This is a genomic window from Halonotius aquaticus (assembly GCF_003605575.1).
GTDB classification, from domain to species: domain Archaea; phylum Halobacteriota; class Halobacteria; order Halobacteriales; family Haloferacaceae; genus Halonotius; species Halonotius aquaticus.
Map to the genome: position 1 here is coordinate 333242 of NZ_QKNY01000018.1, position 113432 is coordinate 446673.

Consider the following 113432-nt stretch of genomic DNA (forward strand, 5'->3'; position numbering starts at 1 on the left):
CCCCGGCACGATGAAGCCGTCGTCGTCGAGTTCGTCGTCGATGGCGACGGTCAACACGTCGGCTTCGGGGACACTTTCGCTGACCCGCAGGACGCCCTCCGGAGCCGACACCGCTGATAGGGCAATCAGCTCCTCGAACCCATCAGCGGCGTCGATCACGTGATCAAGAACAGCACACATCGTCGATCCCGTCGCCAGCATCGGGTCGGCGACGATGACCGTGTCGTCGGCTGTAATCTCGGGGAGTTTGACGTAGTCGACCGTAATCGGGAACTCCCCGTCGTCGTTCATCCCCGCCGCCTCATCGCGGCTGGCAGAGATCACGCCCTGTCTAGCCTGCGGGAACGCCTTCATCAGCCCCTCGACAAACGGTGTGGCTGCCCGGAGGACGGTGACGATGACAACATCGTCGAGCCCGGTGACACGTTCGCCGGTGGTGTCAGCCAGCGGTGTCTGGATCGGAACAAACTCCGTGTCCATCGCGCCATCGATGATCTCATAGCCACAGACCCGCCCAAGTTCGATCAACCCCTCCCGGAAGGCGACCTGCGCGGTGTCGGCCGACCGCAGCGTCGACAGCGTATCCTTCGCCAAGGCGTGGGTAACCAGATATGCGTCCTCGCGCTGTTCGATTGGCATATGTGAGCAGGAGACAGCGATGGTAAAAACAGCCCCGATGGCGCGGCGGGCGGTAGCGACGTTTATGTACCGGGACGGCGTTAGTATGGCGTAGCAGATGGAAGAGAGCATCTCGGGGTTCAAGATCAACGGCGCGTGGGACGATGTGGTCGAACACGGCGAGCGCATCACCCAAGCCCTCCGACAGGAAGATATCGAGGACGCCGCCGATGAGATTCGAGCAGCCTTCGAGGAGTGGGACGAGTGGCGACCCAAAGCCCACGAACAGCTCAACACAGATGTCAACGAGAAGACAGCCGATCAGGCCAGCGTCGCCGAAGGAAAGGGCGAAAAAGCCGGGAAGGCCGCCAGCGACGACGTGAAAAAGGCCGGCGAGAAGCTCTCGGAGTCCTACAAACGGATGGAAAACGGCGACGACGAGGGAGCTGTCGAAAACTGGCAAGACTCCATCGGTTACGTCACCAGAGCAGCCGACTCGGTCGGCCGGAAAGCGATTCGCACCGTCGAAAACACGGTCTACCAGAACGTGATGACACAGCTGTCGCCGTACTACTTCGACAACGAACTCGTCAGCGCGAACATCAAACAACAGGGTCGCGGTGACGACGACGAGCAGTTCGTCTTCGAGGTCAACATCAACGACGACGAGTTGAAAACGGCAGTCTCCGAACGCCTCGGCGAGTACGAGGATACGATCGATCGCTGGCACGTCACAACCGAGAAAGAAACCGATATCGCCGAGGCCGCTGAAGGGGTCGAAGCCCCGGAGCCCCCGAGCGACGATACCCAATCGACGACAAACTGAGCGACGCTCAAGCCACTGACCCCACAAACGCATGGACGCGACACGCACCATCGACTCCGGCGAGCTATCGGCCGACGAGATCATCGACGCCCTTCATGACGGCCATCGACTCCAGGTGAGTGTCGAGCTACTCAACCAACAACACCAGATCACCCTCCGGTATGACGGGGAGACCTACTACTGTGAGACCCCGACCCGGCTGCACAAACACAGCGATGAGGCCGCAATGCGAGCGTGCATCGAGGAGCGCGGCTACGCCGCAGCCCCCGAGGAGTCGGCGTAGTTTTAGGGCCCGGCTGCCGACATCAGTTATATGAGCTCCACGCCGACACCCGACGATCTCGCCGAGGACAGCGATCTTGATTTCACCCACCTGTTGTCCTGTGTGTTTGGCATTCGGGATCACGAACGCCGGACGTATCTCGCCTTGCATGACCACCCCGGCAGCACCGTCGAGGAGTTGGCGGCTGTCCTCGATCGGGATCGGAGCAATGTCAACCGGTCGCTGTCGACTCTCCAAGGAAAGGGACTGCTCGAACGGGAGCGACGCCTGCTTGATTCGGGCGGCTACGTTTATCAGTACACCGCCGTCGAGCTTGAGGAGGCCAGAGCGATGCTGCATGCGGCCCTCGATGAATGGGTAGAGTCTGTTCACGACGAGATCGACCAGTTTGGAGCCCGCGCCGAGCCATAACCGACCGGCTTTTTACCGCGCCGCGACCATACGCACGTAATGAGTCTTGAGCTGTCCGCGCCGCCACAGTCGGAGCCGGCGTGTGCCGACGATGGCGTCTGGTTGGAATGTATCGACTGCGGCGAGCAGTTTGCACCCTTCGAGGAGATCCACTACACCTGTGCGGACTGCGATAGCCTCCTTGAGGTTCGCTACGCCGACGCGCCGACCTTCGAGGATTTCGAGGGCAGCGGCGTCTGGCGGTACAACGCGGCACTTCCCTTTGAGGAAGGTGTGACGCTCCCAGAAGGCGATACGCCGCTACACGAGGTGCCACGGCTCCGCGAGGAGATCGGCGTCGACAGTCTCCGGATCAAACACGAGGGAATGAACCCAACCGGTGCGTTCAAGGATCGCGGAATGACCGTCGGCGTCGCCGTCGCCAAGGAACTCGGTGTCGGGCGGCTGGCCTGTGCCTCAACCGGCAACACGAGCGCGGCGCTGGCGGCCTACGGGGCCCGTGGCGACATGGAAACGCTTGTGTTGCTCCCGAAAGGGAAGGTCGCTGCCGGCAAGATCGCTCAAGCCAGCCTCCATGGCGCGCGGATTCTTGAAGTCGACGGCAACTTCGACAGCTGCCTCGATATCGTCCAAGAACTCGCTGGCCTCGGTGAGGTCTACCTGCTCAACTCGCTGAACCCCTTCCGGCTTGAAGGCCAGAAAACCATCGGCTTCGAGATCCTCGAAGAACATTACCAGGACTACGGCGAGTACCCCGATCGGATTGTCCTCCCGGTTGGCAACGCCGGCAACACCGCCGCCCTCTACAAGGCGTTCCGCGAACTCGTTGCGAGTGGCGCGCTTGACGAAAGCGAGGTGCCGACACTCACCGGCGTCCAAGCCGAGGGCGCGGCCCCGATGGTCGACGCTGTCCAAAACGGCCGCGACGAGGTCGAACGATGGGATGACGTCGAAACCCGGGCGACCGCGATCCGCATCGGCAACCCGGTTAACGCGCCGAAAGCCCTGCCGGGGATCTACAACACCGGCGGCACCGCTGTCGCCGTCAGCGACGACGAGATCACCGACGCCCAACGACAACTCGCCGGTGCAGGGATCGGCGTCGAACCCGCCTCCGCGGCCTCTCTCGCCGGGCTCCGCAAGCTCCGGGCGAGCGGCGAGATCGGGGCCGACGAATCGGTTGTCTGTCTCACGACCGGTCACCTGCTGAAAGACCCTGACGCCGCCTTCGAGGCTGGCGGCGACCCTGAACCGGTGCCAAACGACACCGATGCGGTGTTGGAGCATATCAACGACGGTAATGATACTATGGCCGGACGCCTGGCACAGCAACTCTCGAAGGTAGCCGACTCGTCGGCGCTGCCGGCCATCGTGGGTGGAGGGCTTGGACTCGCCTATCTTGGCTATCGAGCTCTGCGATCGGATGACAACTAGTATCGGCTAACAGCGGCCTGCTGGCGGCGTCTTATTTTCCGCTATCGTCTTCGATGCATACCTTCACTCGCAATATCATTTTTGAGTTCGTATCGGCAAAACGGCGTTTGTGGGCGACTTAGGTGTCAATATATCAGAGCTCCAGTTATTAGAATTGAAAACTCGTGAGTCAGCTATATACCCATCCTCGTTTTTATTTCGCATGTCGTCTGACCCGTTCCGGGCAGGCGTACTAATACCATGTTCGACACAGACGATCGAGGTCAGGTGGGGATCGGGACGCTCATCGTGTTCATCGCGATGGTTCTGGTCGCAGCGATTGCGGCTGGTGTCCTGATCAACACTGCAGGCCTCCTGCAGGCACAAGCACAGCAAACCGGCGAAGAGACGACATCCGAAGTGAGTGATGTCATCCAAGTCGGAGAAGTACTTGGTTACGCTGATTCAAATGGCGAGATTACTCTGCTGAATGCGTCGCTTCGGCTGGCATCCGGGTCGGATGCGATTAACGTGAGCCAAGCGTCGTACACGGTCTCCAGTCCGACAGGCAATGCGACTGTGATCAACGGAGACAATACGAGTAACAGCGGAGTCATTTCCCACTTCCAGAAGCAGGGAATGGAACCCAAGGACGGATCAGTCCTCAAAGATCAGGAAGACCTCCTGATCTCACAGATCAATCTGACAGCCGCAAGCAACATTGAGCCGCTTGCGGAGTCAGAGACCGTGAAGCTCATCGTCCAAGCTCCGGCTGGCGGACAGACCTACAAGGAGCTGAAGACGCCGCGAAACGTCGAATCTAACGAAAGCTACATCCTCTAAGCTGGCTGTCGCTTTCTCTCTTCGACTGTTTTTATTGGCTGACGTACACTATCACAGCCAGTGACAACACTACAGACGTAGTGGTGTTCAACAATACCAAAATCAGGAGCAACGAGTACCGCTGTTAGGAGCAACTATTCTTGATCGAGCGTGATCGCCGTGATATCAGTAATCCGCTCGTCGGCAAGCAGTTGGTCGACGACAGCATCCGGCACGTCGACATCCAGATTGTAGACGGTGAGTGCTTCGCCGCCGATCGTCTCACGAGCGTTGAACATGCCGGCGATGTTGATATCGTTGTCGCCGAGGACGCCGCCGATAAAGCCGATGACACCGGGGGCGTCCTTGTTGCGTGCAACGACCATGTGGCCCGACGGGATGGCGTCGACGCGGTAGCCGTCGATACGGACAATCCGTGGGTCATCGCCCGCAAACAGCGTCCCCGAGACGGTCAGTTCCTCCTCGCCGTCCTCGACGGTGACGCTGACGAGGCTCTGGAAATCGTCGGTCTGCCGGGTTTTCGATTCGGTGACATCGATCCCACGATCCTCCGCGAGTTGTGGCGCGTTGACTGAGTTGACCTGCCATTCCAGCGGCGTGAAGACGCCTTTCAGCGCGCTGGCGGTAACGAGGTCAACGTCTTCCTCGGCGATGTCGCCCTCGTAGCTGACTTCAACCGATTCGATGCGCTCGCCAAGGAGGTTGGCAGCGATCTTGCCGGCGGTTTCGGTGAGCCCAAGATATGGTTCGATCCGCGGGAAGGCGGTTTCGTCAACCGACGGCGCGTTCAGGGCGTTGAGGACAGGCTCTTCGTTGAACGCGGCGATCACCTGGTCGGCGGTATCGACGGCGACGTTCTCTTGCGCAGCCTCGGTCGACGCACCGAGATGCGGGGTGACGACGATCTCATCGACATCAAGCAGCGGCGAGTCCTCGCTGACGGGCTCCTCAGCGAACACGTCGAGGGCCGCGCCGGCCATCGAGCCATTGTCGACAGCCTCGGCGAGGGCGGCCTCGTCGACGATCCCACCGCGGGCACAGTTGATGAGGAACCCGTCCTCGAGGAGTTCGAGTTCGTCGCTGCTGATCATGTTTTCCGTCTCCGGAAGCAGCGGCGTGTGGATCGTCACGAAGTCGGCGAGTTCGAGACACTCATCGAGGTCGTCGATGAGCTCCGCGCCGAACTGGTCGGCGCGCTCCTGAGAGATGTAGGGATCGAAAACGACGAGATCCATCCCGAGGCTGTCGAGGCGTTTGGCGACCTCCTGGCCGACCCGACCAAGGCCGACGATGCCCAGCGTCTTGTTGTTGACCTCGTAGCCCAGATAATCTGATTTTGCCCACTCGCCGTCTTTCAGGCGGGTGTGGGCCTGCGGGATCCAGCGGGCGGCGGCAAAGGCCATCGCCACCGTGTGTTCGGCGGCGGCGCGGACGTTGCCCTGTGGCGCGTTGGCGACGATGACGCCGTGGTCGGTGGCGGCTTCGATGTCGATGTTGTCGACGCCGATCCCGGCGCGGCCGACGATAACGAGCTCGTCGGCTGCCTCGAAGACCGCCTCGCTCACGTCGGTGCCAGAGCGGACGATCAGGGCGTTGGCATCGGCGACCGCATCCAGTAGTGCGTCGCCGTCGATTTCATACTCGGTCTGCACCTCATGGCCGGCTTCACGCAGCCGATCGAGCCCCGCGTCGTCGATCGGATCCGTGACGAGTACCTTCATACCGAATCGATCCCGTGGCGCGGGGTAAAGCGTTTCCACTTCGGCGCGCAGCCCGCGAGAGCTGTTAGCACACCGCCGAAGCCGACCGATTACTTATCGCCGGCATCGATACCGTCGTCCGGCCACGGTGCCTCGTCGGTGTCGGCGATGAGTTGTTCCTTTTGGCTTCGGCGGAGCTGTTTGATCTCGTACTCACGGCTCATCGCGGTGGATTTCGAGTCGAACGCAGCGAGATAGACACACCTGACCGGTGTTCGACCACGGGTGTATTTTGCGCCGTCGCCGGCGTTGTGCTCGGCAAGTCGGCGTTCAGGATCGGTTGTGTAGCCAGTATAGTAGCTGTCGTCGGCACACCGGAGGATGTAGACGTAGTGATCGGCGTCGAGCGTGGTCATTGTTGTGGTAGTTGCTCCGGTGGTGGCCGTAGGTGTCGAGAGGGAGCCTGTGGGTGGCTAGTTCCAGTCGGCGGCCGTCAGTACAGTCCTACTCGCACCGTATATAAACCCACCGTCTCCGGAGATAGATGGGGTGGCGATTCGGTGCACACAGCACTCAAGCCGACCGGATCGGCGGGCAAGCGTGTCGGGACATGGTAATCCTTATTATGGAGGCTGGGGTACGAGGCACTGCATGGCAGATCTTATCGTCAAAGCAGCGGTCAAAGAGGCCCTGAGCGACAAGAACGTAGCTTCTGATTTCTACGACGCACTCGATGCGGAAGTCGAGGAGCTACTCGAAGATGCAGCCCGACGTGCCGAGGATAACGATCGGAAGACGGTGCAGCCGCGCGACCTCTAAGTCGGCACTCGTTGTTCCTGTTTTTTTACTACCGAGGAGTGACATCGCTCTCCGAGAGTTCAGTACGTCGTCGTCGAGACGCCGTCAGCCTGTCCGACCGAGACGGTTGTCGCACACTCGACGAACAACCCGTGTTCGACGACGCCCGTCACCGCCGAGAGGTGTGTCGCTATCGACGCGGGATCGGAAATCGTTCCAAAGTCGACATCGCAGACGAGATTCCCGTTGTCGGTGACGACCGGACCGTCCTTGTTGGCCGCATCGCGGAGCGTCGGCTCCCCGCCAAGTGAGCGGACGGCATCGGCGACGACCGTGTGGGCATCCGGCAGCACTTCGAGTGGCACCGGGTGATCGAGGGCGTCGGTGAGCTTTGTCTCATCGACGACGAGGTGGACGGTTTCGGCCGCGCTGGCGACGAGTTTCTCCCGGCTGTGGGCTGCGCCGCCGCCTTTGATACAGCTGCCAGTATCGCGGACGAACTGATCGGCCCCGTCGATAACGATATCGATCCCGTCGATCTCATCAAGGCTACAGAGGGGAATTCCACAGTCGATGGCGCGTTGGCGAGCCCCGAAGGAGGTCGGGACGCCGACGATGTCGAGACCGTCGTCGACAGCATCACCCAGTGCCTCGATGGCATAGGCAGCGGTACTCCCGGTGCCGAGGCCGACGACCATCCCCGGCTCAACGGTGTCGGCTGCGGCCTCGCCGGCACGGCGTTTTGCGGCGTCGCTGCCGCCAGTCGATTTCATGCCCGAGGGTGTCTCACGGAGGGACATACAGCTATCGGAGGCAATCGACGTCGCTGTACGGCCGCGGCCAGATCAGCGATCCCGATGAAACCTTACTCAAGGCGGTCGACGATGGCCGATTGCTCGTACTCAAGGCTGAGTTCCCGGGAGCGACCCCGCCCGTCGACATCGGCGTACGTGGCGGTGATCAGCCCAAGCTGGTCGAGTTTGTTGACCAGCTCGGAGTAGCGGGTGTACCCCAGCCCGGTCTCCTCGCTGAAGACCTCATAGACCTCACCGGCCTGTTTGCCATCATGGTCAAGCAGCACCTCGATCAGGGCGCGTTCGGACTCCGAGAGCCCGTCCAGACACCGCGAGAGGTGGACGTGTTTCGATTTCTCGTAGGCGGCTTCGATATCCTCGTCGGTGATAGTACGGGAGGCCCGCATCTCGGCGTGAAGCCCAGCCCGACGCAGTAGGTCGATGCCGACCCGAAGGTCGCCGCTGTCGGCGGTGTACTCCGTGACCGTATCGAGCTCCGGGCTCCCGACGACGCCCTCGTGGAAGCCACGTTTGACGCGCTCTCGGAGGATCGAAGCGATCTCGTCGGTCGAGTAGCGGGGAAAGTAGATCTCCTCGGGCCGGAAGACGCTCTGTACCCGGCCGTCGAGGTCGTCGATGACATCAAGCGAGAGATCCGAGGAGACGACGATGACGCCGATCTTCGCGCCCGAATGCACCTCGTGGGCCCGCAGCAGCGAGTACAGCGTGTCGCCGGCCTCGTTTTCGTAAAACAGGTAGTTGATATCGTCTAAGGCGACGACGAGGACGGTCTCCTCTTCGACAAGGCGGTCGGTCAGTTGGCCGAAGAGCTTTTTAAACGAGATCCCGGAGGCCGGCGGCTCGTACTCGAAGACGCCCTCAAAGAGGCGTGAAAAGACGGCGTATCGCGTCGAATCGACCTGGCAGTTGACCCGGACAACCTCGATATCGCTTTTCCCGCCGAGTTCCCCGAAGAGCTTCTGGACGGCGGTGGTCTTTCCGGTGCCGGGCGGCCCACGGATAATCGTGTTGAGCGGCCGCGACCCTCTGACCGCGGGGCGGAGGGCATATTTCAGGCTCTCCAGTTGGCTCTCCCGGTGGTGGAAGGTCTCGGGGAGGTAGTCGATCTCGAAGACGTGTTCGTTGCGGAACACGGATTCGTCCCACGACAACATCCCCTCCGAATCGTCAGCCATCTGAATACCACCACCGCGGCTGTCCACTTAATCATTCCCCGGCAGGCCTCTCGAAGCCGGTCTGTGGCCGGATGAACACGCTTTTGCCCGGCGGTGGCGTTCGCCCGGGCATGACTCACCACGACGGCGAGACGGAGGTGTGGCGATGACAACCGAACTCACCGAGATCACCGTGATCGGGGGCGATAAGACCGGCCTGATCGCCCGGGTCACCACCCTCCTGTTCGAGCGCGACATCAACATCGAGGATCTCGATCAGGCCGTTCGTGACGGCCTGTTCCGGATGTCGATGCGGGTCGACACCGGCGAGATGAGCTGTGAGCGCGACGAGCTCCGCGAGGCCCTCTCAGAGCTGGGCCGCGAACTCGGCGTTGAGATCCAGGTGCGGTTCCCCAGCGACCGGGAGACCCGGCGGATCGCCGTCTGTGTCACCAAGGAATCCCACTGCCTCGAAGCCCTCATGGAAGCCGCCGAGAGCGGCGAGCTCGACGTGGAAATCTCGGCGGTCATCAGCAACCGCGGGACGCTCCGCGACGTGGTCGAGCCGACCGATATCCCCTTCTACGATATCGGGGACGGCAAGGGGTCGCCCGACGAGGATCGGATGCTCGATATCTTGGCCGAACACGACGTGGATCTGATCGTCCTCGCGCGATACATGCGCATCCTCGGCCCGAAGATCGTCTTCCGGTATGAGGATCGGATTATCAACATCCACCCGAGTCTGCTGCCGTCTTTCCCCGGTGCGGCCGCCTACCGGCAAGCCAAAGAGGAGGGCGTTCGCATCGCCGGCGTCACCGCCCACTACGTGACGACCGACCTCGATCAGGGGCCGATCATCACCCAGCGGGCCTTCGACGTGCCGGACGACGCGCTCATCGATGAGATCAAAGCCCGCGGCCAACCGCTTGAGGCCGAGGCACTACTGGAAGCCGTTGAACTCCATCTCGACGACGCGGTCGCCGTCCACCGCGGTCGGACGAGTCTGCGTGATGGGGCCGATCCCGACGACTACCAACTCGGGCTGTCGTCGACAGCACAGGACGCCAATCCGACCGAGCCGGTCGACGACGATCTTGATCTCAGCGAGGCGCCGGGTATCGCCGACGACTAAGATAACGAAACTATAGATCGGAGACGACGTCGACCGCGTCGTCCAGCGACGGCGCGTCAAACCACTCGGTGCCGGTGTAGGCGTTGGCACCCGCGGTGTACATATCGGCGACGGCAGTCAGCACCGTATCAGGCAGCGTAATTGGCTCAATCTCACACAGTGGTCGCCAGTCCGCACCGTCGGCGTCGGTGACGTTTTCCTTCGCCGCGGCAACAGCCTCGACCCACGCCGGCTGTTCGCGCTTGTAGTACTGCCGGATCACTTCCTTCGAAAGTTGGTGGCCCTCGACCGAAAACCGATTTTCGTCGAAGGTGCCGACCACGTCGGCGACGCGAACCTCACCATCATAGAAGAGACACTCGATCTTGCCGTCCTCGTGGGTGAATCCTGCGGCTGCGGCCTGTTCGTTCAATAGCTCGTTGACCGACAGCGCGACAGATTCGAGCTCGTCGAGGGCAGCCGCGCCGGCGATTGTATCGGCCTCGTCGCGGGTAAGATACCGATCTTGTTCCTCGTACTTCGTGGAGAACTCGACGACCGGTTCGGGGAGTGCGACTTTCTCATCGGGCCACTCGTCGACATCGAGCCCGTAGTCGGCGGGGTCGCCGCGCTTCCGGAGGCTGGAGCCGACCGGCACCGTGTTCCGGAAGACGATTTCGAGCGGGATCAGAAAGTTCTCGCCGGCTGCGTCGTGGTAGGCGTCATAATCGTAGGCGTCGGTGTCGGCAGCGTCACCGTCGGAATCAGCGTTGGCGTCGTCGCCGCGATACGGTAGGTCGGGTACCTGCGTCAACTGGATCGCCATCTCCGTCGGCGGCTGCTCGCAGTCAGCGAGTTCAACGACCTCGCCGTCGTCGGTGACAACGCCCTCGTAGTGAGTTGGGATACCGGCAGCCGCAAGCCGTTCGAAGTTGAACGCGCCCATCGTACAAAGGCTGGCTCCCTTCTCTGGAATCGCATCGGGCATCTGTCCCCAGTCGAAGACGGAGTAGGCGTCGGTAAACACAAACCGGCCCGCGCCGAGGTCGCTGTCGGTGGGCTCGCGGTCGACCCGAAACTCCTTGACGCTGGTCATGCTCCAACCGGCGGCGGCCACGCCTATCAAGCTTTCAGTTCTCCGTCTCGCCGCCAGCCGCGAAGTTCCGGTGCCGGTGGGCCCCGCCGCGACCGACCGCTTTTTAGTCGGGACAGCCAACCCTCCTAGCATGACTGGCCGGTCGGCCGCCGACCTCGATGCCGACGCCATCAGCTTTCAGCACACCGTTGAGAGCGACCAGGCCTTCGAGAACGCCCTCGCCAAAGCCCGCGATGGCGACCGGCTGACCGTTGACGACGCTGTCGAACTCCTGACGACCGGCACCGACCGCGACGGCATCGACCACGAGCGCAAGGAAGCCGTCCTCGAACTCGCCGACCGCCGCCGCGCCGAGGAGGTCGGCGACGACGTGACCTTCGTTGCCAACCTCAACAACAACGTCACCACCGCCTGCAATGTCGGCTGTCTGTTCTGTAATTTCAAGGATACCGCCCACCAGTTCGAAGCCGACCACGACGCCGAGCACGCGGGGTTCACCAAGACGCCCGCAGACTCCCGCCAGATCGTCGAGGATGGTCTCGATATGGGCATTTCGGAGGTCTGTTCGGTCTCGGGGCTCCACCCAGCCTTCGCGCTCACCGACGAACACCACGAGATCCTCGCCAACTACGACGAACCCGCCCGCGAGGTCAACTACAAACCACCCGCAGTCTACGAGACCGACCCCGGCACCTACGTCGAGCAGATCGACGCGATGTCGGTCGACGGGATCCACGTCCACTCAATCACCCCGGAGGAGGCCTATCACGCCCGCCGCGGCACCGACTGGGGCTACGAGTCAGTCTACCGCCGACTCCGGGAGGCCGGCCTCAACTCCGCACCCGGCACGGCCGCCGAGATCCTCGTCGAGGAAGTCCGGGATGTCGTTTGTCCCGGTAAGATCGGTTCCGACGAGTGGATCGAGGCGATGGAGGGCGCGATGGCTGCCGGCCTTGACACAACGGCGACGATCATGTACGGCCACGTCGAAAACGAACGGCACCGCGCGATGCATCTCAAGCGCGTCCGCGACCTCCAGGATCGCACCGGCGGGATCCGCGAGTTTGTTCCCCTCTCTTTCGTCCACCAGAACACGCCACTCTACGACCACGGCGTTGTCGACGGCGGTGCCAGCGATGCCGAAGACGAGTTGATGATCGCCGTCTCGCGGCTCTTCTTCGACAACATCGACAACATCCAGAGTTCGTGGGTCAAATACGGCGACGCAAAGGGACTCAAACTCCTGAACTGCGGGGCGAACGATTTCATGGGGACGATCCTGTCGGAAGAAATTACCAAACGCGCCGGCGGGAGCTACGGCGAGTTCCGGGGGGTCGGCGACTACGTCGAGATGATTTCCGCCATCGGTCGCCGGCCCGTCGAGCGCTCGACCGATTACCGGACGAAACGCCCGATCAGCGTCACGGGCGACAGTAGCGACGATACCTACGGGCCGACACTCGGCCCACGAGCCGATGGAACACCAATGCTCGAACCAGCCGAGGAGACACTGGCTGCCGACGACTAAGGTTGGTTGTGCTGGCGAGGTGGGATCAACCCTATGGCTGTGAGACCGGCTGTCGCTTGCGACCGGCGACAGCGCGATAGCGACCTCCAGCATCAGTGTCGGCGGTAATCGCATCTCGAATCCGCGTCGACAGCCACGCGTCGGTGTCGACCGGGTCGGGTGCAGGTGAAACGTCGCCACACCGAACCGACGCCGGTAGATAGCGGTCATAGACCGGGAGCCGTTCGTACAGCGGCAGTCCTGCGGCGTCGGCGATCGAGTTGAGTTCGTCGAGTGCAGGCCAAGCGTAGTCGGGATTGATGTAGTCGTCGGTGATCGGCGAGACGCCGCCGAGATCGTCGACACCGCAATCGATCAACTCGCCGGTCGGCGAGAGGTTTGGCGGGACTTGCACCGAAATAGCCTCGGGGAGCGCGGATCGGGCCATCGCCACCGCCCGGCGCATCGTGTCGACCGAGGGCTGGTCGAAATCCGATCGCTCGTTGGGGACGACATTCTGGATGATGACCTCCTGGATGTGGCCGTACCGCTCGTGGAGTTCGCGGATCGCCAGCAGGCTCTCGGCGCGGTCGCGCCACGTTTCGCCGATGCCGACGAGCAGGCCCGTGGTGAACGGCACGCCCTCGCGGCCGGCCGCCCGGATCGTGTTGAGTCGCTGGCCGGGCGTTTTCCGCCGGCCACCGCTGTGTGCGTCGACGTCGGCGGTCGTCTCCAACATCACGCCCATCGAACTGTTGACCTCGCGTAAGCGACGGAACTCCGATTGCGTGATGTCGCCCGGATTCGAGTGTGGGAGCAGGCCCTCCGCAAGGGCAATCTCGCAGGCCGCATAGAGATAATCGATAATCGAGTCGTACCCCCACTCATCGAGTTGGGTGTGGATTTCAGTATAGCGATCGTCGGGTTTGTCGCCAAAGGTGAACAGGGCCTCGGTACAGCCGGCGTCGACACCGGTTTCGACGACATCGCGGATCGCCTCGGGCGACAGCAGCGTCGCTTCGCCGGGCACATCGTAGTACGTACAGTAGCTACAGGTGTATCGGCAGGCGGTCGTCAACGGGACAAAGACATTTCGCGAGAAGGTGAGTTCGGTCGGAGCCGCGACATCGCTCGGGGTAACGTCGAGCAGCGAGTCGACAGCCGACTCCTCGATGTCGATATCGATGTCGTAGTCGTCGGCCGCCGGGAACATACCAAACCGCGTCCCCGAAGGCGCAAAAACTGCTCGGCTCCGGGCCTGATCGCCCCTATCGTCGCCGAACTCCGACCCGGCCGTCGCTCCGGTCGAGTTCGAAGCCAGCGTCGACAAGCCACGCACGGACTGGGCCGTCGCCGTGGATCAGCACCTCAGCGAGATCGCTCGGCTCGTCGATGTCGGTTGCAAGCTGGCGGGAGTCGACAGTCTCAACGGTCGCGCTGAGATCAGCGGCGATCTCACGGTGATCGAGATACGACGCGCCGTGGTAGTCGACCCGAAACGCCGACTCTCGGACGACAAGTGCATTGGTGCCGCCACCAAGTCCCGGGGCGATCGCGATGTCGACATCGTTGCCGGCGGCGTCGCTGGCGGCGGTGAGTCGGCGGATCGAATCCGGCGTTGCCAGCGGGAGATCAGCCATCACGATCAGCGTCGGCGTGTCGGTGGTCAGTTGATCGTTGACCGCGGTTGTCAGCGGGCGGTCGTCGACGACGACCGAGGCACCCGCTGGCAGCGTGGTCGCCTCAAGTGCGGCCGTCGAGAGAACTATCGGCTCAGAGCCAGCCGCCTGCAGTGTCTGACACACAGATCGCAGCATCACCCGCGCAAATTCAGCGCGCTCGTCGGCGGTGAGCACGCTGTCGAGGCGGGTTTTCGGCTCGACAGCCGCGAATGGGACGAGGGTACGCATAGCTGAGAGGGATGGGAAAAACGAAACCGCAAGGACGACTCAGAACAGCGATTCGAGTTCGTCGCTGTCGTCGTTGACGAGGTCTTCGAGGTTGTCGTCGCTTTCCTGTTGGATCTCGTCGATGTTGTCCTGGGCTTCGATTGCGACCTGCTGGAGTTCCTTGATCCGGGGGACGTTTGTCACGCCGGACAGCAGGACGACACTGGAAACCCGGCCGGTGGCTTTCGTCGGGTAGTCGCCACCGCGAACCTCCATACTGCCGGTCTGCTCTTCGAGCCACTTCCGGCCGCGCTCGATCCCTTTTCGGTTGAGATAGTTCGGCGGCCCTGCGAGGACGACGAGGGCGCGTTCGGCCCCATCGATCTCACACGGGAGCGTCAGCCGCCCAAGGGCGGCTTTCCGCACCAGACTCGTGATCCGATTGGTCGTGTTGGCGGTATCGAGGTCGTCGGTGCTGTCGTCGCCGGTGAACCGCGAGAGCAACCCGCCGGAGGACGCGGTTTCGACCTCCTCTTCGGCGAAGCCGATCGTCGAAACGCCGCCCCCGGAGAGCGTGTTGATGATCTCCGAGGAGTCGACGACGCTTTCGGCGACCTCTTCGCCTTCGCCGATCTCGCCGGCCCCAAAGAGGATGCCAAACCGTCGGACGATCTCGCTGTTGATCTCGTCGTAGCCACCTTGGACGGATTCGCCGGTTTTCCGCCAGGCGTCGTTGTCGAAGACCAGCAGGTTGTCGACCTCCCGGACGAACGTTTGGAACGACCGAGCCGCGTTGAGCGTGTAGATCCCACCCTCGTCGCTGCCCGGCAGCACACCAAGGCCGTAGACCGGCTCGGTGTAGATCCGTTTGAGGTGTTTGGCGATGACCGGCGCGCCACCGGAGCCGGTGCCGCCACCGAGGCCGGCGACGACGAGGAAGGCGTCAACCTCGTGTACCGGGATGCTATCGATGGCCGACTGGATCTCGTCGATATCCTCCTCGGCGATCTCCGCGCCGAGTTCGTTGTCCGCGCCGACACCGTGGCCCTTGACCCGCGACTGACCGATCAAGATGCGTTGATCCTCGGGGATCCGTTCCAGTCCCATCAGATCCGCTTTCGCGGAGTTGACCGCGACCGCCGCGCGGACGATGTTGGAGCCGGTCTCCTTGTCGTACTGGAGGAACCTGTCAACGATCTTGCCACCGGCCTGTCCGAAGCCGATCATCGCGAGTTTCATGTGGTACCTTCCCTCTCCATTGGCAGAAAAACAGTGCCATGAGCGCAATAAAGGTTGTGTCTTTCGGAACTGTCATGATTCGGTCGGCTTCGATGCGGACATTTGCCATGTGAGCCCGTAACACTGGCAGATTCGACGGGAAACTCACAGTAAACCACGAAATCGGCGATTCGAACCAATAGCCGTTACACCCACAGTGCTGTCAGGATCATTTCAGTATCCAGAGATGTGAGAACGCAACCAGAAACATTATAATTTAAGATATCCGGCGCTTCCGGCTACCGAGCATCAACCGAACCCGCAGGTCGTCAGCCGGCGAGATACGAGCCGAGTGTTGTCAGCGATCCCGGCTCAACCCCGAAGGCGTCGATATCGTTGTCGGCGGTCGTATTATCAAACTGTAGCGACCGGTACTGATCGGCCCCCATCGGGAACCCAGGGATCTTTCCACCGACCGAGAGACCGACCCCAGCAAGCGCCATCGGCACCGAGACGATCGTGATGGATTTGCCCTCGGCATCGTAGACCATATTCGTGATTTCTCGGAGTGTGAGATTCTCGGGGCCGCCGAGTTCATAGGTTTCACCGACGTGAGCGTCGTCGATAAGCGTCTCGGCCAGCATGCCGACAAGGTCGTCGACATGGATCGGCTGGAATCGGGTTTTGCCGCCGCCGGGCAACGGGTAGATCGGCACACCGGGCGCAAACATCCCCTTGAGCTTCTTTGTGAAGGAGACGAACTCGCCGCCCTCACCGAAGACGACCGACGGGCGGATGATTGTCCAGTCGAGATCGGAGTCGGTGACATGCGCCTCGGCCTGTCCTTTCGCGCGAATGTAGGCGGTCGCGCCGTCGGGATCGGCCCCAAGCGCGCTCAACTGGAGGAAGCGATCGACACCGCCGGCTTCAGCGGCCCGCACGAGGTTTTCGGTGCCGTGGCGATGGACTTCGTCGTGCATCTCATCGCCACCCTTCGGTTTGAACAGCGGCGACAGCGCGACGAGATTGACGACGGCGTCGTGGCCGGCGACGGCTGACTCGATGGAGTCGTAGGCGGTGATGTCGCCGCTGACGGCCTCCACACCATCCGGCACTGCGTCGGTGTCGGGATTGCGTGCCAGTACGGTTACCTCGTGGTCATCAGCAAGCAGTTCGGGGACGAGGTGGCTGCCAATGAACCCGTTCCCGCCGGCGACTAAGACGTGCATACCATCTCTTATCACCGAACCGACCTAAAAGTAGCGTGTGGCCAGGGTGGGCAAGGCAGCAAGCACCCCAACCGCGCCACGGAGCGAACGCTTGATAGGCCGTCGGGCGGAGTGGCCTGTATGCTCGTAAGCTTAGAGGGCCTCGACGGCAGCGGCAAGACGACCGTCTGGGAGTCCCTCCAAGAGACCTACCCTGAGGCCGTCTTTACCCGTGAGCCGACCGAATCGTGGTACGGCGACGCGGTCTCCCGATCGATCAGCGCCGATGACGCCGATCCGCTGGCGGAGCTGTTTCTGTATACCGCCGACCATGCCGACCATCTCTCGCGGGTCGTCCGACCGGCCCTCGCCGACGGCAACCTCGTCATCTCGGATCGCTACAGCGACTCCCGATACGCCTATCAGGGGGCAACGCTGGCTGACAGCGAGATCGACGACCCCGTCGCCTACGTCCAGTCGATCCACGAACCGTTTACGCACACCCCGGCGCTGACGATCTATCTTGATATCGATCCTGAAACCGCCGCCGAGCGCAGCGGGAAGACCAACAAATTCGAACAGTCGGAGTATCTGAAGCGGGTGCAGCAAAACTACGAGCGGTTGATCGACGCCACCCCCGAGCGATTTGTGCGGGTCGACGCCAGCCAATCACCGGACAAGGTTCTCGCAGACGTACGCGCGCAACTCGACGCAGTCCTGTAGCCGTAGCGTAGCCACGTAGTCCAGCATCCTATCGCTGTGGGAGTTCAACATCCTCCGGTTGGGCGACGTAGAGCAGATCGATCGTCATCCCGAGGGCGACCGGCAGCCCGATCAGAACGGCGAAAACCACCAGCGGCGAGCCAAGATTCGGGCCGAGACCAAGCCCACCGGTCACCACCAGCGTCGAGATGAACAGTAGGATCGGCGACAGGCCAAGCGAGTAGCCGATCCAGCCAGCCTGCGTGTCCAATCGAAGCCGGAAAAACCGCGTCATGACCGCCGCAAGGATCGTATGGACACACACCAGCCCCAGAAACACGCCGTAGTTGATGACTGCGAGCATACGCTGACTACGTGATGACGACTCTTTGCGGTGTCGACTGTCCTTGGCTGGCCGTGTCGTTGCCGCGCCATCACCCGGGGAAAGCATCGCAATCAGGGATACAGTTATGCGGGCCGAGCGTGTTAGGCTGCCACATGCAATTCGTTATCATCGGGGCCGGACGTGTCGGCCTCCGAACCGCCCGCGTGCTTCGGGAGGAAGGCCATGATGTGACCGTCATCGAGGCTGATCCAACGATCGCCGAACGCGGCCGCGAGGCTGGCTTCGACGTGATCGAGGGCGACGGCTCCCGCGAGTCGGTTCTTGAATCGGCTACCGTCGACGACGCCGACGCGGTCGGCGCGCTGACCGGTGATCTCAACGTCAACTTTGCGGCCTGTTTGATCGGCAAACATCACGGCTGCCGAACGGTCATGCGGATCGACGAGGACTACCGCGAGGGCATCTACCAGCAGTACGCCGACGAGGTCGACGAGGTCGTCTACCCCGAGCGACTCGGTGCGATCGGCGCGAAAAACGCCCTCCTCGGAGGGTCGCTGACCGCCATCGCCGATGTCGCCCAAAATCTCCAGATCCTCCGGATCACAATCACCGAGGAATCACCGATCCGCGGCTACACGCTCAGTGAGGTCGCCCTTCCCTCGGAATCTCGGATACTCGCCTTTGGCAAAGGCGAGGAGCCGATGGGGATTCCGCTGCCCGACAACTCGATCGAGACGGGCGACTCGCTGGCCGTATTGGCTGATTTCTCGGAGTTGGCGGCGGTACGGCAGCTCCTCGTCGGCGAGAAACCCTCCACCACGGTCGCGGCGGGAGGTGCCTAACGATGGTCACCGCCTACGTGCTCATCAAGGCACATACCAGCGAGGTCGACCGCGTCAAGTCGGCCATCGAGGGCTTCGATGGCATCGAGCGCGCCGATGTCGTCGCCGGCGACGTAGATTTCATCGCCACGCTATCGGTCGACTCGCCGGCGGCCGTGAAGGATATCGTCGCCACCGGGATCGGCTCGATCGACGGGATCGAAGACACCCAGACTTACATCGCGATGACCTAATCCGGCTCCCGGGTATTCAGCTGCTGCCACCAGCCGCCCGGGCCTGTTCGAGCAGCCCCGCAACCGGATCGGTGTAGGTGTAGCCTGGGATGATCCCTTGCACGTAGGTTCCTTCGACAAAGTCGATGAGTGCGGCCGCATCGTCGACGCCGCGCTCGACGTTTGTGTCGGTGAGCGTCACGGTCACGACAGCCTCGCGGTCGTCATGGGTGACCTGTGGGGTGAGCGCTCGTTCGGTGCGAAAGATCGCACCAACGTCGGTGACACGCCGCTCAAACGTTTCATACCAGCCGTCTTCGACGATCGGCGCGAGCTCGTCGTCGGTCACCGTGCTGAGCATCGGGACGGTCACTGTCACCGAAAATGAGACGCCGTCGTCGGTTGTTTCGGCGTCGACAACGCCATCGAAGGCGGTGGTCGTCGAGACGAAGGTCGTTTCCGCGTCCGAGTCCGGTTCAAACGCGCGGTGGGCGTCGACGGCGCGGGCAAGGCCAGCAGGCGGAGATGACATAGCATATCGAAGGAGCCACATCGAAAAAAGGCCTCTCTTCGGCCGTGACAAACGGCGTCACTCGCCGAACCCGGAATCATTAAGTATTGCCCACGATTACTCACAGGTGACGCTTCGCTTTGGAGGGCCGAAGCGTCAGCGGGGACCAATCTGAGGCACTTCGCCTACGCGGGACTTTTCTTGCCGCGTGGGCGGTATTGCCTTTTCAGACCACAATCGAGAGTGACCGCACCGCATAGCGCGTGCTGAAGTGTCTCGGACAGTGTCAATTTAAGTAGCTGGAATCTAGAGTTCCGATAACGTCTGATACCGCAGGGTTCAGGCGGGGTCAACCATGTTCAGCACGCCTACACACCGTCGGAAACGGATAGAGACGTTCGTAGTGTACATCACGATGGCGTTCGTCGCCGCCATCGTTGCAGGATACCTATCACAGCAACTGTTCCAGCTGCTGGGGCTCTGAATCGACTAAGCTCACAGCACCGCTGGGCCTCATTTTTAGCGCGTCTATACCGAGAGATAGCCGCTGCTGTCGCTTGGATATGTGATTCGAGGAACGGGATTCGAACCACGATCGCAGCGAAGCTGCCCCCTGTTTCGAATCCGTCCAGAACGATACGTGATCCTCACTGTCGTTCGGATACACGATGCGAGGGAAGGGATTCGAACTACGGTCGCTCGCTTCGCTCTCTAGTTCGAATCCAGACCGATTTCAGCCCTCGCTGTCGCTCGGGCATGAAATGCGAGGGAAGGGATTCGAACCCTCGGACCCCTACGGGAGCGGGTCTTAAGCCCGCCGCTTTTGGCCTAGCTCAGCCACCCTCGCGCGTCTATCCGTTCTCCGATCGGACAAAAGTCGGTTTCGGTTGGTGCCCTACCAATCGACGCTGAGCGTGCCATCGCCGTGAGGATCAGGTGCGATCTCGATATCCTGCTCGCGGTCGATGATGTGAATCACACCGCGATCCTTCTTTGCCGGACAGAGTTCGGCGGCCCGAATATTCTCCTCGAGGTCGGATTCATCGAGAAAGTACGCTCGCGGGGAGGCAACACCGGTTTCGAGATCGAGTTCCCAGTTGTCGGAGGCCTCCGCACACCGACCCGCGCCAAAGCATTTGTTGGCCTCGAAGATGATCTTGTATGGCTTTTCCTCGATCGGCGGGGCATCCTCAACGGTACCCACCTCACTTGGGTTGGGGCGATCGTCACTCATAGCCCGGCATTACAACTGCGGGATCTTTCGTGTGTTGGTTTACTGGGCCACAGCGGGATGTTTTTGTCTTCGACGGCTGAACCATGTCTATGTCCCAACAGATGACGACGTTCGGCGAGTGGCCCCTGAAACGGCTGATGACGGAGGTCTGTGGCTCCGGGCATAAATCCGCCGACGATCTCACCCGCGAGCAAGCCCTCGAAGCCTTCGAGCGGATCATCGCCGGCGAACCCGATCCGACGACGCTGGGGGCGTTCTGGCTGGCCAACCGCTGGAAGCGCAACACCCCGACCGAGTTGGCGGCCTACACCGACCTGATGTGTGAACACGTCGACACCGCCGCGCCGGACTGCGACCCCGTCGACTGCGGGGCCAACTACGACGGCAAGGGCCGGTCGGCGATCCTCGGTGTCGGCGCGGGTGTCGTCGCCGCCGCCGCCGGCACCCCGGTCGTCGTCCACTCCGGCGACCGCGTCCCGACACAGAAACAGGACGCCTACAAACACGTTCTCGACGAACTCGGCGTCCCGACCGAGTTGAGTCCCCAAACGTCCGCCAAGATGGTCGATGCGACCGGGTTTGGATTCTACTACCAGCCCGCGTTCAATCCCACCATCGACGAGCTATTCGACCGCCGCGATCAGATGGGCGTCCGCACCTTCGTCAACACCATCGAGACGCTGGCCAACCCAGCCGACGCCGACGTGCATCTGGGCTCATTTTACCATCTCGCGTTTGCGAAAAAGGTCGTCGAGACGTTTCAGGAAAGCGAGCACCACACCCTCGACCGCGTGCTCATGTTCCAGGGGATGGAAGGCTACGACGATATCCGCCCCGGGCTGACAAAGGTCGCCGAATGGACTGCAGGCGATGATGATGACGCGGAGCGCTTCGATGATTTCGGGATCGAAACCGCCGACTACGGGATGAACTTCGACAGCGAGGATCTCCACGTCGACGACGTCGCCGCCGACTCCGCGGCGATCACCGAGGCGGTGGTGGCCGGCGAGCGCGACGATCAGTTCGCGGATGCGATCGCACTCAACGCAGCTCTCCGGATCTATGCGCGCGAGGATGTCGACTCCCTCGATGCAGGACTGACCGCCGCCCGCGAGGCCATCGCCGACGGGAGTGCAGCCGCCGTTCTCGACGACCTCCGCGAGTTCTAAGCGCCGATCGGCCGCCGGTTAGCTATCCTGCCGCAACAACACGACCATCGAAAGCCCCGACACCACCAGCAGCAACAGCGACGGGACGACGGCGTACTGATAGAAAGCGTTCTCCTGGGCCCGCCAGATCACGGTCACCAGCGTCTCAAATCCCGTCGGCCGCAAGATTAGCGTTGCCGGGAGCTCCTTCATCGTCGTCAGGAACACGAGCGCGCCGCCGGCGACAATGCCAGGCGTGACCAGCGGCAGCGTGACCGTCCGAAACGCCCGCAGCGGCGTCTCCCCGAGCGTTCGGGCAGCCTCGACAAGCTTGGGGTCGACCTGTAGCGTCGAGGTGCGGATCGAGCCGACGGCCTGCGGCATAAATCGGACAACGTAGGCAAAGATCAACAGCGGCACGGTCTGGTAGATCGCCGGGAGGAGGGGCAGATCGAGGCCGTCAAACCCAGTCGCAAAGAAGACCAACGCCAAGCCGAGGACGATCCCCGGGACAGCAAAGCCGACGTAGGTCGCCCGTTCGAAGACCCGCGCCGCGAGTGAATCATGTCTGGCCGCGAGGTAAGCGACCGGGACGGAGGCGGCGACGGCGACGAGGGCGGCGGCGGCGGCGACACCGATGGAGTTTGTGACTGTCGACAACTGGAGGGCTAACGACGGCCGGGCAGTCAGATCCGCGGTCACAAACCACAGCCCAAGGATCCACAGCGGGACAAGCAGTGCCAACCCTGCGACCGCCGCCGGCAACAGGGTCGCCGGCCACCGCCAGACGCCAAGCGATATCAGCGGCTCCTCGCCGGCCGTCCCGACGCCGTCGCCGTGGCCGCCGCCATCAGCCCGAAGCCGGGATTCGATGGCGAGAATCACGAGCACAATCCCCAGCAGTTGTAACGAAAGCAGCGACGCATAGTCCTGGCCGAAAGAATCCAACTCCACGAAGATCTGCCGGGTAAACACCGGCAGTCGCATGATGACCGGCGTACCGAAATCCGAGACAGCATACAGCGCGGCCAGCAGCGCGCCGGCGGCGATCGACGGACGGACGTGCGGCAGCGTCACCCGACGAAACGCCTGCCAGCGACCGTGATTCAGCGTCCGGGCAGCCTCAAGCAGCGTCGAATCAAACGACAACAACCCGGCGCGAGCGGTGAGATAGACGTACGGATAGGTATACAGCGTGATCACCAGTATCGAGCCCGGAAGCCCATAGATCTCCGGGAGGCGGTCGATCCCAAGCGGTTGGAGGATCGCCTGGAACTCCCCGCGGGGGCCAAACGCCGAGACAAACGTGAACGCGCCGATGTAGCTCGGCACCACAAGCGGGAGGGCGACGACAACCGACCAAAACCGCCGGAAGGGAAGATCAGTTTGGACGGTCAGCCACGCCAGCGGCACGCCGATCAAAATCGACAGCCCGGTCACCCCGCCCATCAGCAACAGCGTGTTGAGCAACACGTCGGCGGTCGCCGGACGCGCAAGGAGATCCCACGCTCGGTCGGGCGCAACGCGGATCGCCTCAAGTACCAGCCACGTCAGCGGCACCAACAGCGTCGCCGCGATCGCGCCGGCCAACAGCGTGAGCCCGACTGATCGGTCACCACTGCCGTCGGCGATGGCACGAAGTCGGTCGATGGGTGAGGTCATCGGTAGAGGAGACGGTAGGTGAGCGAAACAGTTCCGAGGGGACAACGGTATCGGTTCCGTTCTGTCGGCGGTCGGATTCCAACGGATATAAGGTTTAGGTTTACCTAATCCGCCCATGGAACTGACCCGACGCGATGCTGCTGCCGCGCTCGCTGCCCTCGGGGCCGGCGGCGTCGCAGCCGTCGCTGTCGGTCGCACCGACGACAACGCTGGCCAGCAGGCCGACGATATCGACGAGGCGGCGATCCGGACGACGATGGTCGCCGCCGCCGAGGTCGTCTATCCGAATGCCGTCTCCGGGGTCGACGAGTTTGTCAACGCCTTCCTCGACAGTCGACTGGCCGGCGATCGCCACGCCGCCGCCGTCAACAATGCGGTCGCCGCCCTCAACGACCGCGCCAACTCGTGGTACGACGACCGGTTTGCCGATCTCGATGCCGACACGCGTGATGCAGTGCTCCGGGAGATGGCGGTCGACACGGCTGAACCGCGCCGGGAGGGAGCGACCCGGGAGACGGTGCGATACTACGTCGTCAACGAACTCCTGTTGGCGCTTTACAGCTCGCCGACCGGCGGCGAGTTGGTCGGCATCGAAAACCCACAGGGGTACGCCGGCGGGATCGGCAGCTACCAACGGGGGCCGACACCGTGAGCGGGCGACCACCAGCCGAAGACATCGAAAACAGCGCGGGCGCGACTGACCGCACGCCCGTCGACAACGCCGACGTGTGTGTCGTCGGCGCGGGGCCGGCGGGCGCGCTCGTCGCCGACCGCTTAGCTGATGCCGGCCACGAGGTGGTCGTTCTCGAAGCCGGGCCGCGGTTCGATTTTGACGACCGACTCGCCCGCCAGGAGAAGGCGATCCGGCCCACCTACGACCGCCCCGACGTGTGGGACAGCGATCCCGAACGCGACGCCCACTCGAATTCGGGTGAATGGATCTACCCACTCAACCACGCCCGGGCGAAGGGCGTCGGCGGCTCGACGCTGCACTGGCAGGGGATGGTGATGCGGCTCCACGAGGCTGATTTCAACTCGAAGAGCGAACGGGGTGTCGGTGCTGATTGGCCAATCGACTACAGCGACCTCCGATCGTACTATCTCGCCGCCGAGCGTGCGATCGGCGTCGCCGGCGGCGACAACCCCTTCGCGCCGCCACGCGAGGAGCCCCGCCCCATGCCGGCGTTTGAGCCCTCCTACAGCGACAGCCTGTTCGCGGAGGCTTGCGACGAACTCGAAATCGCCATGCATCCGGTGCCGAACGCGCGAAACTCCGAGCCCTATGACGGCCGGAGCAGCTGTGTCGGCTACGGTACCTGCCAGCCGGTCTGTCCATCGGGGGCGAAATACGACGGCACCGTGCATATCGAGTCAGCCGAAGACAAAGGGGCGACTGTCATCGACCGTGCCGCCGTCCAGCGGCTCGATCACGACGCCGACCGAATCACCGCCGCAACCTACGCGACGCCGGACGGCGAGCATCGACAGGAGGCTGATGCCTTCGTCCTCGCGGCTGGTGGGGTCGAGATCCCGCGGCTGCTCCTGCTCTCGGAATCCGACCAATACCCCGATGGCCTCGCCAACTCCAGCGGTGCGGTCGGCCGGTTTTTCATGGATCACCTCTTTGCGGGGATGGGTGGCACGCTCGATGAGCCGACCCGACAGAACCACATCGGCTTTCTCACCAGCGAGAGCCACCAGTTCTACCACGAGGCCGACGACAAGTTTGCACCATTTAAACTCGAATTTTTCAATTATGCTGGCCCCTCACCGGTCGAGATGGCGCTCACAGGCGACGACTGGGGTGACGACCTACTGGAGCGGCTGCAGGACGGCTACGGCACCCACATTGCCATGGGCGGGTTGGTCGAGCAATTGCCGCGTGAGGACAGCTACATCGGCCTCGACGAGTCGACGACCGATAATCACGGTAATCCGGTGCCGGATGTCCACTGGAACGTCGGCGACCGGGCCTTACGAACCATCGAGCGCGCAAACGAGATCCAGCGGTCGATTCTCGACGAACTGGGCGTCGAGATCGAATGGACAGCCGGCCCCGACAGCACCGGGCCAGCCTACCACCACATGGGGACGACCCGAATGAGCGACGATCCGGCCGACGGCGTCGTCGACGCCGACTGTCGCACCCACGATCTCGATAACTGCTGGATCGCTTCTAGCTCCGTGTTTCCGACCGGCGGCGCGATGAACCCCACGCTGACGATCGCCGCTCTCGCGCTCCGCGTTGCCGATGCGGTCGATACGGCGGTGTGACAGCCGAACTATCCTATTTTAGGTAAACCTAAAAGTATAAACCGGAGCGGCCAAAACGGCAGGTAATGAGTCACGGACTGCAGCACGAGGCCGACACGGAACCGCGGACAAACGGGGCTGAACACGCCGACGCGAGCGTCGAGGGTGACAACACGGAGACAGACCGGTTCACATTCGACGACCTAAGCGTCGTGATGGGCACCTACAACGAGGAGGCCGCCATCAGCACTGTTCTCGACGACATCGAGCGCGTCACCGACGGCAAGGCCGAGGTCGTCTGCGTTGACGGCTCCTCGGATCGCACGCCCGAGATCGCCCGCGAGCACGGCGCACGCGTCATCGAACAGGAGCCACAGGGGTACGGCGTCGCCGTCAGCGCGGCGATCCACGCCGCCGACCGGCCGGTTGTCGTCACCACCGACTGCGACGACACCTATCCGATGGAACAGCTTCCCGAGTTCCTCGACGAGATCAACGACGGCGCGGATGTTGTCAGCGGCGACCGACTCTACCACGGTGCGGAAGCGATGCCGGGTTTCAACCGGTTTGGCAATCAGGCCTTCGCCGCGATTGCGAGCGTCCTGATGGGCGAGCGCGTCCACGACACGACGACCGGAATGCGCGCCTACCGGAAGGAGGTCATCGACTCCATCGAGTGGACCGAGAACACGGGGCTCTCAGCAGAACTCCTCATTCGCCCGCTCATGCGGGGCTACGAGGTTCGCGAGGCACCGATCAGCTACGCCGAGCGCGCCGGCGAAACAAAGCTTGATCCGATTCAGGGCGGCGCGGAGATCGCAAAGTCGATCCTGAAGGTTGGTCTCGAAGAGCGGTTCCGATAGTTCACGCCTGCTGTGACAACTTAGCCGCGATGGACGATGGCGATATCGCAGTCGAGTTCTTTGAGCTGTTCGAACGTCGGCGCATCAATGATCCGGGAGACGACGGTACGGTCGGTGCTTGAGCCGAGGATCGTGAGATCGTAGTTGTCGGCGTGTACTGAGAGAAACGACTCCAGTGGGCTAGTTGTGACGCGTGTTTCGATGGCTCGTTCGAAGGGTTCGACCAGATCGGCGACCATCGCCTCGGCGGTACGGCGGTCACCCTCGCTGTCGATGCTGTGACAGACCGAGACGTAGCTCATCTCACCGGCGAGTCGTTCGGCGAAATCCAACATCGCGTGGGCCACCTCGCCGTAGTGTTTGATCGGGACGAGGAGCCGCCGCCAGCTCGTCCGCTCGCCGTTGCTCCGAAGCACCACCACATCAAGGGTCGAATCAAACAGACCCCTGATGAACCGCGTCAACTCGCCGTCGGCGGTCTGGTAGGGCGTGACCACGAGATCGCAGTTCGTCTCGGTGGCGGCTTCGACGGCGATCCGAGCATCGTCGGGCTCGCCGGCAACGACAACGACCTCACAGGGGATATCGAAGCGGTCGCGGAGGGACTCGGCGTGGGATTCGAGCGATTCGGCTGTCTCGCGGGCTGCTGCCGGAAGATCGGCGGCGGCAGTCGAGACCCGTCCGTCGGCAGCCGAACCGGTCGCCGCACCCCCGGTCGGTGTCACTCGCCGGAGTTCCGCCCCGCCGTCGGTATCAACGGCGTCGTCGGTCGCGTGTTCTCCATCGTTGACGACGCCAAAGAGGACGAGCTTCCCGGTTTCGTGGGCGGCGGCGAGCTGTGCGCCGAAGGTGGCGACGGTGTCGGCTGTCTCGCCGCGCATCGGGACGAGCACCTGATCGTCGGCGTGGGTGGTCTGGTAGAGGTAGTCGGCGCGCTGTTCGTAGATCTCCCGCCGCCAGACGACAAAGACGCCGACGACGATCAGCGAGGAGGCGAAGACGCTCACGACGTAGACGAACTGGGTGACCCCTGAGACGAGCACCAGCAACGCCGTCGAAAACGCCTGTGACTCCTCTAAGTCAAGCGCCCAGGTCACGATCCCGGTCAACAACACGCCGAAGGCGGCCGCCCCCGGGTTGATCTGGAACGTCTCAGGCGGTACCCGATACCAGTACCGCGCGCTGACGGCGAGGGCGACCCAGCCACAGACCGCACCCATCGTCATCCCGCCGACAAACCGCCGCGGCGAGGCGTACTGCGATTCGGGCTCACGAAACAGCGTGAACGCGCCTGAAACCAACGGGGGAAACAGCAGGAACGGAAGTAGGTCGATCGTGTTGGCGAGCCACGTCACCAGCCCGATCAACAGCGGCACGACCAACAGCAGCGAAAAATGGATGAAGTTCCGGGTATCCTCAAGCCAACTGCGGAAATCACGTCGCTTTCGGCGAACGAGTCGCAGAAGCCGGCGAAAAGCCGTTCGGAGCCGGAGCCCAAGCGACGACATAGCCACGGAGAGGGACGGTATCGACAAAAAGCCACGCCTCAGTGGCGGCGACACCGCTCAGCCAGTCGTCGTCACCGTGGTCTCGAAGTCGACCCACTCAGGGTGAGCCGTCGGATCGTCGGGGAGATAGGCGTCTTCCGGATCACAGTCCGTTGTGAGCCGACAGACACGCCGCTCCGCTGGGGTGACCGCCTGCACGCCCGCCGGCGTCGACTGCACCGCCGTCCACTGCTGGTAGGTGTAGGTGTTGCCACCGGTGTCGACCAGGGTGACCCGGAGACCGACGTTCTCAGTCGGATCAATCGGGACTGACGTGTTGCCCGCGACGGGCGTCCCGTCGACACCGACCAGTCGGGCCGAGCCGTTGTCGAGCGTCCAGTTCGCGGTGATCGTCTCGCCGGGCGCGTCGATATCGCGGATCACTGTCTCATCGTCAACTTCGAGCGCGACGATCGCTCGCGTTACCTGCTCGGCGACACCGACCTGCGTGTCGGCCTGTAGTGATTCGCCGGTCGGCGTCGACAGCGACTCCAGTTTCGGGGCGACATGTTGGTCGGGATTCGGCGTCCACACCCCACGGTAGGCAAACCGGTAGACCGACCGGTTCGGATAGGCCGCCAGCACCTCGAAGTTCCCCGCCGCGTCGCGGTCGCGGGCGTAGACCACCTCGCCGTCGAAGCCGGGGTCGTTCCGTAACGACTGGAAGGGGTGGTTCTGCCAGGGGCCGTAGGGATCGGGAATAAACACGAGAGCGTTCTCGAAGTCGGCCGACTCGATTGGCTCGTAGGCAGTCTCGTACTTCTCGGTGTAGGCCATGTTGCGGTCAAGCGGTTCGGCAACCGCGCCCGCAGTCGCGCCGCCAACCGCGAGGGCGGCGACAAGCGCGACAGCGACGGCGATACCCCGGGCAGCCGCGGGCGACGTGACAGTAGCGAGACGGTCGAAAGCGGCCTCCTCTCGGAGCCACCGCCAGCTAGCGACGAGGCCGAGCGCCGCAAAGATCGACAGCGGCACCAAGAGATCGAAGTAGTAGAACGGGCCAAAATGCGAAACCAGGCCGTTGGCCGGATTGTCCAACTCGGCGAGCATGTTGTGGGTGCCCCAAAACGGGATGTTGCCGAGCGGCACCGACACGAAGAGTCCCGCGAGCAGCAGGCCCGCCGTTGAGCCCCACTCGCGGTCGCGCTTTCGCCACCACCGCGCGGCGACGAGCAGGCCGCCAGCCGCCGCCAGTGTCCCGATGACACCGCCGACGAACCACCGGGTGCCGAGAAACTGCAGCGCGTAGCGGTTGGACTCGATGGCGAGTGCAAGCGTGTAATCAACGGAGTAGCCGAGGATTTCACGGAACCCGAACCCCGGCCCGTCCAACGGCGCGAACGCCTGATACGGGAAAGTCAGCGGCGCGCCGGTGAGGACGGCGTTGTACGCGAGTGTGAGCCCAACAAAGGCGCTCCCGCCGATGCCGGTAAGCGTGTTGCGCTGGATCGGGGTCGGCAGCGACCGGAACCCGGCTCGACTCCCAGCCAGCCGCACCTGCCGCGTTAGCGAGCGGTCGTCGACCCACAGTTCGCGGGTAACTGACCACAGCGCGTGGATAATGAACGGCGCGGCGAACAAAATCGCCGTATAGGGCCGGGCGAACGCGGCGAGCCCGATAGCGACCCCGGCGGCCGCGGCCGCCCGCAGCGACCCGGTTCGGACACCGTGGAGATAGGCAACCGCAAACGAGAGATTCAGCAGCGTCGTCGGCGCGTAGGGCAGAAACACCGACGACGTGAACAGCGTCATCGGCGACGCCGCGAACAGCACGCCCGCCAGCAGCCCGACGCGGCGGTCGGCAACCATCGAGCCGAGGATCGCCACGAGCACTGCGTTGCCGGCGGCGACGACCGCCAGCGTCACCCGTGGTTCGTTGAAGAGGGCCATCGAGACCGCAACCATCGCCGCTGGTACGGGGTTGTACTTCGGGTAGAGCTCGCCGCCGTCCGCGATAAAGAACCAGGGCCGAAACACGTCAGCGAGATCGCCGCCGGCCAGCGTGAGTTGGCCCTCAAGCAGCATCGACGCCTGCATGAGGTAGACCCCCTCGTCGTGATTGACCGAGTGATACGGAAAGACGAAGACAGCGATGAGAAAGACGGCGATCCCCGCACTCACACCGAGGGTGAGGTAGCTGGCAGTGCCCGAACCGATCCGGCGTCGAAGCCGGCTGACGCGGGTGGCTGCGTCAGTACTAGTGAGGCGACGAAACTGCTGTCGGAGCGGCCGAGCGACAATCGCCAGCAGGGAACGCAGGTCGAACGACACGGCCTACGTGCTGATACCCACGTCGCGCATCAGGTCGATCGTTGCCCGGACGTTGGAGAGCTCGGCGATATCGAACTCCGGCACATCCAACTCGTCGACGGTCGGGAGATCACCGACCGGTTCGACCTCGGGGATGAGCGGGTATTCGAACGTTTCGACCGCAAAATACTCCTGGGCTTCCGCCGAGAGGAGATGTCGAACGAAGTTTTGGGCGAGTTCGGGGTTCGGGGCCGTGTCGACGACGGCCGCGCCGGCGACGTTGAAGATCGCGCCGGCGTCGCCGCTGGTGAAGGCGGTGTCGATCGGCGCGCTCGGGGAGCCATCGAGGACGCGCTGGATGTAGTAGTGGTTGGTGAAGCCAGCGTCGAGTTCGCCGTTGGCGATCGCCTGGGCGACCTGGAACTCGTCGGCGTAGGGAGTGATCCCGGCGTCGACGACGCCCTCCAGCCACTCGCGGGTCGCCTCCTCACCCTCGAAAATGCGCATCGCAGTGACGAATGCCTGACAGGAGCCGTAGGTCGGGGCCCATCCGAGGTCGCCGTCGAACTCGGGGAAGGCCATGATGTCGTCGGGGATGTCACCCTCGCTGTAGGCGTTAGTGTTGAACGGGACGGTGCGGGCGCGGCCGGAGGTGCCGACCCACTGGTCGGTGCGGAACTCCTCGCTGACCGTCTCCTGGATCTCCGTCGAGAGGGTCTGGGTGCGGCCGGCGTCGGCGAGCGCGCCGAGGTTGCCGGCATTGACCGTGTAGAACACGTCAGCCGGCGAACCGTCGCCTTCGGTGTCGATCGTGTTGACGAGATCGCTGCCACCGCCGTAGCGAACGCTCGGCGTGAAATCCGGATAGGTCTCGTCGAGGAACGAGATCAGCTCGCCGACGAGGAACTCGTTGCGGCCGGAGTACAGCTCCAACTCGCCTTCGAGATCCGGGAGTTCAGCGATCGGTGTCCCACCGGGGGCTGGCCGACCGGCGCGACCGGAGCCGATCTGCCCGATCGAGGAATCGGTTGGCTCCTCGGTTGCCTCGCCGTCATTGCCGGTACAGCCGGCGATCGCAACCGCGCTGACGCCGGCTGCGCCTGCGAGAAACCGCCGTCGACTACTGTGTGTCAGTCCATTGCCGTCCGCGTTCTGTGTCATATTTTTAGGTCTACCTAAAACAACTTATACTCACTGGTTCGCTGTCGGGGTTGTCTCGGCGAGCGCGTCGAGGCAGTCGAGCCAATCGCCCATGAACTCGCCGACGTAGTTGAAGAACTCGCCGTTGTTGTACTCGTCCCAGTCGCCGCCTTCGAGTTCGTCAGCCATCGCCTCGAAGATCGCGGCGTAGGCTTTCGGATCAGCACCGAAGGCGTCACCTGACTGGTCGACGGCCGCGGCAGCTTCCTCGCCCACGTCGTCGATAATCTCCCAGAGGTGTTCGTTGAGTTCCAGCCCCGGCACCTCGTTGTTGAGGTCGTCGAAGGTGCTCCGGGGGGCCTTGTTGTGCTCACAGAGCGGTTCGCCGTTGTAGATCTGCGTGCCGAGGATGTCGCAGGCGCGTTTGAGGAAGACGCCCGACCAGATATCGTCGAAGCGGCCCACGTCCCACTCGTTTTCGTCCATCGGCAGCTGGTAGAACGCCGGAATTACCTCCCGGCGGAAGGCGAGATTCATCGAGCAGACGGTGAGATAGTTGCCCTCTTTTGCGACGAAATCGCCGTCGTAGTCGTCCTTCGAGGTTCGGGTTTGGGCTTGGCCCTGTAGGTCGCCGTCCATCAAAATTCGGACCGCGTCGAGGTCGGGCACGTTCGTCCAGAGGCCTTGGGAGGCGACGATCTGCTCGGCGTGGGCCTGCTCGGTTTCGACGCTCTCGTGCATCGCCGAGTAGGGGTAGCCGCGCGGATAGAGGTCGTGTTCGTCGGCGTTCTGATAGAGGACGTTCACCCACTGCTCGTCGGAGGAGACGGTCTCGATCTCGCCCTCGAAGGCGAGATTGTCGAGGTGGGTGCCGAAGAAGTCCCACTCGTCGTGCGGGAGGGTGTCGTCGTCGATGAAGAAGCCGTAGTCGTAGTCACCGGCCCACATATACAGGAGCCCAAAGCTGGTCTCGGCGTGGCTGGCGGCGGGGACGATGTGGCTGTACTCGCTCACACCGTGGGCCTCGTACCACTCCTCGCGGCGCGTCCCATCAAAGACTTCGCCGGCAACGTCGTCTTCCTCTTCGAGCATCGCTTCCATCTCGTCGGTCTCACAGAAGTCCTCGGTGACGAGGATCACATCCAGCCGCGAGAGATCGAAGCCGTGTTTGCGGGCGTTCTCGAAGTACGACCGCATACACTCGTACTCGCGGATCGTCGGCACGATAACGCAGATGTCTCGGCTCATTTGGGTACTCACCATTCTTTAGGTGATCCTAAAAGGTGTGTCGGATTCAGTCGTCGGGGCTGCTCGTCGCCTTGCCGCTGCCGTCGGCTCGGGCCTCGCCGGTGACGGGCGGCTCCGTCGCGGTCGCCGCTGTCGCGTCAGCATCACCGCCAGCATCAACGTCGCTACCGCGCCGGGCGGCCGTCGAGGGGTCGATCCCGAGGACGGCGACGGCGACACCGCCACCGACCAGCGTCACCGCGTTTTTCAGGGCGTGGTCGACGACCGCCGCGGCCAAGGCGAGACTCGCCCCAAGCGGTGTCAACGCGACGACCAACCCGGTGAAGGCAGCCTCGTAAAGGCCGACACCTCCCTGCGACAGCGGTAGTACCTTGGCGAGGTTGCCGACGCTGACCGCCAGCGTGCCGACCGCGAGCAACGGGCCGACCGCCAGCCCGCTGTCGAGTGCGGCGAGGACGAGCACCGCGGTGGCGACATCCAGCGACCAGATCAGCAGGCTGCCGCCGCCGATAACGGCGACCGCCCGCGAATCGCGGGCGACGACGGCGATTTCGGCCGCAAAATCGAGTGCGGCGTCAACCACAGTCTGCAATCGTGGCCGCCCGGCGACAGTGTCGCGGAGTCGACGACCGAACCGACGGCTGCGCGAGCGGTTCGCGTTGGCGACGCCGAGCGTGAGCACGCCAGCGATGAGCGTCACCGCTGCAACGGCGACGGCCCCCAGCAGCGCGGTTTGGGTGTCGCCGGTGGTCAGCGCCGCCAGTGCGGTCGACTCGCCGGCGACAAGCCACGCGGTCGCGGCGGATCCCAACACGGCAATCGCAGCAAGGTCGAAGCCGCGTTCGACCGCCAGCGACGCGAAGCCCGCGGGGTAGTCCACGTCACGGCGCGCTTGGAGGACGTAGGCCCGCACCGCGTCGCCCGCCCGCGCCGGCACGACGAGGTTCGCCGTCTGGCTGAGGAAGACAGCCAGCGTGAGAAAGCCGGTTCCGAGCGGGTGGCCGGTCGTCGCCAGCACGTCGCCGTACCGTCGCCCCCTGAGGGGCCAGGAGACCGTGTAAACGGCGACCGCTGCCGCCAGCAGCCACGGATCGGCAGCCGCCATCTCGCCGGCGACGCGGTCGAACTCGACGTCCCGGAACGCAAACAGCAGGCCGGCGACGACGAGGACGGTGCCGCCGAGCATCAGGCGACGCTGCGTGAGGAACCCGCGATTGGTTGTCCCCGCGTCGTCGCCGTTGGTCATACACAGCCGTTCGTAGCGAGATATTTAAGCCCACCTAAAAATTGAGAGCGGCCGCGTCTTGTTGCTCATTTCGGCGGAATGAGCGACCAACAGCCGTAATCAGCAGAGTTCGTCGATCAGTTCTTGTGTCGATTTCCGGACAGCGTCGTCGCTGCTCAGGCTCGGCTCCCAGCCGAGGGCAGCGAGTTTCTCGATCGAGAGCCGCATCTTCGGCACGTCGCCCGTCCAGCCGCGGTCGCCGCCGGTGTACTCGTAGTCGGGATCGAGACCCATCTCGTCGGCGACGATGGCGGCGATCCGGTCGACAGAGGTGGTCGTCCGTGTCCCGAGGTTGTATGTGTTCATCGCATCGTCAGCGGTGGCGACGATGTGTAGCATAGCGTCAACGCAATCCTCGATGTGGAGATAGGATTTCTCTTGGCGGCCGTTGCCGAGGATGGTGAGCGTCTCGGGGTCGTCAGTGAGCTTTTCGATGAAATCCGGAATCACGGCACCGCGGAGCCCCGGGCCGACGACATTGGCGAAGCGGAAGTTCCAGACCGTGAGGTCGTGGCTGTGAGCGCGCGCCGAGAGCAGGCCTTCGTCGGCGAGTTTGCTCGCGCCGTAGGCGCTGATCGGCTCCAGCGGGGCGAAATCCTCGGGCGTTGGCCGTGGGGCCTCGCCGTAGACCGTCGATGAGGAGGTGTAGGCGATCTTCGTCACGTCGGCGTCAGCCATCGCCTCCAAGAGATTCAGCGTCATCTGCGTGTTGTCCTCGAACTGGCCGTGTGGACGGTCGGTGTCGACGAGTTTTGAGGCTGCGAGGTGGAAGACGAGGTCGACCCCGTCGAGAACACCGTCAAGCGCATCGGGGTCGGTCAGATCGGCTTCGACGAGTTCGGCGTCGTCAGCGACGCGGTCGCGGGAGCCAGACGAAAGGTTGTCGACGACGGTGACGGTCGCGCCGTCGGCGAGCAGGCGGTCGACGAGGTGTGAGCCGACGAAGCCGGCGCCACCCGTGACGAGGACATGCTGAGTCGAGAGATCCATACGCCCATGAGTTGCCAGTCGGTAGGAAAGCGTTCTGTTGTCGACCGGCTATCCGTCCAGTCGCTCGGCGATGCCGACGAGCGTCTGGCCCGCTGTCACCGTTGCCTCGCGGGCGATCGAGTAGACGACGCCGGCGCGGTCGGCGGTGACTGTCTGTAGGGACTCGTAGGTCGCCGGATCGTAGACGGTGCCGAACGTCTCGCCGGCATCGACATCGGCTCCGAGTTCGGCAGCAGCGTCAGGGACGAACAGTCCCGAGTCCGCCGCTCGAACGCGACCGAGGTGGTTGCGCGCGCGAACGCCGTCCCACGGATCGGGGTCGTCGGCGAGCAGACCGAGGTGGCGAAACACGCCGAAGAGGCCATCGAGACCAGCCTGGATCGCCTCGTCGTCGAGCTGTTTGTTTGAGCCGAGTTCCGGCGTGATCGAGGGGATGCCCGCACGGGTCGCTGCGACGCGGAGCTTGCCGCCGAAGTTGCGCTCGTCCCACTCGGTGTCGGCCTCGTCACCAGCGGCTTCCGCCAGCAGAAGGTCGGTGCCGAAGGCTTCGGCCAGTTGGCGGGAGGCGTCGTCACCGCGGAGATAGACCGTGTGGGTCTGCATCTCGGGACTGCCGGTGTGGAGGTCGATGATGGCGTCGGCGTCGCTCGCTTCGGCCCACAGGCGGGCGGCCATCCGCTCGTGGATCGTCCCCGCACTGTTGCCGGGCCAACAGCGATTCATGTTCGGGGCCGCCGAGTCGATGGGTTCCGGCGTCGTGTAGGCGACGCGATCAAACGTCAGTGGGTCGGCGACGGGAACGACGATCAGCGTGCCGTCGAGATCGCTGGCGACAGGGCCGACAGTAGCGGAATCGGTCAGTCGCTCGTGGAGGCGACGCAGGACATCGGTGCCGTTGATCTCCCGACCGTGTTGGGCCGCCTGCACGTAGCACGTCGGGCCATCGCCGTCGCCGTAACGGTGGATCGTCGTCTCGACGGGGACGCCGGAGGGGAGTCGCGCGAGCGTCACCCGATCGGCGGTATGCATTATCGGTGCCAATGGGCTCGGGGTTTGTAAGCTATCGGCGCAAGCCAGCACTGTTTTCCGCCTACCGGCCAACCACCAGCTATGGCAAACCCAACAGCAACTCTGCATACGAACCACGGCGACATCACCGTCGAACTCTTTGAGGAACGCGTCCCCAACACCGTCGGCAACTTCATCGGGCTGGCGACCGGCTCAAAGGAGTGGACCGACCCTGAGACCGGCGACACCGTCCAGAATCAACCGCTGTACGACGACGTGCTCTTCCACCGCGTCATTGAGGGCTTCATGATTCAAGGCGGCGACCCGACCGGCACCGGCCGCGGCGGCCCCGGCTACGAGTTCGACGACGAGTTCCACGACGACCTCACCCACGACAGCGCGGGCATCCTGAGTATGGCAAACTCCGGGCCGAACACCAACGGCTCGCAGTTCTTCATTACCCTCGACGCCACCCCGCATCTCGACGGGAAACACTCCGTGTTCGGCGAGGTCACCGACGGGATGGATGTCGTCGAAGAGATCGGCTCGGTGCCGACCGACCGCAACGACAAACCGCGTGAGGATGTCGTCCTCGAATCGGTCGACGTCGAGTGGCACTGATCCGGAAAGCAACCCCACAACGCGACTAAAACAGCTGTTTTTCATACGACAGCCAGATTTTGTATTGGAACCGCCAACTTCCAAGAGAATAGCTGTCGATCCAGCGATCTGATTGCGGTTGGATATAAAAGCTTGCGGCAAGGCTTATATCATAGTACGGCATACCATAGCGTGAATCGAATGTTTGAACCATTTTCCGACGGCTACTACCTCGGCGAACTATACGTCGAACCGCACGACGGCGACCGCGCAGTCATCCAACAGGCCGACCACGAGGCCGTCAACAAGCAGTTGTATGCCGACAACGAGGGGCTCGAACGGCTGGACGCGCCGCTGGTGATGAAACTCGACACCGCCCACTTCCCGGTTGGCGGCGACGAGGGCGTGCCGTCGGGCACGCTGGCGGTGCCATCGGAACTGCTTGCGGAGCAAACCGCAAGCGCTCGGGAGGTTTTCCTTGCCGACCGCGAGCGCGCGATGGAGCTGTTGCGGTATGCAGGCTGGGAGCCCACAGCCGGCACCTAACCGGTCGCCGACCCAACGTTTCAAGTCCGCTGGCCGCGGTCATCCGGCATGCTCGATAAGCTGCTCGGACGCGCCGAACTCAAGGCCCGTATCGAGGAGTTAGAAGACGAAAAGCACCACTTGGAGCGACAGCTAGAGGCCGAATCCGATCGTCGGGCCGACGCCGTCAGCGACAAGCAGGCCGCCGAGGAGCGGATCAACCGGCTGGAAGACCGGATCGCCGAACTCGAAGACCGCGTCGAACGCAGTCAACAACGGGGGGAGCGCGACCGCGAGCCGCGGCGCACCGAATCACTCCGTGGCGACCGCCTCGACAGTGTGCTCGGTCGGCTCGAATCAGTCGAAACAGGCCGAGAGGGCGCACTCAGCGCGGCGATCGCCGACGACAACACGCTCCCCGACACTGTCACAACCGCGGTCGACGACGACTGTGCCGGCGTCATTCGGGGAGCCGCGCCGACGCTCTACTACACCGACGATGCCGGCCTCCTCTCGGTGGCGCTCCGGCCGCCGATCATGCCCGACGGCTTCACCGCGTGGGATGATCGCTTCGACATCGACCGCGAGTGGTTCCAGCCTGTCGACCGACTGGTGTTTGCGGTCGTCCGTGCCGACGTATGTGCCGTCGGCGTCTACGAGGACGGCGAGCGTGTCGACTTTGAGGGGTTCGAAAGCTCGGTCAAATCTGAGCACTCGAAGGGCGGGTTCTCCCAGAGCCGCTTCGAGCGCATCCGCGACGAACAGATCGACGAACATCTCGATGACTCAGCCGACCTGATCGAGACACTGATCGAGGACAGCGATCCCGACCGGGTCGTGCTCACCGGTGAGGAAGTGATCGTTGGCGAACTTGCGGAGCTAGCCGACCACACCGCCAGTACCGACGCCGGTGGGAAGCCAGCCGACGCGATCGAACACGCGTTTGCTGATTTCTGGACGACGCGGCTGGTCGCAGTCTGAGTTGATACGGCGACCGAACGCGCGCTACCGGGCGACCGTTTACCGGACGACCGTCACCGGAACCGGCGACCGTCGCACGACCGTCTCGGAGACGCTCCCGAGCAGCAGACGCGCGGCCCCATCGCGGCCGTGACTACCCATGACAATCTGGTCGATGTCGTACTCCTCAACACAGCCGACGATCTCGGTGGCTGGGCGGCCAGCCAGCAGTTCGCGTTCGATCTCGTGGTCGTCGCCAGCGGTCGCCGCAGCCTCATCAAAGAGTTCCTCGGCGCGGTTCCGCTGGTCATCGACGACGCCGGCCGGATCGCCGAGCAGGCCATCCGGGCCAACGTTGCCGTCAACCGGTGTCAGGACGTGGACAAGGACGATCGTCGCGTCTGGAAAGGTATCCAGCGCGTAGCGCAGTGCTTCCTGTGACGGCGGCGAACCATCAAGCGGCACAAGGAGTCGGCGAGCCATACTCGGTCTTTCACCGGCAGGGATACAATAACATGGCGACAGCGGCGCGCTGTCGAGCGGGCAAACAACCACTCACCCAAATCGGGGATGTACCGACAACGCACGACGGGCGGTAGTATATACACACCGGGAGCCGCCATCCTATGTGGCACACGCAGCAATCATCGTTCTGGCAGGCACCGAATCGCACGCCGATTATGGGCGGCTCGCAAACGCGCTTGAAGCCGCCAAGGAGTTCGCCGAAACCGACGGCGACGATGTGAAACTGATCTTCGACGGCGCGGGCGTCCAGTGGGTTCCCGAACTCGAAGCCCCCGACAGCGACTATCATGATCTCTTCGAAGCGGTTCGAGAACACGCCGCCGTCTGTGACTACTGTGCGAGCGCGTTCGATGTCACCGACGCCGTCGACGCCTCCGGGCTGACAACTCTCGCTGAGTACGACGGCCATCCGAGTATCCGCGACCTCGTTGCCGATGACTACGAGATCATCACGTTCTAACGCGGCCGAACGCCCGATTTTTACAGACAGCGATAAATCTGGTCGTTCACCCAACATAATCGAACTGAACCGCGATATGGCCGTCCGGAACACCCCAGTAGGCAAACCGGCAGCGACCCGGCTGGAGGTCGGGACAGATCGTCAGGTCGTCTTCGTGGGCGTGGCCCGCAAGCAGCCCATCTTCGGTGAGTTCGAACGACCACGTGAACCCCTCGCCGGGGGGTTGGCCGATCCCAATATCAGTGTAGGGGAGGCGGTCGGCATCGCCAGTCGTGCCGCGAACCTCCTCCCAGCCGTTCTCTGTTTGTAGGTGCAGATTGTACTTGTGTTCGTTCCCAGTCGTTAGATACGTACTCGACACGTTGACAAGCCGGAATTCGATCTCATCGCCGCGCTCGAATGTGAGGTCGTCGACAGCGTCGCCAGGGGTGCGAGCGCGAAGCGCGAACGTCGACGCACCGTCATCATTGGTGAGCGTCCCGTACTCGATGGAGTCGTTGTCGACATACGTGGGGTGACGTTCGAAGCCGTCGGTCGCACAGTCGAGGGCGGTCGGCACCGCCGGTGGGTTGCCGTCTGGCTGGACACCGCCAGCAAGCGTGTCAGGATCGATCAGCGGCGCGTCGGCGTCAATCTCGGCTGTGACTCCCGAGCCGTTGGTGAGTGTGACGCGTGTCGCCGCTGGGAGGTCATCGCCGGTAACACGGATGAACGCCGAGGGGTAAGTGAGCGCCTGCGTGCAGAATGTTCCTTCTTCACTGGTGTCGACCGCGCTGGCGGTGGCAGTGATCGCGTTGTCGTCGATAACGACTTCGTCGACAACGATCTCGCGGTAGCAGCCGGTGGGGCCGACCGACTGCAGATAGAGGAGTGTCGCCGACGAAAAATCGGTTTCGTCGACGAACGCCGTGACTGCCTCGGGCGTCGTCTCGCGGTCGTCGACGAGCCAGCGCAGTTCATCGCGGCTCTCGAAGCGGGCGACAACGCCGGCCGACTCGGTCGGCTGCCCGGCGGTGGCCCACTGCGGTTCGGTGAAGGAATCGCCGAGCTGGTGAACAGTATACTCCGTGGCTGATCGGTCAGCAGTCTCGTCGTCGGGGTCGGTCGGCGCGCCGGCACAGCCAGCCAGCAGGAGGGTGCCGAGACTCAGCCCGGCAAGAGAGGAGCGACGGTGCATATCCGACAGTCAGCCGAGCGGAGTAAGTGTCTTCGGGCCGGTACAATCGGCGTTGTAGTGGTGAAAAAGGCGGTGTCAGAGATCCCGGTTAGGCGTCATCGTCCCGAAGCTCGTCAAGTTCGGCTTCGACCTCGGCGTCGTCGACGTCAGCCTCAAGATCCGACAGTTCGGCATCCACGTCCGCGTCGGTCGTGCTGGCCTCGACATCGGCGTTTTCGTCGCTGTCGGCTGTGTCGGCATCAGTTGTCTCTCCGTCACCGTCGCCCATCTCGGCTTTCAGCGTATCGAGTTCGGAGTCGACGGCCTTGCCGCTTGACAGTGATTCGAGTTCGCGGTCGATCTCATCGCCATCAGAGAGCGCGTCGTCGAACGTGCCGGTTTCCTCCAGTTCGTTCATCGCCTCGGCGCGGGCCTCCATCTCCTCGGTGCGCTCCTCGGCGCGCTCGATCGAGCGGGCGACATCGCCCATCTCGTCGCCAACGCCGCTGAGGGCTTCCGAGACCTGCGATGAGGCCTCGGCGGCCTCGTATTTCGCCTTCATCGTCTCCTTTTTTGTGCGGAACTCCTCGATGCGACCCTGGAGTTTGTCTTTCTTGTCGACGAGGTCGTCTTGGGTCGCCTGTAGATCGGCGATCTGATCGTTGAGCTCCTCGATCTGGGTCATCTTCGATTGCTTCTTTTCGAGGGCTTTCCGGGCGAGATCATCCCGATCCTGCCGGACAGCCTCGCGGGCCTGCTCGTTGTGTTTGTCGACGTTTTCCTCCAGGCGGCGTTTCTGCATCTCTAAGCGTTTCTTTTGGGTCGTCAGATCAGCGATCCCCTGTTTGACATCCTGTAGCTCGTCTCGCATCTTCTCGTAGGAGTAATCCAGCGTCTCGGTGGGATCTTCCGATCGGTTGAGGAGGGCGTTGAGCTTCGACCGAACAACGTAGGAGGTGCGCGAGAGGATTCCCATAGGCTGTGTTGGGCCACGGCGTGCTTAAAACCTGAGATGTGGGCCCTCGGGGGCTCGACGGCCCGTTCGGCCCGTCATCGTGAGGCTGGTCACCGCCCGCAGGCTGGCGGTGTCGATACCGACGTGAGCCCCGAACCAACAGGGTACCCTATACTATGAGGCCCACTGCTCGTGTGGAGCCCTATTCACATAGTGGATAGCATTAGGGTAGGACAGAGAGTATTTCCATTCAACGCGTGAGCCATCAAGGCACCCACAAAAATCGCCACTGGCACGGTCGGCCGAGAGCCGCAACCGGCGGCCGCGCCGACAGGACGGAACGGGGCGTGGTGTGATGAGCGACGCCCAGGAACAGCACCGCGATCGGGAACTACTGGCGACCGCCCAGCGGCTCGCCGCCGTCGGCGGCTGGGAGTACGACATCCAGCGGGAAACGCTGTCCTGTACCGACGAGGTCACACGACTTTGTGGCCAGCCAGCCAGCGACGAGTTGACGCTGTCGACGACGATCGAGCAGTTTCATCCGTCGGATCAGCCGGCGGTGCGGGCCGCCATCGACGGGGCGATCAACGCCGGGGAGGGCTTCGAAGGCGAGTGGCGACTTCAGCCCGAAGACGACGACCAGCGGTGGGTTCGGGTCTACGGCGAGCCCGAAGAACAAAATGGCGCGGTTGTTCGGGTTCGCGGCGCAATCGAGGACATCACGGCGGAGAAACAGCACAAACAGCGGCTCAACCGGCTCTTCGAGACGAACCGCAAGCTCTTCGGGCAAGACACCACCGACGCGGTCGCCAGCGTCGCTGTCGACGCCGCCCGCGGGGTGCTCGGCTTGTCGCTCTGTGGGATTCATCTGTACGACGCCGGCGACAACGTGCTCGCGCCGGTCGCCACGACCGACGCCACCGTGGAAGCGTTCGGCGAGCCGCCAGCGTTCGGTCCCGGCGACAGCATCGCCTGGGAGACCTTTGAGACCGGCGAGCCACACGTCTACGATGATGTACAGGCCGCTGACACCGTTCACAATCCCGACACCGCCATCCGAAGCGAGTTGCTGCTGCCGCTTGGCGACCACGGCGTCTTTATTGCCAGCTCGCCGCAGGCGGGTGCCTTCGACGACCGCACCGTCTCGATGGGGAAGATTCTCGCTGCCGATGTTGAGGCGGCCCTCGATCAACTCGACCAGAAACAGCAGCTTCGCGAAACAAACGAGCGCTTAGCGGAGTTCGCCAACATCGTCTCCCATGATCTCCGCAATCCGCTGTCGGTCGCAAAGGCCGGCGTCGAAGTCGCCCAACGCGGTGCCGGCGACGGCGACAGTCTCGAGCGTGTCGAGCGCGCTCACGACCGGATGGCAACGCTGATCGATGATCTGCTGACCCTGGCACAGGATGGCGAGGATCTCGATGAGGACGCCCTCGAATCGGTGTCGCTGCCGGCGGTTGCCGCAGACGCATGGGATGGAGTGGCAACCGACGACGCCGCGTTGGCGGTGCCCGCCACCGACAGCATCGTCGCCGACCGATCACGGCTCCGACAACTGCTTGAAAACCTCTTTCGCAACAGCATAGAGCACGGGTCACCGGACGATCGATCGCAGGCTGTCGATACGGAGCCAGCAGTCGACGATGCGGAGTCAGCAGTCGACGATGTCGACCACGACGCGGCGGTCACGGTTCGTGTCGGCGACCTGCCTGACGGCTTCTACGTCGAGGACGATGGCCCCGGAATCGACCCGGACGACCGAGAGACCGTCTTTGAGCCCGGCTATACCACCCACGACGAGGGGACGGGATTTGGGCTGCGGATCGTGCGCACTGTCGCGGCAGCCCACGACTGGGACGTTTCGGTAACCGATGGGACGGCCGGCGGCGCGCGGTTTGTGTTCACCGATGTCGAAACCCGGCTGAACTGATCGTGGGAGAGACGCGCACAGTTAAACCGCCTGCCCGTCTACGATTCAGGTGTGATCGAGCGGCCATTCACGCAGTTGCCGGCGACCACGGTGACCGTCCAGGTCGATCCCGACGCCTCAGTCGCACCCGTCAGATCCCGGCTCAGTCAGCTCTTTGGCACCGAGCAGGTCACCGTCACCGAAGGCGACGCCGACCAGGCCGCCGAGGTCGTTGCCAGCCGAGACGGCCGCGTCGTCGCCACCTCTTCAGTGGACGCATTGCTGCAATCGCTGTTGCTCATCAACTCCGATGTGTATATCACCGGCAGTCGCCCGGTCACCGAGGCGACGCTGCCGGATGTGTTGGCCGCGCTCTCCGACATCCCGTTTCAGCTGCGGGGGTATCCCGACTCGGATAGCGAGAAGCTGTTGTTGATCGCCGTCTCCCGACGGATCGAACGGCGAGCCATCGAGGCCGGCGCGGGAACCTTCCGAGTTGGCTTCCAGCAACTCTCCCGGCTGGTCGACGAACCCGGCACCACCGAGGTCTACGAGCAACTGGCCGCCACCGATGTCGACGTCCATGCCTACGGTGTCGGCGATGTCGCCGTCCCCGACGAACTGGGGGTGACCGCCCACACCGGCGACTCCGCGCTCCACCGGCGAGGGTGGTTTGTCATCTTCGAGCCGGCGACGGCGACCGTCGAGCCGATGGCGTTGTACGCTCTCGCCCGTGGTGCAAACCACTGGGAGGGGTTTTGGACATATACGCCCGAGCGGATCGCGGCGATCAGCGATGTCGTCACCCAGACGGCCGTGACCCGATCGTAAGCCGACAGGAGGGGAACGACGCAGTGGGCGGCGGAAGTGGGTTTTAAGCGACCCGGGAGCGAGTGCACTAGCGAGCGTGACGGACGCAGACACAGCCGCGGGGTCGACGCCCCCGCCGGCCGAGACGGACAGCGAGTCGATACGGGTGCTGTTGGTCGACGACGACGAGGATTTCGTCGCGTTGGCCTCGACACTCCTGGAGGCCGAAAGCGACCGGATCGACACAACCACTGAGACCAATCCACAGCACGCCCTCGAAGCGACGGAGTTCGAAACCATCGACTGTGTTGTCTCCGATTTTCGGATGCCGGAGTTAGACGGCATCGAATTCCTCGAAACCATCCGCGAGACGTATCCGGAACTCCCCTTTATTCTCTTTACCGGCAAAGGCGACGAGGAGGTCGCCAAACGCGCGATCGCCGCCGACGTGAGCGACTACATTGTCAAGGACGGCTCGGCCGAACAGTATGCCATCTCGGCGAACCGGATCGAAAATCTCGTCGCCCAGTATCACACCCGCCAGCAGGCCCGTCGGCAACGGCGGCTGGACACCCTCAGCCAGCAGGCCCTCGACACGGCGTTGAGCGAGCCAACGCGAGCGGCCATCGAGACGGGGATCTGTGCGCACCTCGTCGACACCGACCTGTATGCGGCGGCCTGGATCGTCGAATCCGATCCCCACAGCGAGGCGATCACCGCCCGAACCCGCGCCGGCGAGACAGCCCTGCTGGATGAGCTCGCGGCTGTAGCCGCCCGCGAGGACAGCGTCGAAGCCCAGGCGATGGCAACCGGCGACCACCACGTCGCCAGCGACCTCGCCGGACGGGATGACGCGTGGGCGGTCGCGGCCGCCGACAACGGGATGGCCGCCGCGATCGGCGTCCCGATCACCAGAGCGGGCGTCCCCTATGGCGTGCTTGGGGTCTACACCACCCGAAGCGACCTCGGCGACGACGAGGTGGCGACGCTGAGGACGATCGCCGATCTCACCGCGTTTGCGATCGGGGCCAGCGAACGCCGGCAGGGCGACACCAGCCAAGAAGTCACCGAGGTCACCTTCGACGCCAGCACAACCGACCTGCCGTTTGTTCGGGTGGCCGACGCCGTCGGCTGTGCGGTCGAAATCAGCCAGACGAGCCACCGCAGCGACGGGACGACCCGAACGGTCTACCGGCTTGCTGATCCGCCAGCGGACGCCGCCGAAACGGCAGAGACAGTGCTGTCGGCAGACGTTGAGCAGGTCGACGGCGCGGCCGACACACTGTCGATCGCCAGCGACGAGCCGTGGTGGGTCGCACTCACCGAGAGCTACGGCGCGAATATCGCCGCCGCGAGCGCCGACGATGACGGCGCGACGATCACCGTTGAACTCCCACCGAACGTGACAGTGCGGGCGGTCGTCGACACGCTGACAGCCCACGCACCGGGGATCGAACCAGTCGCCCGCCAACAGCGCGCCCGCCGGGAGCGATCGCTCACCGAGCTTGAGGCCACCGTCGCCGAGCGACTCACCGACCGCCAACAGGAGGTCGTCGAGACGGCCTACGAGGCGGGCTACTACGAGTGGCCCCATGCGGTTTCAAGTGAGGCCGTCGCCGACCTGCTGGGGATCGCCCAGCCGACCTTCGCCGAACACTTCTGGGCCGCTCAACGCCGGATCGTCGAATCGCTGTTCGATCCTGACAACCCAGAATAGAGCCCCACCACCGCCGCCGTCTCACGCCACCCCAGCGACCCTTTATTGATAGGACGTGGGATGGTGTGATCGCTCCTATTCACCTAGCACGTACTGTTAGGTGTGTTTCACCCGTTGTACCAAGTGATGCTTGACTCAATCGCCGGACTGCTGTCGACGGACGAGGGGTCGACACCGGGCACTGATTCGACAGACCAGACGAGCGATGAGGAGGCAGTTGATGCTGCATCGGCGGGCGATAGGGCACCGAGTGAGACAACTGCCGACAAGGGCGCAGTCGACATTAACGCGAGCACGGTCGACGACAGCGCGACAGAGACGAACGCCATCGGCAACGACGCCGCAGACACAATCGAGGGCAACGATGCGACCGCTGTCGACACCACCGATGCGACCGCCGTCGACAGCACTCCACCCGCACCCGACGACGGGGGGCAAACAGTCGAGCATCCAGAAGCATCCGCAGAGGCCACCACCCAACTCGCCGCCGACGGTGGGGTAGACGCACAGACGGCACCCCAACAGTCCGCCGGGCAGGGAGCGGCGACCACACAACAGGCCAGCGGCACGGTCACGACCGACGCCGACGCCGAGACAGTCGTCATCGAGCGCGATCGGCTTGAAGAGCTCCAGACCGCAACCCAGGAACTCGCCTCGGCGGCAACCCAGGTCGCCGAAAGCACCGAGGAAGTCAACGGCGTCGCCAGCGAGCAGGCCGAGAATATGGCCCAAGTCACCAGCGAGGCCTCCGATCTTTCGGCGACCATCGAGGAGATCGCCTCCAGCGCGGATCAGGTGCGTGCCGAAAGCGACAACGCCCGCGAGCTGGCCGAGGAGAGCCAAGCCGCCGCCAACGACGCCATCGACGCGATGGACACCGTCGACGAGGCGGCCACCGAGGTCGCCGACGACATCGCCGCGCTCCGGGATCGGGTCGAAAACATCGACGAGATCGTCGCCGTGATCCAGGATATCGCCGAGCAGACGAACCTGCTCGCGCTCAACGCTTCGATCGAGGCCGCCCGCGCGGGCGACGCCGGTGACGGGTTCGCGGTCGTCGCCGACGAGATCAAAACGCTCGCCGAGGAGACCCAAGAGCAGGCCGTGGACATCGAGGAGATGGCCACCCGGATCAAGAACAACACCGACGAGACCGTCGACAGCATCGAGCGCGCCAACGACCGCATCGACGACGGCCTCGGCCGGGTCGACACCGCCATCGAGAGCCTCGATCAGATCGGCGACGCGGTCGGTGAGATCAACGACGGCATCAAAGAGGTCGCCGACGCGACCGACGAGCAGGCCGCCAGCACCGAGGAGATCGCCGCGATGACCGACGACGCAAACGACAACGCGCGTCTGTTAGCCCAAGAGATGGACGAACTCGCGGCGGCCAATCAAGAACAGACCAGCATGGTTACCGAGATCGCCGATCTTGTCGAGACGTTCAGCGAGAACAGCGAGATCGAGTTCGAGGCCAGCCGCAACTAAGGAGGAACAATGAGCGACACCACACAGGTACTCACGTTTACGCTGGGCGACGAGGAGTACTGCGTTCCCATCGAGTACGTCGCCGAGATCGTTGGCGGCGACACGGTGCGATCGGTGCCGAACACCGAACCCCACGTCGAGGGCGTCACCGACCTTCGCGGGGAGACGACCACCATCGTCGATCCGAGCACACTGCTGGAGGTCGACACCGGGCAACTGCTGACCGACGGCGGCGAGGCGACCGAGCGGATCATCGTCCTCGATGCCGACGCGTTGGGGACGGAGTCGCCGGTCGGCTGGCTTGTCGAGGAGGTACGAGCGGTCAACGAGGTGGCCAGCGACGCCCTCGATACCGGCAGCGTCACCGAGAGCCCGTTCCTCCGGGGATTCCTGAAAGACGACGCGGATGACAACTTCACGCTGTGGCTTGATCCACACGAACTGACCGCCTGACAGCATCGAGCAGTAGCTCCCACCGCGATTCACCACACTCCCTTTCATTCATACGCATGAACGCGACCACACGCCAGACAACCGAGAACTGGGCCGGCACGACGACCAACGCCACCGCGAACACGACCTCGCTTGCGGACTCGTTGGCAACCGCTGAGCGAGCGAAAAACACCGACCCGTCGACGACGGACGAGGACTCGACGATCGACTCGCTGACCAACAGATCGACAACGGGCACGTCGGCAACGGCCGAGAGACCACCCGGCGAGCTGTCGATCCCGACGCGGCTCCCCGAGCCGGAGACGACGATCTACCGGGATTCGGCAACCGTGATCCGGCTGTTACAGACTGAGACGATGGCCGACACAGCCGAGATCCGACTGTATCGCGCTGCCGACGCCAACATCGACGAGGGATCGACCGCGGTCGCGACCGACGGCGGCCAGCGACGGGGCGATCTCGACGCGCTGCCGGCAGCAACGCGGCGACGATTCGAGGCCGCCGTCGACGCCGTCGCCGAGCAGTTCGATCTCACTGTCGATGACGATGGCCGACTCCGGGCACGACGCGACGACCACGGGCGGGCTGGCATCCTCGAATTCGCCGCCACGCTCGGCGACCGCTAGGAAATTAACTCGATTTGTACTCGCAGTAAATTTATACACCTGTCGCCGCAATGTGCTGGTGATGCCCCAGATCACCGTCTCCGACGACCTGTACCGACAGCTCGAAGCCGAATCGCTTGACACAGACATCAGCGAGACGCTCTGGAAGATGGTTGGTTCCTACCGACGCGCCAATAATCCTGAGTCGGATACGGCCTGATCAGTTCGGTTCCATTTTTTGCCGAGTAGCACCCGCTGACCGCGAACAGTTTTGCTGCCGCAGCCGAACTGAGTAGTGTGGCCGAGAGTCTGCTGCTGACAGTCGTTGCCATCTTTGCGGTCGGAATCGCCGGCCAGCTGCTCGGGGGTCGGCTGCGCGTGCCGAGTGTCATCTTCTATCTGGGTGGCGGGCTGCTTCTCGGCGAGGTCGGGATCGGCCTCATTAGCCTTGAGACGTTCGGGGCCGGGCTGACGACGGTCGTCGGCCTCAGCGTGGCGGTTATCGTCTTCGACGGGGCACTCGCGCTCCGACTCGACCGCATCCGCGCCGCCGAAACCGCCTCCCTCCGCTTGGTAACTATTGGCGCGCTCATCACGTTTGTCGGCACGGCCGTCCCCGTCCGCCTGTTGACCGGCACAGACTGGGAGCTGGCCGCGCTCATCGGCGCGTTACTCGTCGCAACCGGCCCGACGGTCATCACGCCGATTGTCAACGTTGTCCAACTCCGACCGCACGTCTCGGCGGCCCTCGAAACCGAGGGGATCGTCAACGACGTGACCGCGGCGATCGCAGCCGTGGTGATCTTCGAGGAGGTGCTGTTGCTGGAAGCATTCGGGCCGAATACGGCAGTTGCGTTTGTCGAACGGCTCGGAGTCGGCGTGGCAACCGGGGTCGTGGCTGCTGGGGTAACCTACTATCTGCTCCGCGAGGAGTTGCTGCCGGGCGAAGGGACACGATCAGCGCGGTTCACTGTGCTGCTGGCGGCCATCGGCTCCTACGGCGTCGCCGATACGGTCTCCGCGGAGGCAGGGGTCGCAGCGGCCGCAACCGCCGGGATGGTGCTCGCCAACGTCGACATCCCCCATCGGGAGACCATCGAGGAGTTCAGCGAGGACATGACGCTGCTGTTGCTCGCCTTCGTGTTTGTCTCGCTGGCGGCACTCGTCGACGTCGAGGCAGTGCTCGGGCTGGGGCTGGCCGGCGTCGCCCTCGTGGCGGTGCTCATGTTGGTGCTTCGGCCGCTGGTCGCACTCATTTCCACGACCGGCATCGAGCAGTTCACCTGGTCGGAACGGCTGTTTCTGTCCGCGGTCGGCCCACGGGGGATCATCCCGGCAAGCGTGGCGACGCTGTTTGCGATCGAGCTGGCCGCCGGCGGTGATGATGCCGCGGCGGCGACGCTGCTCGGGGCCGTCTTCATCGTCATCTTTGCGACCGATGCGATCGAGGCGGGCTTTGCCCGACAGATCGGTGATGCACTCGGAGTGACACCAATGCGCATGATAATCGTCGGCGGCGGCCGGGTCGGCCGGTCGCTCGCCACCCAACTGGAGAGTCGAAACGAGTTCGTCGTCCTCGTCGACGACGACGAAGACCACTGTGAGACAGCCCGCGAGGAAGGATTCCAGGTCGTCGCCGGCGACGGCACCGACGCCGCCACCCTTCAGACGGCCGGCATCGACGAGGCGAAGGGCCTCGTTGCGGTCACCGGCGACGACGACATCAACTTGCTCGTCTGCCAGACGGCGATGACGAAGTTCGGCCTCGACGACGTATATGCCCGGGTCAACAACCCCGACAACGTCGAGCAGTTCGAAGCCCTCGGCGTCGGCGCGGTTGACGAACCGCAGGCGGCCGCCTACGCATTGGACAACCAGATCGAGCGGCCAGCCTTGGCCCGCTGGATGAACGACCTCGGCGACAGCCACGACATCATCGAAATCGAGATGACCGCCGAACACATCGCCGGGAAATCGATCCGAGAGCTCACCGACGAGATCCCGGGCGGCTGTCTCATCGCCGAGATCGGCCGCGGCGACGACGCCCACGTCCCTGATGCCGACGAAACCATCGAGTACGGCGATCAGATCACGTTCCTCGGGGATTCCGCCGCGGTGAAGAAAGCAGTTGGGCGGTTTCATCCGCACGACTGATGGTAGGAGTAATACCGGTATGACGAGCGGACAAAAGGTGTGGTCAACTGTTGTTCAGTTGTAGTCCCGCCAGCGATACCCACATTCCTTGCACTTAAAAAAGCGCGTCGGCGGTTCGTCGGCCGCGCCGGTCTGTTTGATCGTATACCACGCTTCACCGTGGCCGCACTCCTCGCATGTCACATCGTCAGCGGTCGGTTTCCCCTCGAACTGATCGTTTTCCTCGGTTTCGATGAGTTCGTCGCCACTCTGCTCAGTCGTTGAGACGAAGGCGTCGGCGCGGTCAGCGTCGCGGTCGGCGGTCGCCCCACAGTCATCGTTGGTACAGACCATCTCACCGTCTTGGGAGACCATCATTGTCCCACACTCGTCGCAGAACTGCATACCCGCGGTACTGGCCGGGACGGTTTAATCTCGTTGTCCGCGGTCGAAGGCCGGCCCGTCGGCGGTGACGACCGGGCAGTCAGCGACGTGGAACCGCCCGTCGTGAAGCGTTTCGAGAATATCGGTGTCGGCGTTGGTACACTCACCCGCCGACTCATCGAACTGTGAACACTGCTGGCAGTAGGCAGTCGGTTCGATGAAGGCTGTCGTCCCGGCGATCACCTGTGTTGGTGTGGTATCGCCCGACGGCGACGGTACCGTCTCACTCGCCGCGCTGTCGGTGACATCCCGCCACGGCACCTCGCTGTCGGTCGTCGACGCCGCGTCGCCGTCACCCCCATTCGGGCTGGCAGCCGCCGGCTCGTCGGCTGGCTTGTGATCCGTCATATGGTACCGCAACACACCTAGTAGTTAACATTTCGGACATACTAGCGCGTTGACTACTCCCAAAACGCGGGGGTCAGCGGATCTTCCGAACGTTGCTCAGATCGTAGCCCCGATCGTGAAGCTCGCTTTCGAAGGCGGCGATCTCGTCTCGATCCAGCCGGTCGAGCGCGCCGGGGAGTTCCCGGATCGACAGCAGGCGGGCGCGTTGGGAGCCGCCGGTCTCCCAGGCAAACGACAGCGTCCCGGTCGTCGCCGCCGAGAGACTGCCCAGTTGGGCGTCGGTCACCGCCTCCGCGTCGGCGACGACGAGCACCAACCCACCCCGGGCGGTGACCATCCGTGTCAGCCCGCGAAGCAGGCGGACGACAGCCGCCCACGATACCACATCGTCCGAGAGGTCGTCGAGATCGGTAATCGCGTCGATCACGACGAGGTTCCCGCCGACGGCGTCGTCCAGCGACGCCCGCAACGCCGACAGAATCGCCGGGGTGTCAGTCACCCCCGGAGCGTCGCGACCGGCACCCGTTGTCGACGATGCGTCACTGGCCACGGTGTCGCCGGCGTCGGTGCCGTCGCCAGCGGTGGTGCTGTCACCGGCGTCGTCGCTGGGGATCGTTGCAGTGGTCTCACCGTAGTCAAAGGGATCAGCTGCTTTGTCGTTCTCGACAGCGTCGTCGGAGTCGCCATCAGAGACGGTGTCACCGTCAGCAGCCGGCTCCGGCGGCAGCGATGGCGGCTCGTCGCTGTCCTGGTACCACGCCGCCGGCACGTCAGTCGCATCGAAATACGTCGCCGAGAGATCGTGGTAGGTGATCCCCGCAGCCGCCCGGTCGGCGATCTCGGTGGAGACTGTCTCGGTCAGAGCAGCTTCCAGCGAATCGGTCGTTGCCGCCACCGAGAGGTAGTGAACACTCGCGGGGACGATCACCCCTTCGTGGTCGATCCCCCGATAGTGACGCTCGAAGGCCTCGTTGTCGGTCGTCGCCAGCGCGTTCATCGCCGCGCTGGTCTGGGCGAACTTCCGGCCGCCGGCTCCGGGTTCGGTCGCCAACAACACGACGCTGCCCGTGGGGACGCCCCCGTCGAGCATCGAATCCAGCCGGGAGACGCCGAACGGCATATCGACCATAGGTGGCGATACGGCTACGCCCGTTTAGCCGTTACGTCGAGCGGGTCGCCGCCAACCCGCGCGCCGTGGTTACGACCAGCCACAAGATCGACCGTGCCGTCGATCCCAGCCGCATCGAGTGCTGCCCGACCAGCATCGCGAGCCCCGTCGGCGTGGGCGGCGTCGGTGACGCCGTAAACGGTTGGCCCCCACGAGGATTGCCCCGCCCCGTAGATCGCCGGCGACCCCGACAGCGAGTCGACGAGTTCGCCGACCGGGGGCCGGTAGACCCCACCCTGTTCGTCGGTGTACCACGCGCCGTTGAGCCGGCCGATCTCGGCGACAGCCGCGCCAAAGCGGTCGGCGTCGCCGGCGGCGATCGCCGGCAACACCCGCCGGGTGAGCAGCCCCGAGATGCGATCGGCGATCGCCGGCTCGGCGCGCTCGATCGCCGCGCGAATGCTGTCGTCCTCCACGTCGCCGCTGCGGCCTGGCTCGCTGTCGGGGATCACCAACAGAAATCGCCAGTGGTCAGGGATCCGGTGGCGGGCGGCGATCGGCGGCACCGTCCAGTCGCCGTCCTGTGGGCGAGCAGTCGTGAACCGCGCGGTCGGGTGGCCGCCATCAAGCACAAACCCGCCAGCCTCGAAGGTGCCAACACCGATCCCCGATCGCCCGCCGCGGCCGAGGGCAGGGGCGATCTCTCGGACGGCGATTCCCTTGTCGTAGGCGTCAGCGACCGCTGTTGCCACCGTCAGCATCGTTTGGGTGCCGCTGCCGAGCCCGACGTGTGTCGGGAGCTGCTGGTCGACCTGCAGTGAGACACCATCGACACCGAGTTGCGCACAGACCGTGGCGGCAACCGATTCGATCGCCGGCGGCGCGTTGATCGATGCAGCCGGGGTTGCCGACAGCGACACCTGTGGCGCATCGAGCGCCACGCCAAGCGCGCCATACAGTCGGCTGTGGGACAGCGAGAGATTGCTAAAGCCGAAATGCAGCCGCCCGCCGACGGCGACCTGCGTCATACCTGTGGTTGGGCATGCGGTGGTATTCGGGTTTCGACAGCGGCAGCGATCGGGGGTAGAGCCGCTCGCTCAACAGAACCGGTCGAGGAATGTGTTGACATCCGCGTCGCTGCCGGCGACGACGAGCCGATCGCGCCGTTCCAGCTGAAATGTCGCCGCCAGTTCCGTCAGCGTGCGACCGTCGCGTTCGACGGCCACGACCGTACAGCCGGTTTCCTCTCGGATCGCCGCGCTGGCCAGCGTCTCACCGGCCAGCCCCGGCGCGGTCGTTTTCACGATCTCGACGTTGGTCTCGATGCCGAGAATCTCCTCGTCGGCAAGCACCAACGACGCGATCGACCGCCCGCTGACCGTCGCCAACGAGAGAACATAGTCCGCGCCCGCGCGGTATGTTTTCGGCACCGCAGCCCCGGTTTCGGCGCGGGCGATGAGCTCCGTCTCCGGGTCGAGTTCGCGGACGATCAGTGTCGCAAACTCGGTGGCGGTCTCATCGGGGATCGCCAGCACAACTGACTCGGCGGTTTCGACATCGGCGGCGGTAAGCGTCTCAGTGACCGTTGCGTCGCCGACGACATCGACCCCTTCTTTCGATTCAATATCGACGACGGTGTGTGTGATATTGGCCGCCGACAGCAGCTCCGAGACCGTTTGGCCGACCTGTCCATAGCCGACGACGACAACTCGCCCGCGACCGAACTGTCGAATCCGCGAGCCGGTTGCGGTGCGGAGTCGGTCAAGGGCGGCCCGGTCGCCGGTCACCAACAGCGTCATCCCGCGTTCCAGCGGGGTGTCCAACGGCGGCGGCGTCTCGAAGTCGCCCTTGTGCCACGCGCCGACGACGTTGACGTTGTACCGATCACGAATGTCGCTGTCGGCCAACGTCTGACCGGCCAGTTCGCTGTCAGCCCGGACGGAGATCTCGGCGATCTCAAAGTCCTCGCCCAACTGGATTGAGTCCCCGAGATCGGTTTCGATAGCGGTTGTCACCTTCCGGGCCAACCCCTCCCCGAGCAGTTGTCGGGGCGTGACAACATGGTCGGCCCCGGCAAGGTCGTGGTAGGCGGTAAGCGATGGATCTTCGACGACGCTGACGACGGTCACGTCCTCAGTGACCTCGCGGGCCGCAAGGACGATGCTGGCATCGACCCGATCCGAGACATCGGCGACGAGAGCGCGGGCCGCGCCGAGATTGGCGTCCCGAAGGTCGGCCGCCGACTGTGGATCGGCGTGGATGACGGTGTAGTCCTCCGCATAGAGGTCGGCCGCCCGCTCGTGGTCTGGTTCGACGAGTACGTAGTCAACGTCCTTCGAGTCAAGTTCGTCGATCAACTCCCGGGCTCGCGGTGTATAGGTGCAGATGACGACGTGATCGCTGTGGTCGTCGTCGACGGCGGTCGGCACCGAGACCGAAAACTGTTCGCGGAACCACGGCAGCAGGATCGCCGGCAACGCGAGAAAGAACAGCCCGACGCCGGTGAGATCCAACAGGATCACAAGCAGGTTCATCGGTGTGCTCTTCCAGGGCGCGTCGGAGCCATAGCCCGTCGCGGTGATCGTCTCGACGACAACCTGCATGGAGTGTACCAGTGATATCTCTGTGCCCGGCGGCGGGTAGGGGCCGGGCTCAAGGTTGTGCATCCCAAAATCGTAGACAGCGGCGGTCACCACGACGAAGCCGATAATGAATACGAGGAAGTAGCCGACACGCTTCCGGAGGCTTCGCATACCCATCCACTACCGGCCGGTGTAGAAAACCCCTAGGTCTCCGCCCGGTCGGCGACACAGTCATGCGAAGCATTCACAACACAGAATTCAACGATCCGACAGTCAGTCAGCCCCATCGAAACCGTTTTCATGAAACCTGCCGCACAGTCGGTATGCCACCCGAACCGACCACCGAATACGACCCCACGCTAGGGGAGAAGTTTATTTTCGTTACCGGAGGTGTCATGTCCGGGCTCGGGAAGGGGATCACCGCCGCGAGCACGGGCCGCCTGCTGGCGAATGCCGGCTTCGACGTGACCGCGGTCAAGGTCGACCCCTATCTCAACGTCGACGCCGGGACGATGAACCCCTACGAGCACGGCGAGGTCTACGTCCTCAAAGACGGCGGCGAGGTCGACCTCGATCTCGGTAACTACGAACGCTTCCTCGGGATCGATATGACCTCCGATCACAACGTGACGACGGGCAAGACCTACCAGAGTGTCATTGAGGCCGAGCGCGCCGGCGACTACCTCGGCAAAACCGTCCAGATCATCCCCCACGTGACGGATGACATCAAACGCCGCATCCGGGAGGCCGCCGAAGGCACCGACGTCTGTATCGTCGAGATCGGCGGCACCGTCGGCGACATCGAGTCGATGCCATTCCTCGAATCCCTCCGACAGTTCGCCAGCGAGGAAAGCGACGATGACCTGCTGTTCATGCACGTCACGCTCGTCCCCAACTCGATGAACGGCGAGCAGAAGACCAAGCCGACCCAACACAGCGTCAAGGAACTGCGCTCGATCGGCCTGCAGCCCGATATCCTGGTCGGCCGCAACGAGGAGCGACTCAACGAGAAGACAAAAACAAAGATCGCCCGCTTCTGCGATGTGTCGACCGATGCCGTCTTCTCGAATCCCGATGTCGACGACATCTACAAGGTGCCGTTGATGGTCGAAGACGAGGGCCTCGACGAGTACGTGATGGAACGGCTCGGCATCGCCGACAACGCCGTCCCGAAGGCCGACCGCTCTCAACGCTGGCGGGATCTCGTCACCCGTGAACGCGATGGCAGCGTCAAGATCGCGCTGGTCGGCAAGTACGGGCTAGAAGACGCCTACATGTCGATCCACGAGGCCCTGAAACACGCCGGGATCGAACAGCGAACCGATGTCGAGGTATTGTGGGTCAACGCCGATGAAATGGAGGAGAAACACGCCGAGCGCATGGAGTCGGCCGACGGGATCATCGTCCCCGGCGGCTTCGGCTCCCGTGGCGCGGAAGGCAAGATCGACGCCGTCCGCTACGCCCGCGAAAACGACGTGCCGTTCCTCGGCCTCTGTCTGGGCTTCCAGATGGCGGTCATCGAACAGGCGCGCAACGTCCTTGACTTGGAGGGTGCCCACTCCGCCGAGATTGACGAGGAGACGCCCCATCCCGTCATCGACATCCTGCCCGAACAGAAGGAGATCGACGACATGGGCGGGACGATGCGGCTCGGTGCCCACGAAACCCAGATCGAACCCGACACGCTGGCCGCCGAGATCTACGAGGCCGATGCCTGTACCGAACGCCACCGCCACCGGTATGAGGTCAACCCCGAGTATATCGACGAACTGGAGTCCGGGAACATGGTGTTCTCCGGTGTCTCTGGCCGCCGGATGGAGATGCTCGAACTCGACGACCACCCGTTCTTCCTCGGGACGCAGTTCCACCCCGAGTTCCGGTCACGACCCGATCGCGCCAGCCCGCCGTTCGTGAGCTTTCTTGAAGCGGTCACAGAACACAGCGACGAAGAGACAGCCGAAACGACGAGCGAACCAACCGACGATGACACCGAAACCGAGGCGACCATCTAAATGGTAAACGCACCCGACTTTATCGACGACGCAGTCGAATCGATCAGCGAGCAGATCGGCGACGACAACGCGATTATCGCGCTGTCGGGCGGTGTCGACTCCTCCGTAGCGGCGACACTGGCCTACCGCGCGGTCGGCGAACAGTTGACACCCGTCTACGTCGACACCGGCCTGATGCGGAAGGGCGAAACCGAGCAGATCCGCGAGACGTTCTCCTTCATGGATAGCCTCCAGATTGTTGACGCCCACGAGCGGTTTCTCGGTGCGCTGGAAGGCGTGACCGACCCCGAAGAGAAACGCAAGGTCATCGGCGAGCAGTTCATCCGCGAGTTCGAACGCGAAGCCAAAGAGACCGACGCCAAACAGCTCGTTCAGGGAACGATCTATCCCGACCGCATCGAGAGCGAGGGCAACATCAAATCCCACCACAACGTCGGTGGGCTGCCCGACGTAGTCGATTTCGAGGGGATCGTCGAACCCGTTCGTGACCTCTACAAGGACGAAGTCCGGGAGGTCGCCCGCGAACTCGACCTCGAAGCGATTATTTCCGAGCGGATGCCGTTCCCCGGCCCCGGCCTCGCGGTACGGATTATCGGCGAAGTAACACCCGAGAAGGTCGAAGTCGCCCGTGAGTCTTGCCACGTCGTCGAGGAAGAACTCGAAGAGTACGAGCCGTGGCAGGCATTCGCCGCCGTGATCGGCAAGGCGACGGGCGTCAAGGGTGACAACCGCGTTCACGGCTGGGTCGTCGCCGTTCGGTCAGTCGAGAGCCGCGATGGGATGACCGCCCGCGCACAGGAGATCGACTGGGATACGCTGCAGCGCATTCAGAGCCGCATTACGGGTGAAAACGACAACGTCGCCCGCGTCGTCTACGACGTGACCCACAAACCGCCGGCGACCATCGAGTACGAATGAGCGAGACCGCAATCGTCGCCGGCCCCGATCCCGACGGGCTGGGCGACGCCCTGACCGACGAGGGGTTCAGCGTCACCCGAATCGAGGATGTGGTGTCGTCGTCAACGCTGGAAGCCGCCGGCATCGACGACGCCGCGATGTTGGTACTGACTGACGTAGGCGAGGCCAGCGGGATTCCGGTTGCGAAGGAACTGAACCCGGATGTGCGCGTGGTCGTCTACAGCGAGCAGTCGCTGCCGGAGGTCGCAACACGGCAGACGGACTTGGCTGTCGATCCCGCGCTATTGGATGTGAGTGTCGTCGCCGAAGAGTTGGCTGCGGACTAGCTTTCGTCGTCGAACGCTTCACGAACCGACGCAAAAACGAGACTGTCGTGATCGAACGGTTCAGCGTGGCCGAAGGTCGCCGCTCCAGTATCGCGGAACGCCTCTTCGTCCCACTCATCGCCGTAGGTCACTGTCTCCAGTTCAGTTTGACTCATGGGACATCACCTGTCTACTCAAACACCGTCTATCAGCATAATTCTTCTTGCGCAGGTCAAACGGTGTCGTTGAGAATTTGCTGGCAGCGGTTCAGTAACTCTTATAAAAATCTTTTGACGCTTTTTCTGAGTTGTAATCCGGCGAAAACGGGCGCAACTGTGGCTAAAACGCGGTAATTCGAGGCTACTGCTATCCGGGTTGAAGTAGGTACCGCCAGTAGGCCGAATTGCAATGAACCGAACCACGATCATGGCTGTAATCATGGCCGTCTGCCTGCTGGCCGTCCCGATCGCCGCGGGTGCGGTCGCAGCCCAGACTGCCGACGAGCCGACCAACGAGACGGATACGAACGAAACGGACGACAGCGACGACACGTCCGATGACGACGCGTCAGATGCTGACGGGTCAGAGGACACTGACGAGAGCGACGATATCAACGAGACTGATGATGCCGACAACGAGACCGATGTCGCGTTCGCCTACAACGCGACACTCGACAACGGCACGGTTACCGTCACGGTGACCGAAAACGACTCGCCCATTGAGAACGCGACTGTCGCGGTCAACGAGACCACGGTGGGTGCGACCGATGAGAACGGCACCGTTGCCTTCGACCTCGGGAACCGCTCGGCGGTCGAAATCGCGGTGACGGTTGACAACGTCACCCAGACGACGGTCTACGCGGTCGAAGACGGCTCGCTTGTGGCCCAAGACGATGACGAGGGCCCGCCAACAGCGATGCCGGAGCCGGTGCCTGATCAGGTCTCGACGATTCACGAGCTCATCACCGCGTTCCAGAACGGCGAGTACGACAAACTCGGCCCGATCGTCTCCTCGGCAGCCGGCAACGGCAACGCGCCTGAGGAACCGGGCAACGGCGCAGGGAACGCCCCTGACCAACCGGGCAACAACTCAGGCAACGCGCCCCCACAGGCCGGCAACGCTGGCAACGCACCCGGGCAAGCCGATCGGGGTGCTGAGAACGCATCCAGCAACGCCGGCAACGCGCCGGATGATGCGGGTGCCAGCAACGGGCCGGATCGGCCGGGCAACGCAGGTGAAGCCGACAATGACGATGCCGACAATAGTGCTGCCGACGACGACAGTGACGCGGTCGACAGTCCACGCAGCAATGGCAACGGTAACGGGAACGGCCCGAGCAACGCCGGGAACGCACCCGGCAACAACGGTAACGGAAACGCCGGCAACGGAGGTGGGACAGCGTAATCGGTAACAGCACCATCACCACACCCAGTATGCGGTGTCACTCCACTGCGATTTTCCGGGCACGCCCACACGCCACCTGCGGCACTCCGCGGCGTGTGGGTACCATCTCCCGCTGACGACTCCCCCTCCACGATATCGCTGCAGATACGATTCTGAGACAGACTCGACTGCTAACCCATAGAAAGCGGCGAGAACGACAAACCGACAAGACGTAGCGAACAGCGCGCTAACCGCCGAATCGACGCGTTATCCGGTGTTTTTCATTCCGGCAGCGATCCCATTGACCGTCAGCCGCAGGGTTCGCTCCTCGGCATCGGTGAGGTGAGTCTGGCTCAACAGGTGTGTCTGCAGCAAGTTCAGCGGGTCGACGTAGGGGTTGCGGCGTTCGAGACTCTCTTCGAGCCAGTCGCGGCGGAGCAGCGAGTTGCGCCCGGTGATCTCCAGCATGTAGTCGACGGCTTGCTCGTATTCGGCTTCAAGTCGGGGCTGGAACTCCTCGCGCAGTTCGCTGTCGGCGAGAGCGGCGTACTCGTCGGCGATTTCGAGATCGGTTCGCGCAAGCGCGATCGTCGCGCGATCGAACGTCGTCCGGAAGAACGGCCACTCCTCATACATCTCGACGAGGGTATCGAGGTCGCCGCCATCGTCGAGATAGGCGTCGATGCCGGCGGCCAGCGAGAACCAGCCCGGCAGAATACACCGCGATTGCGTCCAGGAGAACACCCACGGGATCGCCCGGAGATCCTCGACGGAACGCTCCTCGGAACGGGAGGCCGGCCGGGAGCCAAGGTTGAGGTTCTCGATAACGGTGATCGGCGTCGCCTGCTCGAAGTAGGAGACGAAGCCATCGGTTTCCAGCAGGTCGCGGTACTCCTCGCGTGCGGCCGCGGCCATCGTGTTCATCGCCGCCGTCCACTCGTCGGGCACCTGCTCGACGGGTTCCTGCAGGGCGTTGTTGCGGGCGCGAATCTGGGCGTCGAGCATCTGTTCAAGATTGCGCTCGGCGATCCGCGGAGTGCCGTACTTTTCGGCGATGGCTTCGCCCTGCTCGGTGAATTTGACCTGGCCGGTGACGGTCTCGTTGGGCAGCGCGAGCAGCGCGCGGTTCATCGGGCCGCCGCCACGAGAGATCGAGCCGCCGCGACCGTGGAACAGCCGCATCGTGATATCGTAGTCGGCGGTGATCTCCGCGAGGCGTCGCTGGTTCTTGTAGAGATCCCAGTTGGCCGCCATGAACCCGTTTTCCTTGTTGGAGTCGGAGTACCCCAGCAGGATCTCTTGGGTGTCGTTGCGGGCCTCGAGGGCCTGGCCGTAGGCCTCGTTTTCGAACAGCGTGCCCATGATCCGGTCGGCCCCGTTGAGCGCGTACTCGGTTTCGAGCAGCGGGACGATGTCGAGGCCGACGTGATCGGGCAGCGAGACGACATCGACCTGATCGGCAAGGAAGAGGACTTCGAGGACATGGCTCGGCTCCTCGGCCATCGAGATGCAGTAGGTGTCGATGGCCTCGGTGCCGTACTCCGTCTGCCAGTCGCCGAGAGCGACAAACCGGTCGAGTACCTTCTGGGATTCCTCGGTGAGGTCGCCCGGCGACTCCATGTCGATCAGCGGCTCGTCTTGAAGAATCGCCTCCGTCAGGAGTTCGGCGCGGGCTTCCTCGTCGAGCTCACGGTAGTCGATCCCCTCGTTGGCGAGGGCTTCATCGACCGCTTTCGTGTGTTGGATACGGTGATCGCGAAGATCGAGGCTGGCCAGCGAAAAGCCGAAGGTGTCGACCTGGCGGATCAGCGGCTCGATGAACGCATCGGCGATGTCGACGCCGCCGTAGCTCCGCAGGCTGGCGTCGACGGTTTCGAGATCGGCCAGAAGCTCTTCTTCGTCCTCATAGCCGCCGGGGCGAACGTCGCCGACGCGGGCGAGTCGCTCCCGCATGAGGCCGAACTTCTGGCGGTAGGGCTCCTCGGGGTAGCGTTCCTTGGCGACCTCGGAAACAGAGGGGAACCGTTCCATGTCAGCCTCAAGCGAGGCTTGGAACGCGCCGGTTGTCGCATACCGGTTGCCGTCCTGGCTCAGCACAGCCGAAAGCCGCTTGAGCTGAGTTTTGTAGCGATCGAGCACGATCTCACGTTGGGTGTCCAGCGTTTCGTCGGTCACGTCGACGGTGACGAAGGGGTTGCCGTCGCGGTCGCTGCCGGCCCACGACCGGAACTCGAAGAGTTTTGGCACGTCGATATCTGGGTACTCGTCGGCGATGACCTCCTCAAACTCGCTGTAGACCTCGCCGACGACATCGAACAGCGTGTTTTCAAGATACCACTGGACGTTGCGGGCCTCATCCTGTGGCTCGGGCTGTCGCTGCCGCACCTGTCGGGTCTGCCAAAGACTGGTCACCTCGGCGTTGATGTCCTGCCAGACATCGTCGGCCTCGTGATCGGTGAGATTGTGTTCGTCAAGCGTTTTGAGGTGGTCGGCGATCGAGCGAAGCTTGGCTTTGACCGTGCTGCGGCGGGCCTCTGTCGGGTGGGCGGTAAACGTCGGCTCGATGAGCACATCGTTGAGGATGCCTTCGACAGTCTCGCTGTCGGCCCCGTCGTCGGCAAGCGTGGAGATCGTCTTATCGAGGCTGTCATCGAGGGTGCCTTCCTGTGAGCCTTCTCGAACCGCGCGGACGCGTTCGCGCTCCTCGGCGAGGTTGATCAACTCGAAGTAGGTCGTGAAGGCGCGTGCGACGTCACCCTCTTCGTCGGGGGACAATCCTTCGATCGTGGTACGGAGTTCATCGCGGGAGCTGATCTCGCCGTCGCGGTAGGCGATCGCGGCCTGGCGGAGGGATTCGACGGTTTCGAAGGCACCGGTCGAGGTCTGTTCTTTCAGTACGTCACCAAGTAGGGCACCGAGTTCACGGACATCTTGCCGCACACCTCGGTTGTGCAAAGACATACCGTATGGTAGAACAACCCACTCCTAAAAGTCTCACCACATCGGCTATCCAGGCGTTTTCGACAGATATACTACGCGAGAGCCGACAAACGGGCTGATTTCGGTCAGTTCAGGGTCACGATATTCGTCATGCTTTTCACGCCCGCGACCAACTTTCGGCCATGAGCGAAGACGACAAGTATCCCCCGGAGTCCGGGCGACGGCGGTTCGTTAAAGGCGTCGTCGGCGGTGGCGCGTTGGCCGGCGTTGGCGCAACCGGTGCGGTCTCGGTCAACACCCTGACAACCGCCTCAGGTGCGGGTGGCGGGACGGTCGAAGCCCGTGTTGTCGAGAATACGGGTGGCCCAGCCCCACGTGGGATGCCACAGATCCCTATCGAGATCGACGACGATGGCTTCATCAAGGGCGTCTGGCCGGAAGTAACAACGGAGAAGCAACAGGGGGTCGAGTTCGAGGTCGCCAAAGCGGAGGATTTCAAAGGTTCTGGGGTAACCTACTCCCAGGAGTGGTTCCAGTACTGCGGGCTCGAATCGAACAACGCACTCGTCCCCAGCTACGAGTCGGACAACTACTTTGTCGCCACCGAAGCCCCCGATTACGCGTGGCAACAGGAGGCAAAATCGGAGGGCGATCGGTTCAACATCAGCGACTTCGATGATTACACCGAGTGGGGCAACGGGATCGGCAAGGCCGGCCTCGGCAAGCCAGCACAGGCAAAGTGGCGATCAGCCGACTCCGAGAATCTTGTGCCGGTGGCGATCATCCGCTCGGAGGCGATCGAAGAAGCCGCCCAAGACGATCCGTGGCTGCAAGCCAGCACCGATCAGGGCGTCATGGCGTACCTGAACAAGTGTACGCACTTCTGCTGTGTGCCGGGCTACAAGACGCTTGGTGGCTCTGCAAACTACGATGCTGAGGACAAGATCTACTGCCAGTGCCACCAGTCGGTGTACGACCCGTTCTCGATCGTCAGTGCGATCTACGTCGGCCGGCCGCGACCCGACGACTAACGACCCAGCATCACACCCACGGTCGCCCGACCCGCGTCTTTTTCAGCGTTCTCCGTCGAAAGTGCCTATGAGCGACCGTTCTGCGTTTGCGTCCGACCGCGACCGTGCCCGAACGCTGCTGAACAACGACGACATCACCGGCCTGCATCTCGGTGTCATCCGCGACGATCAGACCGTCGACACCGTTATCGCCAGAGATCCGGCCAGCGACTACGACCCGAGCATCCACACGCTCTCGTTGTTGGCGACCCATATCCGGGCGGTCGCCGCCGAAGCCGGTGCCGACTACGAGGCTGTCGCCGCCGATGCGGCAGCGATCGCCGGCCAGCTTGATGAACTCCCGATCGAAGGGGCGGCCGACGAGATCGACGAGGCGACAGCCGATTCCGGAGACGCAGCCGACACTGGCGACGAGTCGACAGCAGATGATGGCGACAAGGCGTAGGCGACACAAAAGCACTTGAGTACTGCATCAGCGAGTCAAGACAAACAGCATCGCGTCACTCAAAGTGGTAGCCCGCAAGCGACGAGCAGGCCGCCGGCAGCGTTTCGAGTGCGTCCCCAACCGCGTCGACTGCGGGTTTCTCATCCCGATCTGGATTACCGAGCAGCCGGACGGATTGGGTTCCGATCGACACGAACCCGAGATCGTGGCGGTCGGCGGTCGCTCGCAGGCCGAGCCCGACGGCCGCTCGGTCGTCGGCGACGCGGCGGGCGGGACTTTCGACCCCGCTCACAGTCGCTTCGTAGCCGTTGATCGCCGCCGTCAGATCGTGGCGGTCGACGCCGCGAGACGCCGCCAGCGCGTCGAGTTCGGCGTCGAAGCTGGCCCGCAGCCCGGAGTCGCGGTTGCGGTTGACGAAGTCGATATCGTCGTCAATGAGATCGGCAAGCCCGTCGATGCCGTCAGGGTTCCCCTCAGGAACGAGCAGCCCCCACTCCCGTGACCACTCGCCAACGTCGACCGCGTCGACCTCGCGGTCGGTTGGGCCGGCAACGACCGCGAGATCAGGGATTCCATCCCGAAGGCGGCGTAGCCCCTCGCGGCTTCCCACCGGGAGAAATCGGGGGCGGTCGAGCTGATCCAGCAGCTCGGTAAGCGCCGGATCAGCCTCACCGACCGCGAGTAGGCTTGGCGGGCGCACGTCAGGATCGAACAGCTGTACCGTCACCGACTCGCCGGCTGCGAGATAGTCGGTATCAGGATCGATCGCAACGACGCCGTCGGCATCGACGAGACTCGTCGTCGCGCCCGAGCCCTTATCCACGGGATACACCAGCGGCTCGCCGTCAGCGTCCTCGATCAGCGCGACCGAGGTCAGACGAAGCCGGCCCTCGTCGTGTCGCTGCTGGGCAATCAGTTCGCCGTCAACGGTCGCAGTCGTCGGCTCGGGTTGGCCCGCAGCGGCCCGGATCGCCGGCGCGACGAAGATTCGAAAGATCGTTAGCGCGGAGACGGGGTACCCCGGCAACCCGATGTAGGCTGATTGGGCCGTCTCGCCGGTTGCTGACGGCTCGGTCGCGTCGTTGTGCTGGTCAATCCGACCGACCAACATCGGCTTGCCTGGTTTGACCGCGACGCCGTGCAACAGGAGTTCGCCGCGCTCCTCGATGACACGGTAGATCACGTCGACCGCGCTGGCGGAGGTCGACCCTGAGGAGAGTACAAGATCACACTCGTCGGCGGCCTGTCGGAGGAGGTTCTCCATCGCCTCGAAGTCGTCGCCAGCGTGGGGATAGACGACGGGTTCGCCGCCAGCGGCCTCGACGCCGGCGGCGATCGTGGTCGTGTTGACATCGTAGATCTCCCCGCGCTCGCTGTCGAGGGGTTCACCCGGCGGAACAAGCTCGTCGCCCGTCGAGATGATGCCGACGCGTGGGCGCGCCCGAACCGGCACCTCGTCGACGCCGAGTGCTGACAACAAGCCAATCTCACGGGGCGTTAGGCGGGTGCCGGAGCCAAGTGCGCGCGCGCCAGCGGCGATATCCGCGCCCGCGAGCATGACGTTCTCACTTGGGGCGACCGCGGTGCGGATCTCGATGGCCGTATCGTCGTTGTCGGCGTCGCCGTCACCGTTGATCTCATTGGTTCGCTCGACGACGACGACCGCGTCGGCACCGGGCGGCATGACCGCGCCGGTCGAAATCTCGACGCAGGTGCCGGGGTCGACTGTCACGTCCGGCGTCTCACCGGCGTGAACCGTGCCGGCACGGTCGAGGACGGCTGGATCGACCTCGCCCGCGCCGACGGTGTCGCTGGCATGCACGGCGTAGCCGTCCATCGCCGCCCGATCGAACCCCGGCACGTCGATGGCGGCGTCGACGCGCTCGGCCAGCACCCGACCCCTGGCCTCGCGAAGAGCGACCTGCTCAGTGCCGCCGCCAAGATCGAGATCGGCGATCGTTTCGCGGACGGTTTCGGGATCGGCCAGTGTGCGGAACTCCTTGGTCATGGCAACGCCTCCCAGTGTTCGACCGCGACCGTCTCGCCCGCGCTGTAGCCCTCCCGCTCCTCGGGGATGACGACCCACCCGTCAGCCAGCGCGACGCTGGAGAGGATACCCGCGCCGCCGGTGCGGATCGGCGTTGCGGTGAGCCTGTTCTCCTCGTCGCCAGCGTCGGTCTCGCTGTCGCCGTCGCCCGCGCTCGTTTTGACACGAGCGAACGTTCGAGTACCGGGCTCGCTGGGGAGTTTGCGATCCAGCGTCGCCGACTGCATCGGCACCGGCTCAACTGACATGTGACCCGCCTGCTTGAGCGCGGGGCGGAGGAACTGCTGGGCGGTGATGATACAAGCGACCGGATTGCCGGGCAGCATGAGCACCGGCGTCTCTTCGACGACGCCGAGGGCGACGGGGTAGCCGGGTTTGATCGCCACACCGTGAACAAGCACCTCACCGAGTTCGTCGACGACCTCCGGCAGGAGGTCGCGCTCGCCGACCGAGGAGCCACCCGTCGTGACGATCACGTCCTTCGTAAGATCGCGCTGGATCGCCGCCCGGAGCGCGGATTCGTCGTCGGTGACGGTGTTGCGATAGGTTGCGACGCCACCCCAGCGGTCGACCAACTGTGAGACGGTCAGCCCGTTGGTTTCGATATGTTCGCCTGGTTCGGGATCGGCTTCGACGAGTTCCTCACCGGTCGGGACGACGCCGACGGTGGGGGTCTGGTAGACCTCGACCTCGTAGCAGCCGACCGATTTCAGCAAGCCGAGATCCGAGGGTCGAAGGCGGTGACCCGGCTCGTAGAGCAACTGACCCTCGGTGACATCTTCGCCGACCGGGCCGACGTTGGTGCCCGCAGCGAGGGCCGCAAAGACCTCGATCTCGTCGCCGACGGGGTCGGCTTCCTCGATTTTGACGACGGCGTCGGCTCCGCGTGGGATTTCACTGCCGGTGTGGACGGGAACGGCTCCGTCGGGTCGACAGTCGGCCTCGCGGTCGAGTGCGTCCAAAACGACTGGGCTGCGATCCGACGCGCCGACGGTATCGCCTGCGCGAACGGCGTAGCCGTCCATCGCGGCGCGTTCGTAGTTCGGCACCGGAGCGGGGGCTGTGAGTTCTGTCGCCACCACACGGCCGTCGGCCAGTGATAGCCGCAGGCGTTCGGTGCGGTCGTGGGGCGTGATCGCCGACAGCAACTGCTCGCGGGCGGCCGCAAGGCGGGTTCGATCCTTGAACCCGGCACGGCGTCGATCCTCGGGTGGCATAGCCTCGCTTACGGGGCCGTCCTCTTAAGCCGCGGCCTCGCGGCAGAACGGCACCGACCGCGGGGTTTTTCGACCTCCCGACCCTACAAGAGCGTATGTCACCATTGCGCGATGCGTTGCAGGAGTTGCCGGATGCGGTGTTCGCTGATCTCTTGGAGTCCGACGACGCCTACCTGCTGGTGCTCGATGTTCCGGGGGTGACCGCCGAGACCGCCGACATCCACACCGAAGGCGGACGGCTGGTCGTCGAGGCCCGCCGCGGGAAGTCGGTGCCCCCGGAGTTTGAGTATCTCCGGGAGGATCGGCCGCTGTTTCTCGACGCCGAGTTGCCGCTGCCACGCGAGGCAGACGGGAGCGCGGCGAGCGCCGAGATCGACCGCGGCGTCTTAGAGATCCGGCTGCCGAAAGCCGACGCCGACGGGGAGCCGATCCCGATCGACGACGCCTCGGCGTAGGTGGTCGCTCTGGTCTCTTTGCGTGCCTACTGGCGGTTCGTCGTCGTCGCCTACCGGTTTCTGCCCCTGATCGTCGCCTACCTGCGGGATCGACGGCGGTTCCTCATCGTCGGCGGGAGCCGGCAGGTCAGCCGCGAGATGCAACGCGAGCGCGCAGCGGTACTCTTAGACACGCTGTTGATGCTGGGGCCGACGTTCATCAAGCTCGGCCAGCTGCTGTCGACACGGCCCGACATCCTCCCGAAGGCCTACATCGAGGTGCTGTCGAGTCTGCAGGATGACGTGCCGCCCGCGCCGTGGGCGGAATCGAAGCTCGTCATCGAAGAGGAGTTGGGTGATGTCAACGAGGTCTACGACGACTTCGACACCGAGCCGATCAGCGGCGCGAGTCTCGGCCAGGTGTATCTCGCCGAATACGAGGGCGAGCAGGTCGCCGTCAAGATCCGACGACCGGGGATCGAATCGCTTGTCGAAGCCGATCTGAAGGTGTTGCGGTGGTCGATTCCGATCCTCGTGCGGTTCATCGGCGAGGGCCGTGCCTTCTCGCTTGACAGCCTCGCCGACGAGTTCAGCAAAACGATCCGCCAAGAAATGGATTACAGCCGCGAACGCGACATCTTAGAGGAGATCCGCGGCAACTTCGACGGCAACGACGCCATCGACATCCCCGAGCCGATCGATCCGGTCTGTAGCCCGCGGGTGCTCACGATGGAGTACATCCCCGGAACGAAGATCAACGATATCGAGACCCTCGACGGGAAAGATCTCGATCGAACCGAGTTGGCGACGACGCTCCAAGAGGTCTACCTCCAGATGATCATCGAGGACGGTGTCTTCCACGCCGACCCCCACCCGGGCAATCTGGCGGTGAAAGACGACGGGACGATCATCTTCTACGATTTCGGGATGTCGAGTACAGTCGACCCCTTCATCCAAGAGAAGATCGTCGAGTTCTATATCGCCGTCGCCAACCAGGATATCGACGCGATCCTCGATACGCTGATCGACATGGGGACGCTCAGCCCGACGGCCGATCGGGAGGTCATGGGCAACGTCTTAGAGCTCGCTATCGCCGATGCTCGCGGCGAAGACATCGAGCAGTACCGCGTCAACCAGATCATCGAACAGGTCGAGTCGACGATCTATGAGTTCCCGCTGCGACTCCCCCGCAATCTCGCGCTCGTCCTCCGGGTGGCGACCGTCGTCGAGGGAGTCTGTGTCACCCTCGATGAGGACTTCGATTTCATCTCGGTGGCGACCGACTACCTCACCGAGCAGGGCTACCGCGAAGAGACGGTCAAGCGGCTGGCCACGGAGGCCGGCGAACAGGTACAAGACACCGCCGAGGCGCTGTTTACCGTCCCGCCGAAGCTGAACCGGGTGTTGGATACAGTCGAACGCGACAACCTCACGGTCAACGTCCAGATCGACGACGAAAACCACGTGCTGGATAAGCTGGCCAAGCGCATCTCTTACTCGATTATCGTCGCCGTCGGGCTGCTGTCGGCGTCGATCATCTACTCCTTTACCGGCCAGTGGCGCATCTCGGTGGCGATTCTGGCGTTGACAGTGCCGATGGTGTTCTTCCTCTATCGGTCGTTCAAACAACCGACCGGGCTGCGGGCGCGCCCGCAGTTCACCCGCCAGAGCATGCGCCAACAGCGGCAGCGTGACGAGGAGCGATAGCCCCCGTGACGCGGCCACACGCTATGGCAGGTTAGGTGTTGACCGTGTCAAGTTCTGTATTCGCCAGCATCTTGCCCTTCTGTGTCAGGCCGACGCCGTCATCGGGATGTGTCACCAATCCATGATCAAGTGCTTGCTCATAGAGAGACTCAAATTCGCTTGTATTCCCGTCAGTGAGGGCGTGCATGGTCTGTGTGAGATCATGCGTGGTGTAGTAGCCGACGACTAACTGGGTTTCAGCCTCACTCACGTTCGTCTCCTCGATCTCCGCTTGGAGTTGGGCGTATTCCGTCCGGAGATAGCGGTTGAACAGGCGTTGCAGGCGGGTCTGCATAAGCGAGAGGTAGCTGGTGGTTCGGGTGTGGGATTTCATGTGATCGACCTTGATCACATCCCGTTTGCCTCCGCCGATCGTCCGTTTGCCGAACTGAATATTTACGATCTCACCAAGGGCGATCGATTTGGTGCCCCCTGTCTCCGGTGTGAACACCACCCGATCCGGTTTGATCGCGACCTCCATCTGTTGGGCGGCTGTGTCCGTCTGTTGGCCACCCTTCTGGGCACCAAATTCAACGAGGCCCGTAGCGCCGTTGATGGGCTTCGCAAACAGGTGATACTCAAAGACATCGGCGTACTCCGGGTCGTACTCGATAAAACAGACGTGTGAGGTGTCTGCAGGAGAGAATTTGATGCCGACGACCTCTGTAAACGCATCCTCGAATCGCTCGGGTGGGGTGCCGATCGTGAGGTTCGTGACCGTATCGACGGCGATGTCAACCGATTGGGTGCCGGCCCGGAGTGAGATGCTGTCGCCATCGAGTTCACAGACGCCGTTCTGGATATCGGAGCGCCTGATGGCGGTGGAGTAAAATCGGGTCTGGAACTGTGTTGTAAAGCCAGCCGGATCGTCGCCGCCGCGCATAGTTGTGTAGTAGGTGTGTTCGATCGTACTATTGAATATATCCTCGGTCTGCCCTGCTGGTCAGTGACACGGGTAGTGCCAAGAGCACCCCCGTGGTGGTGTCAGTGGGCAGTGGCGAGACGACTGAAACAACGCCCAGTGGTGACCGCCGTGGCCGACAGTCGTGAAACCATTCGAGCCAACAGTTATTCGCGTCCCGACCGTACAGCACATATGCGAATACTCGTCACCGGCGCGACCGGGTTCGTCGGCGGCAACCTCGTCGACGCCCTTCTCGCTGCTGACCATGAGGTGACGATCCTCACCCGAAGCCGCGAGCGCTACGACGGCCCCGAGGAAGTTCGGGTCGTCGAGGGCAACGTCTTGGAGCCGGGCAGCTTCGATGACGCCCTCGATGTCGACCTCGCGTACTATCTGATCCACTCGATGGGTGCCGGCGGCGACTACGCCGAACGCGACCGCCGGGCCGCCCGCAACTTCTCGGAAGCCGCCAGCGACGCCGACCTCGACCGCGTCGTCTACCTCGGCGGGCTTGGGGCCGACCGCGACAACCTCTCGCCGCACCTGCGCTCACGCCGGGAGGTCGAGCGCATCCTCGGCCGTGGCAAGTACGACCTCACCGTCCTCCGGGCGGCGATCATCATCGGCGCGGGCTCGATCAGTTTTCAGTTAATTCGGCAACTCGCGGGGCGGCTGCCGGTAATGATCACACCGAAATGGGTACACACCGAGTGCCAGCCGATCGCCATCGACGATGTGATCAGCTATCTCGTCGGCGTCGCCGAAACGCCCGAGACCGCCGGCGAAACCTACGAGATCGGCGGCCCAGACGTGTTGACCTACGCGGAGATTCTCAAGGAAACCCGCCGCCAGCTCGGCGGTCGGCTCCGGATCGTCCCCGTCCCGGTGTTGACCCCGCGGCTGTCCTCGTGGTGGATCCGCTTTGTGACCGATGTCGACCCCGCGGTCGCCCGCCCGCTGATCGACGGCGTCAAAAACTCCGTTGTCGTCACCGACACCCGAATCCAGGATATCCTCCCCCGCGATCGGCTCCGCTTCGAGGCAGCGGTCGCCGACGCGCTTGCTGACGAGCCGGCAGCAACACCGACCCCGAAAGCTCGCCTCGGGCGATTGCTTCGCGGGAGCAAGCCATGAGCGGCGTCGGCGAGCCGACACCGAAACCGATAGCTCCGAGTAGCTGGCGGTCAATCGGGAGACACTGATGGCCAAGGAGTACGGCGACACGTGGGTCTATGAAGGGATTGTCGGCGGACTCCCGGGGATCGAGCTTTCGAACACCCACGCCGTCGCCATCCAGTTTGGGCTGTTTCAGGTCGGGATCTTCGTGTTTGCGGCGATCTATGATCTCTGGTCGGCCGCCCTGGCCGGCACGGCCGCCGTCGTCGTCGCGACGGTTGGCAGCGTCGCCATGCACCGCCTAGGTACACGAAACCGGGCGATCGACGCGCCAGCAAAATACTACCGGCTGTTGTTTGGCTCCAGCATCGAGGTCGTGCTGTCGGTGCTGGCGTTTATCGCGCTTATTACGCATCTATTCGTGTTTGACGTGCAGTCGCCCGGCGAACCGCTGATCGCCACACTGTTCGGCGCCGAGCCGCCGGTGGTCGTCGTCTACCTCGTGTTGTTGGTCGCCTGGGATCTCTGCTACCGGATTGGCACCTCGTGGTGGGCTGCTGTCGTCTCGCTGTGGCGCGCGCTCACCATCGCCTGTGAGCCGGGCGTTGCGAACCAATTCGTTCGAACCGATCTGGAAAACGTCGGGTTTGCGTTCTCACAGGTCATCCTGCTGCCGTTTCTGCTCGACCAGCCGGTGTTGCTCGTCGCGGTCAGCGGCCACATCGTTGCCGTTGGTGTCGTCTCGGCGGCGTCGATCTGGCTCACGCGGACAGCCGCCGACCCGCTTTTAGCGACGACACGCGACTGAGGACAACTGTCGACGCCGATGACAACGATGGGTCGATAGCAGCGGTGCTACGCGAATGAAAGCCCGACAGACGGTGTCACCGCGGCGACCCGGCAGGTCACTCGGTTTGGAGCTGTTCGAACTGCGCCAACAGCTCGTCGGCGGACTCGCCGGTGTCGTACTCCATCGACCCCTCGTACTCGGAGCGGGCCTGCTCGAAATCGGCATCGACCGTCGCGTTCTTTCGCTCCCGGCGTTCGTGTTCAGCTTCGTCGTAGTCGCCAAGTGACATGGTATACCATACCTTGGAAGCTGCCAAATAAATAGATATCGGTCAGCGGCATCGCTGCGCACAGCCAACCTGCCGAAGCCAGAACACGTAACTACCCCGCAGGCGACTATGTGTGCGTGGCGCGACCGCTTCGCTTCCGGTATGCCCCCGGCAGGTGGTCGAGAGACCGACTCCGGTCGGAGGTGCTCCAGCCGCTGGACGACAACCTCGGCGCGACGATGGACGGGCCGTGGTACCGACCGCCAAGTGGCTACGACGCGGTTCGCTTTGCGATGGACAACGGCGACACTGCCCTCTTCATCTGGACTGACGGCGACGACGGCCCCGATGGCGTCGACGGTGGCCCCGGCGGTTACTGGCTCGGTAACACCGAAACGCCGAGCAGCCTCTGGCGAACGGAAAAATACGGGTTCAGCGAGGTACCCTACCCGGTCTCACGGTGGGCCGAACGCGAGTTGTTGGCGCAGTTACGGATGGAATCGCCGTGGCTTGCGCCCTACGACCACCTCGCGTGGTTCTTTCTGCCCGTGTTCCTCTCGAAGGATGGCCGCGAGAGCACCCGGTCGTTTTTCATCGATCACGCCGCCGGCTTCCCGGACGCGACCGCCGAGGAAGCCCTCCAGCACTACGAGGACGTCCTCCACACCGGCGCACTCGACGAGTACCGCGAGGAGATGGCCGGCAAGCTCGGTACCTCCGAACAGCTTGATCTCACGCGGATGACCGCCGCGATGGGCGAGTTCAACGTCGCGAAGCTGTTGGTCGAGGCGGGCTATGAGATCACCCCGGAGATCGAGGTCACGACCGGCCACTCGATCGACTTCCGGGCGGATCTGCCGGACAACGACGGGAGAGACGCGATCCTTGTCGAGGTGACCCGCCCGCTGCCGCCGGATCGACGGGCGGCAAACGCCGCAACGACCGCGATCCGAGAGACGGTCAAAACGAAGACCGATGGCCAACTCGACGCCCACGCCGGCGGCGTCGTGCTGTTGGTCGACTGTTCATCGTTTCCCGACGCAGACTGGCAGCCCATCGTCGCCGAGCAGCCGGAGGTCGGCCACCGACCGGCAGTTGTCTTCCGGCGTCGACCGGACGGAACCACAACTGGCTACCGAACGGGGCGGCTCCCGCTGTCGCTCGACGATGCCATCGAGTTCATCGCCGACAACGAGCCGGCAGTGTAGCCGCTAGCTGCTGTCGTCGCGGGGGCCGACAGCCTCTTTTCACAGCGGCGGTGACGAGGGGTATGGCGCAGCCGGCCGCTGATCTCCACGTTCACACGACGGCCTCTGACGGGACACTGACCATCGAGGAGGTGCCGGCGGCGGCCGACGCCGCAAATATCGATCTCGTTGCGGTCACCGACCATGATCGAATCCATCCCGAACTTGACGCGCCGATCACTGACCACAACGGGGTGACCGTGATCCGCGGGATCGAGCTTCGGGTCGACACCGACCGCCAGCGACTCGACCTGCTGGGCTACGGCGTCAGATCCACCGACGAGCTGACGGCTGAGCTTGATCGCCTCCAGCAAGATCGCATCGAGCGCGCTCAGCAGCTCATCGACTGCGTCGAAACGCGGCTCGGTGTGGCTCTCGATCTCGACCCACAGCCCGGTATCGGCCGTCCACACATCGCGCGGGCGATCGCCGACAGCGACGCCGCCGACGATTTTCAGGGAGCCTTCGACGAGCTCATCGGAAACGGCTGCCCCTGTTATGTCCCCCGAGAGATCACACCAGTTGACCGCGGGATCAACCTCCTTACCGAGGCCTGTCCGGTCGTCGGCCTCGCCCATCCGCTTCGGTACGACGATCCCAGCGCGGCCCTCGATCACGCCGCCGAGCTTGATGCGGTCGAACGCTACTACCCCTACGACCACGCGGTCGACACCGACCTCGTCGACGCCGCCATCGACCGCCATTCGCTGCTGGCGACCGGCGGCAGCGATGCCCACGAAACGACGCTGGGACAGGCCGGGCCACCGCCGTCGGCCGTCGAAGCATTTCGCCGCCGGCTCGAAAAGCGGTGAGTTAAACAGGTTCCACACCTACAGTGAGGTATGCGCTGTCATTACTGTGAGGAGGAGGCGGCGTTTGCGGCGGAGAAAGACGGGCTGAAAGTCGGCCTCTGTACGGAGCACTTCCGAGAGCGCATGGAGGAGCTCACCGACTCCGCCGAACTCGCCGATCTTGAGGATCAACTCGATGTCAACCGAACCGAGTAGCTGACGGGCAGCGGGGCAGGTGTGGTTCGGCTGTTTTCGGAGCGATACGTCTATGGGCGGTGCGGCCGACGATCCGGTATGTCATTTACGCCGACTGACCGGCCACGCCGTCTCCGTACCGACGGCATTCACCCACTGGTGCGGGAGACAACCGTGGATGCACAGGATCTCATCGCGCCCGTCTTCGTCGACGAGACGACCGACGAGCGCGTCCCGATCAGCTCGATGCCGGGCCACGAGCGCGTCCCCGTCGACGAGGCTGCCGCCCGCGTCGAAGAGATCCAAGAAACCGGTGTCGAGGCCGTCATCGTCTTCGGTGTCCCCGACACGAAAGACGAGGTCGGCAGCGAGGCCTACGCCGAGGATGGCGTTGTGCAACGCGGTATCCGTGAAATCACCGCCAACACCGATGCCTACGTCATCGGCGACGTCTGTCTCTGTGAGTACACCGACCACGGCCACTGCGGCGTCCTCGAACCGCATGCCCACGACGATCCGACGCTAACGGTCAAAAATGACGACACCCTGGAGCTGCTGGCCGATATCGCCGTCTCACAGGCTGAGGCCGGCGCGGATATGGTCGCCCCATCCAGTATGACCGACGGGATGGTCGGGGCGATCAGAACGGCTCTCGACGATGCTGGCTTCGAGCATATCCCGATCATGAGCTACGCCGCAAAGTACGAATCCTCCTTCTATGGGCCGTTCCGCGAAGCCGCCGACGGCGCGCCGGCCTTCGGCGATCGGCGGCACTACCAGATGGATCCCGCAAACCGGCGGGAAGCCCACCGCGAAGTCGCCCTCGACGCCGAGGAAGGCGCGGACGTGCTGATGGTGAAACCGGCACTACCGTATCTCGATATCGTCCGTGACGTGCGCGAACAGTCCGATAAGCCGGTCGCCGCCTACAACGTCTCCGGGGAGTATGCGATGATTCATGCGGCCGCCGAGAAGGGCTGGCTGGATCTCGAAGCGACAGCATATGAATCGCTATTGAGTATCAAGCGTGCAGGTGCTGATCTGATCTTGACCTATTTCGCCGAGGATATTGCCGAGCAGTTGTAACCGATTGCCTTCGCAGATCCAACCTAATTTCGGGGTGTGCGCTCGCATAGCACAGCCGCAGCAGCACTATATGTTCACCCAGTATTCATCTGCCTGTATGAGCGACACAACAATCGCCGAGGAAAACGCGCCAAACTGTGCCGTGTGTGACGAATCAATCGTTGATCTGCCGACTGACCGTGTGATCGCAACCACGGCCGACGGCGAGGTCAGCTACAAACACTTCTGCTCGGCGAGCTGTGAGTCGTCGTATCACACCTAATCGCTGGGTGAGTAGATTTTTTGACCCGGTCGACTGATCGATGAGCGACGCCGCCGTTACTCCTCGGTGATCGTCTCGCCGTAGTCCTCGGGATCAAGCTCGCCCTGATAGATCTTTGCGCCGTCCTTGGCAACTTGGTTACCTAACACGGCACAGGGGATCCGCATCGGCGAGATTGTCACGCCGAGCATGTCGGTGATATCGTCGGTTTCGAGATCCTCTAGCTCTGCTAAGGTCATCCCAACAAGTCGTTCCGAGAGCATGCTCGCCGAGGCTTGTGAGATGGCACAGCCGTCGCCGGTGAAGCTGACGTATTCGATCTCCTCGTTGTCCTCGTCGAGTTTCACGTCCATCTGGATCGTATCGCCACAGGAGGGGTTTTCGCCGGTATGGCTGAAATCCGGATCCTCGAGTTCCCCGTAGTTTCGGGGGCTCTTGTAGTGATCGAGGATCTGCTGTCGATACATGTCAGAGCCTGTTCCCATGTTGTACGCCGATAAGCCAGTCGGCCGCAAAAGGGTTCCGGGGGCGACAACGGAGCCGCACAGCTGGATTGATCCGGTCGATAGCACACCGAACAAATCGGGAGGGATCGACAGCAAGCATCACGCTGCTAACCAGTAGCGTGATGTGCTCTCGACGCTAGTAGATGCCATGGATGAGCGGACGCCACGGACGGAGGAAACCACGGATGGGCCACCGATCCCGGATCTGGAGACGCTACCGACGCACTCGACGGATCTCCTGACGTTGCTCGATGCCGACGGAACGATTCGCTATGAGAGCCCGGCGATCGAAGCGTTGTACGGCTACGACCAACACGCACTGGTCGGCGAACAAGTCGCTGAATACATTCACCCATCGGATCGACAGCGGGTACTCGAAGCGTTTGAGACGCTGCAGGCGGCGACAACCCACCAGGTCGAAACCGTCGAATACCGGCATCGCGTGGCCGACGACGACTATCTCTGGGTCGAATCAGTCGCCTCGTCAACGCCGACGCCGGAGAGCCACTACGTCATCAACTCCCGGGATATCTCGACGCGGAAGGCGCGAGATCATCGGTTTCGCGCCCTTGCTGAGGAGTACCGAACGCTGCTGTCGACGATCGATGACGGGCTGTTTTTTCTCGACGTCGACACCGCGGGAGCCGAGCCGACATTTCAGTTCATCCGCGTCAACGACGCCTTCGAGACGGTCACGGGGATCGCGGCCAGCGAGATCCGCGGGCGGTCGCCGACAGCCGTCTTTGGCGACGAACTCGGCGGCGAGATGGCGGCCAACTACCGGCAGTGTGTCGACCAGCGTGAGTCACGGCAGTACCAAGAGGAGGTGCCCGTCGACACCGGCGCGCGCCACTGGCAGACAAGCCTGACACCCGTCATCACCGGCGACGAGGTCAGCCAGATCATCGGGGTGACCCGCAACATCACCGACCGCGTCGGCCGTGAACGACAGCTCCGAAGCCAGAAGGAACAGCTCGATGCCTTCGCCGGCATCGTCGCCCACGACATCCGCAACCCGCTTGGCGTGGCACAGGGACGAGTAGACTTGCTTGCCGATGACTGCGACAGCGACCACCTGCCGCCGATCACCCGCGCCTTGGATCGGATCGAAACGCTCGTCTCGGAGACGCTGACCCTCGCCAGACAGGGCCAAGTGGTCGCAGCACCGACACCGGTCGACCTCGGGGCGGTCGTCGCCACCTGCTGGGGCAACGTCTCGACAGCCGACGCCGACCTCGAATTCGATGGCGAAACGACGATCATGGGTGATCGAAGTCGCCTCGAACACATCTTCGAGAACCTGTTTCGGAACGCGATCGAACACGGCGGGGCTGCTGTGACCGTTCGTGTCGAACAGTGTGGAGCCGACGCGTTTGTTGTCGAAAACACCGGGCCACCCATCCCCGAGGACGACCGCGAGACGGTCTTCGAGCCCGGCCACAGCTCGACACGCGATGGCACCGGCTTCGGGCTCACAATCGTCAAGCGGATCGCCGAGGCCCACGGCTGGCAGGTGGCGATCACCGAGGGCAACGACGGCGGCCCGCGGTTTGTGTTCTCCGGCGTCGACATCCAGTAGGAACCACAGCGGCGATCAAACTCCCCTACCGCAGCCGATCACAGCGGGATCTCACTGACGGTCTCGTAGACCGGCCCGTCGTCGGTCAGCGTGCTCTTCGTGAGGCGAATGCACTCAACCTGAAACGTCCCGACTGTCGGATCCGTCTCGTCGACGAGCCGCTGGACGCGCTGTTTGTCGTGGGCAGCATCCATCCGGGCGAGGGTGATATGTGGGGTGAACTCGTGGTCGGCAGGATCGAAGCCGATCGCCGTCAGTTCGTCTTCGACAGCCGCAGCCAAGGCGGTGAGTTCGGCGTCGCCGGCACCCTCACGGACGCCAGCCCAGATGACGCTGATGTACGCCATGGAGGGAAACACGCCCAGCCCGCCGACCGTACAGTCAAACGGGCCGACACCGGCGTCGGCGACGGCCGTTTCGAGGGCGGCCTCGATTTCGTCGACGCGGTCAGGATCGGTGTCGCCGAGGAAGGTGAGCGTGCAGTGGGCCTGGGTTGGATCGGTCAGCCGGAGGCCGGCACAGGCTTCGAAGGGGGCCTGTGCGTCGGCGACCGCCTCAACAAGCGACGACGGAAGGTCGACGCTGACGAAAAGCCGCATCGGCTCACACCCCCGTACACTCGAATCGCGCACCGCCATCAGCACCCTCGGTCACCGTTACCTCCCAGCCGTGGGCGTCGGCGACCTCAGCGACGATCGCGAGGCCGAAGCCGGTGCCATCGTCGCTCGTGGTGTACCCACTTTCGAGAACAGCCTCACGGTCAGCCGCCGGAATTCCTGGGCCGTCGTCTTCGACATAGAACCCGTGGTCGTCAAGCGAGCCGATCCGGATCGTCACGTCGCGTCCCCCGTGTTCGATCGCATTCCGAAACAGATTCGCAAAGAGCTGTTGCAGCCGCGTTTCGTCGGCCCTGATGGTGCGGTCAGTCTCGACGACAAGCGTCGAGTCGGGCGTTTCGACGGTCTCCCAGGCTGCCTGGGCGACGACCGCGATATCGAGGGGCGTCCGCTCGTCGATGACAGAGCCGGCCTGTGCCAGCGTGAGGATATCGTCGATGAGGGTATTCATCCGATCGAGGGCGTTGAAACAGCGATCGAAGGCGTCCTCACTGCCGGTTTCCTTGGCGTTTTCGAGCCAGCCAGTGAGGACTTCTAGGGGATTTCGGAGGTCATGGGAGACCATCTCGGCGAACTGCTCCAGTTGCTCGTTTTTCGCTTCCAGTCGCTCGGTTTTGGCTTCGAGCTGTTCGGTCGCCCGCTGGCGTTGGAGTTCATAGCTCACCCACCGACTCATCAGATCGACGATCGTCTGTTCCCACGTCGAAAACTCGCCATCCCGTGGGTCGGTGTCGTAGAAACAGAACGTCCCATAGACACCGTCGGCAACGTAGACCGGCGCGCCGATATAACAGCTGATCCCCCAGTCGGTGAAGCCAGCGCGGTCAGTTTGGTCGGGGGCGTCGCGTGCGACATCACCGAGGACGACCGTCTCTTCGGTGCTGGCGACACGTTCGCAGTTCGTCGCCGACAGCGCGCCGACATCGCCGGACTGAATCGAATCGTCGTCGCTGGCGACGATCTCGAAGTGATACTCCTCGCCGTCGATCCGCGAGAGTGTGCCGTACGTCGTCTCAAGGACGTTCCGGCCAAGTTCGAGGATGGATTCGACCTGATCCTGAAAGCCACGGTCGTGATCAGCGATGATCTCGTGCATCTCCCGGAGGATGCGCTCGCGGCGCTCGACAGCTGCCTGGTTGCGGTAGCGTTCGGTGATATCGTACAGATACACCGACAGCCCGGTCTCGGAGGGGTACGCCCGCACGTCAAACCAGATGTCCAGCGGCTCGTAGTACTCCTCGAAGGTCACCGGCTCCTGAGTCGCCATCGCTTCGTGGTAGTTGTCGTAGAAGACGGTGTCGACGGCTTCGGGGATCTCCTCCCAGAGGTGGCAGCCCTCGATCTCGTCGGGGGTTAGCTCCCTGCCCATCGCCTCAGACAGCACGGTCGCCCCAAAGGCGTTGGCGTAGGTAATGTGCCACCCGGTGTCGACAGCGAAGACGCCATCGGACATGCGATCAAAGATCGCTTCCCGTTCCTGTTGGGCGCGTTTGCGCTCGGTGATATCCCGGCCGATCGCCCCATAGGTCGGCTCGCCATCCGCTTCGGTGAGTTGCTGTAAGGTGAACTCGTAGTGGCGTCGCGCGCCGGCATCGGTCACCAAGACGGTCTCAACGGTGGTACGCTCGGTCTCGTCGAGTGCCTCGATGGCGTCCTGCATGGTGTCGGCATCCTCGTCGGCGACGATATCGCCGGGAGTCATCGTCGACAGCGATTCGGGATCGGCCGCTGTCCGCTCGACGACCGTCTGGTTCCAATCGCAAAGCTCCCCGGACTCGTCGAACACGAGAAACAATCCATCGCTGACGGCAAGCAGGGAGTTGACAGTGGGATCACTCATCGCAGGCGATGGTACTACTATTAGCAAGTCCGGAGTTAATTGTTAGTATTACGCTAAGGAGAACAACAGCTGATCCCACCCGGCGTGTCACGGGATGCTCACACCGGGTGTCGGCACGATTCACTCCGGTCGCAGGCCGCCGGTTTCGACGCGCATGATCGCCTCGCCGTCAGCGAGGTTCGGCGCGTCGACCAGCCGAACGACGCGTTTCGTTCCCTTCGAGTTCTTGAGATAGATCCGAATCGTCGAGGCATGGCCGAGGATGTTGCCCCCGACGGGTTTTGTCGGGTCGCCAAAGTAGGAATCAGGGTTGCTCTGGACTTGGTTCATCACGAGAATCGCGGTATTGTGGAGGGTGCCGAGCCGCAATAGATCGTGGATGTGCCGATTGAGTTTCTGCTGGCGGGCGGCGAGTTCGCCACGCCCGACGTACTCCGCGCGGAAATGCGCCGTCAGGGAGTCGAAGATGACGAGTCGCACCGGGCGGTCGCTGTCGGCGTGTTCGCTGGCGATATCGGCTGCGGTCTCGGCCAGCAGCATCTGGTGATCGGAATTGAACGCCCGGGCGACGTGGATATGCTCCAGAAAATCAGCCACAAGCGCGTCCATCGTCGCCGGATCGTCGGGTGAATCCTCGATCCCACGGCGGTCGAGTTCGGCGGCGACGATCTCGCCGTCAAGTCCACGAACCATATCGTCGATCCGCTCGGGCCGAAAGGCGTCCTCGGTGTCGACAAGCACGGCTCGCCCGGCAAGACCACCGTATTCTGCTGGCAGTTGTACCAGCACCGCTAACTGGTGGCTGAACTGGGATTTGCCGACGCCGAAGCCGCCGTAGATCTCGGTCATCGACTGGGTTTCGATGCCGCCGCCGAGGAGGTCGTCGACAGCCGGGACGCCCGTCGAGAGTTTCCCGATCTGGGTGCGGTGTTCACGGATCGCGGTTCCGCTTTCGAAGCCACCAACGTCGGCGGCCTCCCGGGCCGCAGCGATGATGTCGGTAGCGGTGCCGTCGCCGATATCGGTGGCGGCAACGACCTCTCGTGGGCTAGCGATTGCCAGCCCGCCGTAGGACTCATAGCCGGCGTCGGTGAGTTTCGTCGCGGTTGCCGGCCCGACGCCGGGCAACGCTTCCATGTCGGTATGCGTGGCCATCCCGGTGGTAGTCGCCGTGGTGGCATAAGGGATCGCTCCGCGACCGTGAGCGGCTGACGGCTGGCCATCGGTTGGGTCGCAGGTGAGTGGTCACCGGATATCCGACGAGTTAACCCACCCGAGAGCAAAACGGGAGGCGTGATAGAGGGATTATTACTCATCGGTGTGCTCGTTGCGATGTTTGTCGGCTACAACATCGGTGGGTCGACCACCGGACCCGCCTTCGGGCCGGCGGTCGGGGCGGGAACGATCTCGAAGACGGTTGCCGCCGCGCTGATGAGCCTCTTCTTTTTCCTCGGTGCATGGACGATCGGCCGCCGCGTCGTCGACACGCTGGGTCGGGAGCTCGTCACCAACCCCGGCGTCTTCACGCTGCCGGCCAGCATCACGGTGCTGTTTTTCATCGGCCTCGCGCTGTTTGTCGGCAATGTCTTCGGCGTCCCGGCCTCGACGTCGATGACCGCCGTCGGCGCGATCGCCGGCCTTGGGCTCGCCAGCAACTCGCTGAACTGGGCCGTCATGGGCGAAATCGTCACCTGGTGGCTTGTCGCGCCCGTCGTCGGGTTTTGGGTCTCAGCGGTCATCGGGCGGTACTTCTATGCCGCGCTCAACAAGCGGGTCGCCCTCGTCCAAAGCGATGGCCCGCTGGTGACCGTCGATCGCTCCGGAACGCTCCCGAAAATCGCGCTTGGGCCGGGGACGACCAGACGGGAGATGGTCGGCACCACGGTCGTCGTTGCGATCGGCTGTATCATGGCGTTTAGCTCCGGCACCAGCAACGTTGCCAACGCCATCGCGCCGCTGGTCGGCAGCGGGGCCCTTGAGATGAACCCCGGGATTATCCTCGCCTGTGTCGCCGTCGCGCTTGGAGCGTTCACGATCGCCCGCCGAACACTGGACACCCTCGGCAGCGACATCACCTCGCTCCCGCTGACAGCGGCGATCGTCGTCGCCACCGTCAGCTCGTTGCTTGTGATCGGCCTCTCGGCGATCAAGATCCCCGCCAGTTTCGTCGTCATCGCTACGATGTCGATCATCGGCCTCGGCTGGGGGCGGGCGACCCGGACGATGCGGGCCTCCAGAGAATCGATCAGCGATCAAGCCAGCGACGCCCGCGTCACCGTTGGCTCGCTGGCCGCCGACACCGAGGGTGAGGAACTGCCCGACATCGGCGAGGAAGATCCCGAGGATATCCCCGCGGCGGCCGATCTGTTCAACCCCTCAACGACCGCCCGGGTGATCTTGATGCAGAACGTCGTCCCGCTGATCTCGACGATCGGGGCATATCTCGTCTTCCGGTTTCTTCCCGTCTTCGGCTTCTCATAACGACGGCACCGACGGGGGCGGGTTTATCCCCCATGGCCTCGTTTATGTGATATGGTATCACGTGTGCTCGTCCCGATGGATGACTCCGAGATGGCCGATGCTGCTCTTGAATTTGCACTGTCGGCGTTTCCCTCGGCGGCGGTGACCGTACTCCATGTCGCTGGCGGGCCGACATCCTACATGGGTGAGGCGATGAGTCTCGCTGTCGCCGACGATGTCGATGCAGCGGTCGCCGACCGCGCCGAACCCGTCTTCGAGCGCGCCAGAGCGATCGCCGACGACGCCGACCGCGAAATCACTACCGAGATCGAGCTCGGCTCGCCGGCGAAAACGATCATCAACCACGCTGAGGGGTTCGATCTGGTCGTGATCGGCAGTCACAGCAGCAATCTCGCCTCGCGGCTCCTGCTCGGCAACGTCGCCGAGACCGTCGCCCGCAACGCGCCGGTTCCGGTAACGATCGTTCGATGACGCGACACGCCGACGCACCGCCCCGCGTTTCCGAGGTGAGTCCTACTCGCCGTTGTCGATGGCGTAGCTGACACCGTCGCCGTCGATGGTCGCGGCGGCCGCACAGATCGCGTGCTCGTAGTCGGCATCGTAGACGGCCCCGGCGGCGTCGGCCGCGCTGGCCGCGTCGAAGTCGTAGGCTCGCGGGCTATCCTCCTCGTAGGTCGCCACCAACGTTGGCTCGTCAACGGCTTTGACTAACAGTGCGTCGTCGCGGACGGTGCCGATGTGGGCCGTATCGTCGGTGACGACGCCCGCGATTCGCGGGGTGTTGTAGTCGTCCTTTTCGTAATCAAGCGCGAGCAGTGGCTCGGCGAGTGCGTCCCGTGCTGGGTAGCCGAGTTCGATCTTCTCCGCAATTGGATCGACGTGAGAGCCGTTGCCGACGACGACCCACTCGTCGTCGCTGGCTGGTGGCGAGACCACCTGGAGGCAGTTGTACGAGACGTAGGGGTTGTCCGTCTCGGGAGCATCCGGTGTCGGTTCGACGGTGAGCAGGCCATCGCGGTCGGCGATCCGGCGGTTCGGGAACGACCGCGAGGAGACGCGGTAGGCACCGACGCCCGGCCCGACGACGATGAAACGGCCGATGTACATATTCGTTGGAGCGTTGCTACCGAACAAATAGCTGCTGATACGGCCGCGGGAGACGGGAGAAACACTTCCGACTGACAGCGATACGTGTGGCAGAATCACCCACAGGCGGGGAACCGACACGGTTTTGTAAACACATCCACTTCCATCGAGTGCGCAGTTCCATGGGGTAGTGGCCAATCCTGTTGCCTTCTGGGGGCAACGACCCAGGTTCGAATCCTGGTGGAACTATTCAGCTGTTTGATCTTTTCCGACGGTTCGCCACGATACGAACGCGCGTCGGCCGTGCGTCAGACACACGTCAGCTGATCTCCAGTTGAAACGAAGGGGATCAGCCAGAATCGCTACGTTTCGACATCGAGCAGCGCAACGCGTTCGAGAACGATCGCTTCCAGATCGCCGTCAACGACGGCCATCTCGGCGTCGCCGATATCGAAGAACGTCTTGATCGTGTCCGCGTCACCGGAAGGGACTCCCTCGTCAGCGTCGGTCGCACCGAGCAGTTCCCGAACGCGCTGTTCGGCTGCTGCTTCGTCGCCACCGCTGACGACGGCGACGACGCCAGCTTTCCCCTCGCTGACGCCCATTTCGAGTGCTTGGTTGATCTGGCGTCGCCCAGCCGCATACAGCAGGATTTCAACCGCCGGCTCGCGGGCGACGGCCGTGCCCTGCTCGCGGGCGCGGGCGGCGAGTTCAACCGCCCGCCGAAGATGGCGGTCGCCGGCAACGTAGTCAGCGTCGACACACTGGATCGCCGCACCGGTCGCCTCGCTGATCGCCTCAATCTCAGCGAGAAAATCATCGAGGTCGTCGATGGTTGTCGTCGCGGTGACGGTTTTCATCCGAAATCACCCAAGCTGGACTGGTCGTCGCTGTCATCGCCGGTGGTGCGGACGGTGTCGCTACTGCTGTCGCCGCCTGCGCCATCATCACCTGTGGCGACCGCGGCAGTTGCCGTTTCAGCCGCGTTCACGTCGTCCATCGATGGATCTTGTCGCCCGACGTTTTCGAGGATCGTTTCGGCTGTTTTCTCGCGGCCCCGCAACGCGCCCAACACGACGCTTTTGTCGGCCTCACGCAGGTCGGCGCGGCTCTCGACGCCGGCCTCGTAGAGCCGGCGGGCCCGTTTTCGGCCGACGTTGCGGACGCCCGCGAGATCGAGCAGTTCCTCGCGGACGCCGTACTCGATCCGTTTTTTCGCCTCGCGGATTCCAACGCGGGAGGAGAGACCGAGTTCGCCGGCCAGCTGCTCGGCCGCGCCGAGCAGCCACTCGGCGGTGTCGACCTTCCCGCGGATGTCGCCGGGGCCAACGCCGTACCGTTCCGTGATTCGATCCTCGTCAACCTCGCTGGCCCAGTCGTCCAGCAGCTTCGCCGTTTTGAGGGCGGCCAACCAGTCCTCGAAGGCGACATCCTCGTACTCCGAGGGGACGCGGCCAAGGAACTCCGATTCGTGTTCGTAGCAGAGCTCAGTGTAGGTCTCTCGATCCCCGGATTTCAGATAGAGTTCGTACATATCCGGCGTCCGGCTGACGAGATGGTAGAGGCCGAGCGGCGTGGGTTGCGCTGGCTCCTTGTCGGTGTCGTCGTCCTCGCCGTCGGTTTCGTCGCTCTCACTGTCGCTTTCGGCGGCGACATCGTCGTCAGCCCCGTTCGACTGGAGTTCGCTCGCTGAGACAAACCCATCACCGTCGTCGGCAGCCGGTCGCTCCAAGTCGCCGTCCTGTCGATTCACAGGCGATGTATCCGCCGTCTTCCCGCGGTTCTCCTCGGCGTACCGCAGCCCATCGATGATTTCGGCGGCGCTCATCGGATCAAGATAGAGCCGCGAGACGGTGTGGCCGATGTTCGTCGCGCGGAGCGTGTCGTCCTCGCGTTCGATGAACTCGTTGCGCTCCAGGTAGGCGAGGACGGTGTCGGTCACAGTTGCGAGCCGGCCCTCGTCGCCGGTTTGGGTTGCATACAGCGTCGCGTCGAGGAACTCCAGTAGGGCCTCGCGGCTGTTGGCGAACCCAGAGGAAATCGTCGCCAGCAGATGCGTTCGCAGGGCTGGTTCGGCGGCCAGTTTCGACTGGACAGGGTCGGGGTCAGCCCAGACGTACCGCTCGAAGAGTTCGTCCATCGTCTCGGTGTCCTTGGCCAGCAGGACGGCCTCGCCGTAAGGATCGAGGCCGGGACGGCCCGCCCGGCCGCACATCTGGTGGATCTCCAAGGTGTCGAGCGGCTGCATCCCGCCGAACTCGCCGTCGTAGCGTCGCCAGTCGCGGACGATGACGCGGCGGCTCGGCGTGTTGACGCCCGCCGCAAGCGTGGGCGTCGCACAGATCACTTTCAGGAGTCGATCCCGAAAGGCATCCTCGACGAGGCTGCGATGCTCGGCGGCGAGGCCAGCGTGGTGGAACGCCGCACCGCCTTCGACGCAGTTGGCGAGGTCGTCGCTGGTGTCGGTATCGGAGACCTGTCGGATCTCGCTTGCGAGCTCGCGGAGATCGGCGCGCTCCTCGCCCGTGAGGTGGGATTCGACGACGCCAGCTTGTCGCTCGGCGGCGCTTTCGGCGTTGCGCCGAGAGTTGACGAACACAAGCGTCGAGCCGCCCTCGCTCAGCGTGTCGTCGACGAGGGCTTCGGTCTGTCGCTGGCCGCCCGCAACCGGCACCTCCCGTTGGCTGCCGTCGTCGAAGTTGATCGCGTTGCCGTAGTGGACACCCATCCGGAGGTCGATGGGCCGCCAGTCGGACTGCACCAGTTCGGCATCAAGCCAGTCGGCGATTTCGTTGGCGTTGCCGACGGTCGCCGACAGCGCGACAGCTTGGATCTCAGCGTTGATGCGGCGGAGCTTGGCGAGGGTGACCTCCAGCGTCGGCCCGCGGTTTCTGTCGTCGACGAGGTGGACTTCGTCGGCGACGACACAGGAGAGGTCGTCGATCCACGGCGCGTTGTTCCGGATGAGCGAGTCGACCTTCTCGCTGGTGGCGACGATGATATCGCGGCTGGCCAGCCACTCGCCGCTGGCCTCGTAGTTGCCGGTCGAGACGCCGACCGAGAACCCCTCGTCCTCCCAGCGTTCGAACTCGGTTTTCTTCTCGCTGGCGAGGGCACGAAGCGGGACGATGTAGAGGGCGGTGCCGCCGCGCTGGATCGCCGACAGCATGGCGAGTTCGGCGATCAGCGTCTTGCCGCTGGCGGTCGGCACCGAGGCGACGAGGCTTTCGCCCTCGGTGAGGCCGGCCTCGACGGCCTTGGCTTGGGGCGGGTACAGCTCCTCGATCCCCTCGCCGGCGAGGTGGTCGGCGACACCTGGCAGCAGATTAGGGATCTCGGCTGGCTTCATTAGCGTTCCTTGGCTGGTGGTGGGGTTTAAATTTCCGGACAGCGGGCCATCGGTCGCAACGCCGCCAGCGCAGTATCAAAACTACCATGCCCCCTCGCTGACGACCTACTGCTACAAGGTGGATTCCGTGAGCAAAAAACAAGAGTACACCGGCGACTATCCCGAGAAGACGCTGTATCTCCCCGGCCCGACAGAAGTCCGCGACGACGTGATCGAGGAGATGGCTCAGCCGATGTTCGGCCATCGGATGGATCGGATGACCGACCTCTACACCACGATCGTCGAGGACACCAAGGAGTTCCTCGGCACCGACAACGAGGTCATCATCCTCACGGCCTCAGGCACCGAGTTCTGGGAGTCGACGACGCTCAGCCTCGTCGAGGATCGGATGCTCGTGCCGACCTCCGGCGCGTTCAGCGAGCGACAGGCCAACGTCGCCGAACGCCTCGGCAAGGAGGTCGACCGCATCGAGTACGAGTGGGGCCAAGCCGTCAAACCCGACGACATCCGCGACGCACTCGAAGCCAGCGACGAGGGCTATGACGTCGTCGGCATGGTGATGAACGAAACCTCGACCGGCGTGCGCAACCCGGTTGAGGAAATCGGTGACCTGCTCGGCGACTACCCGGATACCTACTTCGTCGTCGACGCGATCTCCTGTCTCGGCGGCGACGAGATCGATGTCGAGGAACACAACATCGACTGCATCTTCACCTCCGTCCAGAAGGCCTTCGCCATGCCGCCCGGCCTCGCCGTCTGTACCGTCAGCGATGCCGCCTACGAGCGCGAACTGGAGAAAGATTCCGCGTCGTGGTACGGTGGCTTCCAGCGGTGTCTCGACTACTACGACCGGAAGGGCCAGACTCACTCGACGCCTGCGATCTCGCTCATGCTGGCGTACCGCAAGCAGATGAAACACATGCTCGATGAGGGCCACACGGCCCGCGACCAACGCCATCAGGAGATGGCCGAGTACACCCGCGAGTGGGCCCGCGAGCACTTCGGCCTCTTCCCCGAGGAGGGCTACGAGTCACAGACCGTGACCTGCATCGAGAACACCCGCAACATCGATGTCGCCGCCACCGTCGAACAGGTCTCCGAGGAGTACGACATGGTCTTTTCGAGCGGCTACGGCGATCTCAGCGAGGAGTCGTTCCGGATCGGCCACATGGGCGAACACACCCTTGAGTCGATCACGGAACTCACCGACGCGATCGAAGACGTCGCTGACCTGTAGACGACATCACCGTTTCTCTGCAAATCTTCCGCGTGCAACACGGCTATGTAGCCCACCTCCCAACACCGACGCATGCAGATCGAATTCGACCGCGATACCTGTATCGGGATGTTCCAGTGCGTTGCCGAGTGGGACGGTTTCGAGAAGGATATGGACGCCGGCAAGGCTGTGCTGAAAGGTGGCGAAGAAACCGAGGAAGATGTCTTTGTTGCCGAGATTCCGGAGGGCAAGGAACTCGACGCGAAGTTTTCGGCCCGCTCGTGCCCGGTCGACGCCATTGCCGTCTACGATGACGACGGCGAGCAGATCATCTAACCTGCCGACGTATCCTAACTCGACCCCGTGATCGCCTGATCGAGATCGTCGATGATATCCTGCGGATCCTCGATCCCAACCGACAGCCGCACGAGGTCGTCGGTGACGCCCGCCGACAATTTCTCCTCGTCGCTCAACTGCTGGTGGGTCGTCGATGCCGGGTGAATAATCAGCGTTTTCGCGTCGCCGACGTTCGCCAGCAGCGAGGCCAACTCGGTGGATTCGACGGTGCCGCGAGCGGCGTCGTAGCCGCCTTCCAGCCCGAAGGTGATCATCCCGCCGTAGCCGCCGTCGAGGTATTTCGAGGCCATCTCGTGAGTTTCGTGGCTTTCGAGCCCCGGATAGGTCACCCACGACACGTCCGAGTGGTCGTCGAGGAATTCGGCGACGGCCATGGCGTTCTCGCAGTGTCGTTCCATCCGCATCGGCAGCGTTTCGAGTTTCTGCATCGTCACCCACGCGTCGAAGGGACTCTGTTGATTGCCGAGATCCCGCAGCCCGCGGGCGATGGCAGCGTAGGTAAAGCCGGCGTCGCCGAACGTTTCGGCGAAGTTGACGCCGTGGTAGGCGGGGTTGGGCGCGCCGATCTCGGGGTAGTCGTCGGCGTGGGCCAGCCAGTCGAAGGAGCCGCCGTCGATCAGCGCGCCGCCGACCGTCGAGCCCGCGCCGTGAATCCACTTCGTCGTCGACTCCCAGACCAGATCCGCGCCGTGTTCCAGCGGGCGACAGAGCGCGGGGGAGGCGAAGGTGTTGTCGACGAACAGCGGCGTGTCGTGCTCGTGGGCGATGTCGGCGATGCGTTCGATGTCGGGCGTCACGAGGGCGGGGTTGCCGATGGTTTCGAGATGGACGTAGGCGGTGTCGTCGTCGATTGCCTCGGCGTAGGCGTCGTAATCGAGGGTATCGACGAAGCGGGTCGTGATCCCGCGGCGTTCAACGCTGTGGGTGAAGTAGGTGTAGGTGCCGCCGTACAGCGACGACGAGGAGACGATGTTGTCGCCGGCTTCCGCCAGTAGGAACGTCGCCACGTCGAGGGCGGCCATCCCCGAGGCGGTGGCGACCGCGCCGACGCCGCCCTCAAGGGAGGCCAGCCGCTCTTGGAGGCTGCCGACCGTCGGGTTCATCAGCCGCGAGTAGATGTGCCCCGGCTTTTCGAGGGCGAACTGTTTGGCGGCGTCCTCGGCGTCGTCGAAGACGTAGGAGGTGGTCTGGTAGATCGGCGGTGCGCGCGAGCCGGTCGCGGGGTCGGGATCGGTGCCGGCATGGAGGCTTCGGGTCTCGAAGCCGTCTGTGTCGTCGGACATACAGGCGGGTAGACGCCGAGTGGGCACCTAAAACTGCCTGCTATCCGCGCAACTGCCGGTATCTCCGACAGCGTCCGTTCGCAACTCCGTCTCAGCCCGAAAACAGACTGCTGTGAACCGGCGCGAAATCCTCGTCGCCGTCCTCGATGGGTTCCTCGTCGTCAGCCGCCGTATCAGTGATCGCCCGGCCGTCGAGTCCGTTGGTGAGGAAGTCCCGCACCGGCGGGCCGACGTTCTCGGGCTCGACGAGGAAGGCGTCGTGGCCGTGGTCGGAGTCGACGACGTGGTGGGCGACGGGCACGTCGGCCGCGCGGAACGCCTCCGCCAGCGTCTCTGACTGGGCGACGGTGAAATGCCAGTCCGACGTGAACGACAGCAGCAGGGCCTCGCCCTCGAACGCGGAGATCGCCCGCTCGATGGTTCCGTGGCCCTCCGCGAGGTCGTAGTCGTCCATCGCCCGCGTGAGGTAGAGGTAGCTGTTGGCGTCGTATCGCTCGGTGAATTTTTCGGCGTTGTAGTCGAGATACGACTCGACTTCCCGGTAGGGGAAGAACGCCGCGGCCTTATCGGGCGGGAACAGGGCGTCGCTGCCCTCGATACCGCTGTCCCGGCCCGCCGAGCGGCGGCCGAACTTGCGCTCCATCGAGGCCTTCGAGAGATACATGATGTGGCCGAGTTGGCGGGCGATAGCGAGGCCCTGCTGTGGCGGGCTGGCGTCCGCGTCGTCGCCGCCGTAGTAGTCGCCGCCGTTCCAGTTGGGGTCGCTGCGGATCGCCCGCCGGGCGACGGCGTCGATGGCGAGACACTGCGGATCGAGTGTGGCCGCCGCCGCGACCGGCGCGATCAACTCCGCGTCGTCGGGGAACTGTTTGGCCCACTCCAGGACGTTCATCCCGCCGACGCTGCCGCCGATGATGAGTCGGAGGCGACCGACGCCGAGATGGTCGAGCAGGCGACGCTGCGCGCGCGTCCAGTCGCTGATGGTGACGGGTGGGAAGTCGGTGCCGTAGGGCTCGCCCGTCTCGGGATTCGTCGACGATGGCCCCGAGGAGCCGTAACAGGAGCCGGGGACGTTGGCGCAGACGACGTAGTAGTCGGTGGTGTCGATAGCCTTCCCGGGGCCGACGATGTCGCCCCACCACGCGCGGGCCTGGCCCGCGGTGCCGGGGGTGTTGTAGCTGGCGACGTTCTGGCTGCCGGTCAGGGCGTGGCAGACGAGAACGGCGTTGTCGCCGGTGAACTCGCCGTAGGCTTCGTAGGCGATCTCTAAGTTGGGGATCGACTCGCCGCACTCGAAGCGGAACTCGCCGAGTTCGACGACCCCGCGGTCGACTTCGGTCGCACTCATTGGTTGTCCCTCCTGTGTCGCCGTCGCGCATAGTCTGTTCGACTCGGCGTTCGAACGTGTCGGCTCATTGGTCGGCGGCCACCTCCAAGCCGGTGTCGAGGTCGGCGAAGATGTCTTCGCTGTTCTCGATGCCGACCGACAGCCGGAGCATATCGGGGGCGACACCAGCCGCGCGCTGTTCGTCCTCGCTCAACTGGGCGTGCGTCGTCGACGCCGGGTGAATGACCAGCGTTTTCGCGTCGCCGATATTAGCCAGAAAGCTCGTCAACTCGACGGCCTCACAGAACGCCTTCGCCGCTTCGAAGCCCCCCTCGACGCCGAAGGTGACCATGCCGCCGTACCCCGCCAAGTATTCGCTGGCATTGTCGTGGGTCGCGTGGTCATCGAAGCCGGGATACGTCACCCACGCGACGCGGGGGTCGTCCCGGAGGAACGCCGCTACCTCGTGGGCGTTCTCGCAGTGGCGATCCATCCGCAGCGGTAGGGTTTCGATCCCCTGCATCGTCTGCCAGGCGTCGAAGGGTGACTGCTGATTGCCGATTGCCCGAACCGCACGATGGCGGGCCGCCAGCGTGAACGCGCGGTCGCCGAACCGGTCGCTGAAATCGAAGCCGAAGCCGGGGTTTTCGCCCGACAGCTCGGGGTAGTCCGCGTCGGGATGATCCCACGGGAACGTCCCGCCGTCGACGAGGACGCCACCGACGGTCGTCCCCGACCCGTGAATCCATTTGGTTGTCGACTCCCAGACGATGTCCGCGCCGTGTTCCAGCGGGCGGCAGAGCGCGGGCGTCCCGAAGGTGTTGTCGACGACCAGCGGGACGGCGTGGTCGTGGGCGATGTCGGCGAGTCGTTCGAAATCCGGGGTGACCAGCGAGGGGTTGGCGATGGTCTCGACGTGGACGTAGGCGGTGTCGTCGTCGATCGCGTCGGCGTAGGCGTCATACTCAAGCGTCGGCACTGTGCGGGCCTCGATCCCGCGGCGCGGCGCGAGCGTCGAGAGGTAGCTGCCGGTGCCGCCGTACATGTCGCGGCTGGCGACGACGTTGTCGCCGCTCTGGGCCAGCACCGTTGTCAGCGAGTCCAGCGATGCCATCCCCGAGGCGGTGGCGACCGCGCCGACGCCACCCTCCAGATCCGCCAAGCGGGCTTCGAGCTGGCGAACGGTTGGATTTGAGACCCGCGAGTACACGTCGCCTTCCTCGCGGAGGGCGTACAGATCCGCAGCGGTGTCGGCATCATCGAACACGTAGGAGGAGGTCTGATAGATCGGCGTCGCCCGCGCGCCGGTGTCAGGATCAGGCTCCGTCCCGGCGTGCAGACTCCGCGTGTTGAAGCCCGTGGTCATGTATAGTGTGCATATATCTCTACGTGTTTATGCGTGAGAGTTACGGCAAAAGCGGCTGGTATGCGGTGTGGTGTCACTGAACGATAGCTTAGGTCGAAACGCCGGTAATCTCGAAGCATGTCCCGCCATCGTCGCGCTCGTCGACTCTGATCTGCCAGCCGTGGGCCTCGATGATCCGTTTGACCACCGCAAGGCCGATCCCGGTTCCGTCCTCGTCGGTGCTGTAGCCGAACTCGAAGAGCTCCTCGTGGTCGTCGGGGTCGATGCCGGCTCCGTCGTCTTCAACAGCAAAGCCGTCGGGCGTTGGTGTGACCGTCACCGTCGATGCCGCGCCGTGATCGTTGGCGTTCCGAAAGAGGTTCTCGAAGGCCTGCCGGAGGCGGGCTGGGTCTGCGGCGACAGTTCGGTCGCCCTCGACAGCGAGTTCCATCCCACCAGTATCAGCGGTCACCCACGCGTCGGTCGCACAGTCCTCGATGGAGACGGGTTCGGGATCGGCAACCGTCTGGCCTTGCCGGGCCATCGTCAACAACACCTCGATCAGTTCGTCCATCCGGTCGTGGGAGTGTGCGATGTGCTCAAGCCCCATCTGGGCGGTTTCGATATCCGGCTCCTCGCCATCGAGGGCGTCGCCGACAGCGGCTGTCCACCCCTCAGCTGTTGACAGCGGATTGCGGAGATCATGCGAGACGACATCGGCGAACTCTTCGAGACGGTCGTTTTGCTCCTCAAGCTGTCGCTCCCGCTGTTTGCGGTCGGTGATATCGCGGAGGACGACAACATAGCCACGGGTGATATCGAACTGGTCGGTGGCCTCGGTTACCTCGATATCATACGTTCGTTGCGAGCCGGTTGCAGCCGATGCCGTCGTGAACTCGCCGGGGGCGTCAGGGTCGGCAACAGCGGCCGTGAGCGTCTCGCTGAATGCGGAGTCAGCAAGCGCGTCGATTGAGACCTGCGTGCGAAGGCCATCGACTAAGTCGTCGGCAGCCGCGTTGAAATCGGCGACGACACGCTCGCCGTTGATCAGCAAAACCGGATCGCCCATCTCCCGGAAAAATCGGGTGACAATCACCGGGGCGACACGCAGGAAATCATACCGGTAGAGTGCCCACCCGACACCAAGTGCTTGGAGATTAAACAGGAGTGGCGTCGGGTCAACCAGCGGATGCGGGCGGTAATCGCCGATAAACAGCGTTGTCGAAACGAGGACGATCGCGCCGATCACGAAGATGATCAACGCCTGATACCGATAGATGCCCTGTGTCTGAACAAAAAACCGGCCCAGCAAAAACAGCGAGAGGCCGACCAACGCCGCCCCGATCAGCAGTTGGAGGAAGGCACCAAGCCCAGCAACCTCGATGGCGGCCGTAACCACACCAAACTGACCGACATCGACGCCCGCCAGCATGAGGCCGCCAGGGTTGCTCACGACAAGAATCGACCACACAACGGATTCGACCGCCCCGACCCACCAGAGCCACCCTGGAAGCCACTCGCTGTCGCCGGTGTACTCGCTGACAAACCGGAGCCACGCGAAGGCGGCCAACGCCGAGGACAGGGCCTTAATAAACAGCCCGACCTCCGCGAACAGTGTGCCCCCCGCGACAAGCATCAAAAAGTAGCCGGCAGCCCAAAAGCTATCCACAGCCATCAATACGCCGTAGGATTCCGACAATGGGTGGTCAATCCGGCCGAATGAGTAGACGGCAAGCAGCCCACTGACAATCGTCGCAAGGAAGACGAGTCCAATGACGACAAGGCTCAGGACGACGTCATCGGCCATTGCGGAGATCGCTCACTATCAATTCTACTACTCGCGTGTCATAAATAGGCTAGTGATTCCAGTACCGGGAAATTCTGCGGTTTTGAGCCTTCATACGAAGTTATGACACTCTGCCTCGTATGCCGTCTCGTGGCCATCGCTGGCTGAATCAGCGTTCCGTCCCACGTGGATCGAATTGACTTTTCACACACGGGCTGTTACCTGCTGGCAATGAGCTACGCCGACAGCGACAACCCCTATCTCCGTGATCCACCAACCGAATTCAGCCCTGTCGACGACCTCACACCCGACGAAGCCGAACAGCAGGTCGAGCAGCTCAGAGCTGCGATCCGCGACCACAACTATCTGTACTACGTCGACAGCGATCCGCTGATCGCCGACCGCGTCTATGATCAACTGTTTGACCGCCTCCAGACGCTCGAAGCCGAATTCGATCTCGACGATCCCGACAGCCCGACCAACCGTGTCGGCGGCGAGCCCGTTGACGACCTCGACACGGTCGAACACACCGCGCCGATGTTGTCTATCGCTCAGAGCGGCGACGCCGAAGATGTCCGCGAATTCGATAAGCGAACCGCCCGCCTACTCCGTGATTCGGGCTTCGACCCCGACGACATCGGCTATGTCTGTGAACCCAAATTCGACGGCATCTCCATCGAACTCGTCTACGAGGACGGCCGTCTCACTCGCGCGGCCACCCGCGGCGACGGCGCGGAAGGCGACGACGTGACCGCACAGGCCCGCCGCATCCGGGCGATTCCCCAGCGACTCCGCGGCGACGCACCCGACCTGCTGGCGGTTCGCGGCGAGGTCTTCATGCCGAAAGACGGCTTTCGGGAGCACAACCGCCAGCGCGTCGAAGACGGAAAAGAGCCGTTCGCCAACCCTCGCAACGCGACCGCGGGGACGATCCGTCAACTCGATCCGTCGGTCGTCGCCGACCGGCCGCTGGACTGCTTCGTCTACGACATTATGGCCTACGAGGCTGGCGACGAGCCAGACGACCACCCCGACACCCAATGGGCCGAACGCGACGCCATCGAGGCGTGGGGGTTCCACGTCGACGAACTTGCCGACCGCGTCGACGACATCGAAGGCGCAATCGCGTACCGTGATTCACTACTCGACGACCGCGAGAGCCTGAACTACGAGATCGACGGCGTCGTCATCAAAGTCGACGACACCGCCGCGGCCGACGCCCTCGGCAACACGGCCCGCGAGACGCGGTCGGCGTTCGCCTACAAGTTCCCCGCCCGCACCGAAGTGACGACAATCACCGATATCGTCGTGCAGGTCGGCCGCACCGGTCGGCTCACGCCGGTCGCGCTGCTCGATCCCGTACAGGTCGGCGGCGTCACCGTCTCCCGAGCGACGCTGCACAACCCCGGCGAGATCGAATCGCTCGGCGTCGACGTGGGCGACCGGGTGCGCGTCCTGCGAGCTGGCGATGTGATCCCCTACATCGACGAAGTCGTCGATGACGAGACGGGCAGCACCTTCGCGTTCCCCGAGACCTGCCCGGTCTGCGATAGCCCCGTTGACCGCGACGGCCCGCTGGCGTTCTGTACCGGCGGGCTTGGCTGTTCGGCCCAACGGGAGCGCGCCATCGAACACTACGTCAGCCGCGGCGGCCTCGATATCGAGGGCCTCGGCCCCGAGCGTATCGCGCAACTCCGGGCGGCCGACCTGCTCGACTCGCTGGACGACCTCTACCGCCTCGACCGCGAGAACCTGGCTGCACTGGAAGGGTGGGGCGAAAAGAGTGCGCAGAACCTCCTCGAAGAGATCGACGCCGCCAGTGAGCCGCCGCTCGATGCGTTCCTCACGGCCCTCTCTATTCCGGAGGTCGGCGGCGCGACCGCGACCGCGCTGGCCTGGGAGTTCGGTGATCTCGATGCTCTGATCGACGCCGACACCGACGCCCTCGAAGCCGTCGACGACGTGGGGCCAATCGTCGCCGAGACGATTCGGGACTTCTTCGACAACCCCGAGAACCGCGACGCCATCGACGCGCTGCTCGATGCGGGTGTCGATCCCCAGCCAGTCGAAGGAGCCGACGCCGGCGACGAACTCGACGGGCTCACCTTCGTGTTCACCGGTTCGCTCGCGGTCTCACGGGACGACGGCCAGTCGCTGGTCGAAGCCCACGGCGCGAACGCGACCGGCAGCGTCTCCGGCAACACCGACTACCTCGTCGCCGGTGACAACGCTGGCCAGCGAAAACAGGACGACGCCGACGACAACGACGTGCCGATCCTCACCGAGCGCGATTTCGCCGAACTGCTGGCCGACTATGGCATTGACTGGCCGCCGAGCGAGTAAGTCGCTGGCAGTCCATCGCGCAGTCGTAGGTTTCCCGAATTATAAAATATGTTTTATATGTTGGATTTTATAATTGAAGCGAGTTTGTCCGGGGTTGATTCCGTGACGACATGCCCTACGTCCTCCATTTCGATCAGCCGGCTCTTGGTGAGGTGATTGTTCAGCCTAGTGATTCCTGCCCGGAGGTGATCAGGGCTCTGCTCACCAGTCAGAAGTGTTGTCGGAACAGCAAGGTCTGGCACATCTGATAGATCAAACGCTTCGACTTCGTAGCTCTCCCGAATCACTGTCTCGGTGAGGTGGAGATTTGCCTCTTCGGGCCACCACGGCAACCGAGCAACATCAGAAACCGATCCGTTCTCTTCGATGAACAGTCGCATTGCATCCTGCCGCTGTCCGGCCTCAAGTCGTGCTTCCATTCGGGCAGCTAAATTGTCATCACTGTGTTCGCCCACCAGCACGGGTGGTTCGTACAGCACGAGATGGTCAATGGTGATTTCCGCTGCTGCTGTGAGCGCAACGAGTCCGCCGAAGGAGTGTCCGAACACTGTTGGTGTTCCGTTAACGGCTTCAACGAGGGCTCGGAGATCAGCTGCCTCGCGGGCAAGGCTGTACTCCTCACCATCACTGCTGTCGCCTCGTCCTCTCCGATCCGGGACGTACAGGCTAAAGCTGTCTGCGAGATACGGTCTGAGCGTGTCCCACGCTCGCCGGGTACCGGAGCTACCATGAAGCAGGATCAGCGGCTGGCCATCCCCTTCGTGTTCGTATGCTATGGTCGTCTCATCGGCCGACTGAACAGTATGGACTGTCGATTCGGAGGGCATCGCTCTTCAGCATTCCCGAGAGCAATTTTTTAATATTTTGCTACAGTGCCTCGCTACGCTGATTGAGTAGTGTGCACACCTCGTGTTACAGCCGTACTCTGTAGTGCTCTCGTTTCTCACGGCTCCGGCGGCGCGCCATCGTCGGTCTCGTGGTCGGCGTACTGAACGAGTCCGTCGTCGGCTCGGTAAAACAGGTCGCCTCAACAGTCACACCCGCTCGCTTCGCTGGCGTCCGCGTCGTCGAAAAACGACGCAATATTCGCTGGGACCCCTTCAAAAGCTTTCTTGCGGGTGGTGTCCGATGGCGACTGCTCAGGAACCGCAGCCCGCACTAGTGCTGCAACAAGGAACTCGACCGGCGGAGTCGTATACTCGTCACCTCGGTAGTGCCAGAGCCGACAGTCGATTTCGCCCGGACACGCACAGAGTTCGCCACACGATTCGCAGTTGTTTTCGCGGTAGTCCGGTTGAATATCGCGCCCGTTGATACGGATCGTCGGCGATACGGCCAACTGCGTCGCTTTCGCTGCCGCCAGCGTATCGACATGGATATCGCGCACAACAACGCTGACAGCCAGTGGTTCGAGGATCGGTTCAATCCGTGTGAGTGCTGTTTCGAGTGCCTGTTCGGTTCCAACACATCGCTCGCAGGCCTCGTTGTCGAGGTAGAGGAAATCGACGGTGACTGTCCGCTGTGTATACTCCGTTGCCGGCGTTTCGACAACTGAAACAGCCGTGCTGTCTGGGAAGGTTTGCATTGTAGTGGCCACTACGACCGCCCGGCGCATATACTGTTCAGTTAGTAAACACGAACCGGGTTTCCGTACCGAAACCGCCCGCCCGGCCGCACGGGGACGACGAACGTATATATCGCTACAGCGGCTACGCGTGGTGTATGAGTGAGCACGACGAATGGCAAGCCACGTGGCACGGCTTGCACGATATCCTGGGGCCGAAGTGGACGTTTCACATCCTTCGCGTCCTCTCCGAGGAGCCCCACGGGTTCAACGCCATTCGGGACAGTCTGAATGGTCTGACCGCGCCGATCCTCTCCCAGCGGCTCAAAGAGCTTCGCTGCCATGGCCTCGTTGAGCGAACGGTCGAAGCGACGACACCGCCGACCACGATCTATTCGCTCACCCGAACGGGCACTGAAATCGCTACGCGGCTCCAGGAACTGGAGTCGCTTGTCGAAATCAACGAGCAGCCGACGCGAGACTGCTCGGCCGAGACGACTGACTGCCGGTCGGAAGCACTTGCCGACGGCTGCGTTACGGCAGCGAATCAGTGTTGAGACTCACCGCCGTTCACGGCTCCGGCGGCGCGCCGTCGTAGGCGTCGTGATCGGTGTAGAAGTTCAGCATCGCAAACTTCAGTTTCTCGGGGGTGATGTCGACCAACTCCTCGCGTTCCTCGACCGGGAAGCTCCGACGGACACTGTATTTCCCCATGTCAGCGTTGGTGTAGCGTTTGTCGGCAAGAATCCGGACGCCGAAATCCTCCGGCGAGCGGATCACGCGGCCGAGGGCCTGCCGGGTCTTGCGGATCGTCGGAATCTCGACGGCGTAGGCCCAGCCGGCGTCGCGTTTCTGGTGTTTGCCCTTGTAGGCGCGCTCGTAGGCGTCCTGGACGGCCTCCATCCGCTCGGAGAGTTGCGGGTACGGGACGCCGATGACGGCGACCGTGCGGGCCTGGTCGCCGTCGAAACTCACGCCCTCCGCGAGGGTACCCCACAGCGACGTGAACAGCGCCGCGTCGTCGCTGGCGACGAACCGCTGGCGGAGGTCTTCGGTCGATTTTCCCGATTCGTCGAGGATGAGCGTGCCGAGCGGCTCGTCGGCGCGGTTCTCGACGCTGAGCCGGCCGTGGTAGCGTTCGGCCTCCGAATACGAGGGGAAGAAGAGGAGGGTGTTACCGGGCGTAAACCGGATCACGTCCCGGAGGAGGTTCGTGATCGTCTCCTGTGTCTCGGGGTCGTCGCGCTCGCTGGAGAAGAGGGCGGGCACTTCCGCGGCGTACGTCCGGCGGTTTTCCTCGGGATAGGCCAGCCCGTAGGCCATCGTCGCCGGCGAATCCAGGCCGAGTACGTCTTCGGTCACCTCGAAGGGCCGCAGCGTCGCGCTCATCAACACACTAGCGTACACGTCGTCGAAGAGATCGCGGGTGACCTCTCGCGGAATGCAGGTGTAGAGCTCGGCGCGGCCATAGACCTCGTCGGTCTGGTCGTTTCGCCGGACGCCGGCCATCGGGTGTTGGCCGAGTTCGCCGCCCTCCGACATCCAGGTGCTGATGAACTGGGCGGCCTGGAGGGTCTGACACTCCGCGCGGCTCGTCGCCTCGCCCTCCTTGTAGGCGCGTTCGTACTCCTCGTCGAGCGTGCGGCCCAGCTGTACCGCGAGTTCGGTTTCGGTGTCGATGCCACGGCCCTCGTAGAGCCGCAGGAATGCGAGGGTGATCTCGTCGCGGGCGTCGGGGTTGGCGACCGACACGTCCTCCCAGTGCTCGTCGACGTTGTCGCGTTCGTACTCGCTGAGTTCGTCCTCGTAGGTGACGATGAGCGCGTCGCGGAACGCCTCGATGACGTTGCGCGCGGGCTCGGCGCGGGAGTCTTCGACGCCGGCGAGTTCTTCGAGCGCGGAATCGAGCGTGTTCTCGGTGAGTGTTTTGGTCGCGTGATCGCGGGCCGCGCCCTCGATGTTGTGGGCCTCGTCGAAGACGGTGATCACGTCGCTGGCGTCGCAGTCGAGCCAGCGGAAGAACTGCTCGCGGATCATCGGATCCAGCAGGTGGTGGTAGTTGCAGACGACGAGGTCGATGTCTTCCATCCCCTCTTTCAAGAGTTCGTACCCACAGAGGTTCTGCTGGTCGGCGTACTCGTAGATCTCTTCGGGCGTTCGTACGTCCTCAAAGAGCCAGCCGAAGAACTCGTCGGTGTCGGCGGTGAGATTGTTGTAGTAGTAGTCGCAGACGTTGCCGTCCTGTAGCTCGTCGAGCTCGTCCTCCAGGTCGTCGAGTTCGTCCATGACGGCACTGCGGGCTTCGGCCGCGCCGGCCTCGCCGTCTTGGCTCGCTTCGAGGAGTTCCTCCTGTCTGGCGGCCAGTTCCTCGTGGTCGGTTTCGGTATCGACGAGTTCGCGGGTGGTATCCCGGAGCGTCTGGCACTCCTGATAGCCCACGTCGATGTGGCACATCTCGGCTTTGCCCTTGAAGACGACCGCCCGGATCGGCTTCGTGCGGGTGATCGCGCGGGCGTCGTCAACGAACTGCCGCATCTGCTGGTGGACGTTGGTGGTGATAACGACCGTTTTGTCGTTGTCGCGCGCGTAGGCGAGGGCGGGCACGAGCGCCGAGAGAGTCTTCCCGGTGCCTGGCGCGCCCTCGAAGAGCACGTCGCGGGCCTGGCCCAGCGAGTTGGCGATCCGGTCGATAGCCTCGCGCTGGTTCGGATACGGCGTCTCGTAAGGGAAGAACCGGAGGTCGTCGTCCGCGGCTGTCACACCGGCCCTTTGGCGGCAACTGATTAAAACATGGGGGCGAACCGTGTTTTCACCTTGCTGGAGCGGCTACTTTCTTCGGCAGCATCAATTCATATATTTGCCCACTCACAAAATATATTGCAACACGCTCCGTAGCGATAGGCATGGACGAGTTCGATCCGGCTCCAGCCATTGACGACACGACCGAGCCACGCCAGCAGTGGCTTGACGACACCGACACCTTTGGCCGGGTCTACGACGTTGTGCTCGGCATCACGACACCGGCACCTGCAGCCGAGATCGCCGAGATCGCCGACTGCTCGCCCAACGCCGCGACCAAACACCTCTCCCGACTGGCGGAGATGGGCGTCGTCAACGCCGACCGCGAAAGCCGCCCAGCACGCTATAGCCGCAACGACGGCTACCTCGAATGGCAGGAGGCCAGCCGGATCGGCCGCGATCTATCGGTCGCTGAGATCATCGACCGCGTCGAATCGCTGGAAGCCGAGCGCGACGAGTACGAGGAGCGGTTCGGGACGACCGACCCCGCTGAGGTCTCCGTCTTCGATTACGACGACCACGACACGATCCACGAGCGCATGGCCGCAGTCAGCGAGTGGCAAGGGCTGATCCGGGATCTACGACTCTACGAACTAGCCCGCCAACTCGCGCAAAACGATGGGCACCTGATCCCAGCATGACGCCAGCGGAGCCGCCAAGCGGTTCGACGGGGGCGCCGGATCGCCAAACGTTGCGACTGCTCGAACGCCAGTGTGCGACCACGCCGCTGGTCACCAATACTGAATTCCAGCCGAGCGCGATGGAGCCGCGCCGCCTGGTGGCGACACTCGATACCGACGCGTTTCCCGAGACAGTTGCGACCGCTCGGCTTGACATCCGATGGTTCACGACCGGCGATTTCTCGCTGCACTACATCGAAACGACGACCGATGGCAAGCAATGGGAGTGCCGCTGGGATCGCCATCCCAACAGCCACAACACTCGACTGCATTTTCATCAGCCGCCCGACGCGGAAGCGGTTCGAGATCTTTCCTTAGACTCACAACACCCGCTTGATGTGTACGCAACAGTGTTTTCGGCAATTCAGCAACGACTCGGTGACCGCTGGGCAGACAGCTCATAACCGGTGAGGCCACAGTAATCCAGTGTCGACGTGAGACGATACCATCCGCCGTCGGCGACTGCGCGGGAATCGTTTTAGTACGCACCGACCCTTGGAGAGCGCATGGAACGCACCGCTCGACGACAGCGGGTGAGCCCGCTGCTCGCGGTCGCTGGCCTCGCCGTCGTCGAGATCCTGCTGCTCACAGTCGAGACAATAGCCGCCCCGGCAGCAAGAGAGACCCTCGCCGGATCGGTGCTTGGAGTTGCAGGCAGCCTCGTCACAATCGCCGTCAGGCTGCTGTTTTTCGGCCTCGCAGCCGCCGTTGTCCTCCCACGGCTCATCCCCACGGAGTTTGCAGCCGTCACAAATCGACTGAGCTTCCGGCTGCTGGCTGCGGTCATCGCCGTCGGCACGGCAACGGTGTTCGGCACGCTGATCGGTGGAGCGGCATCGACACCACAAGCTGTGTTGATCGCTATCACGATCGGCGCGGTGGCCATCACAACAGCCTACGTGGCGATTCTTGTCTACTGGCGCGGCGTCAACCTCGATTCGGCAGTGTCTACACTGGAGCGACGGATCGGCGGATCCGGCAGCGACGATCCGGGGAGAGCGACGACCTGTCTCTACGCCGGTGTCGGCCTCGGCACCGGGCTCACCCTCGCCGGGCTGTTACTCGCTGTCGGTGGACGCCTGTATCCGCTTCCGGAGCTGCTGGCGATCGGCTGGCCGATTGGGGTGGCGGTGGCTGCCCGAATCAACTGGCAGCCGAACCCACGCGGTCAGATCGCCGACACACTGAAGATCATCTCGGTCGTCCGCCGATCGGAGAAGGGGGTGCCGACGCTCACGCTCGTCAGCCTCGGGATGGGCGTGCCGGCAACGATTCTTCTCGTCGGTTTGCCGGTGTACACCCGGCGGCTACTGGTCGGCGACACAGTCAGCGTCGCTGAGCCGGTGCTCGCGTGGGCGGTCGTTGGAATGATCGTCGGTATCGCCGCGGCATGTCTGTACGCGCTGTGGTTTTGGGCCCGAGTGTTCCGACGACTGCCGGCGTTTCTCACAGCGTGGCATGAGGCAGCCGGCGTGGACACGCTCGGTGAACAGCCGACGGACGAGCCGGTTGCGCGGCCAGCGTGGCTGTTGGTGCCGTTTGCGCTCGTGATCACGCATGCGATCGTCCTCATCCAGATCGGCGACGTGACCGACTTTGCGTTCTACGGGGCGGCCGACGCGATCCTCTCACTGTACGGGCTTGTCTGGCCGCTGTCGGCCGCCGTGATCGGCCTGGCAGTCTACTGGACGATGCGACGAACGCCGCAGCCACCGCTGTCGGCAACGTATGCGATCCCGACCGCAACGGTCGTCGAGTTCGGCTCGCTGTACGTCGGCTGGGGCCTCGCCGCTACCGTCGTCCGCAGCGGTGGGCTCACCGCCGCGGAGCTTGTGCGTTTCCCCGGCGGAACGTTCGTGTTGCTCGTCCTCGCGTTGTTGGTGCTGCTGTTTTTTGGTCCGGATATCGGCCTTCGGCTTTCTGACTCGCCGGCCCGGCGGCTGCCGCTGTCGTATCTCCCACTGGGTGGCATGTTGTTGCTGTTTGCCGTATTCGACCTCCATGGCTACCGACTCGCCTGGGGCGTGATGGCTGGACTCTTAATAGCGGGGAGCCTCTCGGAGGCCTGGAAACACGGCCGTGGTGGCCGCCGCCAGCAATCTGATCGGTAACTGGTAAGCAAAAAACGCAGGCCGCAGCGGTAGCCAGTTAGCAGAGTAACTCGACCAGCAGCGCCTTCTGGGCGTGCAGCCGGTTTTCGGCCTGCTCCCAGACAATCGAGCGGTCGCTTTCGATGACGCTGTCGGTGATCTCCTCGCCGCGGTGGGCCGGCAGGCAGTGCATCACCGTCGCGTCGGTGTCGGCCAGCAGCTCCTCGTTGAGTTGGAAGCCGTCGAACGCAGCCAACTTCTCCTCGCGTTTGTCCTCCTCGCCCATGCTGACCCACACGTCGGTGTATATCACGTCCGCGCCATCGATGGCCGCTTCGGGGTCGGTGTACACTTCGGGTGCCTCGCCGAGTTCGGCGGCGCGGTCGATGACGGCGTCGTCCATCGCATACTCGGGTGGCGTTGCGACCGCAAGATCGACGCCGGCGAGCGCGCAGCCGACCGCGAACGATTGGCCGACGTTGTTGCCGTCGCCGACCCACGCGACCCGAACATCGTCGAGACCGCCGAACTGCTCGCGGATCGTGAGCAGATCAGCGAGGGTCTGACACGGGTGGGCGTCGTCGGTGAGGCCATTGATGACGGGCACGTCGGCGTATTCGGCCAGCGTTTCTGCGTCCTCGTGATCGAACAGCCGGGCCATGATCCCATCGACGTAGCGGCCCATCGCGCGGGCAGTGTCTTTCAGCGGCTCGCCGTGGCCGAGTTGGATGTCGTCGGGGCCCATGAAGATCGCATGCCCGCCGAGTTGCGTCATTCCGGTTTCGAAGGAGATTCGCGTGCGCGTACTCGGTTTCTCGAAGAGCATGCCGAGCGTCTGGTCGGCCAGTCGGGTGTCGTTGTCACCGACTTTCAGATCGGCTGCCAGCGCGAGCAACGCGTCGAGTTCGTCGGCCGAGACGTCGTCGATGTCGAGGAAGTTCTCGGCGTTCATTGTGCTGCCTCCGCATTTTTCTCCCCTTCGTCGCTAACGCCCAGCCGTTCGCACACGTCGATCAGCACCTCGATTGCGTTGTCGAACTCGTCGAGCGGGAGGTGTTCATTCGGCGTGTGGTCGAGACTGGAGTCGCCGGGGCCATAGCTCACCATGCCGCAGTCCCACTTCGTTGCGAAGACGTTCATGTCGCTGGTGCCGGTTTTCCGGAGCAAGCGCGGATCGCCGCCGCCCTCGCGGATCGCCGCGCGGAAGACGCGGGCTAACTCCGTGCGGGGGTTGGTCATCACCGGCGGGATCGACTCCGTCCAGTTGACCGTCCCGACCTCAAGTTCGGCATCCGAGAGTTCGCGCACCTCATCGGGCGTGCGCTCGGGCGGGACGCGAAGCTGGAACTCCATGGTCGCCTCCATCGAGAGCCCGTCGACGGAAACGCCGCCCTCGATGTCGACGGGTTTCGTCGTCACCTGCTCGAAGACGGGCACCCACTCGTCGGGCTCGAAGATCGTCTCGACACGATCCCACCAGCTCATGGCGTGTTGGATCGCGTTGAGATCCGGCCGGGAGTGATGCCCGGACTCGCTGGCGGCGACGTAGGTGCCTTCCAGCAGGCCACGGTAGCCCAGCGTGATCCCATCCCAGCCGGATGGCTCGCCGTTGATGATGAGGTCGGGTGCTTCGCGGTGGTCAGTCAGGTACCACGCGCCACGCGAGGTCGATTCCTCGCCGACGACGCCGACGAACGACGCGCCGGTTTCGACCGCCGCAATCGCCATCGACGCCAGCGAGCCGGTGGCGTCGACGCTGCCGCGACCCCAGAGTTCGTGGCCCTCGTCGCCGTCTTTGATCTCGACGGGGATTTCACCAGGGACGGTGTCGATGTGCGACGTGAGCAGCACGCTGTCGTCGCCCGGCGCGCGAACGTTGCCGATGTCGTCGATCCACACCTCACGGTCGTGGCGGTCGAAGAAGGCCGCCAGTGCCTCGGCGGCTTCCGTTTCTTCGCCCGAGACCGAGGGAATCGACACCAACTCGGTGAGGAGTCGGCGGCCTTCGGTGTCGATAGCAGGATGCTCCACTGCGGCGTGGGTTGATTCGACGGCCATCAGTCAAGTGCCTCCGTGAGCGCGTCGACGACGCGGTCGACGTGTGTTTTGTCAATGGTGAGCGGAGGCAAAAATCGGACGACAGTTCGGCCCGCCGGCAGCGCAAGGATCTGGTGGTTCATCGCCAGATCACGCAGCACGCGGTTCGCGCCCTTCTTCACCTCGACGCCAACCATCAGCCCATTACCGCGTACGTCGCGGACGCCGAGGTCGTGTTCCTCGGCGGCGGCCTCGATTTCGCTCATCATGTACTCGCCCATGTCGGCGGCGTGCTGCGGAATCTCCTCGTCAACGATAGTCGAGACGGTCGCGTGTGCTGCCGCGGAGATGACTGGGCCGCCGCTGAACGTCGAGGCATGCGAGCCGTAGTTGTCGGCGATCCAGTCACGGCAGAGCGTCGCGCCGACCGGGAGCCCGTTGCCGAGGCCCTTCGCGCTCGTGATCATATCGGGCACCACATCGGCCCACTCGGAAGCCCAGAGCGTCCCGGTGCGGCCCATCCCGGTCTGTACCTCATCAAAGATCAGTGCCGCGCCGCTGGTCGCGGTCTCGACGCGCACCCGTTGGAGGAACTCCTTGCGAGCGGGGTTGATGCCGCCTTCGCCCTGCACCGGTTCGACGATCACCGCGGCGGTGTCGTCGTCGATAGCGGCTGCCATCTCCTCAGCGTCGTCGTAGGCGACGAACTCGACATCGCCGATCAGCGGCTCGTACGGTTTCTTGTACTTGTTTTTCCACGTCGTCGCCAGTGCGCCCATCGTCCGGCCGTGGAACCCGCGTTTCGTCGAGATGATCTTCGAGTTCCCCGTCGCCGAGCGGGCGAACTTTAGCGCCGCCTCGTTGGCTTCCGTCCCGGAGTTACAGAGCCACACCTTGTCGACGGTTTTCGGTGCGGTTTCGGCGAGCAGTTTGTACAACTTCGTCCTGATTTCGACCGGATAGGACGCCTGCACGTAGGTGACCCGCGAGAGCTGGTCGGTGATGGCGTCCTGGACGGCCTCGTGGCCGTGGCCGAGCGGGACGCAGGCGTAGCTCGCGCCCATGTCCAGATACTCGGTGCCGTTGCTGTCGGTGACGAACGCCCCGTCACCCTCGACGATCTCGATCGGTTTCTCCGAGAAAACAAAGCCACTCATTGGGTGATCTCTCCGTTGTCAGCCAGCGCGCTCGCCTCGATCCTCGTGCCCGCGCCGTCGAGCGCGCTACTGACCGGCGCGTCGCGGTTGGCGTCGCCGACGTGGATCGCCGGCGCGCCACCCTCCAGGGCCTCCGTGGCGGCCATCACTTTCTTCGTCATGAACCCCTCCGCGGCGTCTTTCACCGCCGCCAATTCGTCGGGTGTCGCTGCCGAGTCGATGAGCGTCTCAGGGTCGTCGGGGTCGGCGTAGATCCCCGCAACATCGGTCAGCACCACGAGTTCGGCACCGAGCGCGCCGGCGACGGCAGCCGCCGAGCGGTCGGCGTCGGCGTTAACGGGCAGCACCTCGTCGTCGTCCTCGCCGAGCATCGGGACGCTCACGACCGGCGTATAACCGTCATCGAGCAGCGTGGTCAGCAAGTCACTGTTCACGTCGGTGATCTTCCCCGAGTGGTCGCCACGCTTGATCTTCTTCTTGCCGTCTTCGAGCACGCGAACGGCGGATTTACGGGGCCCGGTCAGCAGCCCGCCATCGACACCCGAGAGCCCGAGGGCGTCGACGCCGGCGTTGCGGAACAGCGTCGTCAACTCGGTGTTGAGCTTGCCGGCCATCACCATCGCGAAGACCTCCATCGTCTCCTCGTCGGTAAACCGGCCGGTGACGCCGCCCGGTGTTTCGACGTACGTCGGCTCGATGCCCATGCGTTCGAGTGTGTCGTCGACGGCGGTCGAGCCGCCGTGAACGACGACGACCTCGCGGCCGCTCTCGACGAGGGCAGCAATGTCGTCGACCGCACCTTCGGGATCGACGGCTTTTGCGCCGCCGATCTTGACCACGACCGGGGGCTGGCCGCCGTCGGTTCGGAGTCGCCGCTGCCGTATGTCTGCGTACGTCTGCGGGCGGTCAACAGAATGATGCTGGCGACGGCGGGTACGTGTTGGTGAATTGTGTTTAGTCATAAGCAACCACTCCGTGTTATGGCGCGCCGACCGGGTGGAGGCCCTGGAAGTCGAGGCCGGCGGTTTCGTCGAGACCGAGGGCGATATTCGTGCCGTGGATCGCCTGTCCGGCCGAGCCTTTCATCATGTTATCAATTGCCGAGAAGGCGACGAGTCGCTTGTTGCCCGGGTCGAGTTCGAAGCCGACCTCGGCCATATTGGTGCCGGTGACCGCTTTCGGTTCGGGGTAGCGGTAGACGCCACCGCCGCCGGCGACCAGCCGGACGAAGGGTTCGTCCTCGTAGCTCTCGCGGTAGGCACTCCAGAGGTCGCCTTTCGAGACGGGTTCGCCAGGGAAGACGTGGCAGGTCGCCGACGAGCCGCGTGTCATATCGACCGCGTGGACGGTGAACGACAGCGAGACGCCGAGGAACTGCTCGATCTCGGCCTCGTGGCGGTGGCCCGTCGGCGCGTACGGGCGGACGACGCCGGAGCGTTCGGGATGGCTGGAGGCGTCGCCGCCGCCTGCGCCGCCCTCTGAGGAGCCGACTTTCACGTCGGCGACGATCTGCTCGTCGCCCGAGAGAATATCGGCATCAAAGAGGGGTTTGAGGCCGAGGATTGTCGAGGCGGCGTTACAGCCGCCGCTGGCGATGAGATCCGCGCCCGGCAACTGGTCGCGGGTCAACTCGGGCAGCGCGTAGACGCTCTCCTCCAGATACTCGGGCGCGCTGTGACCGTCGTACCACTCCTCGTACTGTTCGGCCGTGTTGAGCCGGAAATCCGCCGAGAGGTCGACGATGGTGTCGGCAACCTCATCAAACTCGTCGATCTGCTCCATCGAGACGCCGTGTGGCGTCGCCGCGAACAACACGTCGACTGATTCGAGGTCGTCAGGCGAACTGAAGCGGAGGTCGAGTTCACGGAGGTTCGGGTGGGAGTAGCCAACCGTCTTGTTCGCCTTCGAGCGGCTGGTCGCCTGCTCGATCTCGAAGTTCGGGTGGCCGGCCAGCAAGCGGAGCAACTCGCCGCCGGTGAACCCGGTGCCGCCGATGACGCTGGCGGTGTAGGTCTCGCTCATTGCGTCGCCTCCGGCGTTGCCTCGTTGGCTTTCGTCTCCAGCCAGTCGACGACGGTGCCCGGCACGTCGACATCGACACAGCCGTTGAGGGCTTTGAACTCGACGGTGTGGTTGATCTCGTGGACGGTGTATTCGCCGCTTTCCTCGCCGCCGACTTCCATCAGATCGACGCCGAGCAGGCCGCCGCCGACCGCGTCGCTGGCTTTCTCGACGAGATCGAGTGCAGTGTCGTCGAGCTCGAAGCCCGCGGTGTCGCCACCCTTCGCGGCGTTAGTCAGCCAGTGATCTGAGCTTCTGGTCATCGCGGCGACGGGCTCGCCGTCGGTCGCCAGCACGCGGATATCGCGGCCGGGTTTGTCAACGAACTCTTGGACGTAGAAGACCTTGTGCTCGTAGTGGCCGAGCACCTTCTTGTGCTCCAAGATCGCTTCGGCCGCGCTCTCGGAGTCGATCTTCGCCATCAGGCGGCCCCATGAGCCGACGACCGGCTTGAGGACGCAGGGGTAGCCGAACGATTCGATGGCGTCCATCGCCGAGTCGACGGTGAAGGCGAGCTTCGTGTCGGGTGTCGGCACGCCCGCGGCGTCGAGCGCGAGGCTGTTTTTCGCCTTGTCGGCACACACGTCGGCCGTTTCGGGGCTGTTGACGACCGGAACGCCGTAGTGATCGATGAAGCGCGTCGCGTACAGCGACCGGCTGGTCGACAGACAGCGGTCGACGACGATATCGAGGTCGTCGACATCGGCGGTCGTGCCGTCGAGGCCGAACTGGTGTTTCCGCACGTCGATTTTCTCGATCTCGTGGTCGCGGTCGCGTAGCTCGTTGAGCAACAGCTTCTCGTCCTGTCTGATCCGCGAGTAGAGGATACCGATTTTCATGATACTAGCTTTGGATCAGTCGCTCCCGCTGGCACCGCGGGCGTCGCGGTCACGTTACTCGCCCCAGTCCTCTTCGAGTTCCGGGGCTGTGTCAAGTTCCGGCGGCTCGGCCGCGAGAACTTCCAACTCGGCACCACAGGTGCCGCAGTCAAGGATCTCTCCGACTTCAACGTCGTCGTGCAGGTCGACGCCTGCACCGCATTCCGGACAATCTGCTTCTGACATGGGTGTACGCAGGCGTTCCCGACGTATATACTTAAACACATCGAACTTGTATAAAATTTTACACTAAACAGCGTCGCCACTTCGCGTGATTTGCGGCGTTTTCCCGGTTCTGTGAAACCATCGATTCGGTTTCATGTTGGTGTAGTGCCCCCGAATGGGGGTCGCCGCCGTCGGCTGTGCCGCCGACAGCGACTCCCGGGTCGAATCGCCTCAGACATACTGGTCGACCTCCCGCTGGAGCCGCTCGGCGGCCGCCGACAGCGTCTCGCGGCGCGCATCGAGGGCGTCGCTGTCGGTCGCCACACTCTCACCGGCCGTTTTGATCGACGCCTCGACAGCCCCCGGCGCGGGGCCGCCGACCGAATCCCGGCTCGCCACGCTTGCGGCCGGATCGAGGGCCGATTCGACGGCTGACTCATCAACGTACTCGAACAGCGATTCGCCCAGCACCTCCTCGGCAGCGGCGTCGAGCACGGCGGCGGTCACGCCGTCGTCGCTATCGCCGCTGTCCGCAGCGTTTTCGGCCTTCTCGGCGGCCAGCGCGACTACCTCGTGTGCCGTCCGGAACGGCAACCCGGCCATCGCCAGCAGGTCGGCGATGCCGGTCGCCGTTGCAAAGCCGGCACCCGCTTCGTCAGCCAGCAACTCCGCGTTCCAGTCGGCGGTCGCCACCGCGCCTGCGGCAATCGACGACGCCTCGACGACGGCATCGACCGTGCGGAACGTGTGCGGGTGGGCGCGCTGCAGGTCGCGGTTGTACGCTCGCGGCAGCCCTTTCAGCGTCGTCAACAACCCGGTCAGCTCGCCGGTCGCGTCGCCGGCGACCGCCCGCGTTAGTTCCAGCGTATCGGGGTTCTTCTTCTGGGGCATGATCGAGGAGGTCGAACTGTAATCGTCCGACAGCTCGATGTAGCCCTTGTTGGCGAAAACGACGATGTCCTCGGCGAGCCCCGACAGCGTGGTCGCGTGGATCGCCAGCGCGGCGGTCGACTCCGCGAGGAAGTCACGCGCCGAGGCGGCGTCCATCGAGTTCTCGACGACGCGGTCGAAGCCGAGCAACTCGGCGGTGCGCTCGCGGTCGATATCGAACGGCGTCCCCGCGAAGGCCGCCCCACCGAGCGGCGACTCGTTCGTGCGGTCGTAGGCATCGAGCAAGCGAGCGGTATCGCGGCCGACGGCGGCCGCATACGACGAGAGATAGTGACCGACCGTGATCGGCTGGGCTGGCTGGAGGTGGGTGTAGCCGGGCATCACCGTCTCGGTGTGCTCGGCGGCGGTCTCCAGCAGCGATTCGCGCAGCGCGAGGGTCGCCTCGATGGCGTCCAGCAAATCCTCGCGGAGGCGATAGCGAATACAGGCGGCGACCTCGTCGTTGCGACTGCGGGCGGTGTGCATCTTCCCGCCGTCGGGGCCGACGCGGTCGATGACGGCCGACTCGATGGCCTCGTGGACGTCTTCGCCGTCCGGGAGGTCGCTGTGGCCCGCGGTCTCAACGTCATCGAGTACGGTCAGAATCTCGCCGGCCACGTCGTCGCCGATGATTCCCTGTTCGGCGAGCATGACGACGTGAGCGCGGTCGACCGCGAGATCAGCATCGAAAATCCGACTGTCGCCGGCGAGACTCGACAGGAATTCGCGGGCGGGGCCGCCGCTGAAGCGATCACGGCGGATGACCGTCTCGTCGTCCGCGTCGTTCGGATCAGCCGCGCCGTCCGTCGCGTCGTCGCCCATGGTTGCTTACTCGTCGCTCTCGTCGCCGTCAGTCGCCCCGCGCTTCGCGTCGGCGGCGCGCTTGGCTTCGGCGGCGATGCGATCCTGATAGCCGTGATATTTGGCGACGCCGGTCGCGTCGGCTTGGGTGATGTCGCCGACTTTCTCCGTGTTGAAGGAAGCGGCGTCGGCGGAGTAGACAGCATACTCGCTGTCGCGGCCGACGACGCGGGCTTGGCCGCCCTCAAAGCGGATCGTCACCGTGCCGGTGACTTTCGTCTGGGTTTCCTCGATGAAGCCCTCAAGTGCGGCGACGAGCGGGCCATCGACGAGTCCTTCGTACCCCTTCTGGCTCCACTCGGCGTCGACCTGCTGTTTGAAGTCGCGTTCCTCCTTCGTGAGGACGAGTGCTTCCAGCCCTTCGTGGGCGTTGAGCAGCGTCGTCGCCGCGGGGTGCTCGTAGTTTTCTCTCACTTTGAGGCCGAGCATACGATCTTCCATCATGTCGGTGCGGCCGACGCCGTAGGAGCCGGCGAGTTCGTTGAGTTCTTCGATCAACTCGATTGGCTCCATTGCCTCGCCGTTCAGCGAGACGGGATACCCGTTCTCGAAGCCGAGTTCGATCTCCTCGCCGAAGCCACTCGGCGCGGTCGTCCACTCGTAGATCTCCTCGCCAGGGACGTGATCCGGCTCTTCAAGGTCGCCGCCCTCGATGGAACGGCTCCAGAGGTTCGTGTCAATCGACCATGTTCCCTCGTTGCCGGCCTCGACGGGGAGGTTACGCTCGGCGGCGTACTCGATCTCCCAGTCGCGGGTCATCCCCATCTCGCGGACGGGCGCGATGACTTCGAGATCGGAGGCACGCCAAATAGCTTCAAAACGGAGTTGGTCGTTGCCCTTGCCGGTACAGCCGTGGGCGATGCCGTCGCAGCCTTCCTCCTCGGCGACACGGAGGATCGCTTTGGCGATCACCGGCCGCGCAAGGGCGGTGCCCAGCGGGTAGCCCTGGTAGTCGGCGTTGGCGCGGACGGCGTCGAAACAGAGATCGGCGAACTCCGCTTTGGCGTCGACGACGTGGTGATCGAGATCGAGTGCCTCGG

The 113432-nt window shown here is 63.7% G+C and carries 110 protein-coding genes and 2 tRNA genes (2 of these 112 running past the window's edge); 53 read left to right on the forward strand and 59 right to left on the reverse strand.

Going from position 1 to position 113432, the window contains the following annotated elements; all coding sequences use genetic code 11:
* Positions 1-639, reverse strand: the 5' portion of a protein-coding gene (upp, locus tag DM826_RS11330; protein ID WP_120103533.1) for a uracil phosphoribosyltransferase. 39 nt of this gene lie to the left of the window's left edge; only the first 639 of its 678 coding nucleotides appear in the window; its start codon is at positions 637-639; the stop codon falls past the left edge of the window.
* Positions 640-736: 97 nt separating this feature from the next.
* On the opposite strand from upp, the gene DM826_RS11335 reads away from it, so the two are divergent.
* From DM826_RS11335 to DM826_RS11355, 5 genes are all read left to right on the forward strand, one after another.
* Complete coding sequence (locus DM826_RS11335; protein ID WP_120103534.1) at positions 737-1444, forward strand: DUF5828 family protein; 708 nt, start codon at positions 737-739, stop codon at positions 1442-1444.
* 31 nt (positions 1445-1475) lie between these two features.
* Positions 1476-1727 carry an NUDIX hydrolase gene (locus DM826_RS11340; protein WP_120103535.1) on the forward strand — a complete coding sequence of 84 codons (252 nt, stop codon included), beginning with the start codon at positions 1476-1478 and terminating at the stop codon, positions 1725-1727.
* 30 nt (positions 1728-1757) lie between these two features.
* Entirely contained in the window at positions 1758-2138 is a 381-nt protein-coding gene (locus DM826_RS11345) for a helix-turn-helix domain-containing protein (protein WP_120103536.1), read from the forward strand.
* A 39-nt stretch (positions 2139-2177) separates the two neighbouring features.
* Positions 2178-3572, forward strand: a complete 1395-nt coding sequence (thrC, locus tag DM826_RS11350) for a threonine synthase (protein ID WP_120103537.1) — start codon at positions 2178-2180, stop codon at positions 3570-3572.
* A gap of 240 nt (positions 3573-3812) precedes the next feature.
* Positions 3813-4394: an archaellin/type IV pilin N-terminal domain-containing protein gene (locus DM826_RS11355; protein WP_120103538.1), complete on the forward strand. Its 582-nt coding sequence runs from the start codon at positions 3813-3815 to the stop codon at positions 4392-4394.
* Between the two features lie 134 nt (positions 4395-4528).
* Here the strand turns inward: DM826_RS11355 and serA are convergent, their stop codons facing one another.
* Positions 4529-6115 carry a phosphoglycerate dehydrogenase gene (gene serA / locus DM826_RS11360; protein WP_120103539.1) on the reverse strand — a complete coding sequence of 529 codons (1587 nt, stop codon included), beginning with the start codon at positions 6113-6115 and terminating at the stop codon, positions 4529-4531.
* 89 nt (positions 6116-6204) lie between these two features.
* Positions 6205-6510, reverse strand: coding sequence for a GIY-YIG nuclease family protein (locus DM826_RS11365; protein ID WP_120103540.1), 306 nt, complete (start codon positions 6508-6510; stop codon positions 6205-6207).
* A 235-nt stretch (positions 6511-6745) separates the two neighbouring features.
* On the opposite strand from DM826_RS11365, the gene DM826_RS11370 reads away from it, so the two are divergent.
* Complete coding sequence (locus DM826_RS11370; RefSeq protein WP_021041298.1) at positions 6746-6913, forward strand: DUF1931 family protein; 168 nt, start codon at positions 6746-6748, stop codon at positions 6911-6913.
* Between the two features lie 59 nt (positions 6914-6972).
* Here DM826_RS11370 and rpiA read toward each other — a convergent pair whose 3' ends face one another.
* Together rpiA and DM826_RS11380 are read right to left on the reverse strand one after the other, a co-directional pair.
* Complete coding sequence (gene rpiA / locus DM826_RS11375) at positions 6973-7665, reverse strand: ribose-5-phosphate isomerase RpiA (protein WP_120103541.1); 693 nt, start codon at positions 7663-7665, stop codon at positions 6973-6975.
* A gap of 92 nt (positions 7666-7757) precedes the next feature.
* Positions 7758-8882: an ORC1-type DNA replication protein gene (locus tag DM826_RS11380; RefSeq protein WP_120103542.1), complete on the reverse strand. Its 1125-nt coding sequence runs from the start codon at positions 8880-8882 to the stop codon at positions 7758-7760.
* A gap of 145 nt (positions 8883-9027) precedes the next feature.
* Here DM826_RS11380 and DM826_RS11385 point away from each other — a divergent pair, with 145 nt between their 5' ends.
* Positions 9028-9996: a formyltetrahydrofolate deformylase gene (locus DM826_RS11385; RefSeq protein ID WP_120103543.1), complete on the forward strand. Its 969-nt coding sequence runs from the start codon at positions 9028-9030 to the stop codon at positions 9994-9996.
* Between the two features lie 10 nt (positions 9997-10006).
* Here the strand turns inward: DM826_RS11385 and DM826_RS11390 are convergent, their stop codons facing one another.
* Positions 10007-11071, reverse strand: a complete 1065-nt coding sequence (locus tag DM826_RS11390) for a phosphoribosylaminoimidazolesuccinocarboxamide synthase (RefSeq protein ID WP_120103544.1) — start codon at positions 11069-11071, stop codon at positions 10007-10009.
* 130 nt (positions 11072-11201) lie between these two features.
* Here DM826_RS11390 and cofH point away from each other — a divergent pair, with 130 nt between their 5' ends.
* On the forward strand, positions 11202-12599 hold the full coding sequence (gene cofH, locus DM826_RS11395) for a 7,8-didemethyl-8-hydroxy-5-deazariboflavin synthase subunit CofH (RefSeq protein WP_120103545.1): 1398 nt from the start codon (positions 11202-11204) through the stop codon (positions 12597-12599).
* Positions 12600-12630: 31 nt separating this feature from the next.
* Here cofH and cofG read toward each other — a convergent pair whose 3' ends face one another.
* From cofG to DM826_RS11415, 4 genes are all read right to left on the reverse strand, one after another.
* The gene (gene cofG / locus DM826_RS11400; RefSeq protein WP_120103546.1) at positions 12631-13791 is read right to left on the reverse strand and encodes a 7,8-didemethyl-8-hydroxy-5-deazariboflavin synthase subunit CofG; all 1161 of its coding nucleotides are present in this window, start codon (positions 13789-13791) and stop codon (positions 12631-12633) included.
* Between the two features lie 55 nt (positions 13792-13846).
* Entirely contained in the window at positions 13847-14488 is a 642-nt protein-coding gene (gene cofC / locus DM826_RS11405; RefSeq protein WP_120103547.1) for a 2-phospho-L-lactate guanylyltransferase, read from the reverse strand.
* A 39-nt stretch (positions 14489-14527) separates the two neighbouring features.
* The gene (locus DM826_RS11410) at positions 14528-15706 is read right to left on the reverse strand and encodes a tubulin/FtsZ family protein (protein WP_205738833.1); all 1179 of its coding nucleotides are present in this window, start codon (positions 15704-15706) and stop codon (positions 14528-14530) included.
* A 308-nt stretch (positions 15707-16014) separates the two neighbouring features.
* Positions 16015-16914 carry a complex I NDUFA9 subunit family protein gene (locus DM826_RS11415; protein ID WP_120103548.1) on the reverse strand — a complete coding sequence of 300 codons (900 nt, stop codon included), beginning with the start codon at positions 16912-16914 and terminating at the stop codon, positions 16015-16017.
* Positions 16915-17034: 120 nt separating this feature from the next.
* Between DM826_RS11415 and tmk the strand changes: the two genes are divergently transcribed.
* Positions 17035-17616 (forward strand): dTMP kinase, encoded by a 582-nt coding sequence (gene tmk / locus DM826_RS11420; RefSeq protein WP_120103549.1) that lies wholly within the window; start codon positions 17035-17037, stop codon positions 17614-17616.
* Between the two features lie 28 nt (positions 17617-17644).
* Here the strand turns inward: tmk and DM826_RS11425 are convergent, their stop codons facing one another.
* Positions 17645-17959, reverse strand: a complete 315-nt coding sequence (locus DM826_RS11425) for a hypothetical protein (protein ID WP_120103550.1) — start codon at positions 17957-17959, stop codon at positions 17645-17647.
* Between the two features lie 134 nt (positions 17960-18093).
* Between DM826_RS11425 and DM826_RS11430 the strand changes: the two genes are divergently transcribed.
* Complete coding sequence (locus tag DM826_RS11430; protein WP_120103551.1) at positions 18094-18783, forward strand: potassium channel family protein; 690 nt, start codon at positions 18094-18096, stop codon at positions 18781-18783.
* A gap of 2 nt (positions 18784-18785) precedes the next feature.
* Positions 18786-19016 (forward strand): Lrp/AsnC family transcriptional regulator, encoded by a 231-nt coding sequence (locus tag DM826_RS11435; RefSeq protein WP_120103552.1) that lies wholly within the window; start codon positions 18786-18788, stop codon positions 19014-19016.
* 16 nt (positions 19017-19032) lie between these two features.
* Here the strand turns inward: DM826_RS11435 and DM826_RS11440 are convergent, their stop codons facing one another.
* From DM826_RS11440 to DM826_RS11450, 3 genes are all read right to left on the reverse strand, one after another.
* Positions 19033-19527, reverse strand: a complete 495-nt coding sequence (locus DM826_RS11440; RefSeq protein ID WP_120103553.1) for a DUF5813 family protein — start codon at positions 19525-19527, stop codon at positions 19033-19035.
* A 741-nt stretch (positions 19528-20268) separates the two neighbouring features.
* Positions 20269-20353, reverse strand: a tRNA-Leu gene (locus DM826_RS11445).
* Between the two features lie 48 nt (positions 20354-20401).
* Complete coding sequence (locus DM826_RS11450) at positions 20402-20740, reverse strand: ferredoxin (RefSeq protein ID WP_120103554.1); 339 nt, start codon at positions 20738-20740, stop codon at positions 20402-20404.
* 89 nt (positions 20741-20829) lie between these two features.
* On the opposite strand from DM826_RS11450, the gene DM826_RS11455 reads away from it, so the two are divergent.
* Positions 20830-21909, forward strand: coding sequence for an anthranilate phosphoribosyltransferase (locus DM826_RS11455; protein ID WP_120103555.1), 1080 nt, complete (start codon positions 20830-20832; stop codon positions 21907-21909).
* Between the two features lie 18 nt (positions 21910-21927).
* Here DM826_RS11455 and DM826_RS11460 read toward each other — a convergent pair whose 3' ends face one another.
* On the reverse strand, positions 21928-23550 hold the full coding sequence (locus DM826_RS11460; RefSeq protein ID WP_120103556.1) for an ABC transporter permease: 1623 nt from the start codon (positions 23548-23550) through the stop codon (positions 21928-21930).
* A gap of 115 nt (positions 23551-23665) precedes the next feature.
* On the opposite strand from DM826_RS11460, the gene DM826_RS11465 reads away from it, so the two are divergent.
* The 3 genes from DM826_RS11465 (at position 23666) to DM826_RS11475 (ending at position 26666) form a co-directional block, all read left to right on the forward strand.
* Positions 23666-24202 carry a gluconate 2-dehydrogenase subunit 3 family protein gene (locus DM826_RS11465; protein ID WP_120103557.1) on the forward strand — a complete coding sequence of 179 codons (537 nt, stop codon included), beginning with the start codon at positions 23666-23668 and terminating at the stop codon, positions 24200-24202.
* Positions 24199-25824 carry a GMC family oxidoreductase gene (locus DM826_RS11470; RefSeq protein WP_120103558.1) on the forward strand — a complete coding sequence of 542 codons (1626 nt, stop codon included), beginning with the start codon at positions 24199-24201 and terminating at the stop codon, positions 25822-25824. Before DM826_RS11465 ends, DM826_RS11470 begins: the two co-directional genes overlap by 4 nt.
* A 194-nt stretch (positions 25825-26018) precedes the next feature.
* Positions 26019-26666: a dolichyl-phosphate hexose transferase gene (locus DM826_RS11475; protein ID WP_233735791.1), complete on the forward strand. Its 648-nt coding sequence runs from the start codon at positions 26019-26021 to the stop codon at positions 26664-26666.
* 20 nt (positions 26667-26686) lie between these two features.
* Here DM826_RS11475 and DM826_RS11480 read toward each other — a convergent pair whose 3' ends face one another.
* The 7 genes from DM826_RS11480 to DM826_RS11510 form a co-directional block, all read right to left on the reverse strand.
* Entirely contained in the window at positions 26687-28174 is a 1488-nt protein-coding gene (locus DM826_RS11480) for an HPP family protein (RefSeq protein WP_120103560.1), read from the reverse strand.
* A gap of 57 nt (positions 28175-28231) precedes the next feature.
* Positions 28232-30484, reverse strand: a complete 2253-nt coding sequence (locus DM826_RS11485; RefSeq protein ID WP_233735788.1) for an ArnT family glycosyltransferase — start codon at positions 30482-30484, stop codon at positions 28232-28234.
* Positions 30485-30487: 3 nt separating this feature from the next.
* The gene (locus tag DM826_RS11490; RefSeq protein WP_120103561.1) at positions 30488-31624 is read right to left on the reverse strand and encodes an extracellular solute-binding protein; all 1137 of its coding nucleotides are present in this window, start codon (positions 31622-31624) and stop codon (positions 30488-30490) included.
* Between the two features lie 30 nt (positions 31625-31654).
* Positions 31655-32851 carry an alpha-1 4-glucan-protein synthase gene (locus DM826_RS11495; protein ID WP_120103562.1) on the reverse strand — a complete coding sequence of 399 codons (1197 nt, stop codon included), beginning with the start codon at positions 32849-32851 and terminating at the stop codon, positions 31655-31657.
* Positions 32852-32897: 46 nt separating this feature from the next.
* Positions 32898-34097, reverse strand: a complete 1200-nt coding sequence (locus DM826_RS11500; RefSeq protein WP_120103563.1) for a lysylphosphatidylglycerol synthase transmembrane domain-containing protein — start codon at positions 34095-34097, stop codon at positions 32898-32900.
* A gap of 99 nt (positions 34098-34196) precedes the next feature.
* Entirely contained in the window at positions 34197-35126 is a 930-nt protein-coding gene (locus tag DM826_RS11505; protein WP_120103564.1) for an NAD-dependent epimerase/dehydratase family protein, read from the reverse strand.
* A 48-nt stretch (positions 35127-35174) separates the two neighbouring features.
* Complete coding sequence (locus tag DM826_RS11510; RefSeq protein ID WP_120103565.1) at positions 35175-36155, reverse strand: succinylglutamate desuccinylase/aspartoacylase family protein; 981 nt, start codon at positions 36153-36155, stop codon at positions 35175-35177.
* A gap of 81 nt (positions 36156-36236) precedes the next feature.
* Between DM826_RS11510 and DM826_RS11515 the strand changes: the two genes are divergently transcribed.
* The 3 genes from DM826_RS11515 (at position 36237) to DM826_RS11525 (ending at position 38240) form a co-directional block, all read left to right on the forward strand.
* Positions 36237-36755, forward strand: a complete 519-nt coding sequence (locus DM826_RS11515) for a peptidylprolyl isomerase (RefSeq protein ID WP_120103566.1) — start codon at positions 36237-36239, stop codon at positions 36753-36755.
* A gap of 180 nt (positions 36756-36935) precedes the next feature.
* Positions 36936-37280 carry a DUF5802 family protein gene (locus tag DM826_RS11520; RefSeq protein ID WP_120103567.1) on the forward strand — a complete coding sequence of 115 codons (345 nt, stop codon included), beginning with the start codon at positions 36936-36938 and terminating at the stop codon, positions 37278-37280.
* A 48-nt stretch (positions 37281-37328) separates the two neighbouring features.
* Entirely contained in the window at positions 37329-38240 is a 912-nt protein-coding gene (locus DM826_RS11525) for a Vms1/Ankzf1 family peptidyl-tRNA hydrolase (RefSeq protein WP_120103568.1), read from the forward strand.
* Between the two features lie 39 nt (positions 38241-38279).
* Here the strand turns inward: DM826_RS11525 and DM826_RS11530 are convergent, their stop codons facing one another.
* Positions 38280-38702, reverse strand: coding sequence for a universal stress protein (locus tag DM826_RS11530; RefSeq protein WP_120103569.1), 423 nt, complete (start codon positions 38700-38702; stop codon positions 38280-38282).
* A gap of 145 nt (positions 38703-38847) precedes the next feature.
* Here DM826_RS11530 and DM826_RS11535 point away from each other — a divergent pair, with 145 nt between their 5' ends.
* On the forward strand, positions 38848-39204 hold the full coding sequence (locus DM826_RS11535) for a DsrE family protein (RefSeq protein WP_120103570.1): 357 nt from the start codon (positions 38848-38850) through the stop codon (positions 39202-39204).
* A 46-nt stretch (positions 39205-39250) separates the two neighbouring features.
* Here DM826_RS11535 and DM826_RS11540 read toward each other — a convergent pair whose 3' ends face one another.
* Both DM826_RS11540 and DM826_RS11545 read right to left on the reverse strand, forming a co-directional pair.
* Positions 39251-40381 (reverse strand): protease complex subunit PrcB family protein, encoded by a 1131-nt coding sequence (locus DM826_RS11540; protein WP_120103571.1) that lies wholly within the window; start codon positions 40379-40381, stop codon positions 39251-39253.
* Positions 40382-40469: 88 nt separating this feature from the next.
* Positions 40470-41336, reverse strand: coding sequence for a PspA/IM30 family protein (locus DM826_RS11545; RefSeq protein ID WP_120103572.1), 867 nt, complete (start codon positions 41334-41336; stop codon positions 40470-40472).
* A 334-nt stretch (positions 41337-41670) separates the two neighbouring features.
* Between DM826_RS11545 and DM826_RS11550 the strand changes: the two genes are divergently transcribed.
* From DM826_RS11550 to DM826_RS11580, 8 genes are all read left to right on the forward strand, one after another.
* Positions 41671-43248 carry an ATP-binding protein gene (locus DM826_RS11550; RefSeq protein ID WP_120103573.1) on the forward strand — a complete coding sequence of 526 codons (1578 nt, stop codon included), beginning with the start codon at positions 41671-41673 and terminating at the stop codon, positions 43246-43248.
* Between the two features lie 51 nt (positions 43249-43299).
* Complete coding sequence (locus tag DM826_RS11555) at positions 43300-44058, forward strand: DICT sensory domain-containing protein (RefSeq protein WP_165853304.1); 759 nt, start codon at positions 43300-43302, stop codon at positions 44056-44058.
* A gap of 76 nt (positions 44059-44134) precedes the next feature.
* Positions 44135-45754 (forward strand): bacterio-opsin activator domain-containing protein, encoded by a 1620-nt coding sequence (locus tag DM826_RS11560; RefSeq protein WP_120103575.1) that lies wholly within the window; start codon positions 44135-44137, stop codon positions 45752-45754.
* Positions 45755-45880: 126 nt separating this feature from the next.
* Entirely contained in the window at positions 45881-47245 is a 1365-nt protein-coding gene (locus DM826_RS11565) for a methyl-accepting chemotaxis protein (protein WP_120103576.1), read from the forward strand.
* A 9-nt stretch (positions 47246-47254) separates the two neighbouring features.
* The gene (locus DM826_RS11570; protein WP_120103577.1) at positions 47255-47698 is read left to right on the forward strand and encodes a chemotaxis protein CheW; all 444 of its coding nucleotides are present in this window, start codon (positions 47255-47257) and stop codon (positions 47696-47698) included.
* 56 nt (positions 47699-47754) lie between these two features.
* Positions 47755-48324, forward strand: a complete 570-nt coding sequence (locus tag DM826_RS11575; RefSeq protein WP_120103578.1) for a hypothetical protein — start codon at positions 47755-47757, stop codon at positions 48322-48324.
* 61 nt (positions 48325-48385) lie between these two features.
* A complete protein-coding gene (locus DM826_RS13095) occupies positions 48386-48523 on the forward strand; it encodes a hypothetical protein (protein ID WP_165853305.1) in 138 nt (45 codons plus the stop codon).
* A 77-nt stretch (positions 48524-48600) separates the two neighbouring features.
* A complete protein-coding gene (locus DM826_RS11580) occupies positions 48601-50457 on the forward strand; it encodes an NAD-binding protein (RefSeq protein ID WP_205738834.1) in 1857 nt (618 codons plus the stop codon).
* Positions 50458-50511: 54 nt separating this feature from the next.
* Here the strand turns inward: DM826_RS11580 and DM826_RS11585 are convergent, their stop codons facing one another.
* The 5 genes from DM826_RS11585 to DM826_RS11605 form a co-directional block, all read right to left on the reverse strand.
* Positions 50512-50841 (reverse strand): transcription factor S, encoded by a 330-nt coding sequence (locus DM826_RS11585; RefSeq protein WP_120103579.1) that lies wholly within the window; start codon positions 50839-50841, stop codon positions 50512-50514.
* Positions 50842-50865: 24 nt separating this feature from the next.
* Positions 50866-51228: a hypothetical protein gene (locus DM826_RS11590; RefSeq protein WP_120103580.1), complete on the reverse strand. Its 363-nt coding sequence runs from the start codon at positions 51226-51228 to the stop codon at positions 50866-50868.
* A 73-nt stretch (positions 51229-51301) separates the two neighbouring features.
* Positions 51302-52357, reverse strand: a complete 1056-nt coding sequence (locus tag DM826_RS11595) for a hypothetical protein (RefSeq protein ID WP_120103581.1) — start codon at positions 52355-52357, stop codon at positions 51302-51304.
* A 14-nt stretch (positions 52358-52371) separates the two neighbouring features.
* Positions 52372-53364, reverse strand: a complete 993-nt coding sequence (locus DM826_RS11600; protein ID WP_120103582.1) for a beta-ribofuranosylaminobenzene 5'-phosphate synthase family protein — start codon at positions 53362-53364, stop codon at positions 52372-52374.
* 69 nt (positions 53365-53433) lie between these two features.
* Positions 53434-55089 carry a potassium channel family protein gene (locus DM826_RS11605; RefSeq protein ID WP_120103583.1) on the reverse strand — a complete coding sequence of 552 codons (1656 nt, stop codon included), beginning with the start codon at positions 55087-55089 and terminating at the stop codon, positions 53434-53436.
* 152 nt (positions 55090-55241) lie between these two features.
* Here DM826_RS11605 and DM826_RS11610 point away from each other — a divergent pair, with 152 nt between their 5' ends.
* Genes DM826_RS11610 through DM826_RS11620 form a run of 3 tightly spaced genes read left to right on the forward strand, consistent with a single transcriptional unit; the run spans position 55242 to position 58174 of the window.
* Complete coding sequence (locus DM826_RS11610) at positions 55242-56930, forward strand: CTP synthase (RefSeq protein WP_120103584.1); 1689 nt, start codon at positions 55242-55244, stop codon at positions 56928-56930.
* Entirely contained in the window at positions 56931-57848 is a 918-nt protein-coding gene (gene guaA / locus DM826_RS11615; protein ID WP_120103585.1) for a glutamine-hydrolyzing GMP synthase, read from the forward strand.
* Complete coding sequence (locus tag DM826_RS11620) at positions 57845-58174, forward strand: DUF7126 family protein (RefSeq protein ID WP_120103586.1); 330 nt, start codon at positions 57845-57847, stop codon at positions 58172-58174. The genes guaA and DM826_RS11620 overlap by 4 nt, the downstream gene beginning before the upstream one ends.
* On the opposite strand, the gene DM826_RS13100 is transcribed toward DM826_RS11620, so the two are convergent.
* Positions 58171-58329, reverse strand: coding sequence for a hypothetical protein (locus DM826_RS13100; RefSeq protein WP_165853306.1), 159 nt, complete (start codon positions 58327-58329; stop codon positions 58171-58173). The genes DM826_RS11620 and DM826_RS13100 overlap by 4 nt on opposite strands.
* 232 nt (positions 58330-58561) lie before the next feature.
* Here DM826_RS13100 and DM826_RS11625 point away from each other — a divergent pair, with 232 nt between their 5' ends.
* On the forward strand, positions 58562-59557 hold the full coding sequence (locus DM826_RS11625; RefSeq protein ID WP_120103587.1) for a hypothetical protein: 996 nt from the start codon (positions 58562-58564) through the stop codon (positions 59555-59557).
* A 246-nt stretch (positions 59558-59803) separates the two neighbouring features.
* Here DM826_RS11625 and ppc read toward each other — a convergent pair whose 3' ends face one another.
* Positions 59804-62497 (reverse strand): phosphoenolpyruvate carboxylase, encoded by a 2694-nt coding sequence (gene ppc / locus DM826_RS11630; RefSeq protein WP_120103588.1) that lies wholly within the window; start codon positions 62495-62497, stop codon positions 59804-59806.
* 161 nt (positions 62498-62658) lie between these two features.
* Between ppc and DM826_RS11635 the strand changes: the two genes are divergently transcribed.
* Together DM826_RS11635 and DM826_RS11640 are read left to right on the forward strand one after the other, a co-directional pair.
* Positions 62659-63507: a Rieske 2Fe-2S domain-containing protein gene (locus DM826_RS11635; protein ID WP_120103589.1), complete on the forward strand. Its 849-nt coding sequence runs from the start codon at positions 62659-62661 to the stop codon at positions 63505-63507.
* 67 nt (positions 63508-63574) lie between these two features.
* Positions 63575-63952 carry a hypothetical protein gene (locus DM826_RS11640; protein WP_205738835.1) on the forward strand — a complete coding sequence of 126 codons (378 nt, stop codon included), beginning with the start codon at positions 63575-63577 and terminating at the stop codon, positions 63950-63952.
* A 55-nt stretch (positions 63953-64007) separates the two neighbouring features.
* Here DM826_RS11640 and DM826_RS11645 read toward each other — a convergent pair whose 3' ends face one another.
* Both DM826_RS11645 and DM826_RS11650 read right to left on the reverse strand, forming a co-directional pair.
* Positions 64008-65960, reverse strand: a complete 1953-nt coding sequence (locus DM826_RS11645; RefSeq protein ID WP_120103590.1) for a molybdopterin biosynthesis protein — start codon at positions 65958-65960, stop codon at positions 64008-64010.
* Positions 65957-67216: a molybdopterin molybdotransferase MoeA gene (locus DM826_RS11650; RefSeq protein ID WP_120103591.1), complete on the reverse strand. Its 1260-nt coding sequence runs from the start codon at positions 67214-67216 to the stop codon at positions 65957-65959. The genes DM826_RS11645 and DM826_RS11650 overlap by 4 nt, the downstream gene beginning before the upstream one ends.
* A gap of 95 nt (positions 67217-67311) precedes the next feature.
* Here DM826_RS11650 and DM826_RS11655 point away from each other — a divergent pair, with 95 nt between their 5' ends.
* A complete protein-coding gene (locus tag DM826_RS11655; protein ID WP_120103592.1) occupies positions 67312-67671 on the forward strand; it encodes an Hsp20/alpha crystallin family protein in 360 nt (119 codons plus the stop codon).
* A complete protein-coding gene (locus tag DM826_RS11660) occupies positions 67672-69357 on the forward strand; it encodes an ABC1 kinase family protein (RefSeq protein ID WP_120103593.1) in 1686 nt (561 codons plus the stop codon).
* 31 nt (positions 69358-69388) lie between these two features.
* Here the strand turns inward: DM826_RS11660 and DM826_RS11665 are convergent, their stop codons facing one another.
* Positions 69389-70279: a CheF family chemotaxis protein gene (locus DM826_RS11665; RefSeq protein ID WP_120103594.1), complete on the reverse strand. Its 891-nt coding sequence runs from the start codon at positions 70277-70279 to the stop codon at positions 69389-69391.
* 213 nt (positions 70280-70492) lie between these two features.
* On the opposite strand from DM826_RS11665, the gene DM826_RS11670 reads away from it, so the two are divergent.
* The gene (locus DM826_RS11670) at positions 70493-71434 is read left to right on the forward strand and encodes an NAD(P)H-binding protein (protein WP_120103595.1); all 942 of its coding nucleotides are present in this window, start codon (positions 70493-70495) and stop codon (positions 71432-71434) included.
* Positions 71435-71501: 67 nt separating this feature from the next.
* Positions 71502-72224, forward strand: a complete 723-nt coding sequence (locus tag DM826_RS11675) for a DUF7530 family protein (RefSeq protein WP_120103596.1) — start codon at positions 71502-71504, stop codon at positions 72222-72224.
* Between the two features lie 97 nt (positions 72225-72321).
* Here DM826_RS11675 and DM826_RS13105 read toward each other — a convergent pair whose 3' ends face one another.
* Positions 72322-72495 (reverse strand): DUF5786 family protein, encoded by a 174-nt coding sequence (locus tag DM826_RS13105; protein WP_165853307.1) that lies wholly within the window; start codon positions 72493-72495, stop codon positions 72322-72324.
* 116 nt (positions 72496-72611) lie between these two features.
* Between DM826_RS13105 and DM826_RS11680 the strand changes: the two genes are divergently transcribed.
* The 5 genes from DM826_RS11680 to DM826_RS13115 all read left to right on the forward strand — a co-directional run bounded on the left by DM826_RS11680 (position 72612) and on the right by DM826_RS13115 (position 76055).
* Positions 72612-73682, forward strand: coding sequence for a DUF5784 family protein (locus DM826_RS11680; protein ID WP_120103597.1), 1071 nt, complete (start codon positions 72612-72614; stop codon positions 73680-73682).
* Positions 73683-73744: 62 nt separating this feature from the next.
* Positions 73745-74533 carry a PHP domain-containing protein gene (locus DM826_RS11685; protein WP_120103598.1) on the forward strand — a complete coding sequence of 263 codons (789 nt, stop codon included), beginning with the start codon at positions 73745-73747 and terminating at the stop codon, positions 74531-74533.
* Positions 74534-74563: 30 nt separating this feature from the next.
* On the forward strand, positions 74564-74728 hold the full coding sequence (locus DM826_RS13110; RefSeq protein ID WP_165853308.1) for a DUF6757 family protein: 165 nt from the start codon (positions 74564-74566) through the stop codon (positions 74726-74728).
* A gap of 78 nt (positions 74729-74806) precedes the next feature.
* Positions 74807-75793 (forward strand): porphobilinogen synthase, encoded by a 987-nt coding sequence (gene hemB, locus DM826_RS11690; RefSeq protein WP_120103599.1) that lies wholly within the window; start codon positions 74807-74809, stop codon positions 75791-75793.
* 97 nt (positions 75794-75890) lie between these two features.
* Complete coding sequence (locus DM826_RS13115) at positions 75891-76055, forward strand: DUF7576 family protein (protein ID WP_165853309.1); 165 nt, start codon at positions 75891-75893, stop codon at positions 76053-76055.
* 56 nt (positions 76056-76111) lie between these two features.
* On the opposite strand, the gene sufU is transcribed toward DM826_RS13115, so the two are convergent.
* Positions 76112-76540: a Fe-S cluster assembly sulfur transfer protein SufU gene (sufU, locus tag DM826_RS11695; RefSeq protein ID WP_120103600.1), complete on the reverse strand. Its 429-nt coding sequence runs from the start codon at positions 76538-76540 to the stop codon at positions 76112-76114.
* A gap of 169 nt (positions 76541-76709) precedes the next feature.
* Here sufU and DM826_RS11700 point away from each other — a divergent pair, with 169 nt between their 5' ends.
* Positions 76710-78140, forward strand: coding sequence for a PAS domain-containing sensor histidine kinase (locus DM826_RS11700; RefSeq protein WP_120103601.1), 1431 nt, complete (start codon positions 76710-76712; stop codon positions 78138-78140).
* A 38-nt stretch (positions 78141-78178) separates the two neighbouring features.
* Here DM826_RS11700 and thpR read toward each other — a convergent pair whose 3' ends face one another.
* The 3 genes from thpR to radA form a co-directional block, all read right to left on the reverse strand.
* Positions 78179-78739 (reverse strand): RNA 2',3'-cyclic phosphodiesterase, encoded by a 561-nt coding sequence (gene thpR, locus DM826_RS11705; RefSeq protein WP_120103602.1) that lies wholly within the window; start codon positions 78737-78739, stop codon positions 78179-78181.
* A gap of 4 nt (positions 78740-78743) precedes the next feature.
* Positions 78744-80597 (reverse strand): PAS domain-containing protein, encoded by a 1854-nt coding sequence (locus tag DM826_RS11710; RefSeq protein WP_120103603.1) that lies wholly within the window; start codon positions 80595-80597, stop codon positions 78744-78746.
* 120 nt (positions 80598-80717) lie between these two features.
* A complete protein-coding gene (gene radA, locus DM826_RS11715; RefSeq protein WP_120103604.1) occupies positions 80718-81752 on the reverse strand; it encodes a DNA repair and recombination protein RadA in 1035 nt (344 codons plus the stop codon).
* Positions 81753-81890: 138 nt separating this feature from the next.
* On the opposite strand from radA, the gene DM826_RS11720 reads away from it, so the two are divergent.
* On the forward strand, positions 81891-83078 hold the full coding sequence (locus DM826_RS11720; protein WP_120103605.1) for an inorganic phosphate transporter: 1188 nt from the start codon (positions 81891-81893) through the stop codon (positions 83076-83078).
* Between the two features lie 51 nt (positions 83079-83129).
* A complete protein-coding gene (locus DM826_RS11725; protein WP_120103606.1) occupies positions 83130-83549 on the forward strand; it encodes a universal stress protein in 420 nt (139 codons plus the stop codon).
* 42 nt (positions 83550-83591) lie between these two features.
* On the opposite strand, the gene DM826_RS11730 is transcribed toward DM826_RS11725, so the two are convergent.
* On the reverse strand, positions 83592-84185 hold the full coding sequence (locus tag DM826_RS11730; RefSeq protein WP_120103607.1) for an IMP cyclohydrolase: 594 nt from the start codon (positions 84183-84185) through the stop codon (positions 83592-83594).
* Between the two features lie 155 nt (positions 84186-84340).
* On the opposite strand from DM826_RS11730, the gene DM826_RS11735 reads away from it, so the two are divergent.
* Positions 84341-84413, forward strand: a tRNA-Gln gene (locus DM826_RS11735).
* 113 nt (positions 84414-84526) lie between these two features.
* Here DM826_RS11735 and cgi121 read toward each other — a convergent pair.
* Both cgi121 and DM826_RS11745 read right to left on the reverse strand, forming a co-directional pair.
* The gene (cgi121, locus tag DM826_RS11740; RefSeq protein ID WP_120103608.1) at positions 84527-85024 is read right to left on the reverse strand and encodes a KEOPS complex subunit Cgi121; all 498 of its coding nucleotides are present in this window, start codon (positions 85022-85024) and stop codon (positions 84527-84529) included.
* Complete coding sequence (locus tag DM826_RS11745; RefSeq protein ID WP_120103609.1) at positions 85021-87513, reverse strand: ATP-dependent DNA helicase; 2493 nt, start codon at positions 87511-87513, stop codon at positions 85021-85023. The genes cgi121 and DM826_RS11745 overlap by 4 nt, the downstream gene beginning before the upstream one ends.
* Positions 87514-87640: 127 nt before the next feature.
* Here DM826_RS11745 and DM826_RS11750 point away from each other — a divergent pair, with 127 nt between their 5' ends.
* Complete coding sequence (locus tag DM826_RS11750) at positions 87641-88750, forward strand: pyridoxal-phosphate-dependent aminotransferase family protein (RefSeq protein ID WP_120103814.1); 1110 nt, start codon at positions 87641-87643, stop codon at positions 88748-88750.
* A gap of 72 nt (positions 88751-88822) precedes the next feature.
* Positions 88823-89065, forward strand: coding sequence for a ferredoxin (locus DM826_RS11755; protein ID WP_120103610.1), 243 nt, complete (start codon positions 88823-88825; stop codon positions 89063-89065).
* A gap of 14 nt (positions 89066-89079) precedes the next feature.
* On the opposite strand, the gene DM826_RS11760 is transcribed toward DM826_RS11755, so the two are convergent.
* From DM826_RS11760 to DM826_RS11775, 4 genes are all read right to left on the reverse strand, one after another.
* Complete coding sequence (locus DM826_RS11760) at positions 89080-90369, reverse strand: O-acetylhomoserine aminocarboxypropyltransferase/cysteine synthase family protein (protein WP_120103611.1); 1290 nt, start codon at positions 90367-90369, stop codon at positions 89080-89082.
* A 91-nt stretch (positions 90370-90460) separates the two neighbouring features.
* Complete coding sequence (gene metX, locus DM826_RS11765) at positions 90461-91717, reverse strand: homoserine O-acetyltransferase MetX (protein ID WP_120103612.1); 1257 nt, start codon at positions 91715-91717, stop codon at positions 90461-90463.
* A gap of 64 nt (positions 91718-91781) precedes the next feature.
* Positions 91782-93062, reverse strand: coding sequence for an O-acetylhomoserine aminocarboxypropyltransferase/cysteine synthase family protein (locus tag DM826_RS11770; protein WP_120103613.1), 1281 nt, complete (start codon positions 93060-93062; stop codon positions 91782-91784).
* An 88-nt stretch (positions 93063-93150) separates the two neighbouring features.
* A complete protein-coding gene (locus DM826_RS11775) occupies positions 93151-94848 on the reverse strand; it encodes a sensor histidine kinase (RefSeq protein WP_120103614.1) in 1698 nt (565 codons plus the stop codon).
* Positions 94849-95058: 210 nt separating this feature from the next.
* Between DM826_RS11775 and ligA the strand changes: the two genes are divergently transcribed.
* Entirely contained in the window at positions 95059-97170 is a 2112-nt protein-coding gene (ligA, locus tag DM826_RS11780) for an NAD-dependent DNA ligase LigA (protein WP_120103615.1), read from the forward strand.
* Between the two features lie 53 nt (positions 97171-97223).
* On the opposite strand, the gene DM826_RS11785 is transcribed toward ligA, so the two are convergent.
* Positions 97224-97997, reverse strand: a complete 774-nt coding sequence (locus DM826_RS11785; RefSeq protein WP_120103616.1) for an alpha/beta fold hydrolase — start codon at positions 97995-97997, stop codon at positions 97224-97226.
* Between the two features lie 200 nt (positions 97998-98197).
* Entirely contained in the window at positions 98198-98755 is a 558-nt protein-coding gene (locus DM826_RS11790; protein WP_165853310.1) for a DUF2703 domain-containing protein, read from the reverse strand.
* A 137-nt stretch (positions 98756-98892) separates the two neighbouring features.
* Here DM826_RS11790 and DM826_RS11795 point away from each other — a divergent pair, with 137 nt between their 5' ends.
* The gene (locus tag DM826_RS11795; RefSeq protein WP_120103618.1) at positions 98893-99291 is read left to right on the forward strand and encodes a winged helix-turn-helix transcriptional regulator; all 399 of its coding nucleotides are present in this window, start codon (positions 98893-98895) and stop codon (positions 99289-99291) included.
* 13 nt (positions 99292-99304) lie between these two features.
* On the opposite strand, the gene DM826_RS11800 is transcribed toward DM826_RS11795, so the two are convergent.
* On the reverse strand, positions 99305-101494 hold the full coding sequence (locus tag DM826_RS11800; protein WP_120103619.1) for an ATP-dependent DNA helicase: 2190 nt from the start codon (positions 101492-101494) through the stop codon (positions 99305-99307).
* 143 nt (positions 101495-101637) lie between these two features.
* On the opposite strand from DM826_RS11800, the gene DM826_RS11805 reads away from it, so the two are divergent.
* From DM826_RS11805 to DM826_RS11815, 3 genes are all read left to right on the forward strand, one after another.
* Entirely contained in the window at positions 101638-102174 is a 537-nt protein-coding gene (locus tag DM826_RS11805) for a helix-turn-helix domain-containing protein (protein WP_120103620.1), read from the forward strand.
* Positions 102171-102617: a hypothetical protein gene (locus DM826_RS11810; protein ID WP_120103621.1), complete on the forward strand. Its 447-nt coding sequence runs from the start codon at positions 102171-102173 to the stop codon at positions 102615-102617. The genes DM826_RS11805 and DM826_RS11810 overlap by 4 nt, the downstream gene beginning before the upstream one ends.
* A 102-nt stretch (positions 102618-102719) precedes the next feature.
* A complete protein-coding gene (locus tag DM826_RS11815; protein WP_120103622.1) occupies positions 102720-104324 on the forward strand; it encodes a hypothetical protein in 1605 nt (534 codons plus the stop codon).
* Between the two features lie 37 nt (positions 104325-104361).
* On the opposite strand, the gene argF is transcribed toward DM826_RS11815, so the two are convergent.
* The 9 genes from argF to DM826_RS11860 all read right to left on the reverse strand — a co-directional run.
* Positions 104362-105255, reverse strand: coding sequence for an ornithine carbamoyltransferase (gene argF, locus DM826_RS11820; RefSeq protein WP_120103623.1), 894 nt, complete (start codon positions 105253-105255; stop codon positions 104362-104364).
* Entirely contained in the window at positions 105252-106361 is a 1110-nt protein-coding gene (locus DM826_RS11825; protein WP_120103624.1) for a [LysW]-lysine hydrolase, read from the reverse strand. The genes argF and DM826_RS11825 overlap by 4 nt, the downstream gene beginning before the upstream one ends.
* Complete coding sequence (locus DM826_RS11830) at positions 106361-107497, reverse strand: aspartate aminotransferase family protein (RefSeq protein ID WP_120103625.1); 1137 nt, start codon at positions 107495-107497, stop codon at positions 106361-106363. Before DM826_RS11830 ends, DM826_RS11825 begins: the two co-directional genes overlap by 1 nt.
* Positions 107494-108459: an acetylglutamate/acetylaminoadipate kinase gene (locus DM826_RS11835; protein ID WP_120103626.1), complete on the reverse strand. Its 966-nt coding sequence runs from the start codon at positions 108457-108459 to the stop codon at positions 107494-107496. The genes DM826_RS11830 and DM826_RS11835 overlap by 4 nt, the downstream gene beginning before the upstream one ends.
* A gap of 16 nt (positions 108460-108475) precedes the next feature.
* A complete protein-coding gene (gene argC, locus DM826_RS11840; protein WP_120103627.1) occupies positions 108476-109519 on the reverse strand; it encodes an N-acetyl-gamma-glutamyl-phosphate reductase in 1044 nt (347 codons plus the stop codon).
* Positions 109516-110397 (reverse strand): lysine biosynthesis protein LysX, encoded by an 882-nt coding sequence (gene lysX / locus DM826_RS11845; protein WP_120103628.1) that lies wholly within the window; start codon positions 110395-110397, stop codon positions 109516-109518. Before lysX ends, argC begins: the two co-directional genes overlap by 4 nt.
* A gap of 54 nt (positions 110398-110451) precedes the next feature.
* Entirely contained in the window at positions 110452-110622 is a 171-nt protein-coding gene (gene lysW / locus DM826_RS11850; RefSeq protein WP_120103629.1) for a lysine biosynthesis protein LysW, read from the reverse strand.
* Positions 110623-110832: 210 nt separating this feature from the next.
* Complete coding sequence (gene argH, locus DM826_RS11855; RefSeq protein ID WP_120103630.1) at positions 110833-112353, reverse strand: argininosuccinate lyase; 1521 nt, start codon at positions 112351-112353, stop codon at positions 110833-110835.
* A 6-nt stretch (positions 112354-112359) separates the two neighbouring features.
* On the reverse strand, positions 112360-113432 hold the 3' portion of the coding sequence (locus DM826_RS11860; protein WP_120103631.1) for an argininosuccinate synthase. Its footprint extends 154 nt past the window's final position; the window shows 1073 of its 1227 coding nt (coding positions 155-1227); its start codon lies beyond the right edge, outside the window; its stop codon occupies positions 112360-112362.

Bases quoted from the DNA above. Each gene is read 5' to 3' on its own strand.
- DM826_RS11335 (WP_120103534.1), top strand. From the start codon at position 737: ATGGAAGAGAGCATCTCGGGGTTCAAGATCAACGGCGCGTGGGACGAT.
- DM826_RS11340 (WP_120103535.1), top strand. From the start codon at position 1,476: ATGGACGCGACACGCACCATCGACTCCGGCGAGCTATCGGCCGACGAG.
- DM826_RS11345 (WP_120103536.1), top strand. From the start codon at position 1,758: ATGAGCTCCACGCCGACACCCGACGATCTCGCCGAGGACAGCGATCTT.
- thrC (WP_120103537.1), top strand. From the start codon at position 2,178: ATGAGTCTTGAGCTGTCCGCGCCGCCACAGTCGGAGCCGGCGTGTGCC.
- DM826_RS11355 (WP_120103538.1), top strand. From the start codon at position 3,813: ATGTTCGACACAGACGATCGAGGTCAGGTGGGGATCGGGACGCTCATC.
- serA (WP_120103539.1), bottom strand. From the start codon at position 6,115: ATGAAGGTACTCGTCACGGATCCGATCGACGACGCGGGGCTCGATCGG.
- DM826_RS11365 (WP_120103540.1), bottom strand. From the start codon at position 6,510: ATGACCACGCTCGACGCCGATCACTACGTCTACATCCTCCGGTGTGCC.
- DM826_RS11370 (WP_021041298.1), top strand. From the start codon at position 6,746: ATGGCAGATCTTATCGTCAAAGCAGCGGTCAAAGAGGCCCTGAGCGAC.
- rpiA (WP_120103541.1), bottom strand. From the start codon at position 7,665: ATGAAATCGACTGGCGGCAGCGACGCCGCAAAACGCCGTGCCGGCGAG.
- DM826_RS11380 (WP_120103542.1), bottom strand. From the start codon at position 8,882: ATGGCTGACGATTCGGAGGGGATGTTGTCGTGGGACGAATCCGTGTTC.
- DM826_RS11385 (WP_120103543.1), top strand. From the start codon at position 9,028: ATGACAACCGAACTCACCGAGATCACCGTGATCGGGGGCGATAAGACC.
- DM826_RS11390 (WP_120103544.1), bottom strand. From the start codon at position 11,071: ATGACCAGCGTCAAGGAGTTTCGGGTCGACCGCGAGCCCACCGACAGC.
- cofH (WP_120103545.1), top strand. From the start codon at position 11,202: ATGACTGGCCGGTCGGCCGCCGACCTCGATGCCGACGCCATCAGCTTT.
- cofG (WP_120103546.1), bottom strand. From the start codon at position 13,791: ATGTTCCCGGCGGCCGACGACTACGACATCGATATCGACATCGAGGAG.
- cofC (WP_120103547.1), bottom strand. From the start codon at position 14,488: ATGCGTACCCTCGTCCCATTCGCGGCTGTCGAGCCGAAAACCCGCCTC.
- DM826_RS11410 (WP_205738833.1), bottom strand. From the start codon at position 15,706: ATGAAACTCGCGATGATCGGCTTCGGACAGGCCGGTGGCAAGATCGTT.
- DM826_RS11415 (WP_120103548.1), bottom strand. From the start codon at position 16,914: ATGCACGTCTTAGTCGCCGGCGGGAACGGGTTCATTGGCAGCCACCTC.
- tmk (WP_120103549.1), top strand. From the start codon at position 17,035: ATGCTCGTAAGCTTAGAGGGCCTCGACGGCAGCGGCAAGACGACCGTC.
- DM826_RS11425 (WP_120103550.1), bottom strand. From the start codon at position 17,959: ATGCTCGCAGTCATCAACTACGGCGTGTTTCTGGGGCTGGTGTGTGTC.
- DM826_RS11430 (WP_120103551.1), top strand. From the start codon at position 18,094: ATGCAATTCGTTATCATCGGGGCCGGACGTGTCGGCCTCCGAACCGCC.
- DM826_RS11435 (WP_120103552.1), top strand. From the start codon at position 18,786: ATGGTCACCGCCTACGTGCTCATCAAGGCACATACCAGCGAGGTCGAC.
- DM826_RS11440 (WP_120103553.1), bottom strand. From the start codon at position 19,527: ATGTCATCTCCGCCTGCTGGCCTTGCCCGCGCCGTCGACGCCCACCGC.
- DM826_RS11450 (WP_120103554.1), bottom strand. From the start codon at position 20,740: ATGAGTGACGATCGCCCCAACCCAAGTGAGGTGGGTACCGTTGAGGAT.
- DM826_RS11455 (WP_120103555.1), top strand. From the start codon at position 20,830: ATGTCCCAACAGATGACGACGTTCGGCGAGTGGCCCCTGAAACGGCTG.
- DM826_RS11460 (WP_120103556.1), bottom strand. From the start codon at position 23,550: ATGACCTCACCCATCGACCGACTTCGTGCCATCGCCGACGGCAGTGGT.
- DM826_RS11465 (WP_120103557.1), top strand. From the start codon at position 23,666: ATGGAACTGACCCGACGCGATGCTGCTGCCGCGCTCGCTGCCCTCGGG.
- DM826_RS11475 (WP_233735791.1), top strand. From the start codon at position 26,019: ATGGGCACCTACAACGAGGAGGCCGCCATCAGCACTGTTCTCGACGAC.
- DM826_RS11480 (WP_120103560.1), bottom strand. From the start codon at position 28,174: ATGTCGTCGCTTGGGCTCCGGCTCCGAACGGCTTTTCGCCGGCTTCTG.
- DM826_RS11490 (WP_120103561.1), bottom strand. From the start codon at position 31,624: ATGACACAGAACGCGGACGGCAATGGACTGACACACAGTAGTCGACGG.
- DM826_RS11495 (WP_120103562.1), bottom strand. From the start codon at position 32,851: ATGAGCCGAGACATCTGCGTTATCGTGCCGACGATCCGCGAGTACGAG.
- DM826_RS11500 (WP_120103563.1), bottom strand. From the start codon at position 34,097: ATGACCAACGGCGACGACGCGGGGACAACCAATCGCGGGTTCCTCACG.
- DM826_RS11505 (WP_120103564.1), bottom strand. From the start codon at position 35,126: ATGGATCTCTCGACTCAGCATGTCCTCGTCACGGGTGGCGCCGGCTTC.
- DM826_RS11510 (WP_120103565.1), bottom strand. From the start codon at position 36,155: ATGCATACCGCCGATCGGGTGACGCTCGCGCGACTCCCCTCCGGCGTC.
- DM826_RS11515 (WP_120103566.1), top strand. From the start codon at position 36,237: ATGGCAAACCCAACAGCAACTCTGCATACGAACCACGGCGACATCACC.
- DM826_RS11520 (WP_120103567.1), top strand. From the start codon at position 36,936: ATGTTTGAACCATTTTCCGACGGCTACTACCTCGGCGAACTATACGTC.
- DM826_RS11525 (WP_120103568.1), top strand. From the start codon at position 37,329: ATGCTCGATAAGCTGCTCGGACGCGCCGAACTCAAGGCCCGTATCGAG.
- DM826_RS11530 (WP_120103569.1), bottom strand. From the start codon at position 38,702: ATGGCTCGCCGACTCCTTGTGCCGCTTGATGGTTCGCCGCCGTCACAG.
- DM826_RS11540 (WP_120103571.1), bottom strand. From the start codon at position 40,381: ATGCACCGTCGCTCCTCTCTTGCCGGGCTGAGTCTCGGCACCCTCCTG.
- DM826_RS11545 (WP_120103572.1), bottom strand. From the start codon at position 41,336: ATGGGAATCCTCTCGCGCACCTCCTACGTTGTTCGGTCGAAGCTCAAC.
- DM826_RS11550 (WP_120103573.1), top strand. From the start codon at position 41,671: ATGAGCGACGCCCAGGAACAGCACCGCGATCGGGAACTACTGGCGACC.
- DM826_RS11565 (WP_120103576.1), top strand. From the start codon at position 45,881: ATGCTTGACTCAATCGCCGGACTGCTGTCGACGGACGAGGGGTCGACA.
- DM826_RS11570 (WP_120103577.1), top strand. From the start codon at position 47,255: ATGAGCGACACCACACAGGTACTCACGTTTACGCTGGGCGACGAGGAG.
- DM826_RS11575 (WP_120103578.1), top strand. From the start codon at position 47,755: ATGAACGCGACCACACGCCAGACAACCGAGAACTGGGCCGGCACGACG.
- DM826_RS13095 (WP_165853305.1), top strand. From the start codon at position 48,386: ATGCCCCAGATCACCGTCTCCGACGACCTGTACCGACAGCTCGAAGCC.
- DM826_RS11585 (WP_120103579.1), bottom strand. From the start codon at position 50,841: ATGCAGTTCTGCGACGAGTGTGGGACAATGATGGTCTCCCAAGACGGT.
- DM826_RS11590 (WP_120103580.1), bottom strand. From the start codon at position 51,228: ATGACGGATCACAAGCCAGCCGACGAGCCGGCGGCTGCCAGCCCGAAT.
- DM826_RS11595 (WP_120103581.1), bottom strand. From the start codon at position 52,357: ATGGTCGATATGCCGTTCGGCGTCTCCCGGCTGGATTCGATGCTCGAC.
- DM826_RS11600 (WP_120103582.1), bottom strand. From the start codon at position 53,364: ATGACGCAGGTCGCCGTCGGCGGGCGGCTGCATTTCGGCTTTAGCAAT.
- DM826_RS11605 (WP_120103583.1), bottom strand. From the start codon at position 55,089: ATGCGAAGCCTCCGGAAGCGTGTCGGCTACTTCCTCGTATTCATTATC.
- DM826_RS11610 (WP_120103584.1), top strand. From the start codon at position 55,242: ATGCCACCCGAACCGACCACCGAATACGACCCCACGCTAGGGGAGAAG.
- guaA (WP_120103585.1), top strand. From the start codon at position 56,931: ATGGTAAACGCACCCGACTTTATCGACGACGCAGTCGAATCGATCAGC.
- DM826_RS11620 (WP_120103586.1), top strand. From the start codon at position 57,845: ATGAGCGAGACCGCAATCGTCGCCGGCCCCGATCCCGACGGGCTGGGC.
- DM826_RS13100 (WP_165853306.1), bottom strand. From the start codon at position 58,329: ATGAGTCAAACTGAACTGGAGACAGTGACCTACGGCGATGAGTGGGAC.
- DM826_RS11625 (WP_120103587.1), top strand. From the start codon at position 58,562: ATGAACCGAACCACGATCATGGCTGTAATCATGGCCGTCTGCCTGCTG.
- ppc (WP_120103588.1), bottom strand. From the start codon at position 62,497: ATGTCTTTGCACAACCGAGGTGTGCGGCAAGATGTCCGTGAACTCGGT.
- DM826_RS11635 (WP_120103589.1), top strand. From the start codon at position 62,659: ATGAGCGAAGACGACAAGTATCCCCCGGAGTCCGGGCGACGGCGGTTC.
- DM826_RS11640 (WP_205738835.1), top strand. From the start codon at position 63,575: ATGAGCGACCGTTCTGCGTTTGCGTCCGACCGCGACCGTGCCCGAACG.
- DM826_RS11645 (WP_120103590.1), bottom strand. From the start codon at position 65,960: ATGACCAAGGAGTTCCGCACACTGGCCGATCCCGAAACCGTCCGCGAA.
- DM826_RS11650 (WP_120103591.1), bottom strand. From the start codon at position 67,216: ATGCCACCCGAGGATCGACGCCGTGCCGGGTTCAAGGATCGAACCCGC.
- DM826_RS11655 (WP_120103592.1), top strand. From the start codon at position 67,312: ATGTCACCATTGCGCGATGCGTTGCAGGAGTTGCCGGATGCGGTGTTC.
- DM826_RS11665 (WP_120103594.1), bottom strand. From the start codon at position 70,279: ATGCGCGGCGGCGACGATCCGGCTGGCTTTACAACACAGTTCCAGACC.
- DM826_RS11670 (WP_120103595.1), top strand. From the start codon at position 70,493: ATGCGAATACTCGTCACCGGCGCGACCGGGTTCGTCGGCGGCAACCTC.
- DM826_RS11675 (WP_120103596.1), top strand. From the start codon at position 71,502: ATGGCCAAGGAGTACGGCGACACGTGGGTCTATGAAGGGATTGTCGGC.
- DM826_RS13105 (WP_165853307.1), bottom strand. From the start codon at position 72,495: ATGTCACTTGGCGACTACGACGAAGCTGAACACGAACGCCGGGAGCGA.
- DM826_RS11685 (WP_120103598.1), top strand. From the start codon at position 73,745: ATGGCGCAGCCGGCCGCTGATCTCCACGTTCACACGACGGCCTCTGAC.
- DM826_RS13110 (WP_165853308.1), top strand. From the start codon at position 74,564: ATGCGCTGTCATTACTGTGAGGAGGAGGCGGCGTTTGCGGCGGAGAAA.
- hemB (WP_120103599.1), top strand. From the start codon at position 74,807: ATGTCATTTACGCCGACTGACCGGCCACGCCGTCTCCGTACCGACGGC.
- DM826_RS13115 (WP_165853309.1), top strand. From the start codon at position 75,891: ATGAGCGACACAACAATCGCCGAGGAAAACGCGCCAAACTGTGCCGTG.
- sufU (WP_120103600.1), bottom strand. From the start codon at position 76,540: ATGGGAACAGGCTCTGACATGTATCGACAGCAGATCCTCGATCACTAC.
- DM826_RS11700 (WP_120103601.1), top strand. From the start codon at position 76,710: ATGGATGAGCGGACGCCACGGACGGAGGAAACCACGGATGGGCCACCG.
- thpR (WP_120103602.1), bottom strand. From the start codon at position 78,739: ATGCGGCTTTTCGTCAGCGTCGACCTTCCGTCGTCGCTTGTTGAGGCG.
- DM826_RS11710 (WP_120103603.1), bottom strand. From the start codon at position 80,597: ATGAGTGATCCCACTGTCAACTCCCTGCTTGCCGTCAGCGATGGATTG.
- radA (WP_120103604.1), bottom strand. From the start codon at position 81,752: ATGGCCACGCATACCGACATGGAAGCGTTGCCCGGCGTCGGGCCGGCA.
- DM826_RS11725 (WP_120103606.1), top strand. From the start codon at position 83,130: ATGGTATCACGTGTGCTCGTCCCGATGGATGACTCCGAGATGGCCGAT.
- DM826_RS11730 (WP_120103607.1), bottom strand. From the start codon at position 84,185: ATGTACATCGGCCGTTTCATCGTCGTCGGGCCGGGCGTCGGTGCCTAC.
- cgi121 (WP_120103608.1), bottom strand. From the start codon at position 85,024: ATGAAAACCGTCACCGCGACGACAACCATCGACGACCTCGATGATTTT.
- DM826_RS11745 (WP_120103609.1), bottom strand. From the start codon at position 87,513: ATGAAGCCAGCCGAGATCCCTAATCTGCTGCCAGGTGTCGCCGACCAC.
- DM826_RS11755 (WP_120103610.1), top strand. From the start codon at position 88,823: ATGCAGATCGAATTCGACCGCGATACCTGTATCGGGATGTTCCAGTGC.
- DM826_RS11760 (WP_120103611.1), bottom strand. From the start codon at position 90,369: ATGTCCGACGACACAGACGGCTTCGAGACCCGAAGCCTCCATGCCGGC.
- metX (WP_120103612.1), bottom strand. From the start codon at position 91,717: ATGAGTGCGACCGAAGTCGACCGCGGGGTCGTCGAACTCGGCGAGTTC.
- DM826_RS11770 (WP_120103613.1), bottom strand. From the start codon at position 93,062: ATGACCACGGGCTTCAACACGCGGAGTCTGCACGCCGGGACGGAGCCT.
- DM826_RS11775 (WP_120103614.1), bottom strand. From the start codon at position 94,848: ATGGCCGATGACGTCGTCCTGAGCCTTGTCGTCATTGGACTCGTCTTC.
- ligA (WP_120103615.1), top strand. From the start codon at position 95,059: ATGAGCTACGCCGACAGCGACAACCCCTATCTCCGTGATCCACCAACC.
- DM826_RS11785 (WP_120103616.1), bottom strand. From the start codon at position 97,997: ATGCCCTCCGAATCGACAGTCCATACTGTTCAGTCGGCCGATGAGACG.
- DM826_RS11790 (WP_165853310.1), bottom strand. From the start codon at position 98,755: ATGCAAACCTTCCCAGACAGCACGGCTGTTTCAGTTGTCGAAACGCCG.
- DM826_RS11795 (WP_120103618.1), top strand. From the start codon at position 98,893: ATGAGTGAGCACGACGAATGGCAAGCCACGTGGCACGGCTTGCACGAT.
- DM826_RS11805 (WP_120103620.1), top strand. From the start codon at position 101,638: ATGGACGAGTTCGATCCGGCTCCAGCCATTGACGACACGACCGAGCCA.
- DM826_RS11810 (WP_120103621.1), top strand. From the start codon at position 102,171: ATGACGCCAGCGGAGCCGCCAAGCGGTTCGACGGGGGCGCCGGATCGC.
- DM826_RS11815 (WP_120103622.1), top strand. From the start codon at position 102,720: ATGGAACGCACCGCTCGACGACAGCGGGTGAGCCCGCTGCTCGCGGTC.
- argF (WP_120103623.1), bottom strand. From the start codon at position 105,255: ATGAACGCCGAGAACTTCCTCGACATCGACGACGTCTCGGCCGACGAA.
- DM826_RS11825 (WP_120103624.1), bottom strand. From the start codon at position 106,361: ATGGCCGTCGAATCAACCCACGCCGCAGTGGAGCATCCTGCTATCGAC.
- DM826_RS11830 (WP_120103625.1), bottom strand. From the start codon at position 107,497: ATGAGTGGCTTTGTTTTCTCGGAGAAACCGATCGAGATCGTCGAGGGT.
- DM826_RS11835 (WP_120103626.1), bottom strand. From the start codon at position 108,459: ATGACTAAACACAATTCACCAACACGTACCCGCCGTCGCCAGCATCAT.
- argC (WP_120103627.1), bottom strand. From the start codon at position 109,519: ATGAGCGAGACCTACACCGCCAGCGTCATCGGCGGCACCGGGTTCACC.
- lysX (WP_120103628.1), bottom strand. From the start codon at position 110,397: ATGAAAATCGGTATCCTCTACTCGCGGATCAGACAGGACGAGAAGCTG.
- lysW (WP_120103629.1), bottom strand. From the start codon at position 110,622: ATGTCAGAAGCAGATTGTCCGGAATGCGGTGCAGGCGTCGACCTGCAC.
- argH (WP_120103630.1), bottom strand. From the start codon at position 112,353: ATGGGCGACGACGCGACGGACGGCGCGGCTGATCCGAACGACGCGGAC.